Raw genomic sequence first — 115,343 nt, forward strand, 5'->3', positions numbered from 1 at the left:
ATGCCGATCATGGATAATAACCAACCGCCGAATATCATGCCGATCATGGATAACAACCAACCGCCACATATGATGCCATATCAAATGCCGTATCAACAGCCTATGATGCCGCCGAATCCGTATTATCAACAACAAAATCCGTACTATAATATGCCATATCAGCAAGGGGCACCATTTGGGCCGCAATATACGTCTATGCCAAATCCAAATATGATGCCAATGGATAATAATATGCCACCGCTCGTGCAAGGTGAAGAAGACTGTGGATGCGGAGGAGAGAATAGGTTATATAGTCCACAACCTGGAGGGCCACAATACGCGAATCCTTTATATTATCAACCAACTCAGTCAGCATATGCGCCGCAACCAGGAACGATGTATTACCAACCAGATCCACCAAATGTATTTGGTGAGCCAGTTTCAGAAGAAGAGGACGAAGAAGAAGAAGTTTAAAAAAGGTGGGATTATTCCCGCCTTTTTTGTATTCATGTTAACTAAGACAATGAAGGTTTGTATTAAGTGTTAGAAAATTCCTAGTGAAATATTAACAGTGTAAAAAAACACTCTGTTACTCATCATAAGAGGGAGCTTTTCAGAAGAGAAGTTCATTCTAACAGAGGGGGTTTTTGTATTGAATACGAAAGTAAAAGTGATTGCTGCTTCTTTGTTAGTTACCAGTGCGTTAGCTGCATGTGGTACACCAAAAGATAACAATGCAATGGATGGACGCAACTACAATTACGAACATACATCTTATAATAATGGTAATAATGTAACGCGTAACGACCGTTATAATACAGATTATGTAACATATAACAATGGTCGTAACGATACAGGATATAATTATTATCGTGATGTAAACTATAATGGGCAAATTGCGAATCCGTATCCGACTCGTAACATTACAATGAACAATTCATACGTTAACAATGATGGTAAAACTGCAGAAAAAATTACGAACCGTGTGAAACGTATGGATAACGTAGACCGTGTGTCTACAGTTGTATATGGAAACGATGTAGCAATTGCGGTGAAACCACGTAATCCAGTAACAAACGAAACAACGATGGCAAACGAGATTCGTCAAGCGGTTGCAAATGAAGTTGGAAACAGAAACGTATATGTTTCTGTAAGAAACGACATGTTTACTCGTGTCGATGCAATGAGTACGCGTTTGCGTAACGGTACAGTTACAAACGACTTTAATCGTGACATAGCGAATATGTTCCGCGATATTCGTTACGGTTTAACTGGAACAGTACGATAGCGAAACAAAAGAGGAAGGGATAGCCCTTCCTCTTTATTCATCATTGTCTTGTAAACGGCTCTTTCTAATAAAGTAACTAACGGAATAAGAAACTAAAAAGCATATGAAGAGAATACTACCTGTTAGAATAGCTTCAAACAGAGGTCTTTCTGGACTGAAAATAATATAAATAATAGCCATAATCATTCCCACAATAAAAGAGCGTAAAACAAGTTTGTAATAAGGAGTTAACTGTATTTCCTTTTCGCCTTCTTCAACATCGATAGAAATGCTTAACTGTAAATAACTAAGTACAATACTTGTAAGAATAAATAATAACCACAATGGAGATTTCGTAATTTGATCCATTCCTTCCGTGAATCCGATATAACCCAAAATACCGATTATACCAATGGATTGAAAAAGAAAAGCAATACGTATGTTTTTTAATGTTTGAAGAATGAGACGTTCATCTTTTATTTTTTTCACAATATCCATCCCCTGTTTATTATGATTTTGCTTTTATAATAATTGTAACATATATATTACATTTATCAATTTATAATTTACATAAATGATTTGGATGAAAGAGGAAATAAAATGTTTTTTTATAAACATGTTGCACTTATACGTTATTAATGTTATATTAGCAAAGCGATGAGCTAATTTACGTAAGACGAGAGATATGCTTAAGTGCTAAACACGCGAATGTGGTCGCCTGGTCTCTCGCCGTAAACGCATCAAGACGCCTGCTTTGCAGGCGTCTTTCATTTTATATGAATGTAAAGAGAAGACTGGGGGAATCCAAGCTTCTCTTTTTTTGTTGGTTTTAAAGTCAGAAAATATCGAACTCTATAAGTCTTAATGGGAGCAATCTATGAATTAGGGATAAAACCCCCATTTCCGGAAAAACTACTAATGAAAGTTTGATCTTGCCTAAAAGAGGTGAACGGAAATGAAATGGATACTGATTGCAGTACAAGCTTTCGTGATGATGTTTTGTTTAGCTTATGGAACGAGTGTGAGGGCAGAAGGGCCAGTACCAGAAGTAACAGAGAAAGAACCTCAAGTTACAATTTTATTAGAGCGCATGTATGTTGATGGAGAAGTAAGCGAAGAAATATTTACAGAAAAAGTAGCAGATTTAGAAAAGTTTTTACAGCAATATAAAGAGTGGCAAGTCGTTGATCGTGATGATGTACAAATCGTATTGCAAAAGAAAGTTGATGATATTTCTCCTTTATTAAAAACGAGCGGTTATTTTGGTGTTTCAGAGGAAGGGATATTACAAATTTTCAAAGGTGTGCCGAAAAGTGATAACGCGATTCATTCCTTCTTTCAAATTGATATGAAAAAGCTTGAGAGTTATGATCGTGCGAAACTAAAGCGTGGTATTCGTATTAAATCAAAAGAAGGTTTTGTGAAGACGATTGAAAAAATGAAACAATACGCAGTGCAAAATAAAAAAAGCAGCTCATGGTGAGCTGCTTTTTCTTATTTATTCTTAGCTAAAATTTCTTTTGCGATTTCATCAATTAGCATATCTTTTCCGATTGGATTGAATGCTTTCGTATTGAAGACTTCGTTCGATACTTCATATACGTGATTACTTTTTACTGCTTTATTATCTTTCCAAACGGCGCTGTTTTTATAGTCTTCGTATACTTTATCAGCTTCTCCGCCGAAGTTTACAACGAACATTTGGTCAGGCTGGAATGCAACAAGGCCTTCTAGTGATACTTGCGCCATCGTTTGATTTAAATCTGTACCTTTTGTTGCTGGAAGTTTTAAGTCGTTAAAGAGTATGTCACCATATCCGAAGCTACCGTATACACGGAAGTTTTGTGGTGTTACTGCAACGAACATAAAGTTCTCATCTTTTGTTTTTTCTTTAATTTTCTTAGATAAAGAGTCAGCCTTTTTATCGTAGTCTGCAATCCATTTGTCTGCTTTCTTCTCTTCGTCAAATAGCTTGCCTACTTCTTTAAACTTACCGCGCCAGTCTTCTAAGTTTGTTTCTAGAACAACTGTCGGTGCAACCTTTTCTAGTTGGTCGTAAATTTTTAATTGACGATTGTTTAAAATGATTAAGTCAGGCTTTAGAGCAGTAACGGCTTCTAAATCGACTTTAGGCGCCCAGTACCAACCAACAGCTTTTACCCCGTCTAGCTTTTCTGTTAAATGACTTTGGATTTTATCTTTATACGTATTTGCTGTACCAACAGGTTTATGTCCAAGAAGTAATAACTCTTCTGTTGATCCAGATAAATCAACAATCCTCTTTGGATTTACTGGAATAGTAGCTTCCCCTTTAGCGTGTTTGACAACTTTTGTTTTCGGTTGTTCTTTTGATTTTGACTCTTCTTTTTGAGAAGAACAGCCGACGATTGAAAGAACGACTAGCATGATAGTAAATAAAATAAATAATTTGCGCTTCATCCCTATGTAACCCCTTTAATTAGTATTGATAATCATTATCGACTTCTGTATTTTAAGGGGCTTTATACTTTCTGTCAATGAGAAATAACAGAAGTTTTATATGGAGAACATTTGTTGGGGTAGTCTCGCTTTTCTATCCTTAAATATGTTAAAATGGAATACATGATTTAAGAGGGAGAGATCGTATTTTGTTTGAATATGTTACAGGTTACGTGGAGTATGTCGGACCGGAATATGTCGTAATTGACCATAATGGAATTGGTTATCAAATTTTCACACCAAATCCGTATGTATTTCAAAGGAGTAAGCAAGAAATCCGTGTCTATACATATCATTATGTGAGAGAAGATATTATGGCACTTTACGGGTTTAAAACACGTGAAGAGCGTTTATTATTTACAAAGTTATTAGGTGTGTCTGGTATTGGACCAAAAGGCGCTCTTGCAATTTTAGCTTCTGGTCAAACAGGACAGGTTGTTCAAGCAATTGAACATGAAGATGAGAAGTTTTTAGTGAAGTTCCCGGGCGTCGGAAAGAAAACAGCGCGTCAAATGATTTTAGATTTAAAAGGAAAACTAGCAGATGTCGTACCAGATGCATTTGTTGATTTATTCTCAGACGCAGAACGTTTTGATGAGAAGAAAGGTTCATCAGTTGAGCTGGATGAGGCGCTGGAAGCTCTGCGCGCACTTGGATACGCAGAACGAGAAGTTTCTCGCGTTGTACCAGAATTATTAAAAGAATCATTAACGACGGATCAGTATATTAAAAAGGCACTTAGTCTTTTACTAAATGGTAAGAGGTGAGTATAATGGACGAACGTCTCCTTTCAGGGGAATCTGCATATGAAGATGCGGATTTAGAATATTCATTGCGGCCACAGACGCTCCGTCAGTATATTGGCCAAGATAAAGCGAAACATAATTTAGAGGTATTTATTGAAGCGGCGAAAATGCGTGAAGAAACGCTAGATCACGTACTTTTATATGGACCACCAGGGCTCGGTAAAACAACGCTTGCGAATATTATCGCAAATGAAATGGGCGTTAATGTTAGAACAACTTCCGGACCAGCAATTGAAAGGCCAGGAGATTTAGCAGCTGTATTAACAGCGCTTCAGCCAGGGGATGTATTATTCATTGATGAAATTCATCGTTTGCATAGATCGATTGAAGAAGTTTTGTATCCTGCGATGGAAGACTTTTGCCTTGATATTGTAATTGGAAAAGGACCATCAGCAAGGTCTGTACGCTTAGATTTACCGCCATTTACATTAGTTGGAGCAACGACGCGTGCGGGGGCATTATCAGCGCCGCTTCGTGACCGTTTCGGTGTACTTTCAAGATTAGAGTACTATACAGTAGATCAGCTTTCTGCGATTGTTGAACGTACAGCAGAAGTGTTTGAAGTTGAAATTGATTCATTAGCTGCATTAGAAATTGCAAGACGTGCTCGTGGTACACCTCGTATTGCGAATCGTCTATTACGACGTGTACGTGATTTTGCGCAAGTTCGTGGTAACGGAACGGTTACAATGGAAATTACACAAATGGCGTTAGAACTACTGCAAGTAGATAAATTAGGACTCGATCATATTGACCATAAATTATTGCTTGGTATTATTGAGAAATTCCGCGGTGGTCCAGTTGGGTTGGAAACAGTGTCGGCAACGATTGGAGAAGAATCTCATACGATTGAAGATGTGTATGAGCCGTATTTATTACAAATTGGCTTTTTACAACGAACGCCAAGAGGCCGAATTGTAACGCCACTTGCATATGAACATTTCGGAATGGAAATGCCAAAAGTATGACGGAAATGCCAAAGCTCCTTATTACAGCTGGTATTTTACTTATTGTTGTTGGTCTAGCTTGGAAGTTCATTGGAAGGCTTCCAGGCGATATTTTTGTGAAAAAAGGAAACGTTACCTTTTATTTTCCTATCATTACATGTATTGTGTTAAGTATTGTATTATCTTTTATTATGTATATAATAAATCGATTCAAATAAGAAATAGGTGGATATAGTTATGGATATAAATCTGTTTGATTTTCATTTACCAGAAGAACTTATTGCACAAGTCCCGTTAGAAGATCGTGAAACATCAAGATTAATGGTGTTAGACCGTGAAACAGGTGATATTGAGCATAAACATTTTTCGGACATTCTTTCTTACTTACATGAGGGGGATTGCTTAGTTTTAAATGAAACGAAAGTTATGCCTGCTCGTTTGCATGGTGTGAAAGAAGACACAGGCGCACACATTGAAGTACTTCTTTTAAAACAAGAGGAAGGCGATAAGTGGGAAACGCTTGTTAAGCCAGCGAAACGTGTAAAAGAAGGAACTGTCATCTCTTTTGGTGAAGGGAAGCTAAAAGCAACTTGCACAGGAACAGCAGACCAAGGTGGACGTCAACTTGAATTTTCATATGACGGCATCTTTTATGAAATTTTAGACGAGCTTGGAGAAATGCCACTTCCTCCGTATATTAAAGAGACGCTAGAAGATCGCGATCGTTATCAAACGGTATATGCGAAGGAAATCGGTTCAGCAGCAGCACCGACAGCTGGACTTCACTTTACAGAAGAGTTACTTGAGAAATTGAAGCAAAAGGGTGTTGGGTTAGCATTCATTACACTTCACGTAGGGCTTGGGACATTTAGACCAGTTTCTGCAGATACGATTGAGGAACACCATATGCACGCGGAATATTACCATATGTCTGAAGAGACAGCGGCATTATTAAATCGTGTGAAAGAGAATGGTGGACGTATTATTACAGTAGGTACGACATCAACTCGTACGTTAGAAACAATTGCGACAGATCATGACGGTAAGCTTTGCGCTGCTTCTGGATGGACAGATATTTTTATGTACCCAGGTTATGAATTTAAAGCAATTGATGGTTTAATTACAAACTTCCATTTGCCGAAATCAACATTAATTATGCTTGTAAGTGCATTTTCAAATAGAGATAATGTACTTCATGCCTATAATGAAGCAGTAAAAGAAAAATATCGTTTCTTTAGCTTTGGTGATGCGATGTTCGTCGCATCTCACGCTAAAATAAGAAACAAATAAAAGGAGTAAATTATGACAGCAATTCGTTATGAATTTATTAAAACTTGTAAACAAACGGGTGCGCGTTTAGGACGTGTACATACGCCACACGGTTCATTTGATACACCAACATTTATGCCAGTTGGTACACTTGCAACAGTTAAAACGATGTCACCAGAAGAATTAAAAGCAATGGATTCTGGCATTATTTTAAGTAATACGTATCATTTATGGCTGCGTCCTGGTCACGAAATTATTCGTGAAGCAGGCGGTTTGCATAAATTTATGAACTGGGACCGTGCAATCTTAACGGACTCTGGTGGTTTCCAAGTATTCAGTTTAAGTGACTTCCGCCGTATTGAAGAGGAAGGCGTTCACTTCCGTAATCACTTAAATGGAGATAAATTATTCTTATCACCAGAAAAAGCGATGGAAATTCAAAATGCATTAGGTTCAGATATTATGATGGCATTTGATGAGTGTCCACCGTTCCCTGCTACTTTTGAATACATGAAAAAGTCTGTAGAGCGTACAAGCCGCTGGGCAGAGCGTTGTCTAAAGGCGCATGAACGTCCGCAGGACCAAGGTTTATTCGGTATTGTACAGGGTGGAGAGTTTGAAGAGCTTCGTCGTCAAAGTGCGAAAGATCTTGTTTCAATGGACTTCCCTGGTTACGCTGTAGGTGGTTTATCTGTAGGTGAGCCGAAAGATATTATGAACCGTGTACTTGAGTTTACAACACCACTTCTTCCAGATAATAAACCACGTTACTTAATGGGAGTAGGTTCTCCTGATTCATTAATTGATGGTGCAATTCGTGGTATTGATATGTTTGACTGCGTACTTCCAACTCGTATCGCTCGAAATGGTACATGTATGACAAGTGAAGGTCGTTTAGTTGTGAAAAATGCAAAATTCGCTAGAGACTTCGGTTCACTTGACCCGAACTGTGATTGCTACACATGTAAAAATTACTCTCGTGCGTATATTCGTCACTTAATGAAATGTGATGAAACGTTCGGAATTCGTTTAACGTCTTATCACAACCTTCATTTTCTGTTAAACTTAATGGAGCAGGTGAGACAAGCTATTCGTGAAGACCGTCTTGGCGATTTCCGCGAAGAGTTCTTTGAACAGTATGGCTTTAATAAACCGAATGCTAAAAACTTCTAATACATAATTTAAAAGGAGGAACAAAATATGAATCCAGGTATGATGAATATCATTATGATCGTTGCGATGTTTGCGATTTTCTATTTCTTATTAATTCGCCCACAACAAAAGCGTCAAAAAGCAGTAGCTCAAATGCAAAATGAGTTAAAAAAAGGTGATGCTATCGTAACAATCGGTGGCTTACACGGTACAATCGAATCAGTAGATGAAACGAAAATCGTTGTTAAATCTGGTGGTTCACACTTAACTTTCGATCGCAATGCGATTCGTGAAGTTGTGAAAAACTAATGAGGAAGGCCCTGCATGAAATGTGCAGGGCCTTTTTTTAATTAGTTTGTTTTGACATATTTACACCGAAAATACCACCGAGTGTACTCGCACCCATTAATGCTAATTGGTAAAGTAATTGTGAGTTCGATAAAGTTTGGGAAAAGCCTAAATAGTTAACGAGAAAAACAAGTATTGTGAATGTAAGCCCCGTTGTGAAACCTACTAGCCACCCTTTCCCTTGCGCCTTTTTTCCGGCAGTAAACCCGGACATAAGCATAGATAAAAGAGCTAGTATAAAAATAGTAACGGCCAATGTCCCTTCATTTATATTCGTAAACTTTAATAAAAGAGCCATAACCATGCTAGTAATTGATGCGAGAATTAATAGGGTAACGATACCGAAGCCAATTGCAGTTGATAATTTTTTCGTTCCATCCATTTATACATTCCCCCTTTTTAATACAAGCATATTTCTCTTTTGCTTAAGTTAGACTAGTTTCTTTTCTATAGGGGAATCTATAAATAAAAAAGGAGATGTAGAAATGGAATGGGTATCGATAATTGGCCGGACGATGCTTTTGTATATTATTATTTTAATTATTTTTCGTCTTATGGGTAAACGTGAAATTGGAGAACTAAGTGTATTAGATTTAGTCGTATTTATTATGCTTGGCGAAATGGCTGTAGTTGCAATTGAAAATACCGACAAATCACTTTGGCATCAATTAGTTCCGATGACCTTCCTTATGTGCATACAAATCATTTTGTCAGTCATTTCTTTAAAGTATCAACGCTTTCGGCATTTAATAGAAGGTGAGCCGGCTATTCTTGTAAATGCGGGAAAGATTGATGAAAAGAAGATGAGAAAGCAACGTTATAATATAGATGATTTAATGATGCAATTAAGGGAGCAAGGAGTCGGAGATGTGCGTGATGTAGAATACGCTATTTTAGAACCATCAGGAAAATTATCTATTTTTCAAAAACAAAAAAGTAAAAAGAGTAAAAATGATACGCCGGTTTTTACACTCCCATTAATTATTGATGGAGAAATTCAATCTAATCATTTGCGAATGATTGAACATACTGACGAATGGCTTATTGGGAAATTAAAAAAATTAGGTTATAACGATATAACAAAAATTTTATACTGTAGCTTTCAAAACGGACAATTCTTTGTTGATTTGAAAGGGAATTAGAAGCTTATCTTTTGGAGGGGGCACGCTTGATCTCACTAATAATCAGTGGGGAGCACCCCACTGATTAAAGTTTCACTTTATTTCAAAAATGAAAGCTTACGAATGATAGGGAGTCGACTTAACTCTTCTTTTCGAATCAGTTTGAAGGTGAAGAGGAGAACAATATAAAGGATTGTTGTCAAAGTGATTTCCCACAATGTTTGTACACCGAGTGAATGAGAGAAAATAATGTATTTATGAAGATAAAAACCGAAGGCACCTGCAATACCAATGGCAAGTCCGCCAAAAATATAATCTTTTGCGTAAATGGTAAATGTAATCTTTTTTAAAACGGTAGCGTAGTGAAGGAATGTTACTGTTACGATATTTGCTGCGATAGCGAGGGCAACCCCCATCATTTGAAATTCTGGCCTTGAAGCTAGTACGAAAATAACGATTAATTTCACGATGGCGCCAATAAATGTATTCATCATTGCAGCTCGTGCTAAGTTTAAAGCTTGCAAAACAGAAGTAAGTGGGCTTTGAAAATAATGAAATAAAAAGCAAGGTGCGAGAAGTTGAATGAATGCTGTTGCACTATCTGATCCGTACATAAGAGTCAAAACAGGAGAAGCGAATACGTATAATATAACGACGGACCATCCGCCAGTAATTAATGAAATGCGAAGTGCTTGTTGTAAACGGTGCTCTACTAATTTATGTTGCCTTTTTGCCATTGCTTCACTAATAGAAGGGACGAGCGCTGTAGAAAGAGCATATGTAATAAAGGCGGGTAGTGACAGAAGCGGGAATGCATAACCGTTTAATATACCGTATTGCTGGGTTGCGACAGAAGCAGCGACTCCGGCGATTGCTAAGCTTTGCATAACAACGATAGGTTCAAAAAAATATGAAATGGAACCGATCAAACGGCTTCCTGTAGTTGGAAGGGCAATATCCATAAGAGAATAAAATGTGTCTTTGCTCTCCTTTACAGTAGTGAAAAATCCAGAGCGTATAGATAAATGTTTTTCGCGCTGGAATAAAGTAAGTAAAAATAATAAGGATGCAACTTCACCGAGAACGGCTGATAACATAGCGCCGGCTGCAGCATATTCTACGCCGTAAGGTAAAAATAATTGAATACATACAGCGATAATTGTAATGCGGACAACTTGTTCTAGAACTTGAGCATAAGCACTAGGTTTCATATTTTGTTTCCCTTGGAAATAACCGCGTAAAACAGAAGAAACAGCAATAACAGGAACGACAGGTAAGATAGCTATTAATGGATAGTACGTTCTTTCATCGGTTAATAATGTTTTTGCTAAAATAGGTGTGAGGAGCATAATCCCAATTGTTAACAGGATACTAATAACGGATGTAACAGCTAGTGATACTGTTAATATTCTTTTTACTTTTTGTTTATCGTTCACTGCTTCCGCTTCTGCTACAAATTTTGCGATTGCGACGGGAAGGCCGATTTGTGTTAATGTAATTGCTAAAATGAATGTAGGCACGGCCATCATATAAAGACCCACGCCTTCTTCTCCTAAAATACGTGCCATTACTATACGATTGATGAAACCGAGTATTTTTGTAATAAAGCCGGCTATCATTAATATAAATGCGCCTTTCAAAAAGCTTTGTTTCGTCATGGTCTTCTCCTACCTTCTCAAAATCAATGGAATGATTTACAATAATTTATATGCACGTATGAGACAAGAATGACAAGCATTTAAGAGAGTGAAGTATGGTGATGCTCTTGAAAGTAGTTATTGCTGTCCATTAGAGCGGGATTAAAAGCGACTTTTCGTGCTGAAATCAGAAGGAGATGTTACGTATGTTAGAAAAAGAAGATTTGGTAGAATCATACCGCGGACAGTTACAAGTCGTTTTAGAAAGTAAAGTAGAAGAGTTTCAAATGTTCGGCTATGACCGAGTGACAGATGATGACATTTGGAAGTTTCTCAAGGTGAAAAAGTGGAAAAAGATAAACGATGATGTTAGATTATATGAATTAGTAAATGATGTATTAAGAGTAAGTACTAATGAATATATGAATTATTTAACTGTTGAAGCATATCAAGCGCCGCTCTGGTCGTTTGATGAATATGAAAATAAATAACCGACTGTAATTGGTTTGTTCTTCCTTTTGCAGTATAATGATAGGTATTGATAAAGAGGAATTAGTGATGTCTGAGATTACATATAAAGGAGGTAGTGAAGAGAAAAATAAATAATGAAAGTGTAGGTTTTACCGACACAGCTAGTGATGGACTAGCGAGAAACACATGTATTTTATAGAAAGGAAGTCTACTAACTAGCGTATGCATACGTGAAAAAGTGAATCGTAAGAGATTTTTTGAAAGTGTTAGTAGCAGAAAGAGGGTACATATGGCAAAGCGTGGTACGAGAATTGCCGCCTTTTTCCTCATCGTCTTATTAATCGGTGGAGTAATTGGTGCGGCAGGAAAAGACATAGCAAAAGGAATTAGTCTAGGACTAGACCTTCGCGGTGGTTTTGAAATTCTGTATGAAGTAAAACCAGCCAAAGAAGGCGATAAAATTGACCGAGAGGCACTTGTAAGTACAGTAGGTGCTCTTGAAAATCGTGTCAATGTCCTCGGTGTAAGTGAGCCGAACATCCAAATTGAAGGAGAAAATCGAATTCGTGTACAGCTTGCTGGTGTACAAGATCAGCAAAAAGCACGTGAGATGTTATCGACACAAGCGAAATTAACATTCCGTGATGTGAATGACAATCTTCTTATGGACGGGACGGATTTAAAAGGCGGCGGAGCGAAGCAAACCTTTGATGAGCAAGGCCGTGCGAGCGTAGGTCTTACACTAAAAAGTGCTGACAAATTCCGTGAAGTAACTGAAAAAATTTCAAAAATGCCACCACCAACAAACTTAATGGTAATTTGGCTTGATTTTGAAGAAGGAAAAGATTCATATAAAGCAGAATCTGCAAAACCGAATCCGAAGTTTTTATCAGCAGCAACAGTAAACCAAGTATTTAACCAAGCTGAAGTATCTATCGTAGGTGGAAACTTTACAGTGGAAAGTGCGAAAGAACTTTCATCTTTATTAAATGCAGGTGCACTTCCTGTTGATTTAAAAGAAATGTATTCAACATCTGTTGGAGCGAAATTTGGTCAACAAGCATTAGACCAAACGATTTTCGCTAGTGCGATTGGTATCGCTCTTATTTTCTTATTTATGCTTGTATACTACCGTTTACCAGGGCTTGTAGCCGTTATTATGTTAGGGCTATACATTTTTGTTACGCTACTTGTATTTAACTGGATGCACGCGGTTCTTACATTACCAGGTATTGCGGCGTTAGTGCTCGGGGTAGGTATCGCAGTTGATGCGAATATCATTACGTACGAGAGGTTGAAAGAAGAGCTTAAAATTGGTAAGTCAATGATGTCAGCATTTCGTGCTGGTAATCATCGTTCATTAGCAACGATTTTAGATGCAAACGTTACGACTCTTGCAGCTGCAGGTGTGTTGTTTGTATATGGTACAAGCTCAGTACAAGGATTTGCAACAAGTTTAATTGTAAGTATTTTAGTTGGTTTCATTACAAATGTATTCGGTACTCGTTTCTTACTAGGATTACTTGTAAAGAGCCGTTATTTTGATAAAAAACCAGGGTATTTTGGTGTGAAACAAAAGGATATTACTCCGTTAACAAAAGGTGTAGTACATCCACCAACGAAATTTGATCGTATTAACTTCGTAAATATCGGTCATAAATTCCTTATCTTCTCGATTGTAGTTGTAATTGCAGGTGCAATCATACTACCAATTTTCAAACTGAATCTTGGAATTGACTTTGCGAGTGGTACACGTATGGACTTGCAATCAAAACAAGCACTTACTGTGTCTGATGTGCATAAAGATTTAAAAGAATTGAAAATTGATGTGAAAGAAGAAGATATTGTACCGACTGGGGATGACAATAAAGGATTCGCTGTTCGTACTGTAGGAGTTTTATCAAAAGATGAAATCGCGAAAGCAAAAACATTCTTCCAGGATAAATATGGTACAGAGCCAAACGTAAGTACAGTTTCACCGACAATCGGTAAAGAAATTGCAAGAAATGCATTTATCGCAGTACTAATTGCTTCTGCAGTTATTATCTTATACGTAAGTATTCGATTCCGATTTACGTATGCATTATCTGCAGTACTTGCATTACTACATGACGCATTCGTTATGATTGTTATGTTTAGTATTTTGGGGCTAGAGGTAGACTTAACGTTTATCGCTGCGGTATTAACGATCATCGGTTATTCTATTAATGATTCGATTGTTACGTTTGATAGAAACCGTGAGCTATACAAACAGAAAAAACGGGTTCGCGACATAAAAGACCTAGAAGAAATCGTAAATATGAGTATTCGCCAAACGCTTGGTCGTTCGATTAACACCGTATTAACAGTGTTGTTCCCAGTAATTGCGCTGCTTATCTTCGGTAGTGAGTCACTACGTAACTTCTCGTTTGCTTTACTTGTTGGATTAATCGTAGGTACGTACTCTTCTGTTTTTGTTGCCTCTCAAATTTGGTTACTACTTGAAAACCGTCGTTTGAAAAAGGGGAAAAACAAGAAGAAGGTTGAGAAAGAAGTATCTGAACCGCAAGTATAAAAAAGATGATGCCTCGTTATGAGGCATCTCTTTTTTCGTTTGTGGATACAATAAGATAGCAACTTTTGAAAGGGGGAAATGGAAGGAAGTGGTGGTTTTATTGTTATTTTTGTTACAATAAAAAGATAGGTTAAGAAAAGAAGGGATTTTAATTATGGAAAAAGATGAACGTTTTAAACAGGCCGAGTTTGGTGCTATTGTCGGAATCGTTGGTAATATTATATTAGCGATTGTAAAGGCGGTAATTGGTTATATTGGGAATAGTAAAGCACTGTTAGCGGATGCCGTGCATTCTGCATCAGATGTAATAGGTTCGCTAGCTGTACTGTTTGGATTGCGAGCAGCAAAGCAGCCGCCTGATGAAGATCATCCGTATGGTCATGGTAAAGCGGAATCGATTTCAGCGATTATTGTTGCGGTATTATTATTTATTGTGGGAATAGAGATAGCGATTTCGTCTATAAAAGCTTTTTCGCAAGAACTAGAACCGCCGAAAGGAATTACGATTTTTGCTGTTGTTCTTTCGATTGTCGTGAAAGAAGGAATGTTTCAATATAAATTTCGATTAGGGAAAAGGGTAAATAGTGATGCAATTATTGCAAATGCATATGAGCACCGTTCGGATGTATTTTCTTCAATTGCAGCTTTAATCGGGATTTGTGCAGCGATTATTGGCGGTAAGTTAGGTTTCGATTGGCTTGTATATGCCGATCCGATTGCAGGACTATTTGTTTCGCTTCTTGTTGCGAAAATGGCATGGAGTATTGGAGCAGAAGCAATTCATGCAACGCTGGATCACGTTCTTCATGAGGAAGATGTTATTCCGCTTAGAGAAGCAGTTCTCCAAGTAGATGGTGTGAAAAAAATCGGTTCTTTATATGCGAGAGAACATGGCCATTATGTTATTGTTGATATTAAAGTTTCTGTAGATCCATACATTACTGTAGAAGAAGGGCATCGCATTGGAAAGCATGTGAAAGAAACACTTATGAAACAAGATAACGTACAAAATGTTTTTGTACATATAAATCCGTACTCTCCACATTAAACATCATTAACATTTTAGTATGTAGATATTGCATCGTAGTTTGCATCATATTGTCACCCCTTAATCTGTCTTGTATAATAAACAGGTTAAGGGGTGATTTCGTGTTACAACCGAAGACGCGTTGGAAAGAAAAAGAATACAACGAAGAGCGAGTGAGTGAATTAGCGAGTAAATTGCAATTATCGCCACTTGTTGTTTCGTTGTTCCTTGGTAGAGGACTAGATACAGAAGATAAAATTTTAGATTTTTTAAATACAGAAAATCAAGAATTTCATGATCCGTTTTTATTAGAAGGAATGGATCGAACAGTAGAACGTGTAAATAAGGCGATTCAAAATGGAGAACAAATATTAATATTTGGTGATTATGATGCGGACGGAGTAAGTAGTACAACGGTATTATATCTTGCTCTGCAAGAATTAGGTGCAGATGTAGAGTTTTATATTCCGAACCGTTTTACAGAAGGATATGGACCAAACGAAGAAGCGTTTCGCTGGGCGCACAGTGCAGGATTCTCGCTAATTATTACTGTCGATACTGGTATCGCAGCAGTACATGAAGCGAAGGTAGCGAAGGAACTTGGCATAGATCTTATAATTACAGATCACCACGAGCCGCCGCCAGAATTACCAGAAGCGCTTGCGATTATTCATCCGAAATTAGATGGCGGTGTTTATCCGTTTCATTATTTAGCCGGTGTAGGCGTTGCATTTAAAGTTGCGCATGCATTACTAGGACGTGTACCAGAACATTTGTTGGAAATTGCAGTAATCGGTACAGTAGCCGATTTAGTATCACTTCATGGTGAAAATAGATTGTTAGTGAAGCGCGGTTTAAAGCATATGCGCATGACGAGAAATATCGGTTTAAAGGCATTGTTTAAAGTTGCTAACGTTTCGCAAAGTGAAATTACAGAGGAAAGCATTGGCTTCTCAATCGCACCGCGTATTAATGCAGTTGGGCGTTTAGAAGATGCTACGCCAGCTGTACACCTTTTATTATCAGATGATCCAGAGGAAGCGAAAGAGCTTGCTGAAGAAATTGATGAGCTGAACAAACTTCGAAAAGATATTGTAAAGCAAATTACAGAAGAAGCTATCGCTGAAGTTGAAAATAAATTTCCGCCAGAAGAAAACAAAGTGTTAGTGCTTGCAAAAGAAGGCTGGAATCCAGGTGTAATTGGAATTGTCGCTTCTAAATTAGTTGAACGTTTCTATCGTCCGACAATTGTATTAAGCATTGATCCTGTAAAAGAAACAGCAAAGGGTTCAGCACGTAGTATTGCGGGATTTGATTTGTTTGCAAATCTGTCAGATTGTAGAGAGTTATTGCCACACTTCGGAGGGCATCCGATGGCAGCGGGAATGACGCTGCATATGAATGATGTAGAGGAATTACGTCGCCGCTTAAATGAGCAAGCAGATGCAATTTTAACAGAAGCAGACTTTATTCCAATTACAGCAGTTGATGCTTTTTGTAAAGTGGAAGATGTAACGCTTGCGGCAATTGAGGATATGCAAAAGTTGGCGCCATTTGGTGTTGGAAATCCGAAACCACGCATTGCAGTGAAAGATGCTGAATTAGAAAGTATTCGTGCAATCGGATCAGACGGTTCTCATTTGAAAATGACTCTTCGTGACGGACAAGCAACACTGGATACAATTGGATTCGGATTTGGTGCGTATGCAAAAGAAATTTCTCCAGTTGCAAAGGTATCTGTAATAGGAGAAGCATCCATCAATGAATGGAATAATTTTAAGAAGCCACAATTAATGGTACAAGATATCGCTGTAGAGGCATGGCAATTATTTGATTGGCGAAGTATGCGTAATGTAGAAGCGAATTTAGCAGAACTTCCGAAAGGGAAAATCACAATGGTGTATTTTTCTGAAGAGGTATTGAATAAATTTTCTTTAGAAGAATATAAAGAGCAGATCGTGCATGCATCAGAAGTAACTCATTTAGATGATCAATACATTGTGTTACTGGATTTACCGAAAGGAACAGATGAATTGCGTGATTTATTTAAAGTGGGATTCCCTGCTCGAATTTACACGCTATTTTATCAAGAGACTAATCATTTATTTAGTACAGTTCCGACGAGGGAACACTTTAAATGGTACTATTCTTTCTTAAACCAAAAATCACCATTTTCTTTAAGGCAATATGGTGAACAACTATGCCGACATAAAGGTTGGTCAAAAGATACAGTAAATTTCATGACACAGGTGTTTTTTGAGTTAGAATTTGTTACAATAAAAGATGGCGTCATTTTTATGGCAGACAAAAAACAAAAGCGTGATTTAATTGAATCGAACACATATCGTGAGAAAATGAACCACTTACAATTAGAAAAAGAATTGGTTTATAGCACATATCAGCAACTATATACATGGTTTGAAACGATTCGTAATCATAAATAAGTAGAACAGTTAGGGTAAAGGATTTGTATTTGCAAAACCTTTTATATCTGAGGAGGATTCAGAAAAATGGATTTCAAGCAACATATCGCAATTGTACCGGATTATCCAAAAGAAGGTATTGTGTTTAAAGACATCACACCTTTAATGAACGACGGTAAAGCATACAAAGCAGCAACAGATGCAATCGTTGAGTATGCAAAAGACAGAGATATCGATGTTGTAGTAGGACCAGAAGCTCGTGGTTTCATTATCGGTTGCCCAGTTTCATATGCATTAGAAGTAGGATTTGCGCCAGTTCGTAAATTAGGAAAATTACCACGTGAAGTAATTACAGTTGACTACGGTAAAGAATATGGTAAAGATGTTTTAACAATCCATAAAGATGCAATTAAGCCAGGCCAACGCGTATTAATTACAGATGACCTATTAGCTACAGGTGGAACAATCGAAGCGACAATTAAGCTAGTTGAAGAGCTAGGCGGAGTTGTAGCAGGAATTGCATTCTTAGTAGAGCTTACTTACTTAGATGGTCGTAAAATGTTAGATGGTTACGATGTATTAGTATTAGAAAAATACTAATCACTATATAGGTAAAACTACGGTGATAAAAAGTACCCGTGAATCTCTTGGAGAGGAGCGGGTACTTTTGTATAATTGAACAAAAAATTATGGTGAAATGTCAGTAAAATCTTTTCCTTTTCACAATTCACAATCATTGGGTTATAATGATAGAATATAATTTATTCTATTTAATAAAGATAAAGTCAATTTTCAATAAAAGGTGATTCGATGGCAAATGAGCAGGTACTAACAGCTGAACAGGTACTCGAGAAAGCAAGTCAATATTTAGCGGATGAAGATATTGAGCTAGTGGCACGTGCCTATGAATATGCACGTGATGCGCATAGTGAACAATATAGAAAATCGGGTGAACCGTACATTATTCATCCAATTCAAGTTGCAGGTATTTTAGTTGATTTACACATGGATCCAGCTACAGTATCGGCAGGTTTCTTACATGATGTAGTAGAAGATACAGAGATTACATTAGAAGATATTGAACGGGAATTTAATAAAGAAATCGCTATGCTTGTTGATGGTGTTACAAAGCTTGGGAAGATTAAATATAAATCTCACGAGCAGCAACAAGCCGAAAACCATCGCAAAATGTTTATTGCAATGGCTCAAGATATTCGAGTTATTTTAATTAAACTAGCTGACCGTCTTCATAACATGCGTACATTGAAACATTTGCCTCAAGAGAAGCAGCGTCGCATTGCGAATGAAACGTTAGAAATCTTTGCACCTTTAGCACATAGACTCGGAATTAGTACTATTAAATGGGAGTTAGAGGATACGTCACTTCGCTATTTAAATCCACAGCAATATTATCGCATTGTAAATTTAATGAAGCGTAAACGTGCAGAGCGCGAAGAATATTTAGATGAAGTAATGACTGGTATTCGTGAGAAATTAAAAGAAGTTGCAATTCAACCTGAGATTTCTGGCAGACCAAAGCATATTTACAGTATTTATCGTAAAATGGCACTGCAAAATAAACAGTTCAATGAAATTTACGATTTATTAGCTGTACGTGTCGTTGTAAATAGTATTAAAGATTGTTATGCGGTACTTGGGATTATTCATACGTGCTGGAAGCCGATGCCAGGTCGTTTTAAAGATTATATTGCAATGCCAAAAGCAAATCTATATCAATCTCTTCATACGACGGTAATTGGACCGAAAGGTGATCCACTTGAAGTGCAAATTCGTACGAAAGAAATGCACGAAATTGCAGAGTTCGGGATCGCGGCACACTGGGCATATAAAGAAGGAAAAACAGCAGAAACAACAGGTACATTAGAGAAGAAATTAACGTGGTTCCGTCAAATATTAGAATGGCAAAATGAAGCTTCTAATGCTGAAGAATTTATGGAGTCATTAAAAATTGACTTGTTCTCTGACATGGTATTCGTCTTCACACCGAAAGGCGATGTAATGGAATTACCGCTTGGATCTGTTCCGATTGATTTTGCATATCGTGTCCATTCAGAAATTGGGAATAAAACAATTGGTGCAAAAGTAAACGGTAAAATGGTGACGCTTGATTATAAACTAAAAACAGGTGACATCATTGAAATTTTAACGTCGAAACATTCGTATGGACCAAGCCAAGATTGGGTGAAACTTGCTCAAACATCGCATGCGAAAAATAAAATACGTCAATTCTTTAAGAAACAACGTAGAGATGAAAATATTGAAAAAGGCCGTGAACTTGTTGAAAAAGAAGTACGTGGCTTAGAGTACGAGATGAAAGAAGTATTAGCGCCTGATAATTTAAAACGTGTTGCGGAGAAGTTTAACTTTGCTAACGAAGAAGATATGTTTGCAGCAGTAGGTTATAACGGAATTACAGCCGCGCAAATTGTTACGCGACTAACGGACAAGTTCCGCAAACAACGCGAAGAAGACGAAATCGTTGAAGTTAAAGAAGTTCGTAAACCGATGAAAATTCGAAAATGGGATTCTGGTGTAAAGGTAAGCGGTGCTGATAATTTATTAATTCGTTTATCAAAATGCTGTAACCCAGTTCCGGGTGATGATATCGTTGGGTATATTACGAAAGGCCGAGGCGTATCGATTCACCGCCGTGATTGTGTAAATGTTCATACAGAAGAAGCTATAGAACGTTTATTAGAGGTAGAGTGGGAAGGTAGCCCTGAAAAAGAAATTGAGTATAACGTTGATATTGAAATTTCAGGTTACGATCGCCGTGGTTTATTAAATGAAGTATTACAAGCTGTTACAGAGACGAAAACGTACATTTCAGCTGTTTCTGGTCGAAGTGATCGTAATAAGATGGCGACAATTAATATGTCAATCTCTATTCGTAACTTACAACACTTGAAAAAAGTAGTGGAGCGCATTAAACGTGTTCCAGAAATTTATGCAGTACGACGCATGATGCATTAATAGGGAGTGTAGAAAAAATGAGAGTTGTTTTACAGCGATCGAAGGCAGCGTCTGTCACAGTAGATGGTGAGATTGTAGGACAAATTCCATTCGGTTTAACATTACTAGTTGGCATTACGCATGAAGATACAGAAAAAGATGCAACTTACATTGCAGAAAAAATTGCAAACTTACGTATCTTTGAAGATGAGAGCGGAAAGATGAACCATTCTGTACTTGATGTAGAAGGACAAGTTCTATCTATTTCGCAATTCACATTATACGGAGATTGTCGTAAAGGAAGACGTCCAAACTTTATGGATGCTGCGAAGCCTGACTATGCAGAGCGTTTATACGATTTCTTTAATGAAGAAGTTCGTAAACAAGGACTGCATGTCGAAACAGGAAAGTTCGGAGCAATGATGGATGTTTCTTTAATCAATGATGGTCCGGTGACCTTAATTGTGGAAAGTAAATAGTGTTGCTAAAGGAGAGAGGATGATAGGATCCTCTCTTTTTTATACATTTTGGTATGTTTTGTTCATTTATCATAAGATTAATTGGTTATTGTTATCGTCGTTAACTGTATTCTTATGTTTGTTTGGAATCAATAGCTGATTTAATTATGTATAACTCTCTAATCAATATGGAACAATAAAAAGTAAAACATCCATATTGAATGTGAGGGATATACGTATGCGTATGAATGAAAAAGGACATTCTGTTACAAATGGTGCGAATCAACTGTTTAACGTGAATTTGCATGAGTTTGTTTCAAAAGAACAAAACAATACATCAATGGAACTTGCTTCTGAGTTCGGAATTTCTCTTCAAGATGTAAAGCGTCTGAAGAAGCAGCTTGAGCGCTCTTAGGGCACTTGACAATCCTACTCAACAAACGTATAGTAATTTTATATTTACATATGAATATAACCGTTGAAAGAGAAGAGTAAATGAGACACACATGGAAAGAGAAGAAATGTCCTAGGCTGAAAACATTTCTACATGATGACTGATTGAATGACACTCTGGAGGTTTCAACTTGAACGGCATATATGCTTAGTAGAGAGGAACGCACATTTAAGCGTTATTAAAAAAGTGGAAGCATACGTGCTTCAATTAGGGTGGCACCACGGGTATAATACTCTCGTCCCTACTGTTCATACAGTAGAGGCGGGAGTTTTTTTATTTTTATTAAGATTAAAACAATTTGAGGAGGAACTGAATATGTCTATTCAAATCCCACGCGGAACGCAAGATATTCTTCCAGGCACTGTTGAGTTATGGCAGTATATCGAAGGGCAAGCACGCGAAATTTGCCGTCGTTACAATTATAAAGAAATTCGCACACCAATTTTTGAACACACTGAGCTATTTTTACGCGGTGTTGGTGATACGACAGATATCGTACAAAAAGAAATGTACTCATTCCAAGATCGTGGAGAGCGTAGTTTAACACTACGTCCAGAAGGTACTGCACCTGTTGTACGTTCTTACGTTGAAAACAAAATGTTCGGTGACGCAACACAGCCAACAAAATTATACTATATCGGTCAAATGTTCCGTTACGAAAGACCACAAGCAGGTCGCTATCGTCAATTCGTACAATTCGGTATTGAAGCAATCGGAAGTAACGACCCTGCAATTGATGCAGAAGTAATTGCACTTGCTGTAGAGTTTTACCGCGGCATGGGCTTAAAAAATATTAAAGTTGTATTAAACAGCTTAGGTGATGCAGCGAGCCGTCAAGCGCACCGCGATGCATTAATCGCTCATTTTGAGCCACGCATCGGCGAGTTCTGCTCTGATTGCCAATCTCGATTAGAAAAGAACCCACTTCGTATTTTAGACTGTAAGAAGGACCGTAACCATGAATTAATGGGAACAGCACCATCTATTACAGAATACTTAAATGAAGATTCAGCAGTATACTACGACAAAGTACAAGAACTATTAACGATGATGGATGTTCCATTTGAAAAGGATCCGAACTTAGTACGTGGTTTAGACTACTATCAACACACTGTATTTGAAATTATGAGTGAGGCAGAAGGTTTCGGTGCTATCACTACATTAAGTGGTGGTGGCCGTTATAACGGACTTGTACAAGAAATCGGTGGACCGGAAATGCCAGGTATCGGTTTTGCGATGAGTATTGAACGTCTAATTATGGCACTAAAAGCTGAAAACATTGAGTTACCAATTGAACATAGTATTGATTGTTACGTTGTAGCTCTTGGTGAAAAAGCGAAAGACCATGCTGCGAAAGTTGCGTTCGATCTTCGTAAAGTTGGATTATCAGTTGAAAAAGATTATTTAGATCGCAAAATGAAAGCACAATTTAAATCAGCAGATCGTTTAAATGCGAAATTTGTAGCTGTATTAGGGGAAGATGAGCTAGATAAAGGCATCATTAACTTAAAAGATATGGCAACAGGTGGACAAGAAGAAGTAGCATTAGATGTATTTGCTTCATATGTAGCAGAGAAATTAATATAGGGGGAACTTACAGTGGCTGAAAGAACACATGCATGTGGAAAAGTAACAGTAGAAGCAGTTGGACAAACAGTTCAATTAAAAGGTTGGGTGCAAAAACGCCGTGACCTAGGTGGATTAATCTTTATCGACTTACGTGACCGTACAGGTATCGTACAAGTTGTATTTAACCCAGAAACATCAAAAGAAGCACTAGAAGTAGCAGAAACAATCCGTAGCGAATACGTATTGCACGTAGAAGGTACAGTTGTTGAGCGTGGTGAAGGTGCAATTAATGACAATATGGCAACAGGTCGTATTGAAGTACAAGCAACGAAAGTAAACGTATTGAACGCAGCGAAAACAACGCCAATCATTATTGCTGATGATACAGATGCATCAGAAGATGTGCGTTTAAAATATCGTTACTTAGACTTACGTCGTCCGGTAATGTTCAACACATTCAAAATGCGTCATGACGTAACAAAAACAATTCGTAACTTCCTAGATACAGAAGAGTTCTTAGAAGTTGAAACACCAATTTTAACGAAGAGCACGCCAGAAGGAGCTCGTGACTATTTAGTACCAAGTCGTGTGCATGATGGTGAATTCTATGCATTACCACAGTCTCCGCAGCTATTTAAACAGCTTCTTATGGTCGGCGGATTTGAGCGTTACTATCAAGTAGCACGTTGTTTCCGTGACGAAGATTTACGTGCGGATCGTCAACCAGAATTCACGCAAATCGATATCGAGGCATCATTCTTAACGCAAGATGAAATTTTAGAAATGATGGAGCGCATGATGACGAAAGTTATGAAAGATGCGAAAGGTGTAGAAGTTAGTGCGCCATTCCCTCGTATGAAATATGCTGATGCGATGGCTCGCTACGGTTCTGATAAGCCAGATACACGCTTTGAAATGGAATTAACAGACCTATCTGAATTTGCAGCAGGTTGTGGTTTCAAAGTATTTACAAGTGCTGTAGAAAGCGGCGGACAAGTAAAAGCAATTAATGCAAAAGGTGCTGCGAGCAAATACTCTCGTAAAGATATCGATGCATTAACTGAATTCGTAAAAGTATACGGTGCAAAAGGTCTAGCTTGGCTTAAAGTGGAAGAAGACGGCTTAAAAGGACCGATTGCAAAATTCTTCGGTGAAGAAGATGCAAACGTGTTAATGACTACATTAGAAGCTACTGCTGGCGACTTATTACTATTCGTAGCAGATAAGAAGAGCGTTGTTGCAGATAGCTTAGGTGCACTTCGTTTACGTCTAGGTAAAGAGCTTGAGTTAATCGATGAAAGTAAATTTAACTTCCTATGGGTAACGGATTGGCCACTTCTTGAGTACGATGAAGATGCAGATCGTTACTTCGCAGCTCACCACCCATTCACAATGCCATTCCGTGAAGACGTTGAGTTATTAGAAACAGCACCAGAAAAAGCACGTGCACAAGCATATGACCTTGTATTAAACGGTTATGAGCTTGGTGGCGGATCACTTCGTATTTACGAGCGTGACGTACAAGAAAAAATGTTCAAAGCACTTGGATTCTCACAAGAAGAAGCACAAGAGCAATTCGGATTCTTATTAGAAGCATTCGAATACGGTACACCACCACACGGCGGAATCGCATTAGGTTTAGACCGTCTTGTTATGTTACTTGCAGGTCGTACGAATCTTCGTGATACAATTGCATTCCCGAAAACAGCAAGCGCAAGCTGCCTATTAACAGAAGCTCCAAGCCCAGTTGCAGAAGCACAGCTTGAAGAGCTAAACTTAAAATTAAGCTTAAAAGAAAAGAAGTAAGAGAAGTGAAAATAGGGTCTAGATGGGTATACTAATACCATCTAGACTTTTTTTGAGAGGTTGTTTAAAAAGTTCGGTTCAGATAACTGTCGCATCTCATCGTTACGTATGCTAGTCCGGTGCTCGAGTAGTGCTCCTACACTGCGCTCCTCCTGGCTTTAGCACCTCGATCTGCTCGGTTCTCTGAATCCTAAACCGTGTATTTAGGAAGAAGTAAAAGTCCGATTTACACTATGTTTTCATTTTCGAAATATGTATTTTTAGGAATTCTATAACTTTTTCTATACAAATAGTCGGAAAAACGCTAGAATACATGGTAGACCATTTTTGTAATAGGAGTGTAGAGCTGAATGTTACATCAATTTTCACGTAATGAATTAGCCTTCGGTAAAGAAGGGCTTGAAATATTAAAAAATAGTACAGTCGGTATTTTAGGGATTGGCGGCGTAGGGTCGTTTTCGGCAGAAGCGTTAGCACGTTCTGGCGTGGGGCGTCTTGTATTAGTTGATAAAGACGTTGTAGATATTACAAACGTAAACCGTCAAATTCACGCGTTAGTATCTACTGTAGGACGTTCAAAAGTAGAATTAATGAAAGAGCGTATTGCAGACATTAATCCAGAGTGTGAAGTAATTGGACTAGAAATGTTTTATACAGATGAAACATATGAAGAGTTCTTTAAACACGGCTTGGATTTCGTAGTGGATGCATCTGATACGATTACGTTCAAAATTCATTTAATTAAACAATGTTTACGTCGTAAAATTAAAATTATCTCATGTATGGGTGCAGCGAATAAAATGGACCCAACTCGTTTCCGTATTGCGGACATCTCTAAAACACATACAGATCCAATTGCGAAAGTAATTCGTACGAAGCTTCGTAAAGAGGGTATTAAAAAAGGTGTAAAAGTTGTCTTCTCTGACGAAAACCCAATCGTAATTCGTGAAGAGGTACGTAAAGAAATCGTACCAGACGAAAATGCAAAAATTCGTAAAGCGAAATTACCACCTTCTTCAAATGCGTTCGTACCATCTGTGGCCGGCTTAATTATGGCAAGTCACGTTGTACGTGAGCGTATTAAAAACGTAGAAGTGAAGCGTGTAGGGCAAGAATAAAAAAGAAAGCATATATCCGCCTGGGGTATATGCTTTTTGTGTGTTTTAAAGAAATATTGTTAATGTCAATTTTTATTGGTAAATCGATATTCCTTGTCGAATCGTTGATATATTTCGAGTTGTGATAGATATATTTGAAAAATCGTTAATATAATTTCATTTAACGATGTGCTGTTTGCGGAAGAAGTAAATAGGGATGTCACTAAGTTGAAAAAGTGACATCCCTGTTTTTTAATTCTCTGCAGAATATATAATATCTAAATTTCCATTTTGATCGGTTTTGAAAATCGGGGCAATATGCTCTTCTTGCTCTTCAACTGAAACAAGCTTTCGAGCACGGTCCATAATTCTAACGAGCATTGCGTAATCTTCTTCGATTGCTTGCTGTTTTTTTGTGAGTACCGCTAATTTTGCTTCAAGTTCATTATTCGTTTTTTGCAGGGAAGTGAGCTGAGTTTGTAATACGTCATTTTCAGTTTGTAATTTCGCAAGTGAAGGGTTATTGTGCTCCAAATTTTGCAAAAATGAGATGACATTTTGCATTGTAAGATGCTGTTTACTTGGCGTAATATCTTCTGAAAACTCGGCATCAATTACGAGTTGCTTCGTTTTCGTGAACTGATCTTTTTCTATTTTAGCTTCAGAACGTTTTAATTCTTTACGTTGTTTTTTTGCAATCTGCACCGCATCTTCGTAATTCGCTCTTACTTCAGCATTCCATCTAAAGCCACAAGCAGCGGAAGTACGATTCAAAGCATCGCCAACTTCATCGAATGCTTTTATTTGTGTACTTCCGCTGCGAATATGTCGTAAAACAGTTTCTGCTAAAAGGAGATCGTCTTCTCTTGTCCATGCATCTTGACGTGTTTTCATAAGCGAAGCCTCCGTAATGGTGACGTTTTCGTTTATGTTACCCTTTATTTTTTATTTTATTCGAACTTTGTAATCTTTCATAAACAGTAGAAAGTGCTTGTTCAAATTTCCCAGTCGTTTTTGGTTTATAATATTGCTTGTTTTTTATTTTATCAGGTAAGTATTGTTGTTGTACCCAGCCGTTTGGCTGATCGTGTGGATACAAGTATCCGATACCTCTACCTAATGATTCTGCGCCTTTGTAATGACTATCTTTTAAATGACTTGGAATGTCACCTGTTTGACCGTTACGCAAATCGTGTAATGCGGCATCAAGCGCTTTATAAGCTGAATTTGATTTTGGTGATAAGCAAAGCTCGATAACGGCATTTGCAAGTGGTATACGTGCTTCTGGGAATCCCACTCGTTCAGCTGACTCGATCGCTGCTAGTGTACGTGGCCCAGCTTGCGGGCTAGCAAGTCCGATATCTTCATATGCCATAATAAGAAGGCGTCTACCGATGCTTTGTAAATCACCAGCTTCGATAAGGCGTGCTAAATAATGAAGCGCTGCATTTACATCACTTCCGCGCACTGATTTTTGAAATGCTGATAGTACATCATAATGTGCATCCCCGCCTTTGTCGTGAACGAAGCTCTTTTTTTGTAAGCACTCTTCAGCGATTTCTAGCGTAATTTCCGCAGCTTTGTCATCCGTTGTAAAGCTAGATAATACAGCAAGTTCAAGTGCGTTATAAGCAGAACGCATATCTCCGCCTGATGCGTTTGCAAAGTGGTGCAGTGCTTCGTCTGTTACCGTCACAGTGTATTCTCCAAGGCCTTTTTCTTTATCCTCTAGAGCACGTTTTAATCCAATTAAAATATCATCTTCAGTTAGGGCATGTAATTCGAAAATTTGACACCTGCTCCGAATAGCAGAGTTTATCGCATGAAATGGATTACTCGTCGTTGCACCAATTAAAGTAAGGAGTCCACTTTCTAAATGAGGTAATAGAAAGTCTTGCTTCGCTTTATCTAGCCTGTGCACCTCATCTAAAATTAAAACGAGATGGCGATGCATCTTTGCTTCTTGTACGACAACTTCCATATCTTTTTTATTATGCGTAACAGCGTTTAATAGGCGAAACGGGGTTCCAGTACTTCCTGCAATTGCGCTAGCAATCGATGTTTTTCCTGTGCCTGGAGGGCCGTATAAAATCATAGATTGAAAATGATTCGCTTGGACCATTCGCCACAAAATCTTTCCTTCACCAACTAAATGTTGTTGTCCGATAATTTCTTGAATATTCGTAGGGCGCATTCGATGTGCGAGTGGTTGTTTCATCTTGACCTTCTCCCTTAATGTATAATCTCACTCTATCGTATCATTTTTTGTAATGGAATTTGAAATAAGATGCTGTTTTGTGGGAAAAATGAATATAAGTTTTTTCATTTTTCTTTCAATTGTAATAATTCCCGAGTTTTTCAATGTGATTTTATGTTATCATTTTGTTACACAAGTTGAAATTTCTTATAATACTATATTATGCTATAATTTCATAGGATTTTAAATTGTGTTCTTTTACGAATAAATATATAACCAATAGAAGTGAAAATTTGAAAAGAGGTGCAAAATAGATGAAGATTTCAACAAAAGGCCGTTATGGCTTAACAATTATGATCGACCTTGCAAAAAAGTTTGGTGAAGGTCCAATTTCATTAAAATCAATTGCACAGGCACATGACTTATCTGAGCATTACTTAGAGCAATTAATTTCACCACTTCGTAACGCTCGTCTTGTAAAGAGTACGCGTGGTGCATATGGCGGATATGTATTATCTGATCAGCCAGCCAACATTACAGCTGGAGATGTAATCCGTGTACTAGAGGGTCCGATTAGTGTTGTAGAAATGATAGAGGAAGAAGAACCAGCACAACGCCAATTGTGGATGCGTGTTCGTGATGCGGTGCAAGAAGTGTTAGATAGTACAACTTTAGAAGATTTAGTACGTTATGAGGAAGAAAATCACGGGGGTTATATGTTTTACATTTAATTCCTTGTGAAACGATTTGGAAAGAAGGAGATTTAATGGAACGCATTTACTTAGATCATGCTGCGACATCTCCGACTCACCCAGAAGTGGTCGAAAAGATGATTCCATATATGACAGAATCATTTGGAAACCCGTCTAGTATTCACTTTTATGGGCGTCAAACGCGCCATGCGGTAGATGAGGCGAGACGTGTGTGTGCACGTAGCATTCACGCGAGTCCAAATGAAATTATATTCACGAGCGGTGGTACAGAAGCTGATAATTTAGCACTTATCGGTGTAGCGCGTGCGAACCGTCATAAAGGAAACCACATTATTACAACGCAAATTGAACATCATGCAATTTTGCATACATGTGAATTACTAGAGCGCGAAGGGTTTGAAGTGACGTATTTACCTGTTGATGAAACAGGGCGTGTTCAAGTTTCTGACATACAAAAGGCATTAACGGATGAGACAATTCTTGTATCTGTTATGTTTGGGAATAATGAAGTAGGGACAATGCAACCAATTGCGGAAATAGGGAAGTTGCTAAAAGAGCATCAAGCTTATTTCCATACGGATGCGGTACAAGCTTACGGTTTAGTAGAAATTGATGTGAAAGAGTTTGGTATTGATTTATTATCGATTTCAGCTCATAAAATTAACGGGCCAAAAGGTGTAGGGTTCTTATACGCTGGTGCAAATGTAAAGTTTGAACCGTTATTAACGGGCGGAGAGCAAGAAAGAAAACGCCGCGCTGGTACGGAAAATGTACCTAGTATTGTGGGACTTCAACATGCAATTTTATTAGCCGAAAAAACTCGTGAGCAAAAAAATGCCCAATATGAAGAGTTTAAAGATATAATGGTATCTGTCTTCAAAAATGAAGGCATTACTTTCGAGGTAAACGGAAACTTAGAATATCGCTTACCACATGTGTTGAATATAAGTTTTACAGGAATGAACATTGAACCGTTTCTTGTAAACTTAGACTTAGCTGGCATTGCGGTATCAAGTGGTTCTGCTTGTACAGCTGGTTCGATTGATCCATCACATGTATTAGTGGCGATGTTCGGAAAAGACTCCGATCAAATACGTTCATCCGTACGCTTTAGTTTTGGACTTGGAAATACGAAAGAGCAAATTGAAAAAGCGGCGTACGAAACAGTGAAAATCGTGAAGCGATTAACACAAAATTAGCATGGGAGGTGACATGATGAACAAACTACCTCACGAAACACGCGTTGTCATCGGGATGTCCGGTGGCGTCGATTCATCTGTAGCAGCACTTTTATTAAAAGAGCAAGGTTATGATGTAATCGGAATTTTTATGAAAAACTGGGATGATACAGATGAGAATGGTGTCTGCACAGCAACAGAAGATTACAATGACGTAATTGAAGTGTGTAACCAAATCGGTATTCCGTATTATGCAGTAAACTTTGAAAAACAATACTGGGATAAAGTATTTACGTACTTCTTAGATGAATACCGAGCTGGTCGTACACCAAACCCAGATGTAATGTGTAACAAAGAAATTAAATTTAAAGCATTTTTAGAGCATGCAATTGCACTTGGTGCTGATTATGTAGCGACGGGCCATTATGCACGTGTTGCTTATATGGACGGCGAATATAAAATGCTTCGCGGCGTTGATGACAATAAAGATCAAACATACTTCTTAAATCAATTAAGCCAAGAGCAATTATCAAAAACAATGTTCCCGTTAGGTGAATTAAAGAAACCGCAAATTCGCGAAATGGCGACAGAAGCTGGTTTAGCGACAGCGGCGAAAAAAGATAGTACTGGTATTTGCTTCATTGGTGAGCGTAACTTTAAAGATTTCTTAAGTAACTATTTACCAGCTCAGCCAGGTGTAATGCAAACATTATCTGGTGAAGTGAAAGGAAAACATGACGGTTTAATGTATTATACAATTGGACAACGTCATGGCCTTGGTATTGGTGGTAACGGTGATCCATGGTTCGCTGTTGGGAAAAACTTAAAAGACAACATTTTATATGTTGATCAAGGATTCCATAACGAACTTTTATACGGTGATGAAGTTATTGCTACGAATGTAGGATGGGTAAGTAACAAAGCAAAAGAAACCGAATTTAAATGCACAGCGAAATTCCGTTATCGTCAAGCAGACAATAAAGTAACGGTTCAAATCGTTGATGAAAATACTGTTCGCATTCTTTGCGACGAGCCGATTCGTGCGATTACACCAGGACAAGCAGTTGTTTTCTATGATGGAGATGAGTGCTTAGGCGGTGCTACAATTGATGAAGTATATCGTAGTGGTAAGAAATTAGATTATTTAGGATAAATGAGAAGCCTCTGCCGATTAGCGGTTAGAGGTTTCTTTTACATAAGGCGAATTTTCGTTCGCTTGGAAAATACATTCTTTGTTATAATTTGTTGTAGAGGTGAAGGAAATGTCAAACAAACTTGAAACAGGTATTCAATATATGCAAGAAGGAAACTGGGAAGAAGCAGCTAAAAATTTTACGGAAGCAATCGAAGAAAACCCGAAAGATGCGCTTGGATACATTAATTTTGCAAATTTATTAGATGTACTAGGTGATAGTGAAAGAGCGATTTTATTTTATAAACGTGCATTAGAGTTAGATGATAAATCAGCCGCTGCTTATTATGGTCTAGGAAATGTATATTACGGTCAAGAGCAATTTGCAGAGGCGAAAGCTGTATTTGAACAAGCGATGCAAGCTGGATTACAATCAGCTGATGTAACGTTTATGCTAGGCATCACACATGTGCAGCTTGGAAATGACCGTCTTGCACTGCCGTTTTTACAAAGAGCGACGGAATTAGATGAAAACGATGTAGAAGCTGTATTCCAGTGCGGACTTTGCTTCGCGCGATTAGAACATATTCAAGAAGCGAAACCTTATTTTGAAAAGGTATTAGAAATGGATGAAGAGCATGCAGACGCGTATTATAATTTAGGTGTTGCTTACGTATTTGAAGAAAATAATGAGAAAGCTCTTGCCTTATTTAAGAAAGCAACTGATATTCAGCCAGATCACTTTTTAGCTGGTAATGGTATTCGTTTATTAGAGCAAGAAGCTGAATAAGATGAACATATAGGTTAATGGGTAGTTATCCCTCATCTAAAGAGGTGGGGGATGTACTGCTCATTAAAGTGAAAAGAATCGGAAAGGAGAGGCAAGATGGGAAATCAACATGCAATGGATTTGTTTGAGGAAGAGAAAAAATTTATAAAAGCGCAAGTTCTTCATACCATTTTCCACAACGAAGAAAACCTCTATTCCGTTGTCAGTATGAAAGTCATTGAAACGAATGAAACGTACGAAGAAAAAAAAGTAATGATAAACGGTCATTTTCCCCGCATGCATGAAGATGAAGTGTTTACATTAACAGGTCACTTTAAAGACCACCCAAAGTATGGGAAACAGTATTTAGTTGAAACATTTAAAAAAGAATTGCCGCAAACAAAAGCAGGTATGGTGCAATATTTAGCGAGTGATTTATTTAAAGGGATAGGAAAGCGTACAGCTGAAAAAATTGTGGACCATCTCGGGGAACATGCTATTTCTAAAATTATGGATGATCCTGAGGCGTTAAATGGTGTTGTTAACAAACAAAAAGCGCAAGAAATATATGAGACGATTGTTGAGCATCAAGGATTAGAGAAAGTAATGAGCTTTTTAAATGGTTACGGTTTTGGAACGAAACTTTCCATTAAGATTTACCAGCAATATAAAGAAATGACATTAGAAGTGATTCGTAATAATCCGTATCAACTTATTGAAGAAGTGGACGGGATTGGTTTTGGACGAGCGGACGATATAGGACGTGCGCTAGGGATATCGGGTAATCACGATGACCGTGTGCGTGCAGGATGTTTCTATACGTTAGAGAATGTTTCATTACAACTCGGCCACGTTTATATGGGAAAAGATCAACTTGTAAGAGAAACGATGTCACTTTTAAACAATCAAGAAGGAAGAGTGACGGAAGAAGACATTATAGGTTGCATTGAGATGATGCAAAGTGAAGGGAAAGTCATCATAGAAGAAGAACGAGTGTATTTAGCATCGTTGTTCTACTCTGAAAAAGGTGTTGTAAAGTCTATTCGCAGGCTCATGAATCAAGAGGAAACACCTTCATTTCCTGAAGCAGAAGTGTTAAAGACATTAGGTGAAATTGAAGAGCAACTGAATGTACAGTATGCCCCGTTTCAGCAAGAAGCAATTCAAACGGCACTTCATAAGCCAATGATGTTATTAACAGGTGGACCAGGAACAGGAAAAACAACTGTTATTAAAGGAATTGTAGAAATGTATGCGTCACTTCACGGGCTATCGTTAAATCCGAATGAATACAGTGATGATAATCCATTTCCGATATTATTAACGGCTCCAACAGGAAGAGCTGCGAAGCGAATGAGCGAGTCAACGGGACTGCCGGCTTGCACAATTCATCGTTTGCTTGGCTGGACGCCAGAAGGGTCTTTCCAGCGTAATGAAACCGATCCGGTTCAAGGGAAGTTACTCATTATTGATGAGTTTTCGATGGTTGATATTTGGCTTGCAAATCAGTTATTTAAATCATTACCGACGAATATTCAAGTTATCGTTGTAGGCGATGAAGATCAGTTGCCATCTGTAGGCCCTGGACAAGTGTTAAAAGATTTATTAAATGCAGGTGCAGTTCCGACAGTAAAGCTTACAGAAATTTATCGTCAAGCGGAAGGTTCATCAGTTATTCAACTTGCCCATGCGATAAAAGATGGTACGCTCCCGCCAGATTTAGCACAAAATAAAAAAGATCGTTCATTTATTAGCTGTACAGGGGCTCAAATTGTTGAGGTTGTGAAAAAAGTTTGTGAAAATGCTAAGACAAAAGGCTTTAGCGCAAGAGATGTACAAGTATTAGCGCCGATGTACCGCGGGCCTGCTGGTATTAATGTATTGAATGAAGCATTGCAACAAGTATTTAATCCGAAAAGGGAAAAGAGTAAAGAAATTGCTTACGGTGATGTTGTATACCGAAGAGGCGATAAAGTACTGCAACTCGTCAATCAGCCAGAGAGCCAAGTGTTTAATGGGGATATCGGAGAAATTGTTTCAGTGTTTTATGCGAAAGAAAATGTCGAGCAACAAGATATGATTATCATTTCATTTGATGGAATTGAAGTTACGTATACAAAACCGGATTTAAATCAAATTACACATGCATATTGCTGTTCGATTCATAAATCACAAGGTAGTGAATTTCCGATTGTTATTATGCCAATTGTAAAAAGTTACAACCGTATGTTACGTCGTAATTTAATTTACACTGGCATTACAAGAAGTAAGAAGTTCCTTATTATTTGCGGGGAGGAATCAGCTTTCCAGTCCGGTGTAAATCGTCTTGATGATGCAATGCGTCAAACGACTTTAGCTGGTCGCTTGCAAGAATCGCAAGGAGAAGTGCAGATGGTAACGGTTAATGGTGAAGAAATGGACGTGGAAAACATTTCACCGTATGATTTCATGTAACAAGGTGAAATTATATAGTGAAACTTTCAAACGTATAACGTTGAAAGGCTCCAGCAATGTATAAATGAATGCAGTTTGGACATAATGGCGAATAGAATCTGGGAGACTGTAAGGAGATGAAAGCCATATGCTCAGTTGTCCAAATTGCAAAGGGAAAGACATTGGGAAAATAGGTGTCAACCAATTTTATTGCTGGAATTGTTATATCGAATTATCGGTTTCAAAGGGGAAAATCCATACGCATCAAGTAGAGGAAGATGGTTCATTAAGCTCTCTTGATGATTTATTTGATGAGAACGAAAGAACGATCGGATAACGAAAAGGGGGATTTACTTTGAATCTACGCAATTCATTAATCGCATTAAGTGTTGGAGCTGCAGCATATCAATATGCTCGCAAGCAAGATGTATTTTCAAAACGCAATATGAAAAAAGCACGTAAGATGATTAAATCTTATTTATAATTGTACGAAATAAAAACTCCCTTATCAGTAAGGGAGTTTTTTTACGTTCCCATATGCAAATAAAAAAGTCCGATTTCAGAGAAAAGATAAGATAGGCCGTAACAGCCAACGCCAAGTACTCCATAATGCCATAATTGCTTCGCTCTTTCTTTTCGCGGGGAACGAATAAAGAATCCTTTCCAAATACCAAACCCGATACAAACCCATTCAAGAATCATAAAAAGTGCGGATAATACGAGCATAAATAAGACCATTATTAGCCCTCCTGATTATATTTTGACGTTTTGTATTTTCAGGGTGGTTGTCCTTATTATGTTAAATATATGTACGTCTTTTAAAAACAGTATGGTCTGTCTGAAAAGATTTTAAAAGTTTTACACATAACCTACCCTGTTTATTTTCAAAATAAAGGTGGAGGAGGTTTTTCGTGTGAAGAATCTTAAAATCATTTGGATATATCGTTTAGGGTTATTGTTACTCATTTTTCTTTGTTTGCTTGTCTTTTTAAAAATTAAGCCGTTATGGGCGCCGATTATTTTTGTATTTAAAGTGGCGATCACGCCGTTTCTGATTGCATGCTTTATTGCTTATTTATTGCATCCTTTAATTGAAAAAATTCATAAAGAGGGAATGCCTCGTACGCTTGCTATTTTGCTTATTTACATTCTTTTCTTTGGCGGAATTGGTTATGGGATTTATAAAGGAACGCCAATTGTTATTAAGCAGTTACAAGAAATTAATGAACAGTTTCCGCAGTTTACAAAAATGTACGACTCTTGGATGGATGGGGTTACAGAACAAACAGCGAATTTCCCGTCGTTTATTCATGAAAAGGTGAAACAAATTTTTGGCGGTGTAGAAGCGAAAATTCAAGCGCTTTTAAATAAAGTGATGAGTACAGCTCGTGGTGTACTGGATTCATTGCTCATTATTTTCTTAATACCGTTCATTGTATTTTACATATTAAAAGATTACGGTGAGTTTTATCATATCTTTTGGAAACTAGTCCCGAGTAAATGGCGTAGTACGGGTCAAATGCTTGCGAAAGAAATTGATAAATCACTTGGCAGCTATATTCGAGGACAGTTATTTGTTTGCTTAGTATTAGGAGGCGTATCTGCCCTTTCTTTTTGGTTTATCGGTATGAAATATCCATTACTGCTTGGTATTATTATTGGGGTAACGGATATAATCCCGTACTTCGGTCCTATTTTAGGAGCGATTCCAACATTGATGATTGCAGCAACGGTATCAACGAGTTTACTCATTAAAGCTGGAATTACGATTGCTATTTTGCAATTCGTTGAAAGTAATATCTTATCTCCTTATATCGTAGGTAAGTCGCTTCGAATGCATCCTGTTATCATTATGCTTGCATTACTAGTTGGAGGAGAGATAGCTGGGATTGTAGGGTTGTTAATATCGGTTCCAATTTTAGCAGTTATCCGTACAGTAATTGTTCATGTAAGACCTCTTTGGAAAAGAGAAGATGTTTAATATGAAAGCCCTCTATTAATAAAAGTAGAGGGCTTATAATATGCTTATTTAGAGAGTTGCTCATTTATTTTTTGAACAAGAGAGTCCACATCATTTGTTTGAATATGTTTTATTCTTTTCCATTCCCTATCATACATAAATACAATTTGATTACTGAAAAGACGCTTCTGCTCTTTTAGATTAGAAATTTTTTCGAAAGAGTACTCTTCAAATATTGGGTTCTGACTTATATCTGGTCCGTAAAAGAAGAGCCTTTTGTTCGTTAAAATTAACAGACCTGGTCTTGCGACGGAACGATATATAAATATCTCTAATGAACATGCTGCGTAAAACAATATGGTTTCGTCAGTTGTTAATATATTTTTAGCTTTGTTCAATAAGGTTGTCATAATAATCGCTCCTTTGTTATTCATAATTTCATTGTAACAAAAATCAAATATTCAGAAAAGTTAGTGTGTATATTTTTATGAAGATAGTACGATTTATTAATGAGTTGCATAATATATGAAAAGGCTGTTAAGAATGAATGGTAGAATAACTATGATTAATAAGCAATTAGTACAATATAAATGATTATCTACATTGACAAACTTAAGAGAATTCTATTATATTTAGTCATATAATACATTAAATCAATGACGGAACAAGTACGTTACAGTCCATTTATAGAGAGAAGCTTCCACTGGCTGAAAGAAGCTTTAAATGAAGGGTAACAGAAAGCTAATCCTGAGAGCAGCTAATCACTGCCGTTTTGCCACGTTACGGCACCATGAGGTGATGAATTGATTGTTATTATAATCAATTCATAATTAGGGTGGTATCGCGAGTTAACTCTCGTCCCTTTTATAGGGGCGGGAGTTTTTTATATTTAAGGAGGAAAATACAATGAAACAACTAACAGGCGCACAAATTCGTCAAATGTTCTTAGACTTTTTCCAAGAAAAAGGACATGCAGTAGAACCTAGTGCATCACTAGTGCCACATGAAGATCCATCTCTTCTATGGATTAATAGTGGTGTAGCGACATTAAAAAAATATTTTGATGGGCGTGTAATCCCGCAAAACCCACGTATTACAAATGCTCAAAAATCAATTCGTACAAACGATATTGAAAACGTAGGGAAAACAGCTCGTCACCATACATTCTTTGAAATGTTAGGAAACTTCTCAATCGGTGATTACTTCAAAGAAGAAGCAATTACTTGGGCTTGGGAATTCTTAACGAGCGACAAATGGATCGGATTCGATAAGGAATTACTATCCGTTACAATCCACCCTGAAGATGAGGAAGCATTCGCAATTTGGAATGAGAAAATGGGTGTTCCGAAAGAGCGTATTATCCGCTTAGAAGAAAACTTCTGGGATATCGGTGAAGGACCAAGTGGACCGAATACAGAGATTTTCTATGACCGCGGAGAAGCTTATGGTAATGACTTTAGTGACCCAGAATTATATCCAGGTGGAGAAAATGAGCGTTACTTAGAAGTATGGAACCTTGTATTCTCTCAATTTAACCATAATCCAGACGGTTCATATACGCCACTTCCTAAGAAAAACATCGATACAGGGATGGGTCTAGAGCGTATGACATCTATCGTTCAAGATGTGCCTACGAACTTTGATACAGACCTATTCATGCCGATGATTGGTGCAACAGAATCAATTTCTGGTGAGAAGTATCGTAATGGCGACTTAGAAAAAGATATGGCGTTTAAAGTAATTGCTGACCACATCCGTACAGTAACATTTGCTGTTGGTGACGGTGCTCTTCCATCTAACGAAGGCCGTGGTTATGTATTACGTCGTTTATTACGCCGCGCTGTTCGTTATTCGAAGAAATTAAACATCAACCGTCCATTCATGTTTGAATTAGTACCGGTTGTTGGCGAAGTAATGAAAGACTTCTATCCAGAAGTACTTGAAAAGCAAGATTTCATCGCGAAAGTTGTGAAAAACGAAGAAGAGCGTTTCCATGAAACACTTCATGATGGTGAAGCAATTTTAGCTGAAGTAATTGCAAAAGCGAAAGAAGGAAAAACAACTGTTGTTTCTGGCGTAGATGCGTTCCGTTTATATGACACATACGGTTTCCCAATTGAATTAACAGAAGAATATGCAGAAGAAGCTAATATGACAGTTGACCATAAAGGTTTTGAAGCTGAAATGGAAAAACAACGTGAGCGTGCACGTGCTGCTCGTCAAGATGTTGATTCTATGCAAGTTCAAGGCGGTGTACTTGGTGAAGTGAAAGTAGCGAGCGAATTCGTTGGTTACGGTACAGTTGCAACGGAAAGTAAAGTTGTTGCACTTGTAAAAAATGGTGAGTACACAGATAGCTTACAAGCTGGTGAAGAAGGACAATTAATGCTTGATGTAACACCATTCTACGCTGAGAGCGGTGGACAAATTGCAGACCGTGGTTACCTTCTTGCTGACGGCGTGGAAGTGCTTGTAAAAGACGTACAAAAAGCACCAAATGGTCAAAACTTACACAAAGTAGTTGTGGAAGAAGGTACATTAACGAAAGATGCAGTTGTAAAAGCTGTTATCGATACGAAAAACCGTAGTAGCGTTGTGAAAAACCATACAGCAACTCACTTATTACACCAAGCATTAAAAGACGTACTTGGAATGCATGTTAACCAAGCTGGTTCTCTTGTAACTTCTGAACGTTTACGCTTTGACTTCTCTCACTTCGGTCAAGTGCAAGCTGACGAATTAGAAAAAATTGAGCGTATCGTAAACGAGAAAATTTGGGAAAGTATTGATGTTGAGATTTCTCAAAAAGCAATCGAAGAAGCGAAAGAAATGGGTGCAATGGCATTATTCGGTGAAAAATACGGAGATGTTGTACGCGTTGTACAAGTTGGCGATTACAGCTTAGAGCTTTGCGGTGGTTGTCACGTTGATAACACAGCTTCTATCGGTATTTTCAAAATCGTTGCTGAGTCTGGTATCGGTGCAGGAACGCGTCGTATTGAGGCTGTAACTGGTAAGTCTGCATACGAATTAATGAACGATCAAGTAGGTTTATTAAAAGAAGCAGCAGGTAAAATGAAAACAAACCCGAAAGATATTTTAACAAGAGTTGACGGTTTATTTGCTGAAGTAAAACAACTTCAAAAAGAAAATGAATCTCTTGCTGCGAAATTAAGTAATATCGAAGCTGGAAACTTAACGGATTCAGTAATGACAGTTGATGGCGTGAACGTATTAGCTGCGAAAGTAAATGTTGCAGATATGAACAACTTACGTACAATGATGGATGACCTGAAAAACAAATTAGAGTCAGCGGTTGTTGTATTAGCATCTGTAAATGATGATAAAGTGAATATTTTAGCAGGCGTAACGAAAGACTTAATTAGTCAAGGTTACCATGCTGGGAAACTTGTGAAAGAAGTAGCTTCTCGTTGCGGCGGTGGCGGTGGCGGCCGTCCTGATATGGCACAAGCAGGCGGTAAAAACCCAGCTCAAGTCGAAGAAGCTTTAGCATTTGTACAAGAGTACGTTAAATCTGTTTCAAAATAAAGAGATAGTAGTGTACAATGGTAGGGAGAGGAGAAGTTCTTCTCCCTATACTTACTATATAAGTGAGGTGCTTGAAATGGACGGTTTTGATAAAACAATGAAGTTTAGCATTCAAGATGAAAAACAGAGTGTCCATGTAAACGATGTACTTTTAACTGTGTATGATGCACTTCAAGAAAAAGGTTATAATCCGATTAACCAAATCGTCGGTTATTTATTAAGTGGAGACCCAGCATACATACCTCGCCATAAAGATGCTCGAAGCATTATTCGTAAGCTTGAACGTGATGAGTTAATTGAAGAGCTTGTGAAGTCTTACTTGAAACATCATCGTGAGGAGTAGTATATGCGGATATTAGGTTTAGATGTAGGTACAAAAACAGTCGGAGTTGCAATGAGCGATGAAATGGGCTGGACAGCACAAGGGCTGGAAACAATTAAGATTAACGAAGAAAGAGGTCATTTTGGTTTTGACCGTATTTCTGAGTTAGTAAAACAGTATGATGTGGACAAAATAGTAGTAGGTTTACCTAAAAATATGAATGGTACAATTGGCCCGCGTGGTGAAGCGTGCCAGCAATTTGCAGAAAACCTACGAGAGCTGTTACAATTAGAAGTTGTAATGTGGGACGAGCGTTTGTCGACGATGGCAGCGGAACGTCTGCTCATATCAGCTGATGTAAGTCGTAAGAAGAGAAAGCAAGTCATTGATAAGATGGCTGCAGTCGTAATCTTACAAGGATTTTTAGATAGTAAATAAGAGGTGACCAAAATGGAAGAAAATCAAATTACAATTGTAGACGAAAAAGGTAACGAACATTTATGTGAGATTGTTTTCACTTTTGATGCTGAAAAATTTGGCAAAAAATCATATGTAGTCTTCTCTCCAATCGGTGAAGTAGACGAAGATGGAGACCAAATTTATGATGCAATGGCTTATGAGCAAAATGAAGAAGAGGGCGGAACTTTACTTCCAATCGAATCTGAAGAAGAGTGGGAAATGGTACAAGAAATGTTCAACACTCTAGCTGATGAGCAAGAAGCTGAATAATAAGTACTGAAAAGATGGACGATATACAGTCCATCTTTTTTTGTATTTATATGTAAAATGAAAGGTTTTTTGTCGAAACTGTGTAAGTCTTTGTAGTATAATGAGACGGATTGTAGAAAAATAAAGTGTCTATTAAAAAAGATAAGTGAATTTGTTGCGTTTTTACATCGTGCTGTATAGAAAGGTGTACATACGGTCTACAATTAAGTAAGGAGGAAATATTTTGATAGAGAATCAAGTGAAAAAGAAGCGTAGACGCATCTTTTTATTTTCGATTATTGCACTGCTTTTAGTTTGTGGTTCAGTCTATGCGTATATTTCATCCGCATTAGGACCAGTTGATAGCGGGAATAAAAAAGAGATTGAAGTAGAAATTCCGAAAGGATCATCTACAAGTAAAATTGGAGAAATTTTAGAAGAAAAAGGCGCTGTGAAAAACGGTACAGTTTTTAGTTTTTATACAAAGGCTAAATCGAAAAGTTTACAAGCAGGTACATATTTATTAAATCCTTCGATGAATGCGGAAGATGTTATCGAACAAATGTCATCTGGCAACGTGCATCGTCCGGCTCTTTATAAAGTGACGATTAAAGAAGGGGCGCAAGTAACTGAAATTGCAGAAACGATTGCGGCAGAACTAAAGTGGAATAAAGATGATGTTACGCGTCAATTAAACGATAAAGCATTTATTCAAAAAATGCAGCAAAAGTATCCGAAGTTATTAACGGACAAAATCTTTGATAGCAATATTAAATACCCGTTAGAAGGTTATTTATACCCTGCAACGTATTCGTTCTATAAGAAGGATACTACGTTAGAAGAAATCGTAATTCCAATGCTTGAGAAAACGAATGCAATCATTGTTCAAAACGAGGCGAAAATGAAAGCGAAGAACTGGGATGTTCACCAGCTTTTAACATTGTCTTCACTTATTGAAGAAGAGGCAACGGGCTTTACAGATCGTCAAAAGATCTCAAGTGTCTTTTATAATCGTTTAGCGAAAGGTATGCCGCTGCAAACTGATCCAACGGTATTATACGCACTTGGAAAGCATAAACAACGTGTATTATACGAGGATTTAAAAGTAAACTCTCCGTACAATACGTACGTTGTGAAAGGGTTGCCGGTTGGACCGATTGCAAACTCTGGTAAACAATCAATAGAAGCAGCGTTAGAACCTGCACAAACAGATTATTATTATTTCTTAGCAGCACCAAGTGGTGAAGTGTATTATGCGAAAACGTTAGAAGAGCATAATGCATTAAAGCAAAAATATATTACGAAAAAACAGTGAAATGGGGAGGGATAGCGAAAAAGGTCGCACATCCCTCTTTTTTGTGGTAAAATATATCGGGTTAAAAACTGGCAGAAGAATCGTTTTTAATATCAAAACGGGACGTACAAGCTAAGGGTAAAGCTGGCTTGTATTTTTATTGCATTCTATGTGTGAAAAGACGTCATAGAGGCACTTCTCCATGTAAATAAGGAGGACCATTTATGGAGGATGCAGTTAACGAGTACCTATTATCATTTATTGATCCAAAAGATAAATTAATTCTTGAAATGGAAGAATATGCAACAGAAAATCATGTGCCGATTATGGATCGACTTGGAATGGAATTTATGCTGCAATTTTTACGTTTAATTGGACCGAAAAGCATTTTAGAACTTGGCACAGCAATCGGTTATTCTAGTATTCGTATGATGGAAGCTATTCCGAATTCGCGTATTGTGACAGTAGAGCGCAATCGTGAACGATATGAAAAGGCACTTGAATATATAGAACGTTCCCCTGTAACAGATCGCATCGCTGTTATTTACGGTGATGCACTAGAGACGGGCGAACAAGTAAAAGAACACGGAACATTTGACGTTATTTTTATTGATGCAGCAAAAGGACAATATCGTCGCTTTTTTGACTTATATGAACCGTTATTAAATCCTGGTGGCGTAATTATTTCAGATAATGTTATGTACCATGGTCTTGTAACGACAAAAGAGAAAATTGAAAACAGACGTACACGTGGTTTAATCCGTCGTATTAAGACGTACAACGAATGGCTTATGAACCATGAAGGATACGATACAACGATTTTCCCAATTGGTGATGGAGTAGCTGTTAGTAAAAAGAGAGGGTGACTAAGGTATGAAGAAACCTGAATTGTTAGTAACGCCAAGAGCGGTGGCGGATATCGAGCCTCTTGCGAAAGCAGGAGCAGATGCGGTAATGATCGGTGAGCAAAAGTTTGGTTTACGTTTAGCGGGGGAATTTTCACGTGAAGATGTAAAACAAGCTGTTAAAATTGCACATGAAAATGGTGTGAAAGTATACGTAGCAATGAACGCTATGTTCCACAATGATAAGGTGGAAGAATTGACAGACTACGTTGCATTTTTAAACGAAGTAAATGTAGATGCAATTGTCTTCGGAGATCCAGCGGTATTAATGGCTGTTCGCGAAGTAGCGCCAAATATGCAGTTGCACTGGAACACAGAAACAACAGCAACAAACTGGTTTACTTGTAACTACTGGGGACAAAGAGGAGCAAAACGTGCTGTATTAGCTCGTGAGCTTAGCTTAGATGAAATTGTTGATTTAAAAGAAAATGCTGAAGTGGAACTTGAAGTGCAAATTCACGGTATGACTTGCATGTTCCAATCGAAGCGTTCATTAGTGGGAAACTATTTTGAGTATCAAGGGCGTAATCTCGACATTGAAAAGAAAAAGTATGAAGAGAATATGTTCCTACATGATCCAGAGCGTAATAATAAATACCCAATTTATGAAGATGAAAATGGAACTCACATTATGAGTCCGAACGATATTTGTTTCATTGATGAGTTAGAAGAACTAATCGATGGTGCAGTCGATAGCTTAAAAATCGATGGTGTACTAAAAAGCTCTGAATACATTATTGAAGTAACGAAAAAATATCGTCAAGCAATTGATTTATGTGTAGAAGACCGTGATGCGTATTATGACGTGAAAGACGATTTATATAAAGAGATAGAAGAAATGCAACCGGTAAATCGTCCGTTAGATACAGGATTCTTCTTTAAAGAGACGGTTTACTAAACGAGGAGGGTGTAGGAAATGACTGTACAAGAAATTTCACGAGTGATCGATGGCAAACGCGTTATTGTGAAGAAACCTGAACTGTTAATCCCTGCGGGTAACTTAGAAAAATTAAAAGTAGCTATCCATTATGGGGCAGATGCTGTATATTTAGGTGGACAAGAGTTTGGTCTTCGTTCTAATGCAGGTAACTTTACGCTGGAAGACATGGCAGAAGGCGTTGAATTTGCAAAGAAATATGGAGCAAAAATATACGTAACAACAAATATCTTTGCACATAATGAAAATATGGACGGGCTAGAGGAATATTTAAAAGGGATTGAAAAAGCTGGCGTAACGGGAATTATCGTTGCTGACCCGCTTATCATTGAGACGTGTAAACGTGTAGCACCTTCTGTCGAGGTGCATTTAAGTACACAACAATCACTATCCAACTGGAAAGCAGCACAGTATTGGAAAGAAGAAGGTTTACATCGTCTTGTATTAGCTCGTGAAGCAAGCTATGAAGAGATGAAAGAAATTAAAGAAAAAGTGGATATTGAAATTGAAGCATTCGTCCATGGTGCAATGTGTATTGCCTATTCAGGAAGATGTACATTAAGTAACCATATGACAGCGCGTGACTCTAACCGTGGTGGTTGTTGTCAATCTTGTCGCTGGGACTATGATTTAGTTCAAACGGTATCACAACATAAAGATGCAAAAGAGCTTCCTCTATTCCAAGAAGAAGACGCTCATTTTGCGATGAGTCCAAAAGACTTAAATTTAATTTTATCAATCCCGAAAATGATTGAAATTGGAATTGATAGCTTAAAGGTTGAAGGACGTATGAAATCTATCCATTACGTAGCGACTGTAGCAACTGTGTATCGTAAAGTAATTGATGCGTATTGTGCGGATCCAGATAACTTTGAGTTTAAACAAGAATGGCTAGACGAGCTTGATAAATGTGCAAATCGTGATACAGCTCCTGCATTCTTTGAAGGGGTTCCAGGACATCAAGAGCAAATGTTTGGAAATCATAGTAAGAAAACAACGTATGATTTTGCTGGTTTAGTGTTAGATTATAATGAAGAAACGGGCATCGTAACGCTTGAGCAACGTAATCACTTCAAACCAGGACATGAAGTGGAGTTCTTTGGACCAGAAATAGAAAACTTTACGCAGACGGTGGAGAAAATTTGGGATGAGGATGGAAACGAATTAGATGCAGCGAGACATCCGTTGCAAATCGTGAAATTCAAAGTGGATCAACCAGTGTATGTGAATAATATGATGCGCAAAAGCATACTTCAATAAGAAAGAGTGATAGTCGAATGGGGACGAATAAGCCTGTTGTAATTGGAATCGCTGGTGGTTCAGGATCAGGTAAAACGAGTGTAACGAAAGCGATTTTTGACCATTTCAAAGGTCATTCCATTTTAATCTTGGAGCAAGATTATTATTACAAAGATCAAAGCCATTTACCAATGGAAGAACGTTTAAAAACAAATTATGATCATCCGCTTGCGTTTGATAATGATCTGTTAATTGAACATTTGCAGCAGTTGCTTGCATATGAGCAAGTGGAAAAGCCTGTATATGACTATACATTGCATACGCGTTCAGAAAAAATTATTCCAGTTGAGCCGAAAGATGTAATCATTTTAGAAGGAATTCTTATTTTAGAAGATCCACGTCTTTGTGAGTTAATGGATATTAAGTTGTTCGTTGATACAGATGCAGACCTTCGTATTTTACGCCGCATGCAGCGTGATATTGAAGAGCGCGGTCGTACGATGGATTCAGTTATCGATCAATACGTAAACGTTGTACGTCCAATGCATAATCAATTTATTGAGCCTTCTAAGAAATTCGCGGATATTATTATCCCTGAAGGTGGACAAAACCACGTTGCAATTGATATTATGGTGACAAAAATTGCAACAATTCTTGAACAAAAAGTAAATTTGTAATAGCATAGTAAAAGATATACGATAGGAAGGGATTTTTTCCCTTCCTATCGAATACAATGAAACATGCAACCTCATCTATATATAGGTGAGGGCATATTTATATCAACTTTCCATACATATCTTCTTCATATAAAGAAGAATTGGAAATACGGGGTTGTATGTGACAACTCCGCTAGTGCAAGGGTACTAGAAACCTCCGCTACCAATGGAAGCGGAGGAGTTTTCATATGGAACTCCTCTTTTTTCGGGGGATTGGTATATAAAAGGAGTGGAAAATATGTCAACAGAAAAAACATACCCTATGACGCAAGAGGGTAAGCAAAAACTAGAGAACGAACTTGAGGATTTAAAAACGGTAAAACGTAAAGAGGTTGTAGAGCGCATTAAGATTGCACGTAGCTTCGGTGATCTTTCTGAGAACTCTGAGTACGATGCGGCGAAAGATGAGCAAGCGTTCGTAGAAGGACGTATTACACAATTAGAAAACATGATTCGTAACGCAGTTATCATCACAGATAACGGCGAAGAATCTACTGTTGTTACATTAGGTAAAACAGTAACATTTAAAGAGTTACCAGGTGGAGATGAAGAATCATACACAATCGTAGGTAGCGCAGAAGCAGACCCATTTGAAGGTAGAATTTCTAATGATTCTCCAATTGCAAGAAGCTTATTAGGTAAGCAAATTGGTGAGAAAGTAACAATCCAAACACCAGGCGGAGAAATGCAAGTAGAGATTATCTCTGTAAAATAAAAAAATCACTCGTGTAAAAGCGAGTGATTTTTTTTTATCTGTATAAAAGGTAAAACACCTCGTCCAAACTATAGTAGACGAGGTGTTTTTATGAAAATAAAACGGAGAATTACAATTGTTTTAATTTGTTTTATGGGTGTCATCTCTTTATTACTTTGTCGTTTAATTCAAATACAAATTATAGACACGGAATCATTTACTGATCGCAAGATTAATTTAATTGAAAAAAGTGTTATGCAGCGTACACAATCCATTATGATAGATGATGGGCGAGGACATTTTATAGATCGGAATGGTAAGGAAATAGGTGAGAAAAAGTATCCTGTTTTAATTATTTTTCCATTTTTACAAATAAAAAATGACATGTTAGAGAAAATTGCGCATATCATTGGTGTGTCGAGACAAGAGATCAAAAGACAAATGAAAAATAAAAAAAATGCATTTATACTACAAAGGGGAAATGATCCATTTCGATTAGCACAGGAGCAGATGGAGAAGGTTAATCAATTGAATATATTGGGCATTGTAGCAGCTGAAGTTCGATTGAAACAAACCGGAGGGATAAATCATTTAATCGGTGAAGTGGGGGAGAATGAACGAGAATTTCAAACACGATATGGAGAAGTGCAAAAAATTTCAAAGCAAACGCCAATTGGTATTTCTGGATTACAGCAATCATTTGATGAATTTCTATTGACTGATGGAGAGATAAAAGTATTGTATCAAGTGGATCGACAAGGAGAACCGATTTTTGGAAAGCAAGCGAAATACACTTCGCCAGGAAATCCGTTTTATCCAGTTACGATTCAAACAACGATACATAACACGTTGCAAGAAGAAGCAGATAAGATTATCGAGGGAAATGGGATAAAAAAAGGTGGATTAATATTATTAGACATAAAAAATAGTGAAGTGTTAGCAATGGTAAGTAAGCCGTCTTTAAAAATGGATGATAAAAGTGTATATAAAGCCACACTCGAAAATCAAATGTTAACGCCACATTTCCCAGGGTCTGTTTTTAAAACAGTAGTTGCAGCAGCAGCGATCGATGAGAATAGGGTGCGGTTAAATGGTGTATTTAATTGTGATACGGATTTATACGGCGAAAATCTCCCGCAAGTGATGATGGGAGCGTTAAACTTCAGAGAAAGCTTTGCTAGAAGCTGTAATCGTACGTTTGCCTTATTAGGTAATGAACTAGTGCAAAAGGATAAAGAGGTGTTAGAAACGTATTTAAAGGCATTAGGAGCAAGTGGTAAGGTAGGTTGGAAAGGTCCGGTATTTCACACACCAGAATTTGAACAAATGCCAGAGGAGAAGAGTTCGACTATTTGGATGGGGGAAGGGAGTAAGAATAGTAAAAAGGCGATAGCGCAAACAGCGATTGGACAAAAAGATGTACGTATATCACCTCTAGCAATTGCAAATATGATGGCAACAATTGCTAGGAATGGAGAAAAGATGGAAGTGAAAGCTGTGAAGAAAATAGTGTATAAAAATGGAACGGATTTTTTTACGTTCGAAAACCATACATTAAATGGAAAACGGCTTTCGTATGAAACAGCGAAAACACTACAAGAGTTATTGAGAAGCGTTGTAACAATGGAGAAAGGAACAGGAGCAGCATTCCGATCGTTGCCACTAAGTGTCGCTGGAAAATCCGGGACGGCGCAAACAGGGAAAGGAACGAAGGTAAATCGCTGGTTTGCAGGGTATTTTCCATATGAAAATCCAAGATATGCTTTAGTTGTCGTTGATATAGAAACTGATAGCGATGTAAATAAAGTTACACCTATTTTTAAAGGTATTGTAGAAGCGATCTATCAATTAGAGAATGAAAAGTAATCTTGCAATTTATAGTAAAATCTTTTCATTTCGTGAAAATATTATTGTAAATGTTCAACCTTTCTAGATTTAATGTTACAATAGCAAGTATGAAAAACTGCGTGGAGGTTTGAAGAATGGCAGGAGGATCTAGATTCCAACAGAAACAACAAAAACGTCGTCAAAACGGTGTTTTAAATATTGCAATTGCAATTGTATTACTATTAGTAGCTATTGTAGCATATCAATTGTTCGTTCCTAATACGAAAGAGCAAGCGTCTTCTACTGAAAAGAAAGTATCTCAGCAAACAACAAAAGAGAATAAAGTTGAGAAAGCTAAAGGTAAAGAAGCGACGAAGAAGAACGAACAAGAGAAGGCAGAGGCTAAGAAAAAAGAAGAAGAAGAGAAGCTAAAGGCTGAAGAAGAAAAGAAAAAAGCTGAAGAAGAAGCGAAAGCAAACGAGAAAGTACCAGCTGAAAAAACACAGCCAAAGGCAACAGATGCTTATACGAAACCTTCTTGGAAACCAGTGGGTACAGAGCAAGGTGCAACACCTGCGATGACATTCCAAAAAGGTACAGCAGATTGGAATGAGATGAATCAAGCGATTTCCGCTGCAATTGACGTTCCAGTAGAGCAATTAATTATTCATAGAATCGGAAATAACGGTAAGAATAAAGCTTACGGTAACGTACAAGATAAACAATCAGGTAAAAAATATTATGTAAATATTGATTGGGTAGACAATGAGGGCTGGAAACCAGTACTTGTTCAAACTCTAAACTAAAAAAGAGAAGCTCCTTGGGAGCTTCTCTTTTTTAGTTAGCGTAATTTCTTTAATTTAAAATGAACAACGGCGCTATAATAAGGTCTTTTGCTTTCAGGGTCCAGAACCATTTGATGTGAGATATGATGTACTTCGAGCATAAGTGCTTTATTATTATCGATTTGTTCACTGATTTTTCGTTCCAAAGAAGCTAAGTCTCCCGCTTCAAAAAATTCTACTTTATCTTCTAACATTTCAAAGGTAAATGACACGCAGATGACCCCTCTCCTATGTAATCAACTATAGTGTAACAAAGAAAAGAAGGAAATACCATGTGCATTTCAATTGACATTTTTAGAAAGAGGGCATATTATACTGATAAAACCGATAAGAAAAAGGGGAATTTTTATGGGTACAGAATTTAATGGTTTATTTGATGAGTGGGCTCATACGTACGACTCATTCGTACAAGGCGAAGATATACAATATAAAGAAGTTTTCGCTCGTTATGAGGAAATTTTAGAGGATGTAGTGAATAAGTCATTTGGCAATGTATTAGAATTTGGTGTTGGTACTGGCAATTTAACAAATAAATTATTACTTGCTGGCCACACAGTTTACGGTATAGAACCGTCACGTGAAATGCGCATTATTGCAAAAGAGAAATTGCCCAAAGAGTTTTCGATTACAGAAGGCGATTTTCTTTCGTTTGAAGTTCCAAATTCAATTGATACCATTGTAAGCACCTATGCATTTCATCATTTAACAGACGAAGAAAAAGACGTAGCAATTGCGAAGTATAGTCAATTACTAAACAAAGGTGGTAAAATAGTGTTTGCTGATACGATATTTGCAGATCAAGATGCATATGTTAAAACTGTTGAAACAGCAAAACAAAGAGGTTTTCACCAGTTAGCAAACGATTTGCAAACAGAATACTATACACGTATTCCGGTCATGCAGTCTATTTTTGAAAACAATGGCTTCCATGTAACGTTCACGAGATTAAATCATTTCGTTTGGGTAATGGAGGCAACTAAGCAATAGAAAGAGGGATTAGATTGAGAATTGCTGTAATTGGAGCAATGGAAGAAGAAGTACGTATTTTACGTGACAAACTAGAACAAGCAGAAACAGAAACGGTTGCGGGTTGTGAATTTACGAAAGGGCTATTAGCAGGACATGAAGTAATCTTGTTAAAGTCTGGTATTGGTAAAGTAAATGCAGCGATGTCAACGACAATTTTATTAGAGAGATATAAGCCTGAAAAAGTAATTAATACTGGTTCAGCTGGTGGATTCCATCATTCTCTAAATGTTGGAGATGTAGTTATTTCAACAGAAGTTCGTCACCATGACGTAGATGTAACAGCATTTAACTATGAATATGGTCAAGTACCAGGAATGCCACCTGGATTTAAAGCTGATGAGGCATTAGTTGCATTAGCTGAGAAATGTATGCAAACAGAAGAAAGCATTCAAGTCGTAAAAGGTATGATTGCAACAGGGGATTCATTTATGAGTGATCCGAACCGCGTTGCAGCCATTCGTGATAAATTTGAAGATCTTTATGCAGTAGAAATGGAAGCAGCAGCTGTTGCACAAGTATGCCACCAATATGAAGTTCCGTTTGTAATCATTCGTGCACTTTCTGATATTGCTGGTAAAGAATCAAATGTTTCATTTGATCAATTTTTAGATCAAGCAGCTCTTCATTCTACAAACTTTATCGTAAAAGTACTAGAAGAGTTAAAGTAATGTAACAAAAAGGCAACTGTCTCATATAAAGAAAATACATACAGTTGCCTTTTCTTTATTGGCAAATAAGGGGGAGAACACGATGAATGTATATCGTGGAGTTCATGAACTAATTGGTCATACACCAATTGTAGAAATTACTCGTTTTTCACTTCCGAAAGGGGTCCGTTTATTTGCAAAGCTTGAATTTTATAACCCGGGCGGAAGCGTTAAGGATCGTTTAGGAAGAGAATTAATCGAAGATGCGCTAGAAAAAGGGCTTGTTGCGCCGGGCGGAACAATTATTGAACCGACGGCTGGAAATACTGGCATTGGACTGGCACTTGCAGCATTAGAACATGATTTACGCGTTATTGTTTGTGTACCAGAGAAATTTAGTATTGAAAAGCAAGAATTAATGAAAGCGCTAGGTGCAACAGTTGTGCATACGCCGACTGAGCAAGGAATGACTGGCGCGATAGCAAAGGCAAAAGAATTAGTAAGTGAAATACCGAATTCATACTCTCCAAGTCAGTTTGCGAATGAAGCAAACCCTCGTGCTTATTTCAAAACATTAGGTCCTGAACTTTGGTCGGCACTAAATGGAGAGATTAACATATTTGTTGCTGGTGCAGGAACTGGCGGTACGTTTATGGGAACTGCGTCGTATTTAAAAGAGCAAAATATTGATATTAAAACGGTTATTGTAGAACCAGAAGGGTCTATTTTAAATGGTGGTGAATCTGGTTCACATGAAACAGAAGGAATTGGTCTCGAATTCATCCCGTCATTTTTAAAAACATCTTATTTTGATGCAATTCATACGATTTCTGATAGAAATGCATTTTTACGTGTAAAAGAATTGGCGCAAAAGGAAGGTCTTCTCGTTGGGAGTTCTTCAGGAGCAGCATTTCATGCAAGCTTACTTGAGGCGGAGAAGGCAAAAGCAGGTACAAATATTGTAACGATTTTTCCTGATAGCAGTGAACGCTATTTAAGTAAAGACATATACAAAGGATGGGAATAAAAAATGAGAGCAAAGACAAAGTTAATTCATGGTATTCGCATAGGAGAACCTTCAACTGGATCTGTAAACGTACCGATTTATCAAACAAGTACGTACAAACAAGAAGCAGTTGGTAAGCATCAAGGATATGAATATTCACGCACAGGCAACCCAACACGTGCAGCTTTAGAAGAAATGATTGCTGTATTAGAAAACGGTCATGCTGGATTTGCATTTGGTTCAGGAATGGCTGCTATTACAGCGACAATTATGTTGTTCTCAAAAGGTGACCATGTTATTTTAACAGATGATGTGTATGGCGGAACGTACCGCGTTATTACGAAAGTATTAAACCGTTTCGGCATTGAGCATACATTTGTAGATACAACAAACCTAGAGGAAGTTGTAGAAGCGATTCGTCCAAATACGAAAGCGATCTATGTGGAAACACCAACGAACCCATTACTGAAAATTACTGATATTAAGAAAATATCTACTCTTGCTAAAGAGAAGGATTTACTAACAATTATTGATAACACATTCATGACGCCATATTGGCAGTCGCCAATTTCTTTAGGAGCAGATATTGTGCTTCATAGTGCTACAAAATATTTAGGAGGTCATAGTGATGTAGTTGCAGGTTTAGTGGTTGTAAATAGCCCGCAACTAGCAGAAGACCTTCACTTTGTACAAAATTCGACAGGAGGTATTCTAGGGCCTCAAGATAGCTTCTTATTACTTCGCGGTTTAAAAACATTAGGAATTCGTATGGAAGAGCATGAAGTAAATTCACGCGCAATTGCTGAGTTTTTAAACAATCATCCAAAAGTAAATAAAGTATATTATCCAGGTCTTGCATCACATCCGAACCATGAGTTAGCAACAGAACAAGCAAATGGATTTGGTGCCATTATCTCATTTGATGTAGATAGTGAAGAAACGTTAAATAAAGTACTTGCGAAATTGCAATACTTTACACTTGCTGAAAGCTTAGGAGCAGTAGAAAGTTTAATTTCTATCCCATCTCAAATGACACATGCATCCATCCCAGCAGATCGCCGTAAAGAGTTAGGAATTACAGATACATTAATTCGTATCTCTGTCGGTATTGAAGACGGAGAAGATTTGATTGAAGATTTAGCACAAGCACTAGCATAGTAAAAAATGCACTGCTAATATAGGCAGTGCATTTTTATTACACTAATTTGTGAAATGTTTCACAAATTAGACATACACAAATGAAATGATTTCCTGTATATTAAATTCATGAAATATTACTCACGAACAAACTTGTGAAATGTTTCACAAACAATGAAATTCATGTAGGAAGGTAACTCTATTTTTTTTTACGATAATCGGGACTTATTATGACCTATAGGGACAAATAACGACCTTAATAGTAGAATGAGGAGGAAATTTACATGGTAGTCAAAGAGAAAGTTGTAAATGAAATGCAGGAAGTAAAAGGGATGATTGATACGTTAGTGAATAGCGGTCAAGAAGCTTTACAAGCATTAGAAAGTTTTACACAAGAGCAAATTGACAACATTGTTCATGAAATGGCACTAGCAGGTGTTGATCAACATATGCCGCTTGCAAAATTAGCTGTTGAAGAAACGGGCCGTGGTGTATATGAAGACAAATGCATTAAAAATATTTTTGCCACTGAATACATTTGGCATAGTATAAAGAAAGATAAAACGGTAGGAATTATTCATGAAGATCCTCATGAAGAAATAATAGAAATTGCGGAACCGGTTGGTGTAGTAGCGGGGGTAACGCCAGTAACGAATCCAACGTCGACAACGATGTTTAAAGCGTTAATAGCGATAAAAACGAGAAATCCAATTATTTTCGCATTTCACCCTTCTGCACAAAAATGCTCCGTTGCAGCGGCGAAAACAGTATATGAGGCAGCGGTGAAAGCTGGTGCACCAAAACACTGTATTCAATGGATTGAAAGACCGTCTGTCGAAGCAACGAAACAATTAATGAACCATGATGGTGTTGCACTTGTACTTGCAACTGGGGGGGCTGGTATGGTGAAATCAGCTTATTCAACTGGAAAACCAGCGCTAGGTGTAGGTCCTGGTAATGTACCGTGTTATATAGAGAAATCGGCACATGTAAAGCGAGCTGTTAATGATTTGATTTTATCAAAAACATTTGATAACGGTATGATTTGTGCATCGGAACAAGCCATCATTGTCGATAAGGAAATCTATGATGATGTGAAAACAGAAATGATTGCAAACAATTGTTACTTTGTAACAGAAGAAGAGAGAAAAAAATTAGAAAAGCTTGTTATAAATGAAAATACATGTGCAGTAAATAGCGATATTGTAGGGAAATCCGCGCAGTATATTGCCGAATTAGTTGGGATTACTGTGCCTGAGCATACAAAAATGCTTGTAGCTGAAATTAAAGGTATCGGAGCAGCGTATCCACTATCTCGTGAGAAACTGAGTCCAGTATTAGCTTGTATAAAAGCAAACTCATTAGAAGAAGGATTTACATATTGCGAAGAAATGTTGAACCTTGGTGGTTTAGGACATTCAGCAGTCATCCACTCTGCAAACAAAGAAGTGCAAAAACAATTTGGATTACGCATGAAAGCTTGCCGTCTTATTGTAAATGCACCTTCATCACAAGGTGGAATAGGAGAGATATATAATGGGTTTATTCCATCACTTACGCTTGGTTGTGGATCCTACGGAAAAAACTCAGTTTCCCAAAACGTAACAGCGACACATTTATTAAATATAAAAAGGCTGGCAAATAGAAAAAAGAATATGCAGTGGTTCAAATTGCCACCAAAAATTTATTTTGAAAAACATGCTACAGCGTATTTAGCAAACATGCCTAACATTTCACGTGCATTTATTGTAACCGATCCAGGAATGGTTGAGCACGGCTATGTAGATACAGTCACGCACTATTTACGTAAACATACAAACGATGTGAAAGTTGAAGTGTTCTTTGAGGTCGAACCAGACCCATCAGATGAAACTGTTTTTAAAGGTGCGGAAATGATGAAAAGCTTTAAACCCGATGTAATTATCGCTCTTGGTGGCGGTTCAGCGATGGATGCAGCAAAAGGGATGTGGCTTTTCTATGAGCACCCAGAAACAACATTCTATGGTATTAAACAGAAGTTTTTAGATATAAGAAAACGTACATGTAAATATCCGAGCTTAGGAAATAAAGCGCAATTTGTTGCTATTCCAACAACTTCAGGGACAGGATCAGAAGTAACACCATTTGCGGTTATTACAGATAAGAAAAATAATATAAAATATCCGCTCGCAGATTATGAATTAACACCAGATGTAGCAATTGTTGATCCTCAATTTGTAATGACAGTACCACCTCATGTAACAGCAGATACTGGCATGGACGTATTAACGCATGCAATTGAGGCGTATGTGTCTGTTATGGCAAATGACTATACGGATGGATTAGCATTAAAAGCAATTGACCTTGTATTTAAATATTTACCGAGAGCATATCAAGATGGAAGTGATGAAGAAGCGCGAGAAAAAATGCATAATGCTTCCGCAATTGCAGGGATGGCATTTGCAAATGCGTTCCTCGGCATTAATCACAGTTTAGCACATAAAATTGGACCGGAATTCCATATTCCGCACGGACGCGCAAATGCCATTCTTATGCCGCATGTAGTCCGGTATAACGCTATTAAGCCAAGAAAACACGCATTGTTCCCAAAATATGAGCACTTTGTAGCAGATGAACGCTATGCACAGATTGCGAGAATGCTCGGGCTTCCAGCAAGTTCAGCGGCAGAAGGTGTGGAATCACTCGTCCAAGCAATTATTGTACTTGGTAAAAGCTTGAATATTAATATGAGTATTGCAGGGCAAGGAGTCGATAAAGAGCAATTTGAAGGGGTTGTTGGCGTATTGGCAGAAAGAGCTTTTGAAGATCAATGTACAACAGCTAATCCGAAATTACCGCTCATTTCAGAACTGAAAGAAATTTATATGGAAGCATATAAAGGTGTGTAATAAATATGAAAGAGTCGCAATGAAGCGACTCTTTTTCTTTTGGAAAACATCTCCCTCACTGGCTGTATTTACTTGTCTTTAAGTTTAATAGAATATGATACAGTGAAATGGAGGAGTGAGAATATAATGAAAGAATTGCAAGGGAAAATAGAAGATTATACTCGGTTCGGACAAATCCTTCTCGCTGTAAGTACATTGTTAATGGTAGGCTTATTGATTCCAAATGGGGCAAAAGAAACGATACAATCTTTTGTGATGATGGGGAGCATCGTTATATTTTTAAGTTTATCATTCTTTTTCTTTCAGCGTGTAAAAGTGATACGTAATCAGTTAGAGGAAAATGGATGTGAGTAATATTGATAAATAGAGCGCTACGAAAAGAAAGAGTCTTTTTGTAGCGTTTTTTGTTTTTTACAAAAAAATGTATGCGTTTTATATTGACAATGATAATCCTTATCAATTAAAGTAGAGTAGTAATTAATGATTATCATTATCAATTAGAGGTGAAAGAATGAAGAAATCTATTACGCTATTTACAGCGATTCTATCTATTTTTTTCTTATTAATAGGTTGCAGTGCCAAAGGAGACGAAAAAGCATCTGCAACAAAAACGGAAAAAGGAAAAGAGAAAATCGAAATTACCGACCTGTCGGGAAGAAAGGTAACATTTGATAAAACGCCAGAGAGCTTTGCAACATTAAGTATGGGAGACATGGATATTATTCATGCTTTAGGTGGAAAAATAGTAGGTCGTCCGGATACGAAAATAACTCTTCCAGAGGAGTTAAAGAAAGTGCAAGTAATTGGGAATGCGCATCAACCGAATTTTGAACAAATTGCTAGCTTAAAGCCTGATGTACTTGTTGCTAACAATGGATTCCAAAAGAATGTTCCAACGGTGGAAGGACAAGGGACGAAAGTAATGATTTCTTCTGCGAATTCTGTACAAGAAATTCAAAAGAATATTGAAATGTACGGAACGGTAATGAAGAAAGAAGATAAAGCAAAAGAACTTAATCAAAAAATTAATGATCAAATGAAGAAATATGAGAAAAAGAGCGATGTGAAAGCATTGCTAGTATATGGAGCACCAGGTACTTATTTAGCAGCATTACCAACATCTTTATCAGGTGATATTTTAGAAAAAACAGGCGGAAAAAATATTGCAGCTGATTTTCCTGAAATGAAAGAATATCCGCAATATGCGCAGTTAAGTGTAGAACGCATTATTGAGGCGAATCCAGATGTGATTTATTTAATCACACATGGAGATCCAAATAGCGTGAAAAAAGCATTTGAAGGCGAAATGATGAAAAATGAAGCGTGGAAAAATTTAGATGCAGTAAAACAAAATCGCGTAGTGATTTTACCACCAGATCTATTTGGATCAAATCCAGGAACAAAAGTTACAGAAGCGATGGACTTTATGTATAAAAGTATACAAGATGTAAGGAAATGATAAGCATGGAAAGTAATGAAGTAGTAAGGGAAAAGGAACATCCTTTTGCGAAAAAAAGATGGATTATAGCAGTTACTTTAGTTGTATTAACGATTCTAGGTCTTTTTTACGGTCTTTTTGCAGGAAGTTTATCCTTTTCTTTACGAGATATTCTGGTAGGGATGCAAGATGAAAGTTCGACCGTTCACCGAATTGTATGGGATCTTCGTATACCGAGAGTACTCGTTGGGTTTATAGTAGGGACATGTTTAGCTGCATCTGGTGCATTACTGCAAGGGGTTATGAGAAATCCTCTCGCAGACCCTGGTATTATCGGAGTTTCATCTGGAGCGGGTCTTGTAGCAATTGTAATCATGATTCTATTTCCTCAGCACATGGCGTTTTTACCGCTAGGGGCGTTTTTAGGGGCTTTCATCACAGCGATGGTTATTTATGCTTTATCATGGCAAAAAGGGGCACCGGCTTCAAGGATCGTCTTAGTAGGTGTGTCAATCAATGCATTAATTGGTGCAGCAACGTCAGCATTAATGTTACTACATAGTGATAAAGTACAGTCCGTGTTACCGTGGCTAGCTGGCGGCATTGGTGGTGTAAGCTGGGCACATTTAAATATGATTATTTATTATGCAATATTCGCTATTATACTGGCCTTCTTTGGTATTAAGCATATTCGAGTATTAATGCTTGGAGATGAAATGGCGAAGTTATTAGGTCATAACGTGGAAAGAAGCCGATTTTATTTAATCGTAGTAAGCACATTATTAGCTGGAATAGCAGTTAGTGTTTCTGGACTTATTGGATTTGTCGGTCTTGTTGTACCGCATATGCTACGTTTATTAGTTGGAAATGATTATAGATATTTGCTGCCTTTATCATGCCTTGGTGGCGGGGTATTACTTGTTTTTGCGGATGCGATAGCTCGAAGTTGGTTCGATCCAATCGAATTGCCTGTTGGTATTTTATTATCCTTCTTAGGTGGTCCGTTCTTCTTATATTTAATTCATAGAGGAGGAAAACAAAGTGATTTCCGTTAACAAAGTGTTTTACGCACATTCTGAAAGATTTCAAATGCAAAATATGAATGTACATATTAAAGCTGGAGAAGTCGTTAGTTTAATTGGACCGAATGGATCAGGGAAATCTACTTTGCTTCGTTTAATGGCAAGACTACTTAAACAAAGCGAAGGGGAGATCATTTTAGATGGGAAAAATATTCATACGATGAAGAGTGCTGATGTAGCGAAGCAATTAGCAATGTTACCACAAATGCACGATCATCAATTAGATTTAACAGTGAAAGAATTAATCGAATTTGGAAGAGGGCCCCATAAATCATGGAGTGGTCGCTTAAATAAAGAAGATGAAGAAATTGTTGATTGGGCTTTATCTGTTACAAACCTTGAAGGATATGAATATCGCCTTTTACAGTCTTTATCAGGAGGAGAAAGACAACGTGCTTGGATTGCAATGACGCTAGCACAACGTACAAATGTCTTATTATTAGATGAACCAACAACCTTTTTGGATATCGTTCACCAGTTGGAAGTAATGGAACTTGTAAAACGATTAAATGAGGAGTTTGGTATGACAATTGTAATGGTTTTACATGACATTAACCAAGCTGCTCAATATAGCGATCGTTTACTCGTATTAAAGCGAGGGCAGATTCAGTATGACGGTGTACCAGAAGAAGTATTATGTCATCAAATGTTTCAACATGTATTTGGTATAGAAGTAGATATTTTTCAAGGAAGCGACAAGCCGTTTTTTACACCGAAGCGAATTTCTAAAAAAGGAGAAGAGAGATGCAAACAGAAGAGCGTATTACCACTGAGTTAATAAGAGAATTTGTTATGGCAGCTCACGGAGATCTAGAAAAAGTACAGGAACTGTTAGCTGAATCTCCAAGCTTACTTCATGCTTCTTACAATTGGGGTGGCTCGGATTGGGAAAGTGCATTAGGAGCATCGGCACATGTAGGTCGTAAAGATATTGCTCTTTACTTACTTGAAAAAGGTGCTCGAATGGATATTTTTGCGGCAGCTATGCTTGGAGAGTTAGAAATTGTACAAGCTATTTTAGTAGCACAACCAGAAGCATTGCATGCATCTGGTCCTCACGGCATTTCTCTTCTTCAGCATGCAAGAATGGGTGGGGGGAAATCCAAGCGTGTATATGATTACTTAGCGATACTTTCTTAATAATAGAAGGAAGTTCTTATGTGCGGTAAACTTTTCACTTTAATATAATTGGAAAGTTTACCGCCCGTTAGAACGGGATAAATATCTAGTATATTTGAAAATCCTACACCCCCCTCAATTGTAGTTTTCTTAATACTAGTTATGATATTGGATGCAGTAGACAATATTTGTCTACTGCTTTTTTTATTTTTATAAAGAGTGAATATTCTATATTTTTGTGTTGGTTCATTTATAATAGAGAGTAACGCTTACTATACATACAAAATATGATCGTGTAATAAAGAACAGAATGCTGGGAAGGAGTTTAAAAATGTTCCATACAGATCGCTTACAATTTCGTAAATATACAATAGATGATTTACAGTTCTACGCTTCGTTATGGGGGAATGAGAAGGTAATGCGCTATATTGGAAATGGAACGTTAAAAACATATATGCAATGTAAAAAAAGCTTGGAGGAGTGGGTACTTCCTAATTATAAAAATGGGCTTGGTTTATTTGTAATGATTGAAAAGGAAACGGGAATGCGAATTGGTCATGCTGGATTAGTAAAGCAAAAAATAGATGGAAAAGAGGAAATTGAAATTGGTTATTGGTTACTCCCGCAGTATTGGGGAAAAGGGTATGCAAAAGAAGCAGCGGCAGCATTTCGAGACTACGGATTCCAAGCATTAAAAATGAATAAGTTAATTTCTCTTATTAACCCGAATCATCCCGCCTCGATATTTGTTGCTAGAAAAACAGGTCTCAGTTATGAGAAAACAACTTCATTTCATGGGATGGATGTTCTTGTTTATTCCATTAAGCGAGTTGGATGAAAACATACTTTTTTAAAGGTAAATTGCATCTTTTGAAGAATGGTATATAAAAATAAAGGGGAGGGATTAAATGTATATTTATCATAATGGACTTATTATTCGTGAGGGAACAAACGGAGTACCGGCATATGCAATTAAAACTTTGTTTGAAGATGCTGGTTGGAGCAATGATAATATCCCTTCTTGGCAAATTGAAAAGTTTGCAATAGCATTTGAAAATTCAACATGGGCTTTCACGATTTGGGATGAAGAAGAGATGATTGCTATGGTTAGAGTTATTTCTGATCAAATTATGGTTGCGAATATAGTGAATTTAGTTGTGAAGTGTGAATATAGGGGGAGGGGATTAGGGAAAAAACTTGTAGCTCTTTGCTTACAAAAACTTCCTCACGGTGATTGGTTTGCACATACATCAACGAGCAATTTTGATTTTTATAGAAGTTGTGGTTTTGAGGTAAGGGAGTTATCAAGAAATGGTACATGTGCGTATTATGGATATCAAGTCGCAAAAAGGGATGGCCATCGATAAATGAGTGGGAATATAGTTAAAGTTAAGTATGTCTAATTCTTTTTGTAATAGAAAATGAATTAAGGCTCATTTCATGATAAAATAAAAGAAAATTCAGTTTATTATTAGGGGGATAACAATGAGTATAAAAGTCGGGGATGTATTTAAATACGAAAGAAGATTTACCGAGGAAGAAGTTTTCGAATTTGCAAATATTACAGGTGATAAAGGTAGACATCATATGGAATATGATGAGAATGGACGATTAATGGTTCATGGTTTATTGACTGCTAGCATTGGAACGAAAGTAGGCGAAGAGTTACATTACATAGCAAGAGAATTAGTAAGTGAGTTTATTAGACCAGTTTTTACAGGAGATACGATCACTTGTGAATTAACTTTAACAAATATTGAACAAATGGAAGGATATAAAAAAGTTTCAATTGAGTCAGTTTATCGCAATCAACATGAAAAAACTGTGCTAGTGGGGACAAGCTACGGGATAATACGAGAATAAAAAAAGAAGCCTGCTTGAAGCAGGCTTCTTTTTTATCGTTTAGTAAACGCGTTTTCGGTTTTCTGCATGACTAGAGATAAGTAATAATGCAGTTTCTGTTCCTATATTACGGACAATATGAGGAACACATGCATTCCAGGAGAAGGAATCACCTTCCTCTACAATCGCAATATCTTCGCCATGCTGCACTTCAAGTTTTCCTCGTAATACAAGGTGACATTCTTCCCCTTCATGAGCATTGGGTGAGTTTTCTTTTGGAAATCCGGTAGGAATTTCTACGAGATTTAGGCGAAGGCCACCTTGCTCCGCAACATGTTCAATTCTTTGCTCATCTTTTCCGTATACACTGTATTTCCGTTCTTCTTTTTTGACAATTTTCAATCGATCTTTTTGTTCTAACAATAAATAGGGAAGGGGAACGTTTAAAAAATTGGAGATCGTTTCTAAAGTTGAGATAGATGGTGATGTTTTATTATTTTCAACTTGACTCATAAAGCCTTTAGAAAGACCTGTTCCTTCACAAATTTGTGCAATTGTTATGCCTCTACGTTGACGAATTTCACGTATTGCAGAACCAATGTTCATAAAAATCAAGCTCCTTTTTGTAAACAACTATTTGTATCATAGCAAAAAAAATATATTTTTTCCCAATAAAAATGGATTGACGGATAAAAAAAATTAGTGTATGTTTTGTAATGTAAATAAAAGTTTTGTATAAGAAAACTATAAAGGAGAGAAATAAATGAATCAACATATCGGTAACTTAATTATTCGCATCGTGTTAGGGGTAACGTTCTTTATGCACGGTTTAACAAAATTCCAATCAGGAATTGACAATATTGCAGGGTGGTTCACAAGCATTGGTTTACCAGGAGGACTTGCGTACGGTGTAGCAACTGTTGAATTAGTTGGTGGTCTATTGTTAATTCTAGGTTTAGGTGTAAGATATATTGGATTATTATTTGCACTTGTTATGGTTGGAGCGATTGTAAAAGTAAAATGGTCAGCTGGTTTGTTAGGAGACGGAAAAAATCCTGGATTTGAGTTAGAATTAGCATTATTAGCAATGGGTGCTTATTTATTTGTTGCGAAAGCTGATGGTTTTGTAGATAATTTCTTAAAAGAGAAAATGTCAAAGAAGAACTAATTTAAATGGGGGTATAACAAGATGAGCTTTCAACTTCATCCCGAAACAGCACTTGGTGTTGTTCATTTATACGTATCAAATATAAAGAAATCACTAGATTTTTATACGGAAGTACTAAGCATGAAAGTGCTAAAAGAAGAGGCAGCAGTCGTTACATTTGGGAATGAAAATGATGAACCACTCCTTATCATTGAAGAAAAGAAAGAAGCTTTTCCGAAACAAAGAGGAAGAACAGGGTTATATCATTACGCAATTTTATTACCAAACAGACAAGACTTAGCGAACATTCTTCGTCACCTTGTAGAGATGGTATATCCATTGCACGGTGGAGCCGATCATTATTTTAGTGAAGCTCTTTATTTAGCTGATCCAGATGGAAATGGGATTGAAATTTATCATGATCGTCAAAAGGAAGTTTGGCGTGATGAGAATGGAGAGCTACCATTTGTTAGTAACCCGTTAGCTGGTGAAGAATTATTACAGCAAGGAAGTGTATGGAATGGGTTCCCAGCTGGTACTGTGATGGGACATATTCATTTACATGTAGCTGACTTAGAAGAAGCGAAACGTTTCTATGTTGATGGCCTTGGTTTTGATGTAACAATCCCAGCTCGTAATGGAGCGCTGTTCGTATCCGCAGGTGGTTATCATCACCACATTGGCTTAAATACATGGCAAGGTGAAGGGATACCAGCGCAAATGCCAAATTCCGTTGGCTTGAAACATTTCACAATTGTATTAGCAGATGAAAAACAAAAAGAGCAAGTATGTGAAAGCTTAAAAAATATTGGCAAGATTGCTACGTACAAAGATGGAGTATTACAGGCCAACGATCCATTTGGACACTGTATACATTTCAAAATAAAAGGAGAAGCCTAAAAAAGGCTTCTCCTTTTATTTTCTTATGATTGCTTTTTCGTTTTGTAAAAATAGTTCATCAAATTGTTGTGCAAGGTCAAAATCTAGCTTTGTTAAACCTTTTGCATTCCAAGATGACAAAGTAATAATAACTGCCTTATACTGTATAAGGATAAATGGGTGGTGGTTATGTTCTTCTGATAGTTTGGCGGCTTCAGAGACAAATTCGACTCCTTTTAAGTAGTCGGAAAACATATATTTTCGTTCAATCCATTTTTCATCTTTTATCATCCATTTATCTAACTTCAATAATTCCTCTTGAACTTGTTCTTCAGTTAATCGTTGCATCATTTTTCACATCCTTTATCTTTAGTAACGCAAGACCATTGTTAATAAGGCGTGTTACAGATTCGTCCGTTGTGAAAGTAGACAGTTGTTGTAATAGTGCTGCTGATGTTTCGTGACCTTTGTTATGCTCTAAAAGTAATTCTAATGTTTCAAGGCGAAGCAGCCATTCTTTCGGATAAAATTTATTTAATACTTCTTGAATTGCTGCTAATTGATCGACATGGGCGTCGTGTAAAATACCTTCATTACGAATATCACGAACGGTTTGATACATACGATCTAGTTCAGTTAATGTAAGAGGTGTTGGAGTTTCTTCTATTTCTTCATCCGCTGGGAAAAACGATGCTGCATCTGCTGCACCTGGGAATACGGAAGTGATTGTTGAACCAACCGCCATATCAAATGCTCCCCATGAAGCGTCAAATAATAAACGATCTTGATGAGTAACTGTACAATTTATAAATGAGATAAGAGCAATCTTATTATCATTCTTTACAATATCTGTTACTGTTCCTTTTACATGAATACCACTTGCAAAAGTAAGCTCCGCACTATTTCCAATTGTAATATCTAGTGGTTGTAATTGTTCTTCTGTGCAATTCTCTAATGCAATATCTCCAGCTAATAATCCGACTGGTGTTCCGAATCCATCGCTGTGCATGGAAGTAGAATGATTTGCCAACTGTTTATTATGAATTGCTAATGCAGTTGGAGAGCTTGTTCTCATGTAAATGACTTCACCAATATCATTTTTAATCGTCTCTGTAAATGTACCTGTAATTTGTAATCCACTACTTAGTTCAGCTGTTGCATGGTTTTCAGAGCGAATCGCTTTTTCTAATCCTTCTTTACCACCTGTTTTAAAGGCCATCGTTTCAGAGAACTTCTCAAGTGCTTCTGTTAATTCCTCAAATGATTCACAAACAAATAGTTGTGGTTGCATTTTTGTTACGTCATAAGTTGTCCCTGTACATGCTTCGATGGAGAATGGAAGTTTTTCTACAGCATCTGTTAAGCAATGTTTACTTTCGCCGACAGAAGAAAGCAGACCAGCACCGTAGATTTTTGGGTTGTCTATATTTCCGATTAATCCATATTCTACCGTCCACCAGAAAAGACGTGAAATTTGTTCGGCTTCTGATAAACCAGAAACTAAGTTTTGCTTTTCAATTACAGCATTTTCAGCGGCTGCAACTTCTTCAGGTGTAGAAGTTGGGCTTTCTTTTACGATCGTTAATATACGAACAGCTTCAAACGCATCATGTTCTTCTTTTGTAGAGAAAGCTTTTGCTCCAATTTGTCCAAATCGTTTCACATATTTTGCATATGTAGGATCAAGTAAAATCGGTGCGTGTCCAGCTGCTTCGTGTACAATATCTGGAGCTGGTGTATACTCGATATTTTCTACTTTGCGAATATCTGTTGCGATTGGTAGTAAGCCATGCCCCTGAAAATCAAAGAATGCTACGCCCGGAATAAGTCCATCAATCGTTACAGCTCCCCATCCGCTTGGTGCTAAACATTCATTCATTTCTTCTACCTTTGGAATTGCATCTATATTAATACCAGATGATTGTAGTCCATTCACATAGGCTGGATGAGCAACGTCTTTTAAGAAACTATGATTTTGTCTCATAATGTAACGCCAAACAGCGTGATTCACCGGTGTGTATTGATCATAATGCTGTGTGGATACAAATGGTTTTAAATGCGATGGAATTTCTGTTTTCTTTGTCATTTAGACATCCTCCTTTTTTCTATAAAATTGAATATCGGTTTTGTATAGCTTGTACCAGCTCTTTTTAAAATTGTAAGCGCTTATAATTTTATCATAAAATTCTGAATTATTTAATATTTGTTTGCGTGAGAAATAGAAAAAGCCCCTATCGGAATTTCCGATAGGGGCGAAAGAATCACTGTACCACATTATTTCACTTCTAAATCAACATTTAAATTAGATGTATTTCCAGCAGCATCAGTTGCTACAATGTGAATTGCATTTTTTCCTTGTTGTAATTGATTACGATCGAAATAAATGGCGTAGTTTTTCTCCCAAGTGTTCAGGAATGCATTTTCCCATACACCATTTCCGTTAATTTCATATTGCATTCTCACTGGAATGCCAGGTGCTACCCATCCAGATTCTGTCATCCAATCTAGTAGAATATCGTCAACGTTCCCTCTAATTACAAGATTTTCTTGGTCAACTTCGTATGTTAACTTCGGTGCAGTTCGGTCGATAAACACAGCTCCTGTTTGTTTTGTTTCTCCACCAGAGTTAGAAGCAACAGCTTCGATTTGGTATAAGCCATCGGATAGAGGGGATCCATCAGCTTTTGTACCATTCCATTTGAAAGATTTATAACCAGGTGTTTCATTTTTACCTTGATATACTATGCCTTGATATGTTATTCGGTCTTTCGTAATTAAATTAGCATGAAATGTTACATCCTCAACTGGTGTAACTAAATAATAATTGATCAGGTTGTCATCTAGTATTTTGTCATTATTTGGACTGAAAGTAGAATTAACGATTTCAAGGCCATCAATACGCTTGTATTCTTTCGGATCGATGCTAAATGTAAATGGAATACGTATTTCTTCAGTCTTCCCTTGCTCTTTTACATATAGATTTCCTGTATATACGCCTTGTGGTAAGGAGCTATCAACAGTAATAGTAAACGGCTTTTCGATGTCACTATTCGGTTTCATACTAATAGAAGAAGGGAAAGAAGTCTGGACTTTTGTTTTTGTATCTAGTAATTCAATGCGAGTTGAGAAGTTTTTCTTTTTGTTAGAAAGATTTTGTAACGTAATATTTTGTGTTAACTTCACTTTGCCACTATTAGGTTTAATGAGACCGAAACTTACATTGTTTGGTTTCACTAATGCATCTGCTTTTGCTGCTTTTGGAATGTTAATTAAACCAGATCCTTGTGCCATGACAGGATATGTATTTTCATTGACATCCTTTAATGTTTTTGCAGTGTTGGCAAGAGCTGCTTTCAATTGTTCTGTCGTCCAATCAGGATGCATTTGACGCAGCAGAGCAACGGCCCCCGCTACTTGTGGCGCAGCCATACTTGTTCCGTTGTGAGATTCATAGCCACCTCTTGGTACTGTACTAGTAATTTTCACTCCAGGTGCAACTATATCAGGCTTTATGAGCCAACTTCCTTGTGATGGTCCTCTTGAACTGAAGTTACCAATAAGTTCGGTTTGGCTTGGTTGTCCAATTTTTATATTTTTCTTTCGTTTTGTAATTAAATTTTTCAACTCTTCACCATTTGTATTTGATAGTTGCATAACTGGAAGAGCTACATCTTCACGTCCAAAATATTCGGGCATAATATTAATTTCTTTTTCGTTAGAAATTAGTAGCACGCCGAGAGCGCCAGCTTGTTTCGCTTGTTCTGCTTTTACTAACGTGCTCGAAGTTCCTTGTAAAACAAGGGCGAACTTCCCTTTCACATCTTGTTTAGCGTAATCGCTTGGATTACCGTAGCCAACATATACAAGCTGAGCATCGTTTCCTACTTGGAAATCTGCTTTTGATAAAGGTAATCCTTGGTAAGATTTATTGGAATCAGCTACTTGGAATGTTGGAAATGGAATAGAAACTGTAGATGCTCCAACAGAGATGACACTACTTGCGTTACCAGGAGCATCAACAGACCAAGGTTTTGGCCCATCATTTCCATTTGAGACGACCGTAGTAACACCAAGTTTTGCTGCGCGTTCTAACGTCATTGTTACAGGTTGATCAGGTACATTCAAATCTTGACCAAGAGATAGATTTAAAACATCGGCACCATCTTGAATAGCGCGCTCAATACCTTGAATAATATCTTCTGTTGTACCAGTCCCGCCATCATTCATGACACGGTAGGCTAGAATAGAAGCATTCGGAGCAATCCCCTTTATTTTTCCGTTACCAGCAATAATTCCAGCAACATGGGTACCGTGGACGTTTCCATCCATCGGATCATTATCTTCATCGACTGCATCATAGCCACCGATATAATTTGCTTGTAAATCAGGATGGGTATAGTCTACACCTGAATCAATAACAGCGACTTTCATTCCTTTTCCATCAAGCGGTTTGCCAGTTGGATCTTTTAAATTCCATGCTTCAGGTGCACCAATTGTAGGGCCTCCAACATTTGGTGTTTCTTGATCTGCTGGGCTTTTTGATGTTTCATGTAACTTATATGTTAAGTTCGGATAAATTGCTTTTACTTCAGGTAAAGAAGCTAAAGCAGCAATTTGATCTCCTGGGATAGAAATAGAAAACCCAGAAAATAAAGTACTATATGTTTCTTTTATCGTTGCCTTCGGTGCTTTTTCTTTTATTTTTTTAGTCGTATCTTCCTGTGCTTTTTTAAGTTGTGCCTGATAAGACTGCGCATTATTATTTTTTAAATCTGGAGCATGCTGAATGTTACTTTGTGAAGCAAGTGGTGCATGTTGCAATTCTACAATGACTGAAATTTCTTTTGATGTTTTTGTTTCAACATTTTGCGCGATTTTATTTTCTCACCATTGTTCAATATTCGCTTTTAACTGTGGACTAAATTGCTTCTCCTTTTGCAGTGATTCAGCATGGGCGCTTAAAGCTCCAAAACTTGAAAAGACGAGCGCCATACTTAATAGTGTAGATGTAGTTTTTTTCATTGAAACTCCCCCTAATAAAAAGTCCTAATATTCAGAAAAATTATCTTACATTTTTACTTTAAATTATAAAATCTGATGTTGGCTAAACTATATTTTCGACATAATTCATACTAATCCTCTGTGGACTGGAAATTTTTTGTGAAATTTTTTCTGATTATGTCGAATGGGATTTTACATGGAAGAACGATAACGTAATTATCGTTTCACGAGCAAAAGAGGCAGGGATAGAAACTCCGCCAGAAAAAAGGCCGCTACCATCTTTATATGAGGTCGATAGTACAAGCGATAAACAGCATCAAATCACAAAGCAATCAAATAAAAAAGGCGATTATCATCCCATTTTCTTAAAGAAGAGCAACCAATTAATATGGATACGTTCAGATCGTAAGAAAGCGGACCTATGGATTGCTCATAGTGATGGAAAACATGAAAAGAAATGGATTGAAAATATAGATGTACCAGAGTGGTATTATGAGAGATGGAATTGGGAAAATGTCATTTCGGTGAAAGAAGAATAAAAAACCTGCCTAAAAGATAATTTTAGGTAGGTTTTTTCATTGTTATTTATGTGTTTTATTTGGCTTTTTTTTCGCTGGATTTCCGTGCCCTTGGCGCTTTCTATTTTGTTCATCTTTTGCTTGTTTTTCATGTAGTGTATCTAAAAAGTCATTTGAGTTACTCATTTGTATATCTCTCCTTTCAATTCGTCATAGTTACTATAACCATTTAGGAGGATAATCATGAGATGAAAATTAAGCGCTTAGTTTTTTTCGATAATATAAGTAAAATATTCCATACATAATAAGTAGCATGAGTAAAACTTGTAACTCTACATTTTCTTTTACAATAGTTGCGACAGGATCGGGTAAGAAAGGTGATTTTTCACTTCCGCCTAAATCTAACCATTTGTTTAAGAGGTTAATGATACAAAACATGAAAACGCCAGACCAACTCGCGATAATTGCTTTATGTTTAATTTTTGTTTCACGTTCATCATCTGTAATCCAAGGATTAGCAGTTTTATCGCTATTAAAAAAGCCATTTATGTATCCCCATATGATCATTCCGATAAAGGCGATAATCCATTTCATATTTGTAATCCCCCCCCTTGTTGTAAAAAGTATTTGACACATATAATTGTAATGTTTTCCAATTATATGTGTCAAACTTTTTTTACATACAGGTTGTTCGTGTAGCAGGAATAAAGAATGAAATAGGGAAGAAATACGTGAGCTTATTTTAAAGTGAGAGGGGAAGAGGTATGAAACTCGTTTTTATTCGGCACGGTGAAGGGGAACATACAAAAAATCTGCCGTCGAGTTTACAAGTATTACATCCTCCATTGACGGTAGAGGGAATGGATCAGGCTAAATTACTTCAATCTGATATATCATTACAAGAAACAGACATATTAATCGCTAGCCCTACACTTCGAACCCTGCAAACGGCGACAATATGGAGTGCAAAAGTTGGTTGTCAAAAAATCGTCCATCCATACGTATCTCCACGTATTTTTCCTTATCGAGAAGGAGCAAAAACATTACCGTGCGATCGCATAGTAGATCAAGAAATGATAAAAAAGTTATTTCCACATTTTTCGATTGAGAAAGGTAGAAATAAGCTTTTATGGCGGGAAGGGATAAATACTATTTCAGAGAATAGTTTTCAGCAAATAGTAGATGGATTTATTAGCTGGTGTTATGAGATAAGTGCTGAAAGAATTTGCATTGTATCTCATGACGGAACAATTACAGCGTATAGGCAGTATTTAGAGAAAGTTGTTTTAACTAGATCTGATTTTTTGAGAGAAACGGGTATATATGAAATGAACTTATCCTGCTAATGCGGGATAAGTATGCAAAATTGCATAATACATATATTGTAAATAGTGGGTGTACGTTAGGAGAAAAAATCTAGCAGAATCTTTTTTACGAAGTGGTACAAAATTGTATATTGGATCGATAGATTATGTAGATGGAAATGCAGCAATTATGTTTACAATACGCTTATTTTACGGGGGTATTAACCATGAAAAAACGTTTGAAGAAGCTTTTCAAGAATTGAGATTCATTGATAAAGAGACGCATACATTTCGACTATACAAGTAGTGTGAAACGTGTTTATTCAAATATAGAATAAACACGTTTCACATTTAGCACACATTTTTTTAATGAAAATGATTATCACTTGTGGTATGATATGTTCAAGTTTTTACAGGTAATAGAAGTTACTATATAAACGTTAGTTTTTAATGTTTAATATGTATGTCGTAAATTATTCAGAATTAACGTTTGAAAAATAAGCAACTAATGTTATTGTATTATCTGTAATTGACTTAATTACAACCTTAGGAGGAAGATATGGTTATTCAATTTTTAAGAGAAAACAAAGCAGTTTCTTTTGTGTTGGCAGTAATTCGAGTGTATCTTGGTTATACATGGTTAATGGCTGGAATCGGTAAGCTACAAGGAAAAGGATTCGATGCAACTGGTTATTTACAAGGCGCAATTGAAAAATCTAAAGGAGCACAACCGGCTGTGCAATCTTGGTGGGCATCATTTTTACAAGATTTCGCAATTCCAAACGTTGATTTATTTAATACACTTGTAACATGGGGAGAAATTTTAGTCGGAATTGGTTTAATTGTAGGCTGTTTAACAAAAACAGCAGTCTTTTTTGGTCTTGTAATGAACTTTTCCTATATGTTTAGTGGGTCACTTGGTGTGAACCCTGAAATGGTTATCTTATCTATGTTCGTTCTTGTTTCGGGTATGAATGCTGGGAAATTTGGAATGGATGGTTTTGTTATCCCGAAAGTATTAGGATCAAAAACTCAAAAAAGCCAAAAGCAAGCTGCTTAATATATGAAAACGGGTATCTCAAAATGAGATACCCGTTTATTTTTCAGAAATTATAGGGTTTTTTTCGAAGAAGTCTTTTACATACCCTACAAATTCTTGTGGCTCTTGACGAAATGGTGCGTGATAACCTTTTTCGATAATATGGAAAGTACTATTTTTTAAGAATTGATGATACGTTTCTCCTTCTTTCCAAGAAACGCTACTATCATTTCTTCCCCATATAATTAATGTTGGTTGTTTGATTTCATTTGCATTGATTTGAAGACGTCTAGGCCATAACTTCATTTTATTATAATGCTCTTCGTCATTCCGCTTGAATTTCACTTTGCTCTCATCATAATCTGTAACAGCAGAAACGGTATTTAAATCAGTCGACAACTTTGGTTTTGGTGAGCCTTGTTTATTCACGAATGTATGAGGGCCACCTGTAGCATCAGTTAAGATAAGGTGAGTAACTGCTTCAGGGTATAAATATGTTAAATTAAGAGAAATTTCTCCGCCCATTGAATGACCAAGTATTGCGAATGAATCATACCCAAGTTTTTTCATTAACTTATAATATAAGTTTGCGTGAGTTGGAAAAGAATAATAAAAGTCCATCGGCTTTGATGAGCGTCCGAATCCTAAAGCATCAACAGAAATAATCGTATAATCTTTTGCTAAATCTGAGTAAATCTTTTGGAAACCATCCGATGACCCTCCAAATCCATGAATCATAAGTAAAGGTGGTTTTTCATTACCAATCTTTTTGAAGTAAATGGTTTGACCATCTATTTCTACCATTTTTTCCTCGGTAGTTAATTTCGCTGTAATTGTATTTTTAACTTGTTTTACTTGTTCTACTGGCTTTTCTGCTGCACTACATCCTACTAATAGTGTAAGAGTAAGACAACCTACCATATAATAGCTAAACCGCTTCAATTAGGTGTCCCCTTTCTAACATAACGCTGTATCTATCATAGCAAATAGCATATTACGATTTCCATGAAGTTGGTCACCATTTTTTATCATAAGAGGTGAAAGGAGCGTTTCTTGGAAATTGTCTGTTTGAAGAAATTTACGAAATGTAAATTGTGAATGTGGGACATCAATTCGTATTGTGCCGCTCCAACATTCACAAATTTTTTTTAATAATTGAATAGCATCTTCCTCTTGTTTTGCAATAAGTGGATTGATACATAATGTATTACCTTTTTGTATGCATAAGGAAAAAGCTTCTATACAGTCATCTCTTTCGATTTTAAAAGAGTGTACAACTCTTGGTAATAGCAACGAGTAAAGTAGAGAACGGTTAGTACCAGTTGCAATTTGATCGAGAGAAATAAGAGGCATAAGGTCTTTTTCATTTACTTGTTGTGTAAGAGAAGTAGTCGTCTTAGAAGTCTGTTTTTCAAAACGATGAATTGTCGTTACTGTTTGAAATCCGCATGATGTGTATAGAGGCTCACCGGCTTTTGTCGCAAGAAGTACAATTGGTTGATTGGGATGAGTGTGTTCCAAGCACTTATTTAACAACATACGCCCTATCCCTCGTCCTTGAAAATTAGGATGGACGATTAACATGCCAATGGAAGAGAAGCTATTTGTAAAGGGAAATACGCCTCCAGCTGCAATGAGTTTATTTTCATGAATATAACCCACAAGTGTGCCAATAGAAAGATACATCTCGAATTGTTTTTTCATAAAGGTTTTATCTTGTAACCAGCCAACAGCTTTGCAAAGGTCGAGTAAATCAAAAATAAAAGATTTATTTAGTTTTACTATTTTCATAAAGGCTCACCACATTTCTATTTATTTCATGCAAATAGATTCAAAATGTAAAATAAGAGATTTAAGTAAAATGAAATCCAACTTGTTTATATTTAGATTGTAAAGGGAATGAGGTGTGATACAAAAAGACAAACTTATACAAATTATAACTGATATTTACATAAGTTAACAAAAAATTTACATATAACTAATTTTCTCTTAATAGTCTTCTATTAAATTTGATAGTGGGAAATGAATAACCTAATTAGGGGGACAAGACAGTGAAAAAGTTTGTAAAAAAAGCATGGCCATTTGCAGTTGTGGCGTCATTAGCAGTTACCTCGGTAGCAACATGGAATTTTACTCGTTCTAGTGAGGTTAATGCAGATGAGAATGGAAACAATGCAAAGATTAAGAATGTCATCGTATTAATTGGGGATGGTATGGGACCTTCATATATGACAGCTCATCGTTATATGAAAGATAATCCAAAAACATTTGAGATGGAGTCTACAGAATTTGATAAACATCTTGTAGGGACACAAAAAACATATCCAGAAGATGAACATGAAAATATTACAGACTCTGCATCGGCAGCTACTGCGATGTCAGCAGGCATAAAAACATATAATGCAGCTATTGCAGTAGATAATGATAAAGCTGAAGTGAAAACAGTGTTGGAGCAAGCGAAAGAAAAAGGGAAGTCAACGGGATTAGTTGCGACTTCTGAAATTACGCATGCAACACCAGCAGCATTCGGTGCACATGATATTAGCCGTAAAAATATGGACGCAATTGCAAATGATTACTTTGATGAGAAAATTAAAGGTAAGCATAAAATAGATGTTATGCTTGGCGGTGGCGTAAATAACTTTGTTAGACAAGACCGTAATCTTACAGAAGAGTTTAAGAAGTCTGGTTATAGTTATGTAACGGATCGTAATCAACTATTAAATGATAAAAGCGATCAAGTTCTTGGCTTATTTGCACCAGGTGGTTTAGATAAAATGATTGACCGTAATGATAAAACGCCTTCATTAGAAGAGATGACAAATGCAGCGATCGAACGCTTGAACAAAAATAAAAATGGTTTCTTCTTAATGGTCGAAGGTAGTCAAATTGATTGGGCTGGACATGATAATGATATTGTCGGTGCAATGAGTGAAATGGAAGACTTTGAAAAAGCATTTAAAGCAGCGATTGAGTTTGCGAAAAAAGATAAAAATACGTTAGTTGTTGCAACTGCAGACCACGCTACAGGTGGATTATCTCTAGGCGCGAATGGTGAGTATAACTTTAAAGTAGACCCAATTAAAGCTGCAAAGCGTACCCCAGACTTTATGGCAAATGAGATTGTGAAAGGTGCAAATGTAGAAGAAACATTGAAACAATATATCGATTTACAATTGACGCCAGAAGAAATTAAAGCTGTAAATGATATAGCTCCGTCAAAAGATGTAACAAAGATTGATAATGCAATTGAAGATATTTTCAATAAGCGTTCGGTTACGGGCTGGACAACAGGTGGACATACAGGTGAAGATGTAAATGTTTATGCATTCGGACCAGGGAAATACTTGTTCTCTGGAGTGCAAGAGAATACAAATATAGCGAAACGTGTCTTTGACATTGTTGGCGGTGGAGATCCGAATAAAGGAAGACGCTGATTGTAAACGAAAGTGAGGCGAAATGCCTCACTTTTCTTTTTAGGAGATGAAAAGATGAGAGGTTTTTTGGGGAAATTAAGATTCCTTCTAGTATTTGTATTATTACTAGTTGGATGTCAACCTCAGGAGAATCATGTGGAACAAAAAACTACTACGAAAAAAACTGAGGAAAAGGTACAGATAACGAAAGAGGAAGAGAAATCCATTCAAGATGTTATTGAGGCATTTGTACGGACGACGAATGAAAAAAATCTTGCTGAACATATGGAGTTATTTTCAAAGAAGATGCCTAGTGCTGAAGACTTAAAGACACAAAAAGAAGCTGCTTTTCAAAATGGAAATAAGAAAATTGAATTGGAGCATATAGACATGAAAGTTAGTAAAGCGGAGTATGTTATTGTTGAAACAAAGGAAAAGGAAATAAATGGGGAAGTCGTTCTTCAAAAGAAAGTACAGTATGCGCTTGGAAAAGAAGAGGATAAATGGAAGATTGAAGAGGTTCGTACGATAGAGAAAAAATAATGTGAAACTTTAATCAGTGTAGTGTGGGGGAGGACCTCATAACTAGCCCTTGCATTCGCTGAAGTTTGAGGTGGAAGTCTTATTGCCTAAAAATAGCGAAAAAAGGTTCTCATTGGCGAGAACCTTTTTTTATAGTGGTAACATAATTTGATTTGAGCATGCTTCAATATCATCAATATCTTGACGAATTGTTGCCATTTTATTATCAAGATCTTCAGCTTTCATGGCTGCATCATGTAGTTCATCTTTTAAATACTCAGGTATATTACCTTCGTATTTATAATAAAGTTTATGCTCTAAACTTGCCCAAAAGTCCATCGCAAGTGTACGTAACTGAATTTCTGCAAATACATCTTTTGTACCAGAATTTAGTGATAAAGGATATTTAATAATCATGTGCAAACTTTTATATCCGTTTCCTTTTGGGTTAGCGATATAATCTTTTACGTCTATGACTTCCATATCTTCACGTTTTTGAATTACTTTTTTTAAATGGTAGATATCTTCTACGAAGCAGCATGTAATACGAATGCCAATGATATCTTGTAAATGTGTTTGAGCATTTTCAATTGTTGGTAATAAGTTTTTGCGTTCTAGCTTTTTAATAATACTTTCAGGTTGTTTTAGTCTAGTTTTTATATGTTCAAACGGGTTGTAATCCTCTAGAAATTGAGCTTCCCGGTTCATAATTTCAAATTTAGTTTTTAACTCTTCTAAAGCAAATGTATACGGTAGTACAAAAGCTTTCCAGTAGTTAACTGTTGATTGATTATATTCCATTTATATACACACCTTTTCCTATTTACAAGTGAGGTTGTTATTATACTAAATACCAAATCATGTAAGCGCAAGCAGCAAATGATGAAATCATAAAACGATATTTAGTTTTCATATTTTCAACTCCTTTCAAGTAAGATTCTATATAAATAAACGTGATTGTTAATAATTTCACTATGTACAATTTCTATAGTAATAGATTCGTGTGAATTTCGTATGAACTAATTGTTTCAGCTTTTTGTCTTTTTTTGTGAATAATAATTATTGTCGGAATTTTAATTTTTTTATTTGATTTATCTTTATAACTTAATTAAATAATCCAGATCGAAGGGCATTACAAAAATATTGTCCATGATTAAAGTGAGTAACGTTACATCGTGAAACGGAGTAGAAGGCTAGAGGTATCTCTAGTCTTTTTTATTAATGTATTTTGGTTTTGTTTGTTATAATTACCTTAAATTGTAACATAGGAGAGGGTATGATGAATCAAAAAGATAGAGATGGAAGAAGTAAAGTAGCGCATATTATTGAAATCACCGATGATTATAAGCTTGTTGTAGATGATAAGAAAAACGTAGATGAGCCACTTCACGTATTATGGTGGGAGCATAAAGAAGATGAGGATAAAACGATAGAAATTGTACTAAATAGGTATACAGAGGAATTGATTGAGTTAAAGGTAGATGATGAAGAATATTTTTCGAGTAATAATGAAGCGTTGGATAACAACAGGGCGAAAGAGATTGCGAGTATATTCTTGGGAAAATATATAAAAGAAGGATTAGAGCTTTATACATATGTAACTGTTAAGGACGACTGGCGTGGTTTGAAAGAAATAAATTATATGCAGGAAGTGAATGGATATCCATTGCCGAATACAGGATGTGTTCTGCGAATTCATCCTTCAGGTAATGTTGTGCATTTCCATTATCATGGACAAAAAGCTATAGAGAAAAAACCGTCATGGCCAATTGAAATTGTTGAGGAGAACGTCGTTTTAGAAAATTTGAAAGCTAGACAAGATATGAGACTTGTATTTGTAGATTTAACACACTCTTTATGTGAGGATGAAAATAGAGAAGAAGTAAAAGGGTACCACCTTGTGTATAAGCCAGAACCTAGTCATGCGTTTATTGATGCAAGCACAGGAGAAGATTTATTTGAACCGGAACACTATAAATTACCTCCTACAATATTTGTTAATAAACCGATAAAAAGTAGTCGGGAAAAAGATGTGTTTGATTTATTAGATTGGGACAAGGATAAATTTATAAAAGTAGATGAAAGAGAGTTTGAGAATGAAGTCCGTATGAAATTTGCATTGAAAGAAGAATTACAAAAAGAAATAGAAGAGAAAGATCCATATTCAATGGATGAGTTCTATAAAAAGCATTTTCCGATGTTGAACCATGATAAACTCGTTGGAATGACTTTAGATAAAGAAACAAATCAATTGCTTTCTTGTTTAATGTGGACGGGCGAACAAGAAAGGAGAACAATATTATCAAGAGAGCAGTGTTTAAACAAAGCACTTCAATTTTTAGAACAAATTATTCCAAATGCAACAAAGTATGTTCAGCTTTGGGATGATTATGAAGAGGAAGAGGGGATAGAGAGATTTTCCTTTTCGATATATGTAAATGACATTCATGTAGAGGGAAAATATATTATGATTAATATCAATACAGAGAATGGTGCTGTGATGCATTACTCCGGAGAGTCTAGCAAATTTATAAAAGAATTACTTACATATGAAACAACACCAAAAGTAACAAAAGAAGAAGCGTTAGAAATATACAGAGAGGCTATCCGAGTTAAATTAGAATGGTCTATAGATCATGATGTAGAGGAAACGGTATATCAATTGCTGTATAAACAAACAACGGATGAAAATTATAAAGAATCCTTCGACGGTAGTCGAGAAATTCGTTATATTGATGCGCATACTGGAGAAAAAATTTGGAGTAAATAAGCTTTTAAATAGGGAAAAGGGTCTTCGAGAGAAGACCTTTTTGAGAAAGAACGATTATTCTTCGTATGTGTCAATTTTGTATAACCATTTCTGTACACTAGCAGGTGGTCCTTCTGTTCTCAACTTTATTGTGCACATTCCACAAGAACAGTGAACTTTTCCTTTTGCAAAAATACCGGAAATTTCAGGTGTATATCCCCATGCATGTTTTGCAATATTCATTTTTCGGTGCATTGTACGTTGACGTTGGTGTCTTGTATAAGCACGTGTTCTTTTAAATTTCATATTTGTAATCCCTCCTTGTAATACAAGCAGCTTGCAAGAGCGTACAAGGAGTTCATCTCTTACAAGCTACTTATGAACAAGAGGGTAATGAAATGTTTCATATTCCACTCTCCAATCTTTTGTTTAAGTATATGTAGCGAAGCTTTATGAGACAAATATTATGCTTAAAAACATATTGGAATGATGTCGTACAGACACAAACAACCTCACGCCCACATACACATAATAAAGACCACTATTTTGGCGGAGGTGAAAGGTTTGAGTCTATTCGCCGCAATTGGATATATGGTTCGAGAAGTGTTTGTCTTTGTTTCTTATGTGAAAAATAATGCGTTCCCACAGCCGTTATCATCAGATGATGAGAAAAAGTACTTAGAGTTAATGGAGCAAGGTGATGCTCAAGCGAGAAATCTTTTAATTGAACATAATTTACGGCTTGTAGCTCATATCGTTAAAAAATTTGAAAACACTGGAGAAGATGCAGAAGATTTAATTTCAATTGGTACAATTGGGCTTATTAAAGCAATTGAGAGCTATTCAGCAGGGAAAGGAACAAAGCTTGCAACGTATGCAGCACGCTGTATTGAAAATGAAATTTTGATGCATTTACGTGTACTAAAGAAAACGAAAAAAGACGTTTCACTTCATGATCCGATCGGGCAAGATAAAGAGGGGAATGAAATATCGCTTATTGATATATTAAAATCAGAGTCTGAAGATGTAATTGATATGATTCAGCTTAGTATGGAATTAGAGAAGATTAAAGAGTATATCGATATTTTAGATGAACGAGAGAAAGAAGTAATTGTGAAGCGTTTTGGCCTTGGGCTTGATAAGGAGAAGACGCAGCGGGAGATTGCGAAGGCACTTGGTATTTCAAGAAGCTACGTATCAAGAATTGAAAAGCGCGCTTTAATGAAGATGTTCCATGAATTTGTAAGGGCAGAGAAAGAGAAAAAAGCGAAAGAATAATGTACATTGCAAGCAGCCACATTTTAAATTTGGCTGCTTTTCTTTTTGTAAATATGGAAAGAAAACGAGTTGTATTAAGAAGAAATGCATGTTCACTGTTGAAAATGACGGATTCTATCTGTAATATTAGAGGGTGCTAAACAAATTAAGAATAATACCATACTTAGTTTTCTACATGTATCATGGTATAGTTCTATATGATATGTGGGAATAAGAACCAATTTTACATATGATATAGAAAGAAAAGAAGGGGAAACTAAAGTTATAGACTGATTAGGAGGTTTCGCAATTTGCGACGTACATTATATCGATTTATGATCGAACTTACAAATGGTCGCTTTACTTCTTATATATTACGTAAATTTGCACAATCTCGTTTGAGCTCTATCATTATTCCATCGTATGCGAAAGTTTTTCAAATTAATCAAGATGAGATGGAAAAGGGTTTGAAGGAATATAGAACATTGCATGAATTATTTACGCGTAGGCTAAAAGAAGGCAAGCGTAGTGTTGATACAGAGGCATCGAGTATCGTTAGTCCTGTTGATGGTGTTTTTGCTGATCACGGTCCGATTGAGAACACAAAAACATTTGATATTAAAGGCAAGCGTTATTCAATTGTGGATATGCTAGGTAATGAAGAACGTGCAAAGCGATATGCAGGCGGTACATATATGGTAATTTATTTGAGTCCAAGTCATTATCATCGTATTCATAGTCCGCTTTCTGGTTCTGTGACTGAAAGATTTGTACTCGGTAGAAAATCATATCCGGTAAATGCAGCTGGTATGGAATACGGGAAAGAACCACTGTCAAAAAACTATCGTTCTGTTACAGAAGTGGATAGTGATGGTGAGCATATGGCTCTTGTAAAAGTAGGTGCTATGTTTGTGAATAGTATTGAGCTTTTGCATGAAAGAAGTACTGTTCAAAAAGGTGAAGAGATGGCATACTTTACATTTGGTTCAACAGTTGTTTTATTATTTGAAAAAGATATGATAGAAGTAGTGCAGGAACTGAAGAGTGGACAAGAGCTTCGTCTTGGTGAAAAGATTGCTACGCGATTATCTCATAAGTAAAGAAAAGATTTTATAACTGTAAGTAAGAGTTATGAACAAAGATGCTTAATGATGAAATCCCCTAGATGGGAGTACTTGTTTATTCGAGAGCCATCGTAGGATGGCTCTTTTTACGGGTCGACCAGTAACCTATCCGATAATAACGGGCTGGAAGAGTCCCGCCTCAAAATTTGGCGGGCGATAACTGCTCGATTGGTGAGGGCTAGTAATCAGTGGGTGATAGGAACCCCCACTGATTAAGATTTCACTTTATATGTAATCAAGACGATTTGGCAAGCTTGTCCTCTAATGAGCGTCTAATAATTTCTTGTTTTATAAGTAAAATGAAGTCGGGATTTAATTTTAGTTCTTTTGCTTTATAATAAGACTCAGTGAGTAACTCAGTAGATAACTGTTCCATATGTTTTGTTTTCAAGGTGAGTCACCTCCTAATAATATAAGGGTTGATTCGTTGTTGCATTTAATGTACCAAAAAAATATGGCAGTCACAAACAAGAGGTTATCCACAAACCTAGGTGGATAAAGTGTGCATAGTTTGTTAGTAAATTCAGAATTGACTGAAAGATTAATGTGGAAAATGTGTACAATTTTATCCACAGGTTGTATATCGAAAAATGTTGTCGAAAAATTTTATGAATACTCCTCAAAGAGGTGAAAGAAATTGAAGTTATTTTTACCAAATGAATATGTGAAAAATGTATATCATGTTCAGCCAGAAGATTTGAAAAAACGTGGAATTAAAGGCGTTATTACTGATTTAGATAACACTTTAATTGAATGGGATCGTCCAAATGCAACGCCGCAACTTGAAGAGTGGTTCTTGAAAATGAAAGAGAACGGCATCCAAGTGACGGTCGTTTCAAATAATAATGAGCAACGTGTGAAAGACTTTGCTGATCCATTAGGTATTCCATTTATTCATAGTGCACGTAAACCGTTTGTTCGCGCATTTAAGCGTGCGATACAAGAGATGGATTTACAGCCAGAGGAAGTTGTAGTAATTGGGGATCAGTTACTAACGGATGTACTTGGTGGGAACCGAGTGGGACTTCATACAATTTTAGTTGTACCAGTAGCACAAACGGACGGATTAGTGACGCGCTTTAATCGAAAAATCGAACGAAGAATCATGAGAAATATGAAGAAAAAAGGTTTAATTAACTGGGAGGAATAAAGTTTGACTGAAACAATTAAATGTATTGGTTGCGGTGTAGAAATTCAAACAGAAAACAAAAATGAAGTGGGGTATGCTCCTACTTCATCTTTAGAGAAAGAGCAAGTAATTTGTCAACGTTGTTTTCGCTTGAAGCATTACAATGAAATTCAAGATGTATCATTAACAGATGATGATTTCCTACGCATTCTAAATGGAATTGGAAAGTCAGATGCATTAGTAGTTAAGATTGTAGATATTTTTGATTTCAATGGTAGCTGGTTACCTGGGTTACATCGTTTCGTAGGGAATAATAAAGTATTACTTGTTGGCAATAAAGCTGATTTAATTCCTAAGTCAGTAAAAGATGATAAAGTAAAGCATTGGATGCGCTATAGTGCAAAGCAGCTAGGATTAAAGCCAGAAGATGTCTTTTTAATTAGTGCAGCAAAAGGACAAGGGATTGCTGAACTGGCGGATGCTATTGAGTATTATCGCGACGGCAAAGATGTTTACGTCGTTGGATGTACGAATGTAGGGAAATCAACATTTATTAATCGTATGATTAAAGAATTTAGTGATGAAACTGAGAATGTAATTACAACATCTCATTTCCCAGGAACAACACTTGATTTAATTGATATTCCATTAGACGAAGAATCTTCTTTATATGATACGCCAGGTATTATTAACCACCATCAAATGGCTCATTATGTTGGGAAGCAAAGCTTAAAGCTTATTACACCAACAAAAGAAATTAAGCCGATGGTGTTCCAATTAAATGAAGAACAAACGTTATTCTTTAGTGGATTGGCACGCTTTGATTATGTAAGTGGTGGTCGTCGTGCATTTACTTGTCATTTCTCAAACCGCTTAACAATCCATCGTACAAAGCTTGAGAAAGCGGATGAATTATATAAAAATCATGCTGGGGATTTACTAAGCCCGCCAACGCCAGAGGAATTAGCAAATATGCCTGAGTTAGTGAAATACGAATTTAATATTCGTGAACCGAAAACGGATGTTGTATTTTCTGGATTAGGATGGGTTACTGTGAACGAACCAGGAGCAAAAATTGTTGCTCACGTACCAAAAGGAGTAAGTGTTTCATTACGTAAATCTTTAATTTAATATGGAGAGGGATTTATGAAACAATTATATGGTGTAATCGGAAATCCAATTGGACATTCATTATCACCCGTTATGCATAATGATGCATTTGAACACTTGGATATGGATGCCCACTATCATGCATTTCTTGTTGAAGAAGAAGTGCTAGGGGAAGCAGTAAGAGGTTTAAAAGCATTAGGTATTTCAGGATTTAATGTAACAACTCCACACAAAGTTGCTATTATGGATTATTTGGATGAGATTGACCCGTTAGCAAGACAAATCGGTGCAGTAAATACAGTGGTTCATAAGGATGGAAAATTAATTGGCTACAATACAGATGGAATCGGTTTTGTAAGGGCCTTACAGGCAGTTAGTAGTGAACCGCTGCAAGGGAAGCGTATTTTATTACTTGGCGCAGGTGGAGCTAGCCGAGCTATTTATTTTTCGCTTGCTGATGTAGGTGTGGAAGAGATTGATGTAGCCAATCGTACAGTAGATAAGGCGAAAGAACTTATTGCTGCATGTACGGCCAATGATAATTCTGTTGCTTTATCGCTAGAAAAAGCAACAGAGGAACAAGGAAATTATGATATTATCATTCAGACGACAACAATAGGTATGCATCCACACGTCGAACATACGCCATTACACATTTCTTCGTTAAAAAAAGGAACGATTGTATCAGATATAATTTATAATCCATTTGAAACGAGAATTTTATGTGAGGCAAAAGAGCAAGGTGCGATTATTCAAAATGGCATTGATATGTTTGTTTATCAAGGGGCACTTGCATTTGAAATGTGGACAGGACGTGTGCCAAATATCGATAGAATGAAACAATTAGTTATAAAAAAGCTTGGAGGCTAACATATATGTTAACAGGAAAACAAAAAAGATTTTTACGTGCACAAGCACATCATTTAACACCAATTTTTCAAGTAGGAAAAGGCGGCGTAAATGAGAATATGGTGAAACAAATTGGAGAAGCGTTAGAAGTTCGTGAACTATTTAAAGTGAGCGTATTACAAAACTGTGAATTTGATCGTCGTGAAGTTGCAGAAGAGCTTGCACAAGGCGCGCGAGCTGAAATCGTTCAAGTAATTGGAAGCACAATTGTTTTATACAAAGAATCAAGAGAAAATAAACAAATTAAGCTTCCTCGATAAAAGATTAGTATTGACTACTTTTATCGCTGGTACTTAATGATGTAGAGATCGAAACCGATTGAACTTTTATTAACAGTGAACTCTCTTCGGATCGATAGGAAGAGAGTTGCTGTATGTAAAAGGAAGGGGCGTTTCTTTTGAGAAAAATTGGCATCATTGGCGGGACGTTTGATCCGCCTCATTACGGACATTTGCTAATTGCGAATGAAGTATATCACGCTTTAAATTTGGAAGAAGTATGGTTTTTGCCAAACCAAATTCCACCGCATAAACAAGGGCGGAATATTACAAGTGTAGAAAGTCGCTTACATATGTTAGAGCTTGCGACTGAGGCAGAAGAACATTTTTCTATTTGTTTAGAAGAGCTGAACCGGAAAGGCCCATCTTATACGTATGACACTATGTTACAATTGACGGAGAAGCATCCAGATGTGCAGTTTCACTTTATTATTGGTGGAGATATGGTGGAGTATTTACCGAAGTGGTATAACATTGAAGCGTTACTTAACCTTGTAACGTTTGTTGGGGTTGCCAGACCTGGGTATACATTGCAAACACCTTATAATATCACTACAGTGGAAATCCCGGAGTTTGCAGTTTCTTCATCTTTATTGCGCGAGAGATATAAAGAGAAGAAAACATGTAAATATTTACTTCCTGAAAAAGTACAGGTATATATCGAGAGGAATGGGTTGTATGAATCGTGAGAATGCACTTCATATTGTCAAACAACAAATGCATGAAAAACGTTATATACACACAATTGGTGTAATGGAGACAGCGATCGAGCTTGCTAAGTTATACGGTGTGGATGAGAAAAAAGCAGAGATGGCAGCTATATTTCATGACTATGCAAAATGTAGAGCGATTTCCGAAATGGAAGAGATTATTAAGAGAGAAGCTTTGCCGAAGGATCTACTCCACTATAACAAAGAGTTATGGCATGCACCTGTTGGGGCATACTTAGTAGAAAAAGAAGTAGGCATTACTGACTCTGAAATTTTGCAAGCTATTACATATCATACAAGTGGTCATGAAAATATGACGATGTTAGATAAAGTGATTTATGTAGCAGATTATATTGAGCCAGGGCGTAAGTTCCCAGGTGTGGAAGAGGCCCGTAAACTCGCATATGAGGATATAAATCAAGCTTTATTGTTTGCTTTAAAGCGAACAATTCAATTTTTAATGGAAAAAGATCAAACGATTTATCCATTAACATTCCAAACATACAACGCAGTTATCAAGGAGGAAATTATTAAATGAAAGATAAAGATTTATTAGTATTAGCAGCGAAAGCAGCTGATGATAAGAGAGCAGAAGATATGGTCGTACTAAATATGCAAGGTATTTCACCGATTGCAGACTATTTTATTATTTGTCACGGGAATTCGGACAAGCAAGTGCAAGCAATTGCACGTGAAATTAAAGCGAAGGCACATGAGTTCGAAATTAATGTACAACGTATGGAAGGTTTTGATGAAGCACGTTGGGTGTTAGTGGACCTTGGTGATGTAGTTGCGCATGTGTTCCATAAAGATGAGCGTGATCACTACAACTTAGAGCGTCTATGGGGCGATGTGCCGCGTGAAGATATCGCAGACGAGCTAGACCAATGAAATACGAACAATTTGCATTGTTGTATGACGAACTAATGAATGATGTCCCATATGATAAATGGGTGGAATTCACAGAGGAAAGTCTGCAGCAAGCAAGTATGAAAGAGGCAAAGATTCTTGATGTAGCATGTGGTACTGGTAATGTAACACTTCCGCTTGTAGAAAAGGGCTACGATTTAATAGGTGTCGATCTTTCAGAAGAAATGTTAACAGTCGCTCAGCAAAAACTAGGGGCAGAAGGATACTTTATTCCTTTTTACCAACAAGACATGCGAGAGCTTGATGTTCCAGGTGAGTTTGACTGTGTAACCATCTTTTGTGATTCATTAAACTATGTATTACAAGAAGATGGAGTGCAAGAAACATTTAGACGAGTGTTTCACCATTTACGCCAAGATGGTTTGTTTTTATTTGATGTACATTCTTTATATAAAATACATCATGTATTTCAAAATGAAACGTACACAGTGAATGGAGAAGAAATATCTCTTATTTGGAATTGCTTCCCTGGTGAAGAACCAGATAGTGTAGAACATGATTTAACATTCTTTGTTCAAGATCCAGAAGAAGATGTGTACCATCGTTTTGACGAATGTCACGTGCAACGTGCATATCAGGTTGAAGAGCTAACGAAATGGCTTGAAGAAGCTGGTTTTACAGTGCTTCGAGTGACTGGTGACTTTGAGCGGCTTGAAGTTACAGAACAAACAGAGCGTATTTTCTTCATGGCGAAGAAAAACGGATAAAACAAAAGCAACCGAGAAGGTTGCTTTTGTTTTGTAAAAAAGATGTAATTTTTGTTCTGGAATAATGAGTTGATGCTATGTGTAAAATGTGGAAATGCTAGTTTAAGTGAAAGGACGGTATAAAAAAGTAAGTATTTATAAAAAGGATTTGGCATGATAATGACGTATTTATTATGTGTGCTTATTGAATTGCTGATCAACTAATTTTAAGTCTTCATCAAATTTCTCGTGTGTCCGTTCGATTAATTTATGAAACATATCCCCAACATGTTCTTCTAAAATACGAATACCTTCTCCAGTAACGCCGCCTTTCACACATACCTTTTCTTGTAAAGTAGGTAATGTGAAGATTTCTTTTTCAAGTAATTTCCCCATTCCCACGACCATTTCACTTACTAAAGTAGTAGCTTCTTCATGTGTAATATTTGTTTTATCAACAGCAGCGTTAATGAAACATTGTAATAAATAACTAAAGAATGCAGGGCCACAGCTTGCTATATCAGATGAAACGCGCGTTATGTCTTCTTTTATTACAAGGGGAGTAGAAATGTTTTTGAATAGACGTAGTAGTTTTTGTTGCCACTCTTCAGAGCATTTACTTCCGAATGTAAATAGTGATGCACCAGATAAGGCGCGGTTTGTAATGCTCGGAATAATACGTGCAACATGGCATGGTACAAGTGTCTCTAATTGTGATGGAGATATTGGACTTGTGATAGAAACTAAGCACTTTTCATCGGAAAAATGTTCAGCATATTTTTGTAGGATAGGGTATATATCTATCGGTTTTACACAAATAAAAATAAGGTTTGACCGCTCAATTACTTCATCGATAGTTTTGGCTATATGAACAGAATGGTATTTTTCTTTTATATGATATGCTTTGGCGGGCGTTCGATTAATGATTGTAAGGCACGAAGGTTTGACAGTACGGGTTTCTAAAAATGCATCGATTAGTATATTCCCCATGTTTCCTGTCCCTATAATTCCTATGTTCAATGTTTCATCCCTCCTTCGTAACAGCTTTCTCCTAAACAATATGAATGATGTTATAAATTTATGATTAGAGGTGTAAAATGATGTGGGATTTTCCGAAAAAGTGGTTAGGGTTAGTAGTTATTAGTGTAATTATACTTTTTCTTTTTTTCTGGAAAACAAACCAGCATATAGAAGGGCCAGTAATTGCAACGGATGTTCAAACGAAAGATGTAGAGAAAAAAAGTAAACCGAAAATATCGGATACAAAGGAACAGAAAAAAATAATTATAATTGATGTGAAAGGAGCGGTTAGTAAAGAAGGGGTATATGAAATGAAGGAAGGGGACCGGGTAAAGGATGCAGTTCAAAAGGCTGGTGGTTTTTTGCCAGAAGTAGATATGAAAAAAGTGAATTTGGCACAAATTGTACAAGATCAAATGATTCTTTATATACCGAGTAAAAATGAATCGGAGCAAGGAATTGCTATTTCTTCTAGAGAAGAGGGTAAGATTCAAATAAATAAAGCATCGAAAGAGCAAATTGAAAAAATCACAGGTATTGGCTCTCGAAAGGCAGAAAGTATTTTGAAATATCGAGAAGAACATGGTCCGTTTCAGAAAATAGAAGATTTATTAGAGATTGATGGGATTGGGGCGAAGTCTCTAGAAAAAATAAAAGATCAAATTATTATTCCGTAAAAGATTGACGAAGTTTTTCTTCTTTCGCTACACTACAAGTAGACAAAAAAGTAGGTGAAAAATATGGAACGAATTTCATGGGATCAATATTTTATGACGCAAAGCCATCTGCTATCTTTACGTAGTACGTGTACAAGGCTTGCGGTAGGGGCGACAATCGTTCGTGATAAACGAATTATTGCTGGTGGATATAATGGTTCAATTAAAGGTGGCGTACATTGCATAGATGATGGCTGCTACGTGATTGATAATCATTGTGTTCGTACAATTCATGCTGAAATGAATGCTTTATTACAATGTGCAAAGTTTGGTGTAAAAACAGAGGAAGCCGAAATTTACGTTACGCATTACCCTTGTTTACAGTGCTGTAAGGCGATTATTCAAAGTGGGATTACAGCGGTTTATTATGCACAGGATTATAAAAATCACCCGTATGCCGTAGAGTTATTCGAAAAAGCGAATGTCACAGTGAAGCACGTTCCGCTAGAGTATGATATTGCAGCGTTAGAGGAGCAAAAGCGTCATATGGAGTTGAAAGAACTATTTGCATCTTTGGAAAAAGATGATCTATCAATGGAAGAATTACAGCGGGTATTCACGCAAGCAAAAATGATGCTATAAGGAGTGAGTATAAGTTGCAGGAACAATGGGGCTACGTTGCAATCTCGTTTGTAATGGGGATTGCAATCGCCTTTTCTTCTTCTTTTTTATTGTTGGCATGTTGTCTCGTTTTATATGTTTTCTTCTGTTTATATCGTACTTCGCGTAAAACCTTCATTATTTGTATGATAGCGTGTTTTAGTAGTGCTATGTACACCTCGTATGTTCAAGGACAAAATAAGCCTCTAGGAGAGCCCTACGAAGTTACAAGAGGGGTGATACAAAATACACCTCTTATTAATGGGGATCGTCTATCTTTTCAGTTCGAAGATCAGAATAAAAATATAGTTCAGTTTAGTTATAAAATAAAATCAGCCTTGGAAAAGAAACAATTACAACAATTGTATGCGGGATTATCCTGTGCATTCAAGGGCGAGAGAAAAGAACCGCAAACAGCTCGGAATTTTCATAGTTTTGATTACCGAGATTATTTATATAAGCAAAACATTCATTTTATATTTGATGCTACATATATTTCTGAGTGCAAAAAAACATCGTTATCATTTGTACAATGGATTCTTTTTTATAGGCAACATACGATCTTTAAAGTCACAGAAATGTTTCCAGAGCAATCAGGTGCTTTTATGAATGCATTATTATTTGGTGACCGACAACAAATGACGTTTGAAGTTGAAGAACAGTATCAGCAATTTGGCCTTGTGCATTTATTGGCGATTTCAGGATCGCATATTGTACTGTTAATGGTGATAGTTTACTTCATTTTATTGAGAAGTGGTGTGACGAAGGAGATAGCAACAATATGTCTCCTCGTTTGTATTCCAGTGTACATGATTATAGCAGGAGCGTCACCGTCTGTTATAAGAGCTTCTATAACAGGTGTTTTGTTGCTGGTTGCTTTCATTTGTTCTGCTCGCTTATCTAGTTTAGATGCGCTAAGTATGACGGTAATATGTATGCTTATATATGATCCGTATCTTGTTTTTAATATTGGGTTTCAATTTTCATTTGTAGGTAGTTTTGCTTTGATTTTGTCTGCTCCGATACTATTAAGGCATAGTAATGGAGTAATTCGAAATGCTATTTACATTTCTATCATCTCTCAGCTCGTTAGTACCCCGATTTTGTTATATCATTTTGGTTATTTTTCTCCATATAGTATTTTTCTCAACCTCATATACGTGCCGTTTCTATCCATAATTGTATTGCCATGTAGCATTATTATTCTGGTATTTATGCCAATCATCCCATTTCTCGCAAAAGGACTTGCGAATGTACTATCAATAGGTTTGATTATTTCTAATAATTTTCTAAAATACTGTGAAAGTTTACCATTTATCCGCCTTATTTTTGGGCAAACGCCTATGCTTCTTATAGTTGCATATTGTGTGATGATTACTAGTATATTAATCGTTTGGGAAAGAGGGATGTCAAAAAGAATCGTGTTCATAGTCGTGAGTGGATTCCTTTTTATTAGCTCGTGTCATTATGTATACCCATATTTTCGTGAGAGTGGGAGTGTTACATTTATTGATGTTGGCCAAGGTGATGCAATATTAATCCGTCTTCCGTATGATAAAGGCGTTTATCTTATTGATACGGGTGGAACGCTTCGGATAAATAAAGAAGAATGGCAACAAAAAAAGCATGAATTTTCTGTTGGTCACGATATTCTTGTTCCTTTTTTACAAAAGGAAGGTGTAAAAACAATCGATAAATTAATCGTAACGCATGGAGATGCGGATCATATAGGTGCTGCATCAGATTTATTATCATCTATAACTGTAAAAGAAGTTGTATTTGGTCAAAAGGAACAAGATACAGTATTAGAAAAAGTGTTAAAGAAAAAGGCAGTAGAAAAAGAAGTGAAAATAAGTGTAGTGGAAGAAGGAGAAAGCTGGAGTGTAAATGGAACGGAATTTTTCGTACTAGCTCCGAAAGGGAAAGAAAAAAGTGAAAATGACTCTTCAATTGTAATATGGGCCGAATTAGGGGGATTAACATGGCTGTTTACAGGGGATTTAGAAGAAGAGGGAGAAAAACTTTTAGTATCAACGTATCCGCATTTGCGGGCGGATGTTTTAAAGGTTGCACATCATGGGAGTAAAACGTCATCTACAGCGCCTTTTTTGAGGCATATACAGCCAAGTGTAGCGATTATTTCCGCTGGCGAACGGAATAGGTATGGGCACCCGGATAAGGAAGTTATAGAGCGTTTGGAGAAGATGGATATTGAAATATGGCGAACGGATAAGCAAGGTGCCATTTCTTATGTTTTTAAAGGGGAACACGGAACCTTTCAAAGTAAAATCACATATGATGAAACACATAATAGATGAAAAAGAGAAGACTGCCATGAAATGGCAGCCTTTAAGAACCGATGAATTTAATAACAGTTGCAATAATGAAAAGTGTTGCGAAAAAACCAAATGAGACGATAAATCCTACCCCTGAATCAATAGCGTCATTGCGTTTACTTTGAACATTTTGTTCAAAATCATTCATTTAGAATCCCTCCCCAACATTCCACTTTAGTATAAAATATTGTCAGAAAAAAATCTACAATTTCCATACGAAGAGAAAACGAGTATTTTTATTACTTTTTAGTTCGTCAAGTAGTGCGATTTTTTCGTTTCCAAGCATGTTAACAGTTGGCACTTATACTCGTACTTTTATTGTGAATAATAAAGGGAAGGTGATTACCGCACACCAATAAGAAATCCGGGGCTTATTGCGTGGCGTTTAATATAAATAAAGGGACGGGTTATAAAGCCTGTTCCTTTGTACTTGTAAAACAAAAGCTAGGGCATTAGTATAAATATATATTGCCAAGTTAGGGAGTAGGAAAAAAGTATGAGTGATATACATAAAAAAATTAAAAAGAAACAGTTTTCTCCGTTGTATTTACTGTATGGAACGGAAGCGTTTTTTATAAACGAAACAATAAAGCTTATTACAACAGAAGCGCTTGAAGAGGAAGATCGAGAGTTTAATGTTGTGACATACGATTTGGAAGAAGCATATTTAGAAGATGTGGTAGAGGATGCGCGTACGCTTCCTTTTTTTGGGGAACGAAAAGTGCTATTAATAAAATCACCACTTTTTTTAACTTCACAAAAAGAAAAGTTAGAGCAAAATATAAAAATTTTAGAAGAATATATTGGAGAACCTTCTCCATTTTCTATTCTTGTTTTTGTTGCGCCATACGAAAAACTCGATGAACGAAAAAAAATTACAAAGCTATTGAAGAAAACATCGAATATAGTAGAAGCAAATGCGATGCAAGTGCAGGATGTTCAGAAATGGATTGTTGCTCGTGCGGATGAAGTACATGTGCATATTGATAATGCAGCTGTTAGTTTGTTGTTAGAGCTTGTGGGAAGTAATGTAACGATGTTAGCGAAGGAAATGGACAAGTTAACGTTGTACGTCGGTATGGGCGGAGAGATTACATCGAGACTTGTTGCAGAGCTTGTACCGAAGTCTGTGGAGCAAAATGTGTTTGCTTTGACAGAGAAAGTAGTAAAAAAAGATATCGCGGGTGCGATGCAAATTTTGGATGGATTATTTACGCAACAGGAAGAGCCTATTAAATTGTTGGCATTATTAGTGAGTCAATTCCGTTTACTGTATCAAGTGAAAGAGTTACAACAGCGTGGTTATGGACAAAATCAAATAGCGTCTCATATTGGTGTACATCCGTATCGTGTAAAGTTGGCGATGAATCAAACGAAGTTTTTCTCTTTTGAAGAATTAAAAAAAGTCATTATAGAATTAGCGGAAGCTGATTATAGTATGAAGACGGGAAAAATGGATAAGAAACTTGTGCTTGAGTTTTTCCTAATGCGGCTAAATCATATGTAATGATACAAAAAAGTTCATGTACTTGTTACATGAACTTTTTTGTATATAAAAAAACGACCCAAATGGATCGTTTTTTAAACGCCTTACGCGTTTACTTGTTTCGCTAAGCGAGATTTTTGACGAGCTGCAGCGTTTTGGTGGATAAGACCTTTACGAGCTGCTTTGTCAAGTTTTTTAGAAGCAGTTTTGAAAGCTTCTTTAGCATTTTCAAGATCGTTATTAGTAACTAAAGCTTCTACAGTTTTAACAGCAGAACGCATGTCAGACTTGATAGAAGCGTTATGTGAACGACGCTCTTCGCTAAGTTTAGCGCGTTTGATAGCAGATTTGATGTTTGCCATACTTTTCACCTCCCTGGTGCAATCGAATGACTCGATTCTTACATAGAACAAGTGATATTTTATCAAACGGTGAAGAGAATTGCAATAGTATATCAATGAAATTTCACGTGAAGAAAAGAATGGCCTTATATAACTTTGGGAAATCTAACGATATTTACTATGAATTACGGAGGAGATACGATGAAAGAACCATTAGATTTAAGTAAATATAGTGTTAGAACAGACCTTGCTGTAGAAGCGCATCAAATGCTGCAAGAGCGCCAAGAAGAACAAAAAGGGATACAAGGAGTTATTGTAAAAGAGAGGGAAGCAGAGGGTATTACAATTACAAAAGTAACAATTGATGAAGTTGCATCTGAATCGATGGGAAAAAAACCTGGAAATTATTTAACGCTTGAAGTACAAGGGATACGTCAACAAGATACGGAACTTCAACAAAAAGTAGAGCGTATTTTTGCAAAAGAATTTTCTTATTTTTTAGAAGAGGTGGGTGTTACAAAAGAGGCAAGTTGTTTAATTGTCGGTCTTGGGAATTGGAATGTAACGCCAGATGCACTCGGACCGATAGTTGTAGAAAACGTATTGGTGACGAGACATTTGTTTCAATTGCAGCCTGAAAGTGTAGAAGAAGGATTTAGGCCTGTTAGTGCAATTCGGCCAGGAGTGATGGGGATTACAGGAATTGAAACGAGCGATGTTATTTACGGGATTATCGAAAAAACGAAACCAGATTTTGTAATTGCGATTGATGCATTAGCTGCCCGTTCTATTGAACGAGTAAATAGTACGATACAAATTTCTGATACAGGAATTCACCCTGGGTCTGGTGTTGGGAATAAACGTAAGGAACTAAGTAAAGATACATTAGGTATACCAGTTATCGCAATCGGTGTTCCGACTGTGGTTGATGCAGTTTCTATTACGAGTGATACAATCGATTTTATTTTGAAGCACTTTGGAAGAGAGATGAAAGAGGGGCATAAGCCGTCACGTTCTTTATTACCGGCGGGATTTTCATTTGGAGAAAAGAAAAAATTAACAGAAGAAGATCTGCCAGATGAAAAGAGTAGAAATATGTTTTTAGGTGCTGTTGGTACGTTAGAAGAAGAAGAAAAAAGAAAATTGATTTATGAAGTGCTGTCTCCTCTTGGTCATAATTTAATGGTGACCCCAAAAGAAGTAGATGCTTTTATTGAGGATATGGCGAATGTAATAGCGGGTGGTTTAAACGCAGCGCTGCATCATCAAATTGATCAAGATAATACAGGAGCATATACACATTGATGGAAAGAGATGATAATAGTTTAAGTCGCTTTTCGCTTTTATGTATATGTAGTGCAGCTTTATGCTTACTTATGATGATAGCGGGAGTTGCGCTTGCTAATCATGGTTTGAAAAGTATGAAAGGTTATCAGCAGCTGTCGTATGAACAAATAGCTCATATGACAGGAACAGAAGGTGAAATTGCTGAATCAGAAATTTTGGGAAGCTCATTTTCAACTGTTGAAAAACAAAAACAATTAGAAAGTTTAAGAAGTTTTAATGTGGTAGAAGGGATTGGCATGGCAATAGCGAGCGTTGCGTATGAAATGACAAAGTTTGGGACAGATATAGTTGTTGGGAAAGTGAAAGAGATTTTTAGCTAAGAGTAGAAGGAAGAACGGTTGTCTTATCGTTTTGCATGACAGCCGTTTTTTTTATTTGGAAAAGGTTTGTCTCTTATGGTTTGTTCGCATAAGATATAGATAGAATGATTTGTATTGTAAGCAGCACGAGTTTTCATTGAATCTTTGCTGCTCTATTGATATAATCAGTGCTAGTGTATATTGGCGAGACTATTAGGAGTTGAGAACATAGATGAACAAAGAAGAAAGAGCAAAAAGACAGTCTAAAATCCGTAATTTCTCTATCATTGCTCATATTGACCACGGAAAGTCAACGTTAGCAGACCGTATTTTAGAGAAAACAAACGCGTTAACACAACGTGAAATGAAAGCTCAATTGCTTGACTCTATGGATTTAGAGCGTGAGCGTGGTATTACAATTAAATTAAACGCAGTACAATTAACTTATAAAGCGAAAGACGGTGAAGAATACATTCTTCACTTAATTGATACACCAGGACACGTCGACTTTACGTACGAAGTATCTCGTAGTTTAGCGGCTTGTGAAGGCGCAATTCTTGTAGTGGATGCAGCGCAAGGTATTGAAGCACAAACGTTAGCGAACGTATATTTAGCGCTTGATAACAATTTAGAAATTTTACCAGTTATTAATAAAATCGATTTGCCAAGTGCAGATCCAGAACGTGTGCGTCAAGAGGTAGAAGATGTAATTGGTTTAGATGCATCAGAAGCAGTACTTGCTTCGGCGAAAGCTGGCATTGGTATTGAAGAAATCTTAGAACAAATCGTTGAAAAAGTACCAGCTCCAACAGGTGATTCGGAAGAGCCGTTACAATGTATGATTTTCGACTCTTTATATGATCCATACCGCGGTGTAATTGCTTATATTCGTGTTGTAAATGGAACGGTAAAAGTTGGCGATAAAGTACGTATGATGGCAACTGGTAAAGAATTTGAAGTAACAGAAGTAGGTGTGTTTACACCGAAAACAACGCAACGTGACGAGCTAACAGTAGGTGATGTAGGTTTCTTAGCAGCATCGATTAAAAATGTTGGTGACACACGCGTTGGTGATACGATTACACATGCGAAACGTCCGGCTGCAGAGGCGTTAGCAGGTTACCGTAAATTAAACCCGATGGTATTCTGTGGTTTATATCCGATTGATTCTGCACGTTACAACGATTTACGTGATGCGTTAGAAAAATTAGAGTTAAACGATTCTGCTCTTGAGTTTGAGCCTGAAACATCTCAAGCGCTAGGATTTGGTTTCCGTTGTGGTTTCTTAGGACTTCTTCACATGGAAATCATTCAAGAACGTATTGAACGTGAATTTAAGATTGACTTAATTACAACAGCGCCAAGCGTTATTTATAAAGTTTATTTAACAAACGGTGAAGATGTTATTGTTGATAATCCATCTAATATGCCAGATCCACAGTCTATCGATCGCGTAGAAGAGCCGTTTGTGAAGGCTGCAATTATGGTTCCGAATGACTATGTTGGAGCTGTAATGGAAATTTGCCAAGGTAAACGTGGAACGTTTATTGATATGCAATATTTAGATGAAACACGTGTTACATTGACATATGATATCCCGTTATCAGAAATCGTATATGATTTCTTCGATCAATTGAAATCAAATACGAAAGGATATGCATCATTTGACTACGAGTTAATCGGTTATAAACCATCTAAACTTGTGAAAATGGATATTCTTTTAAATAATGAACAAGTGGATGCTTTATCATTTATTGTGCACCGTGATTCAGCGTATGACCGTGGTAAAGTAATTGTAGAGAAATTAAAAGAATTAATTCCAAGACAACAGTTCGAAGTGCCAATTCAGGCTACTATCGGAAACAAAGTTGTAGCGCGTTCTACAATTAAGGCGATGCGTAAAAACGTACTTGCGAAATGTTACGGCGGTGACATTTCTCGTAAGCGTAAACTTCTTGATAAGCAAAAAGAAGGTAAAAAACGTATGAAGTCTGTTGGTTCTGTAGAAGTACCACAAGAAGCATTCATGGCTGTACTGAAAATGGATGACAACTAATAATTGATTGTTATTTCGTACGAATTGAGATAAAAAAAGAAGTCGTTTATACGGCTTCTTTTTTATATAATTACTTTTTAGACAACGTAGCTCCTCTCATTTACAATAGTGAGAGAGCTTTTTAGTTCATATAGAGTTAGGAGTTTGTTAATGTCCGAAAATATTCGAAAAGATATTCACGAGAAAATACAACATGGCAATTTTAATTGTGAAAAGGAATTGACGCTTTCTATTATTAGCGGGAAGTGGAAAGTTGTGATACTGTGGCATCTTGGTGTGGAAGGGCCTCATCGTTTTAGTGAATTGCAACGATTATTCCCAAGCATTTCTCATAAAGTTTTGTCGAACCAATTAAAAGAGTTAATGGAAGATGGGATTGTTCACCGAACAGTATACCCAGAAATTCCTCCGCGAGTGGAGTATTATATGACGGAATTAGGCATGTCGCTTTTACCGATCGTTGAAATGATGTATGATTGGGGAAAAATGCGAATGGAACAAATTCGTAATACGTTAGAGAAGTAAAGATTCCTCCCGAGCGCGGAGGTTTTCTTTTTAGAAAGGTAGGAGTTATATTTGGTGCAAGCTGCATATATTCATATTCCGTTTTGTCAGCATATTTGTCACTATTGTGATTTTAATAAAGTGTTTATTGAACGCCAGCCGGTCGATCAATATTTAGAGTATTTAGAGAAAGAAATAATAAATACAGTTCAAAAGGTACCGTTTGATAGTATGAAAACGATTTTTGTTGGCGGGGGAACTCCGACAGCGTTAAACATGGAGCAGACAAAGAAATTATTAGATATTATAAACCGTCGTTTACGTCCATTTGCCCCAAATTGTGAATTAACATTTGAAGCGAATCCGGGTGATTTGCCGAAAGAGAAGTTAAATGTATTGCTAGAAGGTGGAGTGAACCGAATTAGTTTTGGTGTGCAAACATTTCGAGATGAATTGCTTGAGAAAATTGGGCGCAAGCATACGAGAGAAGATGCGTTTATAGCAATTAGAGAAGCGCAGGAAGTGGGCTTCAAAAATATAAATGTAGATATTATTTATGCTCTGCCAGGACAGACGATAGAAGATGTAAAAGAAACATTAGACATTGCTTTTACGCTTGGCGTGCAACATTTCTCGGCATATTCATTAATTGTGGAACCGAAAACAGTATTTTATAACTTAATGAATAAAGGGAAATTACGTCTTCCAGGTGAAGATCACGAAGCGAAAATGTACGAAATGGTAATGGATGAAATGGAGAAACACGGCTATACCCAGTATGAAATTAGTAATTTCTCAAAAGATGATAATGAAAGTAGACATAATCTCACATACTGGAATAATGAAGAGTATTATGGATTTGGAGCTGGAGCGCATAGTTATGTAAATGGAGAACGTATCCAAAATGTAGGACCGCTCAAGCAATATTTCAATAAAATCGATGAAACTGGATTTCCATATTTAGATGTTCACGCGGTGACGGAGAAAGAAAAAATGGAAGAAGAGTTGTTCTTAGGGCTTCGTAAAACGAAAGGTGTATCTAAAATAGAGTTTCAAAAGAAATTTAATATGGAGATGGATCAAGTTTTCGCGAAGCAGTTACAAAGTAACCAAGAACAAGGATTGCTTGAAGAGAGCGATGGATATGTTCGTCTAACGCGAAAAGGAAAATTATTAGGGAATGAAGTATTCCAATCATTTTTGATTGACTAATTAAATGTTCCATTAACGTGAAAAAGTTTCATTATTTCGTGACGTTTCCGTTGACAATTGAATGTCAATTTTGGTAAGTTATTAATAGATTTAGCACTCGAAGACAAAGAGTGCTAACAGAGGTGATGATGAGATGCTTACGGAACGTCAGCTCTTAATTTTACAAACAATTATTGATGACTTTATTGGATCAGCGCAACCTGTTGGGTCAAGGACGTTGGCTAAGAAAGATGAAATTACGTTTAGTTCAGCTACTATTCGAAATGAAATGGCTGATTTAGAGGAACTAGGATTTATTGAAAAAACGCACAGTTCTTCTGGACGTGTTCCTTCTGAAAAGGGATACCGATTTTATGTAGACCATCTTTTAGCGCCGCAAAACTTACCGAACGATGAAATTGTACAAATTAAAGATTTATTTGCTGAAAGAATTTTTGAAGCGGAAAAGGTTGCACAGCAATCAGCTCAAATTTTATCAGAGCTTACGAATTATACGGCCATTGTTCTTGGACCGAAGTTAAGCACAAATAAACTTAAAAACGTACAAATTGTCCCGCTTGATCGTCAAACTGCAGTCGCTATTATTGTAACGGATACAGGGCATGTACAAAGTAAAACGATTACCGTTCCGGAATCTGTTGATTTATCAGATTTAGAAAAAATGGTTAATATTTTAAATGAAAAGCTATCGGGCGTACCAATGTCGGAACTCCATAATAAAATCTTTAAGGAGATTGTTACGGTATTGCGTGGGTATGTTCATAATTACGATAGTGCAATAAAAATGCTAGATGGTACATTTCAAGTTCCTTTATCGGAAAAGATATACTTTGGAGGAAAAGCAAATATGCTTTCGCAACCAGAGTTCCATGACATTCAAAAAGTAAGGTCCTTGCTGACGATGATTGATAACGAAGCTGAATTTTATGATATTTTGCGTCATAAACAAGTTGGTATTCAAGTGAAAATTGGTAGGGAAAACTCTTCGACGGCCATGGAGGATTGTAGTTTAATTTCTGCAACATATTCAATCGGAGAAGAACAACTTGGAACAATTGCGATTTTAGGTCCAACGAGAATGCAATATTCTCGTGTAATTAGTTTGTTACAGTTATTTACGAGACAATTTACTGATGGACTTAAAAAGTAAGTGAGAGTAATACATTCGCTCAAGTGATGAAGTTTTCATTGCTGTGTGTAATATATAATGCTTAGGTAATCATGCTATACATGATACCTAATACCTTTTAAGGAGGTGAAAATTGTGGAAGAGCGTAACGAACAAGTGGTAGAAGAAGTGAAAGAAGCGCAAGTTGAAGAAGCTGTCACGCCAGAAAACAGTGAAGAAACTGTAGAAGAAAAAAGTGAGGCTGCTCTTTTACAAGAAAAAGTAGATGAGTTACAAGCGAAACTAACGGAAACGGAAGGTCGCACATTACGTCTACAAGCTGATTTTGAAAATCATAAGCGCCGTGTCCAAATGGATAAACAGGCTGCTGAAAAATATAGAGCACAAAGTTTAGTTTCAGATATTTTGCCAGCTCTTGATAATTTTGAAAGAGCGATGCAAGTGGAAGCAACTGATGAGCAAACGAAATCCTTGTTACAAGGTATGGAAATGGTGCATCGTCAATTGCTAGAAGCGTTGACTAAAGAAGGTGTTGAAGTGATTGAATCTGTTGGTAAACAGTTTGATCCTAATGAGCACCAAGCTATTATGCAAGTGGAAGACAGTGAATTTGAATCAAACGCGGTTGTGGAGGAATTCCAAAAAGGTTATAAACTAAAAGACCGTGTGATTCGCCCATCAATGGTAAAAGTAAATCAATAATTTACATAAAAGTAGGAGGAATCGCCATGAGTAAAATTATCGGTATTGACTTAGGTACAACAAACTCTTGTGTAGCTGTTATGGAAGGTGGAGAACCAAAGGTTATCCCAAATCCAGAAGGAAACCGTACAACACCTTCTGTTGTAGCTTTCAAAAATGAAGAGCGTCAAGTTGGGGAAGTTGCGAAACGTCAAGCAATTACAAACCCAAATACAATCATGTCTGTTAAACGTCATATGGGTACAGACTATAAAGTAGAAGTTGAAGGTAAAGATTATACACCTCAAGAAATTTCTGCAATCATTTTACAAAACCTAAAAGCTTCTGCTGAAGCATACTTAGGTGAAACAGTAACGAAAGCTGTTATTACAGTACCTGCATACTTTAACGATGCAGAGCGCCAAGCAACGAAAGATGCTGGTCGTATCGCTGGTTTAGAAGTTGAGCGTATCATTAACGAACCAACAGCAGCAGCACTTGCTTACGGTTTAGAAAAACAAGATGAAGAACAAAAAATCTTAGTATATGACTTAGGTGGCGGTACATTTGACGTATCTATCCTTGAGTTAGCAGACGGCACATTCGAAGTTATTTCAACTGCTGGTGACAACCGTCTTGGTGGAGATGACTTTGACCAAGTTATTATCGATCACTTAGTAGCTGAATTCAAAAAAGAAAACAACATTGACTTAAGCCAAGATAAAATGGCACTTCAACGTTTGAAAGATGCAGCTGAAAAAGCGAAAAAAGATCTTTCAGGTGTAACACAAACACAAATTTCATTACCATTCATTAGTGCTGGAGCAGCTGGTCCATTACACTTAGAATTAACGTTAACAAGAGCGAAATTCGAAGAGATTTCAGCTGGTCTTGTTGAAAGAACATTAGAGCCAACTCGCCGTGCATTAAAAGACGCTGGTTTTGCTCCAAGCGAATTAGATAAAGTTATCCTTGTTGGTGGATCTACTCGTATCCCAGCTGTACAAGAAGCAATTAAACGTGAAACTGGTAAAGAGCCATATAAAGGTGTAAACCCTGATGAAGTTGTAGCATTAGGTGCTGCAGTTCAAGGTGGCGTACTTACTGGTGATGTAGAAGGCGTACTATTATTAGACGTAACTCCACTTTCTTTAGGTATTGAAACTATGGGTGGCGTGTTCACGAAATTAATCGAGCGTAACACTACAATTCCAACAAGTAAGTCACAAGTATTCTCAACAGCTGCTGATAACCAACCAGCAGTAGACATTCACGTATTACAAGGTGAGCGTCCAATGTCAGCTGACAACAAAACGCTAGGTCGTTTCCAATTAACAGACCTTCCGCCAGCACCACGTGGTATTCCACAAATCGAAGTAACATTCGATATTGATGCGAACGGTATCGTTAACGTACGTGCAAAAGACTTAGGAACAAGCAAAGAACAAACTATTACAATCCAATCTTCTTCAGGTCTTTCTGATGAAGAAGTAGATCGTATGGTACAAGAAGCAGAAGCGAATGCTGACGCTGACCAAAAACGTAAGGAAGAAGTTGAACTTCGTAATGAAGCTGACCAACTTGTATTCCAAACGGATAAAGTTGTAAAAGATTTAGAAGGTAAAGTAGATGCAGCTGAAGTTGCAAAAGCAACAGAAGCGAAAGAAGCATTACAAGCTGCGATCGAAAAGAACGAGCTTGAGGAAATCCGTGCGAAAAAAGACGCTTTACAAGAAATCGTACAACAATTAACTGTTAAATTATACGAGCAAGCTCAAGCAGCTGCAGGGCAAGCAGAAGGTGCACAAGGAGCACAAGATGCTGGCGCGAAGAAAGACAATGTAGTAGATGCTGAGTTTGAAGAAGTAAAAGAAGATAAGTAATATAAATAAGTAAGATGACAAAAAGTCAAAGTCAAGCGTGCCTTGGCTTTGGCTTTTTTCATGAATGAGGAGAAATGTGTGAGGATCTTAAGTTTTTTACTTTGCATACTGTAAGTGAGGAAACTTTGTTGCAAAGCACTTTCTTTCGATGTTAAAATTACGTTTATGTGAAAGATTCGGGGGTTGCAAATTTATGAGTAAACGAGATTATTATGAGGTCCTTGGACTTAGCAAGGGCGCTTCAAAAGATGAAATTAAAAAAGCGTATCGTCGTTTGGCTAAAAAATACCATCCAGACGTAAGTAAAGAAGAAAATGCAATTGAAAAATTTAAAGAAGTACAAGAAGCATACGAAGTATTAAGCGATGATCAAAAGCGTGCGCAGTACGATCAATTTGGTCATGCTGGTGCGAATCAAGGTTTCGGTGGCTTTGGCGGCGGAGGAGACTTCGGTGGTGGCTTCGGTTTTGAAGATATCTTTAGTTCATTCTTTGGCGGTGGTGGCGGCAGACGTCGTGATCCAAATGCTCCGCGCCAAGGTGCTGACTTACAATATCAAGTTACTTTAGAGTTTGAAGAAGCTATTTTTGGTAAAGAGTTAAATGTTGAGATTCCAGTAGAAGATCCATGTGGTACTTGTAAAGGTAGCGGAGCAAAACCAGGAACTTCAAAAGAAACATGTAAACATTGTTCAGGATCAGGTCAAGTAAGTGTAGAACAAAATACACCGTTTGGTCGTATTGTAAACCGTCAAGCTTGTGGTCATTGTTCAGGAACTGGTCAAATGATTAAAGAAAAATGTACGACATGTCACGGTTCTGGTAAAGTACGTAAACATAAAAAAATTAACGTTAAAATTCCAGCGGGTATCGATAATGGTCAACAAATTCGTGTATCTGGAAAAGGTGAAGCGGGTGTAAATGGCGGACCAGCAGGAGATTTATATGTTGTCGTTCATGTGAGAAATCATGAATTCTTCGAGCGTGAAGGAGATCACATTATTTGTGAAATGCCATTAACATTTGCGCAAATGGCACTTGGTGCGGAAGTGGAAGTTCCTACTGTTCATGGTAAAGTGAAGCTGAAAATTCCAGCAGGAACACAAACGGGAACAGAATTCCGCCTGAAAGGAAAAGGAGCTCCGAACGTACGTGGTTATGGTCAAGGAGATCAATATGTAGTCGTTCGTGTTGTTGTACCGACGAAATTAACTTCACATCAAAAAGACTTATTACGTGAATTTGCAGGACAAGAAGAGCAGGATGATAGTTTATTCGGAAAGCTTAAACGTGCTTTCAAAGGGGAATAATGGAAATAAAAAATGGAGTTGGTAAATTGTGAAATGGTCAGAAATTAGTATTCATACAACAGAAGAAGCAGTAGAAGCTGTCTCTCATATTTTACATGAAGCTGGTGCTAGTGGAGTTGCGATTGAGGACCCAGCGGAATTGACGAAAGAGCGCGAGCAACAATATGGTGAAATTTATGCATTGAACCCAGATGAATACCCGGCGGAGGGTGTACTAATAAAAGCATACTTCCCGCAAACGGATTCTTTACAGGAAACGATTGCGGGTGTAAAATCATCTATTGATGTGCTTCCATCTTACGACATCGAAATCGGTACTGGAAATATTACCGTTAGCGAAGTCGATGAAGAGGACTGGGCTACTGCTTGGAAAAAATATTACCATCCAGTACAAATTTCTGATACATTCACGATTGTGCCAACGTGGGAAGAGTATACACCATCTTCTTCGGATGAAAAAATCATTGAATTAGATCCAGGTATGGCGTTTGGAACGGGAACGCATCCAACAACAACGATGTGTATTCGTGCTTTAGAAAAAACAGTTCAGCCAGGTGACACTATCATTGATGTAGGAACAGGTTCTGGTGTACTTAGTATTGCAGCGGCAAAATTAGGTGCGTCTGCTGTTCAAGCATATGATTTAGATCCAGTTGCAGTGGAAAGCGCAGAAATGAATGTGCGTTTAAATAAAACAGATGACATCGTGTCTGTTGGACAAAATAGTCTTTTAGAAGGCATTGAAGGTCCTGTTGATTTAATCGTAGCTAATTTACTAGCAGAAATTATTCTTTTATTCCCTGAAGATGCAGCGCGAGTTGTGAAGTCAGGCGGATTATTTATTACATCGGGCATTATTGCTGCGAAAGAAAAAGTGATTTCTGAAGCGTTAGAAAAAGCTGGATTTACAATTGAAGAAGTGTTACGAATGGAAGATTGGGTAGCAATTATTGCACGAAATGCGTAATATAGATTTTAGTTTATAATGAAAAGGGGAGTCTCTCACTATAAGGTGAGGGACTTGCCGTTTGTTATATGAAATATGATAACGTTTCGTTCTTTTCGTAAGTGTTGACTTACGAAAGGAACGAAACTCTACTAAGGTGATTATATGCAACGTTATTTTGTAGAAGAGAAATATGTAAATGAGACAAGTATTCGCATTGTAGGTGATGACGTACATCACATTGCGAGAGTGATGCGTATGTCAGCTGGTGATCACATTTATTGCTGTGTAAACGGAAAAACAGCAGTATGTTCAATTGATGAAATTACCAGTGAATTTATTAATACGGCTATTGTAGAATGGGTAGAGGCGTCAAGTGAACTTCCTGTTTTCGTGACGATTGCAAGTGGACTGCCGAAAGGAGACAAGCTAGAGTTAATTTTCCAAAAAGGAACTGAGCTTGGGGCAGCTGCATTCTTACCATTTCAAGCATCTCGCTCGATTGTAAAATGGGATGCAAAAAAAGCTGATAAAAAAGTTGAGCGTTTGAAAAAAATTGTGAAAGAAGCTGCGGAACAATCGCATAGAAGCGAAATTCCAGAAGTATATGCTCCGGCATCGTTTAAGCAATTGCTTTCAATGAGTAATGAGTATGATGTATGTCTTGTTGCGTACGAAGAGGAAGCAAAACAAGGTGAGAAATCTAATTTTGCAAAAGCTTTAACGACGATGAAACCAGGTCAAAAACTATTGATTGTATTTGGACCAGAAGGTGGTTTAGCGGAGGAAGAGATTACAGCGCTTCGTGAACATAAATTTGTACCATGTAGTTTAGGACCAAGAATTTTAAGAACAGAAACGGCTCCGCTTTATGCGTTAAGTGCCGCTTCTTATCATTTTGAATTGATGGGGTGATAATCAATGGCAACTGTTGCGTTCCACACGTTAGGTTGTAAAGTAAACCACTATGAAACAGAAGCGATTTGGCAATTGTTTAAACAAGGTGGTTATGAAAGAACTGAATATGAAAAGAAATCTGATGTATATGTTATTAACACATGTACAGTAACGAATACTGGAGACAAGAAAAGCCGTCAAGTAATCAGACGTGCTGTGCGTCAAAATCCAGATGCAGTTATTTGTGTAACGGGATGTTATGCACAAACATCTCCAGCGGAAATTATGGCGATTCCAGGTGTAGATATTGTAGTTGGTACACAAGATCGTGAAAAGATGTTAGGTTACATCGAAGAATTCCGCAAAGAGCGTCAACCAATTAATGCTGTCCGCAACATTATGAAAACACGTGTATACGAAGAACTTGATGTACCTTATTTCACGGATCGTACACGTGCATCTTTAAAAATACAAGAAGGTTGCAATAACTTCTGTACGTTCTGTATCATTCCTTGGGCGCGTGGTTTAATGCGTTCTCGTGATGGAAAAGAAGTTATTAAACAAGCGCAGCAATTAGTAGATGCAGGCTATAAAGAAATCGTATTAACTGGTATTCATACAGGTGGATATGGTGAAGATATTAAAGATTATAACTTAGCTGGATTACTTCGTGATATGGAAGCAGAAGTAGATGGATTAAAACGTCTTCGTATTTCTTCTATTGAAGCAAGTCAAATTTCAGATGAAGTAATTGAAGTATTAGATAAATCTGAAGTAGTTGTACGCCACTTGCACATTCCGTTGCAATCAGGATCTAATACTGTATTAAAACGTATGCGTCGTAAGTATACGATGGAATTTTTCCAAGAGCGTTTAGATCGTTTGAAAGAAGCGTTACCAGGTCTTGCAATTACATCAGACGTAATTGTTGGTTTCCCAGGAGAAACAGAAGAAGAGTTCATGGAAACGTACAATTTCATTAAAGAGAATCGCTTCTCTGAACTACACGTATTCCCTTACTCAAAACGTACGGGGACACCTGCAGCACGTATGGAAGATCAAGTTCCTGAAGATGTGAAAAACGATCGTGTTCACCGTTTAATTGAACTATCTAATCAATTAGCGAAAGAGTATGCTTCACAGTTTGAAGGTGAAGTGCTTGAAATTATTCCTGAAGAGCAATTTAAAGATGGTGACCGTGAAGGGTTATATGTAGGTTATACAGATAACTACTTGAAAATTGTATTTGAAGGATCAGAAGAATTAATTGGTAAGCTAGTGAAAGTAAAAATTACGAAAGCTGGTTATCCATATAATGAAGCGCAATTTGTTCGTGTTCTTGAAGATGATGTAAAAAAAGAATCAGCAAGCGCATAAAGTGAAACTTTAATTAGTGGGGGTCCATCCCCACTGATTATTAGCCTTCACCAATCGGGTTGCCCGGCAAATAGCGGGATAAAAAAGCATGCAAACGGAAACGGTTTGCATGCTTTCTTTTTTGCGTGGAGAAGTTAAGTATTAGACAGAGGATTAAGTGAGTAGCTGCTTAGCTTTCTTGTATAAAAAAAGAAATAGTGATAAAAATATATTTGTTTTCAAGGGAAAGGATAGCAGTTATTTGCATAGCTTTTAAAAAGGAAGGGCATCTATTCTTCTTTTATTCTGCAAATAGTTGACCTGAAGTGATAAAATGTATTATAATCGTAAAAGACATGCTGAAGAAGTGTTTCTTTTTGCATGCTGAAGTTAGTATGTAAGTGTGATGTTTCGGAGGGAGGGAAAGAGAATGTCAAAAACAGTCGTTCGTAAAAACGAGTCTTTGGAGGATGCACTTCGCCGTTTTAAAAGATCGGTTTCTAAAACTGGTACACTTGCTGAAGCAAGAAAGCGCGAGTTTTATGAAAAACCAAGTGTAAAACGTAAGAAGAAATCTGAAGCGGCAAGAAAGCGTAAATTCTAAGAGAGGGTGTAAGTTATGAGTCTTCTCGGTCGTTTAAACGATGATATGAAACAAGCGATGAAGAATAAACAAAAAGAAAAATTAACCGTCATTCGTATGGTTAAGGCTGCTTTACAAAATGAAGGTATTAAACTGCAACATACTCTTACTGAAGAAGAGGAATTAACAGTTTTAGCTCGTGAAGTAAAACAGTATAAGGACTCCCTCCTTGAATTTAAAAAAGCTGGTCGTGAAGACCTTGTTGATAAACTGCAAAGTGAAATTCAGATTTTAAGCGCATATTTGCCGGAGCAATTAACGGAAGAAGACTTAGTTGATGTAATCAAGCAAGTTATTTCTGAAGTTGGTGCGACTTCTAAAGCAGATATGGGTAAGGTGATGACAGCTGTTATGCCGAAAGTAAAAGGTAAAACAGACGGATCACTTGTGAATAAGCTGGTTATCCAGCTATTAGCATAAAAAAACGTCTCATTTCGTATGAGACGTTTTTTTATGCTTTTTTTTCAGTTTGGACGTGATATTACAGGCTCTATTTTCATACATATGGGATGAGAGGGGGTCTTTTGAGATGAAAAAATTAGAACAAATGAAGAATTGGTTAACGAAGCAAATAGACCTGCCAGTGGATGTGCTAATGGATCTACCTCGGATCACGCTTGTTGGGCAAGTGCATATCTATATAGAAAATCATCGAGGTTTATTAGTATTTTCAGATAAAGAAGTAAGATTGTTGTTAAAGCATGGTCAATTATTAATTAAGGGGCAATCCTTTGTTATTAAAACAATCCTTCCGGAAGAGCTTTTACTCGAAGGGATTATTGAGCAAGTGACGTTTTTAGAAAACGAAAAGAAAGAAGGGTGAGGGAAACTTCCATATGTGAAGTTTTTCTTCTTTATTCTCGTGATGCGACTTTACTATTCAGTTTATCTTGCTATTTAGGGGCAGTAAAACTCTTTATTTCATTTTCGTACGAGCTATTTTGCTAATTAAAGTGAAAAGTAGTGTGTCTACTTTTGGAAAGGTAGTGAAGGTAGTAGATGAAAAATAAATGGTTTATAAAGTGGCTTGGATATGTAAAAGTACGAATTGAAGGTAGAGGAGCGGAACGGTTTGTTAATGAATGTGTACGGAGAAATTTATTAGTTTGGGATGTTAAGAAGATTGCGGATGAAACGTTGGTTTTTTGTATGTTATTACGAGATGTGAAAAAATTAAAACCGATTTATAGAAAAAATGAATGTAAATTATATTTTATTGGACGCTACGGTTTTCCTTTTTGGAATAAGCGTTTAATTAAAAATAGTGGGTTCTTAATCGGTTTTATAATTTTCTTTTTTGGCATGATTGCAATGTCAAATATGGTTTGGAAAATTGAGATTACGGGAGCGAAACCTGAAACAGAATATATATTGATAAAAGAATTGGATAAAATGGGTATTAAAAAAGGAAAACTACAGTTTCAAATGCCTAGTGTAGAAGATGTGCAACGCCATTTGACAGAAAATATTAATGCGATTACTTGGGCGGGACTAGAAGTAAGAGGAACAACGTATCATTTTAAAATTGTGGAAAAAAACGAGCCGAAAAAAGAAAAGGAACAGCACCCACAAAATTTAGTGGCAAAAAAAGAAGCGATTATTACAAAGACGTTTGTAGAAGTTGGGAAACCGGTTGTTATGAAAAATGACCATGTGGAAAAAGGGCAACTTCTTGTGTCAGGGATATATGGTAATGAGGAGAACCCGGCAGTTGTTTCGGCGAAAGGTATTGTATATGGAGAAACTTGGTATACATCCGAGGTGAATGTGCCGCTGAAAACACAATTTCAAGTGTATACTGGTAATACGTACAATGAATATTTCCTTAAACTTGGGAGTGCAAAAATAAAAATATGGGGATTTCAACATGATAAGTATAAACGCTCTCGTACCGAAAATGTAAAACATGATGTGAAATTATTTGGTTTTACATTACCGATTGCATATGAAAAAGATATTGTACGAGAAGAGGAAGAAGCAAATCGGGAATACACAGAAAAACAGGCATTGAAAGTAGCGAAAGAGATGGCTGAAAAAGAAATAAAGAAAAAATTGGATGAACATGCTATGATTGTAAGTGATAAGATTTTGAGTAAAGAGGTTGAGGCGGATCAACTAAAAGTCACATTGCATTATACTGTAATTGAAAATATTGCAGAGCCACAACCAATATCCGAATCCGATATTCAAGGAGACTGAGTAATGGCAGAACAATTAGTAGAAATGAACCAACAATTGGAAAATACTAACGAAGCAATCGCTCTTTTTGGAGTCAATGATGCTCATTTAAAAGTAATTGAACGAGAACTTAATGTATCAATCGTAACTAGAGGAGAAACTGTTTATGTGTCTGGGGCAGTTGAAATTGTGACACTCGTAGAAAAAATCTTACAGCAATTACTTGTTGTTATTCGTAAAAGTATATCCATTACAGAAAGAGATGTTGCGTATGCAATTCAGCTCGCACAACAAGGGAAGATTGCTCAATTTGAAGAGTTATATGAAGAAGAAATTTTTAAAACGGCAAAAGGTAAATCCATTCGTGTAAAAACAATGGGGCAAAGAAGATATATTCATGCAATGAAGAAGAATGATATTGTATTTGGGATAGGACCTGCTGGGACTGGGAAAACGTATTTAGCTGTAGTAATGGCTGTGAGAGCTTTAAAGCAAGGGTATGTAAAGAAAATTATTTTAACAAGACCCGCTGTAGAAGCTGGAGAGAGCTTAGGTTTTTTACCAGGGGATTTAAAAGAGAAGGTAGATCCGTATTTACGTCCATTGTATGATGCGCTGCACGATATTCTTGGACAAGAATATACGCAACGTATGATGGAGCGAGGGGTAATTGAAATCGCGCCTCTTGCTTATATGAGAGGGCGTACGCTTGATGATTCATTTGTTATTTTAGATGAAGCGCAAAATACAACTGGTGCCCAAATAAAAATGTTTTTAACGAGATTAGGTTTTAGTTCTAAAATGGTTATAACAGGGGATCCTTCGCAGGTAGATTTGCCAAAAGGAGTAAAATCAGGCCTTTCTATTGCGGCAAATGTTTTATCTGGTGTATCGGGACTTTCTTTCATTACACTAGAACAGAGCGACGTTGTAAGACATCCGTTAGTGCAACGTATTATTGAGGCATATGATAAAATGGAATGATCCTATTTGTCAGGATCATTTCTTTTTGTATGATAAGGTTGGCGAATGGCAATTTTTTTACTATCATAAAAGAAGAAGAAAATAAGCGATAAATGACGTGTTATCCTAAAGGCGTCGCTAGCTAGAAGAAATGAAAGCTATAAATAGTTTCACTTTATTTCTGGAGAGGAGAAGGTATTGAAATCATGTCAAGATCTCAAGAAATTTCTAAGTGGTTTCGTAATTTACAACATTCGAAGAAACTAAGTTGGATTTCTTACGTTTTATTAGGAGCAGTGTTGTTTTTTGCACTTATGAATAATGTAAAACCAGAGCAATTAGATGTTGAAATATATTCTATTGCGAAAAAAACAATCCACTCTCCTATTAAAATTGAAGATAAAGTTACAACAGAAAAAAAGAAAAAAGAAGCCGCTACAAAAGTTGAAGATCAATATACATATAAAAGTGAGTATAAACAAAATAAAGTAGATATTGTGAATGATGTCTTTGCTAAAGTAGATGAAGTGGTACAAGAGATTAAAGCTGTTGGACCGGATGAGCAAAAAAAGATTACTGATGCTGAAAAATTGGACAAGTTGAAAAAGAAGTTACCTACGGATTTAACGAAAGAATTATCTGATTCAAACTTACTAAACTTGATTAATGCAGATCCGAACCAATTGGTATTAGCAAAAGATGCAGCAGTTACAGCTATTAATAGTATCATGACTGAGCATATTAAAATGGACGAATTGAAGGATGCGAAGGAACGATATGTAAGTGAGATGAATAGTGTTAATGTTGATAATGGTTTAAAGGAGTCTATTAAGGCGTTAGGGAAATATGCGATTTCTGCGAACTATTTTTATGATCCGGCCTTAACAAAAGAGAAGAGAAAAGCAGAGGAAGATTTAGTTCCACCTGTTTATATTCTTCAAGGGCAAGTCCTTGTTAGGGAGGGTGAAACGATTTCAAGTGATATGTACAATCAATTGAAATTAGTTGGTTTGTTAGAAAAAGGGAACAGTTTTCAACCTTATGTTGGATTAGCAGTGCTCATTGGTGTGCTACTGTACTTTATGCATAAGCAATTTGAAGTGTTTTTACAGCGGAAAAGGGAAGATAGACCGTATATTTTAGCGTATATTACTATTTTATCTATCACGATTGTTTTAATGAAAATTATTAGCTTGTTTCAAAAGCTTGAATACGCAGGGATCGCGTATGTTGTTCCAGTTGCAATGGGGACAATACTTGTAAAGCTAATGATTGGTGATCGATTTGTCTTTTTAACAAGCATGATTTTTTCTGTATGCGGAAGCATTATGTTTAATGAAGGAGTAACGAGCACACTGAATTATAGTGTGGGGATCTATGTTTTATTAAGTTCATTATCAGTTAGTATTTTCTTGAGAGAAAAAAATCGTCGTACGATGATTTTACAAGCGGGCATACTCGTTTCTGTATTAAATGTAGTCGTATTGGCAGCGTTATTATTGTTACGTAATGGGAATTTTTCTGCTCTTGAAATTGGTACGCAATTATTAATGGCTTCTCTTTCAGGAATTATCTCTTCGGTTCTAGCTATGGGGATTTTACCATATTTAGAGAGCGGACTCGGCATTGTATCAAGCATGAAGCTTATGGAACTATCAAGTCCAAATCATCCGCTTTTGCGTAAAATTTTGCTAGAAGCGCCAGGGACATATCACCATAGTGTAATGGTTGCGAATCTTTCTGAAGCTGCTTGTGAAGCGGTCGGGGCAAACGGTGTGTTAGCCCGCGTAGGGGCTTATTATCATGATGTGGGAAAAACGGTACAACCACAGTTCTTTATTGAAAATCAGATGGGAATTAAAAACCCGCATGACAAACTAGATCCTGTAACGAGTAAAGATATTATCATCGCTCATGTAACTGACGGGGTAAGGATGTTAGAAGAATACCATATCCCACAAGAAATTATTGATATTGCTGGGCAACATCATGGTACAACGTTGCTTAAATATTTTTACTATAAGGCGATTAAAGAAGATAAGGAAAAATATACAGAAGAAATGTTCCGTTATCCGGGATCCAAAGCAACTTCTAAAGAGTCGGCAATTGTTGGTATTGCTGATAGTGTAGAGGCTGCAGTTCGTTCTATGAATCATCCAACGCCAGAACAAATTAATAATTTAGTGCAAAGTATTATTAAGGATCGCCTGCAGGATGGACAATTTAGTGAATGTGATTTGACATTTAAGGAACTACAAATCGTTGGAAAAACGTTATGCGAGACGTTAAATGGTATTTTCCATTCACGTATTACATATCCGGAACTACCGGAAGATAAGGAGAAACAATGAGTTTATTAATTGATTTTATGGATGAAACAGAAGAAGTAAAAGAAGCATATGTGAATCTAATTCGTGAAGTGTTAGAAAAAGCAGCTCAAATGGAAAATATAGAGGATGGTGCGGAGTTATCAGTTACATTTGTAAATAACGAGCGCATTCGCGAGATTAATCGTGATTACCGGGATAAGGATCAGCCTACTGATGTAATTTCCTTTGCTATGGAAGAGATGGGAGAAGGGGAAATGGAAATTGTAGGTGCTGAGATGCCGCGCATGTTAGGGGATCTTATTATTTCTATTCCGAGAGCGAAAGAACAAGCTGAAGAGTATGGACATTCTTTTGATCGTGAACTTGGCTTTTTAGCGTTACATGGCTTTTTACATTTGCTTGGTTATGATCACATGACCGAAGAGGATGAAAAAGAAATGTTTGGACGACAAAAAGAAATTCTAGAAGCATTTGGATTAGGACGATGAAAAAAGGAAAACTTATAGATAGTTTTGGATATGCTATAGCTGGTATATTCTTTTGTCTTCGTCAGGAACGAAATATGAAAATTCATTATTTAGCCGCAGTCATTGTTATATGCTGCGGCTTTTATTTCCATATTACGAAAATAGAGTGGATAGTATTACTTATTGTAATAGGAATTGTAATGAGCTTAGAGATGGTAAATACGGCTGTGGAAAAAACAGTAGATTTAGCGACTGCTGATATTCATCCGTTTGCGAAAATTGCAAAGGATGTCGCGGCAGGAGCAGTTTTATTATTTGCAATTATAGCTGTTATAATTGGTGCTATTATCTTTTTACCGTATGTGGTATAGTTGCATTCCGAAGCTTTTATTAAGCTTTGGAAGTGCCTGAAAGGCCTTTAATGAGAGAGTGTATCTATTCACGGTTGTGAACAGGAAGGATGCGGGGACATGAATAGCAAACAATTAATTCAAGAAGCAATCGAAGCGCGTAAACAAGCGTACGTACCATATTCTAAATTTCATGTAGGTGCAGCATTATTAACGCAGGATGGAAGAGTATATCGTGGATGTAATGTGGAAAATGCATCATATGGCTTATGTAACTGTGCAGAAAGAACAGCTTTATTTAAGGCAGTTTCTGAAGGAGATAAAGAGTTTGTAGCTATTGCAATCGTAGCGGATACAAAGCGTCCAGTACCTCCTTGTGGAGCATGTCGACAAGTTATGGTAGAATTATGTAAACAGGATACGAAAGTATACTTATCAAACTTACATGGTGACGTTCAAGAGACAACAGTCGGAGAATTGTTACCAGGAGCATTTTTAGCGGAGGATTTACATGAATAGAAAAGGTTATAAATCAGGTTTTGTCTCTATTATTGGCAGACCGAATGTTGGGAAATCTACATTTTTAAATCGTATTATCGGCCAAAAAATTGCCATTATGAGTGACAAGCCACAAACAACTCGTAATAAAATTCAGGGCGTATATACAGAAAACGATTCACAAGTAATTTTCATTGATACACCAGGAATACATAAACCTAAACATAAATTAGGTGACTTCATGGTGAAAATGGCTCAGACGACATTGAAAGAAGTTGACATTGTTCTGTTTATGGTCAATGCAGTAGAAGGATTTGGTCGTGGTGAGGAATTCATTATTGAGAAATTACAAGAAACGAAACAACCAGTATTTTTGGTAATTAATAAAATTGACCAAGTTCATCCAGAGCAATTGCTAGAGTTAATCGATCAATACCGTAAATTATACGAGTTTGCGGAAATTGTGCCAATCTCTGCATTGGATGGTAATAACGTTGAAGCGTTAATTGGAACAATAAAAAAGTATTTACCAGAAGGACCGCAATATTACCCGGATAATCAAGTAACGGATCATCCAGAGCGATTTATTATTTCAGAGCTTATTCGTGAAAAAGTATTACATTTAACACGTGAAGAAGTGCCGCATTCTGTAGCTGTTGTTATTGATGCAATTCAAAAACGCGAGGGCGGGGCAGTCTATATAAATGCAACGATTGTTGTTGAGCGTCCATCGCAAAAAGGAATTATTATCGGTAAGCAAGGGAAGATGTTAAAAGAAGTAGGAAAACGAGCTCGTTTTGATATTGAATCACTTCTTGGCTCTAAAGTATTTTTAGAAGTATGGGTAAAAGTACAAAAAGATTGGCGTAATAAAATGTCGCAGCTTCGTGATCTTGGTTTCCGCGAGGACGAATACTAAAATAGAGTGAAGCTGTAATCAGTGGATGTTTTGTTCATCCACTGATTATTGGTTTTTATGAACTTTGATAAATTAGGAAAAATTTTTCTCACATGAAAATGGACAAAATGGGTCAATTTAATAACAACAAAAGAAATTGGTTTATAGGCTACGCTTATTGAGAAAGGTGGATTCTTATGCTAGATTTTACCTGGAAGTTTTTCTCCAAAACAGGAAGCATTGAAACGTATTTGCTTTTGAAAGAAATGGAAAAAGACGTAAACGATGAGATGGATCAACATGAAGAGGAGCTAGCGCATTTAGACTCTCCAATTTCTTGACCCGTTTTGTTCAAACCTTGGATGGTGACGAACATGTTTCAAAAAGTTGAGGGCATTGTTATCCGTACGACAGATTACGGAGAAACGAATAAGATTGTTACAATATTCTCAAGAGAACTTGGTAAGGTAAGTGCAATGGCAAGAGGAGCGAAAAAACCGAAAAGCCGTTTAGCATCTGTTTCGCAACTTATGACACATGGGCATTTTCTTATTCAAATGGGATCTGGACTTGGAACTTTGCAACAAGGCGAGATTATTTCAGCTATGAAAGAAATTCGCGAGGATATATTTTTAACTGCTTATGCATCATTTATTGTTGAGTTAACTGATAAAGCAACAGAAGATAAAAAGCATAATCCATATTTATTTGAAATGTTATATCAAACATTGCATTATATGTGTGAGGG

120 protein-coding genes, 4 pseudogenes and 2 other annotated features (1 of these 126 running past the window's edge) are annotated in these 115,343 nt (G+C 36.9%); of the genes and pseudogenes, 101 read left to right on the forward strand and 23 right to left on the reverse strand.

All coding sequences use genetic code 11. The features are described 5' to 3' along the window. Together COI75_RS10295 and COI75_RS10300 are read left to right on the forward strand one after the other, a co-directional pair. Positions 1-453: pseudogene (locus COI75_RS10295) on the forward strand (peptigoglycan-binding protein LysM); the annotation flags it as partial. A 178-nt stretch (positions 454-631) separates the two neighbouring features. Beyond that, positions 632-1,267 carry a YhcN/YlaJ family sporulation lipoprotein gene (locus COI75_RS10300; RefSeq protein ID WP_001093520.1) on the forward strand — a complete coding sequence of 212 codons (636 nt, stop codon included), beginning with the start codon at positions 632-634 and terminating at the stop codon, positions 1,265-1,267. Positions 1,268-1,300: 33 nt separating this feature from the next. On the opposite strand, the gene COI75_RS10305 is transcribed toward COI75_RS10300, so the two are convergent. Further along, positions 1,301-1,735: a hypothetical protein gene (locus COI75_RS10305; protein ID WP_000721226.1), complete on the reverse strand. Its 435-nt coding sequence runs from the start codon at positions 1,733-1,735 to the stop codon at positions 1,301-1,303. 466 nt (positions 1,736-2,201) lie between these two features. Here COI75_RS10305 and COI75_RS10310 point away from each other — a divergent pair, with 466 nt between their 5' ends. Next, on the forward strand, positions 2,202-2,729 hold the full coding sequence (locus tag COI75_RS10310) for a BofC C-terminal domain-containing protein (RefSeq protein WP_000871208.1): 528 nt from the start codon (positions 2,202-2,204) through the stop codon (positions 2,727-2,729). A gap of 11 nt (positions 2,730-2,740) precedes the next feature. On the opposite strand, the gene COI75_RS10315 is transcribed toward COI75_RS10310, so the two are convergent. After that, a complete protein-coding gene (locus COI75_RS10315) occupies positions 2,741-3,685 on the reverse strand; it encodes an iron-hydroxamate ABC transporter substrate-binding protein (protein ID WP_000823614.1) in 945 nt (314 codons plus the stop codon). Positions 3,686-3,873: 188 nt separating this feature from the next. On the opposite strand from COI75_RS10315, the gene ruvA reads away from it, so the two are divergent. From ruvA to yajC, 6 genes are read left to right on the forward strand one after another with little or no spacing between them, the layout of a single operon-like run. After that, on the forward strand, positions 3,874-4,491 hold the full coding sequence (ruvA, locus tag COI75_RS10320; protein ID WP_000464506.1) for a Holliday junction DNA helicase RuvA: 618 nt from the start codon (positions 3,874-3,876) through the stop codon (positions 4,489-4,491). 5 nt (positions 4,492-4,496) lie between these two features. After that, positions 4,497-5,498 (forward strand): Holliday junction branch migration DNA helicase RuvB, encoded by a 1,002-nt coding sequence (ruvB, locus tag COI75_RS10325; protein ID WP_000344450.1) that lies wholly within the window; start codon positions 4,497-4,499, stop codon positions 5,496-5,498. Further along, positions 5,495-5,695, forward strand: coding sequence for a DUF2905 domain-containing protein (locus COI75_RS10330; protein WP_000138162.1), 201 nt, complete (start codon positions 5,495-5,497; stop codon positions 5,693-5,695). The genes ruvB and COI75_RS10330 overlap by 4 nt, the downstream gene beginning before the upstream one ends. Positions 5,696-5,714: 19 nt before the next feature. Next, positions 5,715-6,767 carry a tRNA preQ1(34) S-adenosylmethionine ribosyltransferase-isomerase QueA gene (gene queA, locus COI75_RS10335; protein ID WP_000354008.1) on the forward strand — a complete coding sequence of 351 codons (1,053 nt, stop codon included), beginning with the start codon at positions 5,715-5,717 and terminating at the stop codon, positions 6,765-6,767. A 12-nt stretch (positions 6,768-6,779) separates the two neighbouring features. Further along, positions 6,780-7,919, forward strand: a complete 1,140-nt coding sequence (gene tgt, locus COI75_RS10340; RefSeq protein WP_000125363.1) for a tRNA guanosine(34) transglycosylase Tgt — start codon at positions 6,780-6,782, stop codon at positions 7,917-7,919. Positions 7,920-7,946: 27 nt separating this feature from the next. Then, positions 7,947-8,207 (forward strand): preprotein translocase subunit YajC, encoded by a 261-nt coding sequence (gene yajC / locus COI75_RS10345; RefSeq protein ID WP_001068061.1) that lies wholly within the window; start codon positions 7,947-7,949, stop codon positions 8,205-8,207. Between the two features lie 37 nt (positions 8,208-8,244). Here yajC and COI75_RS10350 read toward each other — a convergent pair whose 3' ends face one another. Next, positions 8,245-8,628 (reverse strand): TIGR04086 family membrane protein, encoded by a 384-nt coding sequence (locus COI75_RS10350; protein ID WP_000349151.1) that lies wholly within the window; start codon positions 8,626-8,628, stop codon positions 8,245-8,247. A 103-nt stretch (positions 8,629-8,731) separates the two neighbouring features. Here COI75_RS10350 and COI75_RS10355 point away from each other — a divergent pair, with 103 nt between their 5' ends. Further along, a complete protein-coding gene (locus tag COI75_RS10355; RefSeq protein WP_000455386.1) occupies positions 8,732-9,388 on the forward strand; it encodes a DUF421 domain-containing protein in 657 nt (218 codons plus the stop codon). A 77-nt stretch (positions 9,389-9,465) separates the two neighbouring features. Here COI75_RS10355 and spoVB read toward each other — a convergent pair whose 3' ends face one another. Beyond that, positions 9,466-11,025 (reverse strand): stage V sporulation protein B, encoded by a 1,560-nt coding sequence (gene spoVB, locus COI75_RS10360; protein ID WP_000166362.1) that lies wholly within the window; start codon positions 11,023-11,025, stop codon positions 9,466-9,468. Positions 11,026-11,210: 185 nt separating this feature from the next. On the opposite strand from spoVB, the gene COI75_RS10365 reads away from it, so the two are divergent. The 11 genes from COI75_RS10365 to COI75_RS10415 all read left to right on the forward strand — a co-directional run bounded on the left by COI75_RS10365 (position 11,211) and on the right by COI75_RS10415 (position 25,857). After that, complete coding sequence (locus COI75_RS10365) at positions 11,211-11,495, forward strand: post-transcriptional regulator (RefSeq protein ID WP_000890216.1); 285 nt, start codon at positions 11,211-11,213, stop codon at positions 11,493-11,495. 269 nt (positions 11,496-11,764) lie between these two features. Continuing rightward, positions 11,765-14,029: a protein translocase subunit SecDF gene (secDF, locus tag COI75_RS10370; RefSeq protein ID WP_001119052.1), complete on the forward strand. Its 2,265-nt coding sequence runs from the start codon at positions 11,765-11,767 to the stop codon at positions 14,027-14,029. Between the two features lie 154 nt (positions 14,030-14,183). Next, positions 14,184-15,077, forward strand: coding sequence for a cation diffusion facilitator family transporter (locus COI75_RS10375; protein ID WP_000409736.1), 894 nt, complete (start codon positions 14,184-14,186; stop codon positions 15,075-15,077). Positions 15,078-15,178: 101 nt separating this feature from the next. Further along, positions 15,179-17,500 carry a single-stranded-DNA-specific exonuclease RecJ gene (recJ, locus tag COI75_RS10380; protein ID WP_000941251.1) on the forward strand — a complete coding sequence of 774 codons (2,322 nt, stop codon included), beginning with the start codon at positions 15,179-15,181 and terminating at the stop codon, positions 17,498-17,500. 66 nt (positions 17,501-17,566) lie between these two features. Beyond that, complete coding sequence (locus COI75_RS10385; protein WP_000346213.1) at positions 17,567-18,079, forward strand: adenine phosphoribosyltransferase; 513 nt, start codon at positions 17,567-17,569, stop codon at positions 18,077-18,079. A 210-nt stretch (positions 18,080-18,289) separates the two neighbouring features. Then, positions 18,290-20,473: a GTP diphosphokinase gene (gene relA, locus COI75_RS10390; protein ID WP_001262794.1), complete on the forward strand. Its 2,184-nt coding sequence runs from the start codon at positions 18,290-18,292 to the stop codon at positions 20,471-20,473. 17 nt (positions 20,474-20,490) lie between these two features. Next, positions 20,491-20,931: a D-tyrosyl-tRNA(Tyr) deacylase gene (locus COI75_RS10395; RefSeq protein ID WP_001266950.1), complete on the forward strand. Its 441-nt coding sequence runs from the start codon at positions 20,491-20,493 to the stop codon at positions 20,929-20,931. A 217-nt stretch (positions 20,932-21,148) separates the two neighbouring features. Continuing rightward, positions 21,149-21,325 (forward strand): hypothetical protein, encoded by a 177-nt coding sequence (locus COI75_RS26880; RefSeq protein WP_001242607.1) that lies wholly within the window; start codon positions 21,149-21,151, stop codon positions 21,323-21,325. Positions 21,326-21,379: 54 nt separating this feature from the next. Continuing rightward, positions 21,380-21,610 (forward strand) — a binding site (T-box leader). Positions 21,611-21,679: 69 nt separating this feature from the next. Further along, a complete protein-coding gene (gene hisS, locus COI75_RS10405; RefSeq protein ID WP_000027083.1) occupies positions 21,680-22,951 on the forward strand; it encodes a histidine--tRNA ligase in 1,272 nt (423 codons plus the stop codon). A 12-nt stretch (positions 22,952-22,963) separates the two neighbouring features. Beyond that, a complete protein-coding gene (gene aspS, locus COI75_RS10410; RefSeq protein WP_000840906.1) occupies positions 22,964-24,739 on the forward strand; it encodes an aspartate--tRNA ligase in 1,776 nt (591 codons plus the stop codon). A gap of 350 nt (positions 24,740-25,089) precedes the next feature. Continuing rightward, positions 25,090-25,857: a tRNA threonylcarbamoyladenosine dehydratase gene (locus COI75_RS10415; protein ID WP_000903182.1), complete on the forward strand. Its 768-nt coding sequence runs from the start codon at positions 25,090-25,092 to the stop codon at positions 25,855-25,857. Positions 25,858-26,088: 231 nt separating this feature from the next. Here COI75_RS10415 and COI75_RS10420 read toward each other — a convergent pair whose 3' ends face one another. Beyond that, on the reverse strand, positions 26,089-26,730 hold the full coding sequence (locus COI75_RS10420) for an RsfA family transcriptional regulator (protein WP_000857723.1): 642 nt from the start codon (positions 26,728-26,730) through the stop codon (positions 26,089-26,091). A gap of 37 nt (positions 26,731-26,767) precedes the next feature. Beyond that, positions 26,768-28,054: a replication-associated recombination protein A gene (locus tag COI75_RS10425; protein ID WP_000812927.1), complete on the reverse strand. Its 1,287-nt coding sequence runs from the start codon at positions 28,052-28,054 to the stop codon at positions 26,768-26,770. Positions 28,055-28,347: 293 nt separating this feature from the next. Here COI75_RS10425 and cymR point away from each other — a divergent pair, with 293 nt between their 5' ends. The 7 genes from cymR (at position 28,348) to COI75_RS10460 (ending at position 34,742) form a co-directional block, all read left to right on the forward strand. After that, positions 28,348-28,764, forward strand: coding sequence for a cysteine metabolism transcriptional regulator CymR (cymR, locus tag COI75_RS10430; RefSeq protein ID WP_000704116.1), 417 nt, complete (start codon positions 28,348-28,350; stop codon positions 28,762-28,764). Between the two features lie 35 nt (positions 28,765-28,799). Beyond that, positions 28,800-29,945: a cysteine desulfurase family protein gene (locus tag COI75_RS10435; RefSeq protein WP_000439898.1), complete on the forward strand. Its 1,146-nt coding sequence runs from the start codon at positions 28,800-28,802 to the stop codon at positions 29,943-29,945. Positions 29,946-29,961: 16 nt separating this feature from the next. After that, entirely contained in the window at positions 29,962-31,077 is a 1,116-nt protein-coding gene (mnmA, locus tag COI75_RS10440; protein ID WP_001038015.1) for a tRNA 2-thiouridine(34) synthase MnmA, read from the forward strand. A 109-nt stretch (positions 31,078-31,186) separates the two neighbouring features. Then, a complete protein-coding gene (locus COI75_RS10445; protein ID WP_000066394.1) occupies positions 31,187-31,846 on the forward strand; it encodes a tetratricopeptide repeat protein in 660 nt (219 codons plus the stop codon). A 96-nt stretch (positions 31,847-31,942) separates the two neighbouring features. Next, on the forward strand, positions 31,943-34,279 hold the full coding sequence (recD2, locus tag COI75_RS10450) for an SF1B family DNA helicase RecD2 (protein ID WP_000528094.1): 2,337 nt from the start codon (positions 31,943-31,945) through the stop codon (positions 34,277-34,279). 127 nt (positions 34,280-34,406) lie between these two features. Further along, positions 34,407-34,595 carry a hypothetical protein gene (locus COI75_RS10455; protein WP_000947445.1) on the forward strand — a complete coding sequence of 63 codons (189 nt, stop codon included), beginning with the start codon at positions 34,407-34,409 and terminating at the stop codon, positions 34,593-34,595. Between the two features lie 18 nt (positions 34,596-34,613). After that, positions 34,614-34,742, forward strand: coding sequence for a YrzQ family protein (locus COI75_RS10460; protein ID WP_001053555.1), 129 nt, complete (start codon positions 34,614-34,616; stop codon positions 34,740-34,742). Positions 34,743-34,783: 41 nt separating this feature from the next. On the opposite strand, the gene COI75_RS10465 is transcribed toward COI75_RS10460, so the two are convergent. After that, complete coding sequence (locus COI75_RS10465) at positions 34,784-34,996, reverse strand: hypothetical protein (protein ID WP_000242553.1); 213 nt, start codon at positions 34,994-34,996, stop codon at positions 34,784-34,786. A 175-nt stretch (positions 34,997-35,171) separates the two neighbouring features. Here COI75_RS10465 and COI75_RS10470 point away from each other — a divergent pair, with 175 nt between their 5' ends. Continuing rightward, on the forward strand, positions 35,172-36,239 hold the full coding sequence (locus COI75_RS10470) for an AI-2E family transporter (protein WP_000793103.1): 1,068 nt from the start codon (positions 35,172-35,174) through the stop codon (positions 36,237-36,239). A 44-nt stretch (positions 36,240-36,283) separates the two neighbouring features. Here COI75_RS10470 and COI75_RS10475 read toward each other — a convergent pair whose 3' ends face one another. Continuing rightward, positions 36,284-36,628, reverse strand: coding sequence for a PH domain-containing protein (locus COI75_RS10475; protein ID WP_000209468.1), 345 nt, complete (start codon positions 36,626-36,628; stop codon positions 36,284-36,286). A 237-nt stretch (positions 36,629-36,865) separates the two neighbouring features. Then, positions 36,866-37,084: a binding site (T-box leader), on the forward strand. Positions 37,085-37,124: 40 nt separating this feature from the next. On the opposite strand from COI75_RS10475, the gene alaS reads away from it, so the two are divergent. The 12 genes from alaS (at position 37,125) to COI75_RS10535 (ending at position 49,215) form a co-directional block, all read left to right on the forward strand. Then, positions 37,125-39,767 carry an alanine--tRNA ligase gene (gene alaS, locus COI75_RS10480; RefSeq protein ID WP_000811799.1) on the forward strand — a complete coding sequence of 881 codons (2,643 nt, stop codon included), beginning with the start codon at positions 37,125-37,127 and terminating at the stop codon, positions 39,765-39,767. A 76-nt stretch (positions 39,768-39,843) separates the two neighbouring features. Then, positions 39,844-40,110, forward strand: coding sequence for an IreB family regulatory phosphoprotein (locus COI75_RS10485; RefSeq protein ID WP_000348590.1), 267 nt, complete (start codon positions 39,844-39,846; stop codon positions 40,108-40,110). Between the two features lie 3 nt (positions 40,111-40,113). After that, a complete protein-coding gene (gene ruvX, locus COI75_RS10490; RefSeq protein ID WP_001221200.1) occupies positions 40,114-40,527 on the forward strand; it encodes a Holliday junction resolvase RuvX in 414 nt (137 codons plus the stop codon). A 12-nt stretch (positions 40,528-40,539) separates the two neighbouring features. Further along, positions 40,540-40,818, forward strand: coding sequence for a DUF1292 domain-containing protein (locus COI75_RS10495; protein WP_000392249.1), 279 nt, complete (start codon positions 40,540-40,542; stop codon positions 40,816-40,818). Positions 40,819-41,041: 223 nt separating this feature from the next. Continuing rightward, positions 41,042-42,112: an endolytic transglycosylase MltG gene (gene mltG, locus COI75_RS10500; protein ID WP_000572133.1), complete on the forward strand. Its 1,071-nt coding sequence runs from the start codon at positions 41,042-41,044 to the stop codon at positions 42,110-42,112. Between the two features lie 203 nt (positions 42,113-42,315). Then, the gene (locus COI75_RS10505; protein ID WP_000389098.1) at positions 42,316-42,957 is read left to right on the forward strand and encodes an O-methyltransferase; all 642 of its coding nucleotides are present in this window, start codon (positions 42,316-42,318) and stop codon (positions 42,955-42,957) included. Between the two features lie 7 nt (positions 42,958-42,964). After that, positions 42,965-43,894, forward strand: coding sequence for a peptidase U32 family protein (locus COI75_RS10510; protein ID WP_000742799.1), 930 nt, complete (start codon positions 42,965-42,967; stop codon positions 43,892-43,894). Between the two features lie 18 nt (positions 43,895-43,912). Beyond that, positions 43,913-45,193, forward strand: a complete 1,281-nt coding sequence (locus tag COI75_RS10515) for a peptidase U32 family protein (RefSeq protein WP_000217965.1) — start codon at positions 43,913-43,915, stop codon at positions 45,191-45,193. A gap of 17 nt (positions 45,194-45,210) precedes the next feature. After that, entirely contained in the window at positions 45,211-45,849 is a 639-nt protein-coding gene (gene udk / locus COI75_RS10520) for a uridine kinase (RefSeq protein ID WP_000537084.1), read from the forward strand. 277 nt (positions 45,850-46,126) lie between these two features. After that, positions 46,127-46,603, forward strand: a complete 477-nt coding sequence (gene greA / locus COI75_RS10525) for a transcription elongation factor GreA (RefSeq protein WP_000102589.1) — start codon at positions 46,127-46,129, stop codon at positions 46,601-46,603. Between the two features lie 90 nt (positions 46,604-46,693). Next, complete coding sequence (locus COI75_RS10530) at positions 46,694-48,448, forward strand: peptidoglycan D,D-transpeptidase FtsI family protein (RefSeq protein ID WP_000695146.1); 1,755 nt, start codon at positions 46,694-46,696, stop codon at positions 48,446-48,448. A 116-nt stretch (positions 48,449-48,564) separates the two neighbouring features. Further along, entirely contained in the window at positions 48,565-49,215 is a 651-nt protein-coding gene (locus COI75_RS10535; protein WP_000897091.1) for a YrrS family protein, read from the forward strand. Between the two features lie 35 nt (positions 49,216-49,250). Here the strand turns inward: COI75_RS10535 and COI75_RS10540 are convergent, their stop codons facing one another. Then, the gene (locus COI75_RS10540) at positions 49,251-49,466 is read right to left on the reverse strand and encodes a YrzA family protein (protein WP_000010981.1); all 216 of its coding nucleotides are present in this window, start codon (positions 49,464-49,466) and stop codon (positions 49,251-49,253) included. Positions 49,467-49,602: 136 nt separating this feature from the next. Between COI75_RS10540 and COI75_RS10545 the strand changes: the two genes are divergently transcribed. From COI75_RS10545 to COI75_RS10610, 13 genes are all read left to right on the forward strand, one after another. Then, positions 49,603-50,241: a class I SAM-dependent DNA methyltransferase gene (locus COI75_RS10545; protein WP_000536338.1), complete on the forward strand. Its 639-nt coding sequence runs from the start codon at positions 49,603-49,605 to the stop codon at positions 50,239-50,241. Positions 50,242-50,255: 14 nt separating this feature from the next. Then, positions 50,256-50,951, forward strand: coding sequence for a 5'-methylthioadenosine/S-adenosylhomocysteine nucleosidase (mtnN, locus tag COI75_RS10550; RefSeq protein ID WP_001217034.1), 696 nt, complete (start codon positions 50,256-50,258; stop codon positions 50,949-50,951). 82 nt (positions 50,952-51,033) lie between these two features. Further along, positions 51,034-51,957, forward strand: coding sequence for an O-acetylserine dependent cystathionine beta-synthase (locus tag COI75_RS10555; RefSeq protein WP_001103875.1), 924 nt, complete (start codon positions 51,034-51,036; stop codon positions 51,955-51,957). 3 nt (positions 51,958-51,960) lie between these two features. Continuing rightward, positions 51,961-53,094, forward strand: a complete 1,134-nt coding sequence (locus COI75_RS10560; protein ID WP_001201923.1) for a bifunctional cystathionine gamma-lyase/homocysteine desulfhydrase — start codon at positions 51,961-51,963, stop codon at positions 53,092-53,094. Positions 53,095-53,357: 263 nt separating this feature from the next. Next, positions 53,358-55,961, forward strand: coding sequence for a bifunctional acetaldehyde-CoA/alcohol dehydrogenase (gene adhE, locus COI75_RS10565; RefSeq protein ID WP_000260493.1), 2,604 nt, complete (start codon positions 53,358-53,360; stop codon positions 55,959-55,961). A gap of 126 nt (positions 55,962-56,087) precedes the next feature. Next, on the forward strand, positions 56,088-56,315 hold the full coding sequence (locus COI75_RS10570; protein ID WP_000661458.1) for a YrhC family protein: 228 nt from the start codon (positions 56,088-56,090) through the stop codon (positions 56,313-56,315). Between the two features lie 157 nt (positions 56,316-56,472). Next, a complete protein-coding gene (locus COI75_RS10580) occupies positions 56,473-57,420 on the forward strand; it encodes an ABC transporter substrate-binding protein (RefSeq protein WP_000748451.1) in 948 nt (315 codons plus the stop codon). Positions 57,421-57,425: 5 nt separating this feature from the next. Beyond that, entirely contained in the window at positions 57,426-58,454 is a 1,029-nt protein-coding gene (locus COI75_RS10585; protein ID WP_000445397.1) for a FecCD family ABC transporter permease, read from the forward strand. Continuing rightward, the gene (locus tag COI75_RS10590) at positions 58,441-59,259 is read left to right on the forward strand and encodes an ABC transporter ATP-binding protein (RefSeq protein WP_000626549.1); all 819 of its coding nucleotides are present in this window, start codon (positions 58,441-58,443) and stop codon (positions 59,257-59,259) included. The genes COI75_RS10585 and COI75_RS10590 overlap by 14 nt, the downstream gene beginning before the upstream one ends. Further along, positions 59,226-59,621, forward strand: a complete 396-nt coding sequence (locus COI75_RS10595) for an ankyrin repeat domain-containing protein (RefSeq protein WP_001192764.1) — start codon at positions 59,226-59,228, stop codon at positions 59,619-59,621. Before COI75_RS10590 ends, COI75_RS10595 begins: the two co-directional genes overlap by 34 nt. Before the next feature lie 289 nt (positions 59,622-59,910). After that, the gene (locus tag COI75_RS10600) at positions 59,911-60,438 is read left to right on the forward strand and encodes a GNAT family N-acetyltransferase (protein ID WP_141535102.1); all 528 of its coding nucleotides are present in this window, start codon (positions 59,911-59,913) and stop codon (positions 60,436-60,438) included. A gap of 70 nt (positions 60,439-60,508) precedes the next feature. Then, entirely contained in the window at positions 60,509-60,967 is a 459-nt protein-coding gene (locus COI75_RS10605; RefSeq protein ID WP_000276109.1) for a GNAT family N-acetyltransferase, read from the forward strand. A gap of 118 nt (positions 60,968-61,085) precedes the next feature. Next, positions 61,086-61,463 carry a MaoC/PaaZ C-terminal domain-containing protein gene (locus COI75_RS10610; protein WP_000025007.1) on the forward strand — a complete coding sequence of 126 codons (378 nt, stop codon included), beginning with the start codon at positions 61,086-61,088 and terminating at the stop codon, positions 61,461-61,463. 39 nt (positions 61,464-61,502) lie between these two features. On the opposite strand, the gene COI75_RS10615 is transcribed toward COI75_RS10610, so the two are convergent. Further along, positions 61,503-62,048 (reverse strand): helix-turn-helix domain-containing protein, encoded by a 546-nt coding sequence (locus COI75_RS10615; RefSeq protein ID WP_001020692.1) that lies wholly within the window; start codon positions 62,046-62,048, stop codon positions 61,503-61,505. A 157-nt stretch (positions 62,049-62,205) separates the two neighbouring features. Here COI75_RS10615 and COI75_RS10620 point away from each other — a divergent pair, with 157 nt between their 5' ends. Next, a complete protein-coding gene (locus COI75_RS10620) occupies positions 62,206-62,610 on the forward strand; it encodes a DoxX family protein (protein WP_001071557.1) in 405 nt (134 codons plus the stop codon). Between the two features lie 21 nt (positions 62,611-62,631). Further along, positions 62,632-63,489 carry a VOC family protein gene (locus tag COI75_RS10625; protein ID WP_000009852.1) on the forward strand — a complete coding sequence of 286 codons (858 nt, stop codon included), beginning with the start codon at positions 62,632-62,634 and terminating at the stop codon, positions 63,487-63,489. A 15-nt stretch (positions 63,490-63,504) separates the two neighbouring features. On the opposite strand, the gene COI75_RS10630 is transcribed toward COI75_RS10625, so the two are convergent. The 3 genes and pseudogenes from COI75_RS10630 to COI75_RS10645 all read right to left on the reverse strand — a co-directional run bounded on the left by COI75_RS10630 (position 63,505) and on the right by COI75_RS10645 (position 68,490). Then, on the reverse strand, positions 63,505-63,819 hold the full coding sequence (locus COI75_RS10630) for a 4a-hydroxytetrahydrobiopterin dehydratase (RefSeq protein WP_000983698.1): 315 nt from the start codon (positions 63,817-63,819) through the stop codon (positions 63,505-63,507). Next, the gene (locus COI75_RS10635; RefSeq protein ID WP_000163181.1) at positions 63,800-65,554 is read right to left on the reverse strand and encodes an aromatic amino acid hydroxylase; all 1,755 of its coding nucleotides are present in this window, start codon (positions 65,552-65,554) and stop codon (positions 63,800-63,802) included. The genes COI75_RS10630 and COI75_RS10635 overlap by 20 nt, the downstream gene beginning before the upstream one ends. Before the next feature lie 188 nt (positions 65,555-65,742). After that, positions 65,743-68,490 (reverse strand): annotated as a pseudogene (locus COI75_RS10645) (S8 family peptidase). Positions 68,491-68,645: 155 nt separating this feature from the next. Between COI75_RS10645 and COI75_RS10650 the strand changes: the two are divergent. Next, positions 68,646-69,008, forward strand: a pseudogene (locus COI75_RS10650) (translocation protein TolB); the annotation flags it as partial. Positions 69,009-69,050: 42 nt separating this feature from the next. Here the strand turns inward: COI75_RS10650 and COI75_RS10655 are convergent. Beyond that, positions 69,051-69,173 carry a DUF4023 domain-containing protein gene (locus tag COI75_RS10655; RefSeq protein ID WP_000071860.1) on the reverse strand — a complete coding sequence of 41 codons (123 nt, stop codon included), beginning with the start codon at positions 69,171-69,173 and terminating at the stop codon, positions 69,051-69,053. Between the two features lie 69 nt (positions 69,174-69,242). Next, complete coding sequence (locus tag COI75_RS10660; RefSeq protein WP_000871129.1) at positions 69,243-69,581, reverse strand: hypothetical protein; 339 nt, start codon at positions 69,579-69,581, stop codon at positions 69,243-69,245. A 170-nt stretch (positions 69,582-69,751) separates the two neighbouring features. On the opposite strand from COI75_RS10660, the gene COI75_RS10665 reads away from it, so the two are divergent. From COI75_RS10665 to COI75_RS10675, 3 genes and pseudogenes are all read left to right on the forward strand, one after another. Beyond that, positions 69,752-70,333, forward strand: a complete 582-nt coding sequence (locus tag COI75_RS10665; protein ID WP_000779688.1) for a histidine phosphatase family protein — start codon at positions 69,752-69,754, stop codon at positions 70,331-70,333. 8 nt (positions 70,334-70,341) lie between these two features. Then, a pseudogene (locus COI75_RS10670) lies at positions 70,342-70,598 on the forward strand (delta-aminolevulinic acid dehydratase); the annotation flags it as partial. Positions 70,599-70,850: 252 nt separating this feature from the next. Beyond that, positions 70,851-71,351 (forward strand): DoxX family protein, encoded by a 501-nt coding sequence (locus COI75_RS10675; protein WP_000236604.1) that lies wholly within the window; start codon positions 70,851-70,853, stop codon positions 71,349-71,351. Between the two features lie 36 nt (positions 71,352-71,387). On the opposite strand, the gene COI75_RS10680 is transcribed toward COI75_RS10675, so the two are convergent. Beyond that, a complete protein-coding gene (locus COI75_RS10680) occupies positions 71,388-72,272 on the reverse strand; it encodes an alpha/beta fold hydrolase (RefSeq protein ID WP_002095273.1) in 885 nt (294 codons plus the stop codon). 15 nt (positions 72,273-72,287) lie between these two features. Continuing rightward, complete coding sequence (locus COI75_RS10685) at positions 72,288-73,121, reverse strand: GNAT family N-acetyltransferase (protein ID WP_000706709.1); 834 nt, start codon at positions 73,119-73,121, stop codon at positions 72,288-72,290. Positions 73,122-73,381: 260 nt separating this feature from the next. Between COI75_RS10685 and COI75_RS10690 the strand changes: the two genes are divergently transcribed. Together COI75_RS10690 and COI75_RS10695 are read left to right on the forward strand one after the other, a co-directional pair. Beyond that, on the forward strand, positions 73,382-74,767 hold the full coding sequence (locus COI75_RS10690) for an alkaline phosphatase (RefSeq protein ID WP_000714903.1): 1,386 nt from the start codon (positions 73,382-73,384) through the stop codon (positions 74,765-74,767). A gap of 54 nt (positions 74,768-74,821) precedes the next feature. Continuing rightward, complete coding sequence (locus COI75_RS10695; protein ID WP_001213933.1) at positions 74,822-75,289, forward strand: hypothetical protein; 468 nt, start codon at positions 74,822-74,824, stop codon at positions 75,287-75,289. A 129-nt stretch (positions 75,290-75,418) separates the two neighbouring features. On the opposite strand, the gene COI75_RS10700 is transcribed toward COI75_RS10695, so the two are convergent. Beyond that, positions 75,419-76,069, reverse strand: a complete 651-nt coding sequence (locus tag COI75_RS10700) for a GTP pyrophosphokinase (protein WP_000456208.1) — start codon at positions 76,067-76,069, stop codon at positions 75,419-75,421. A 475-nt stretch (positions 76,070-76,544) separates the two neighbouring features. On the opposite strand from COI75_RS10700, the gene COI75_RS10705 reads away from it, so the two are divergent. Then, positions 76,545-78,038 (forward strand): YcdB/YcdC domain-containing protein, encoded by a 1,494-nt coding sequence (locus COI75_RS10705; RefSeq protein WP_002095275.1) that lies wholly within the window; start codon positions 76,545-76,547, stop codon positions 78,036-78,038. 54 nt (positions 78,039-78,092) lie between these two features. On the opposite strand, the gene COI75_RS10710 is transcribed toward COI75_RS10705, so the two are convergent. Further along, complete coding sequence (locus COI75_RS10710) at positions 78,093-78,323, reverse strand: hypothetical protein (protein WP_000669687.1); 231 nt, start codon at positions 78,321-78,323, stop codon at positions 78,093-78,095. Between the two features lie 258 nt (positions 78,324-78,581). On the opposite strand from COI75_RS10710, the gene sigK reads away from it, so the two are divergent. Both sigK and COI75_RS10720 read left to right on the forward strand, forming a co-directional pair. Further along, positions 78,582-79,295, forward strand: a complete 714-nt coding sequence (gene sigK, locus COI75_RS10715; RefSeq protein WP_000051381.1) for an RNA polymerase sporulation sigma factor SigK — start codon at positions 78,582-78,584, stop codon at positions 79,293-79,295. A 290-nt stretch (positions 79,296-79,585) separates the two neighbouring features. Next, entirely contained in the window at positions 79,586-80,374 is a 789-nt protein-coding gene (locus tag COI75_RS10720; protein WP_001254981.1) for a phosphatidylserine decarboxylase, read from the forward strand. A gap of 259 nt (positions 80,375-80,633) precedes the next feature. Here COI75_RS10720 and COI75_RS10725 read toward each other — a convergent pair whose 3' ends face one another. Next, positions 80,634-80,789 (reverse strand): sporulation histidine kinase inhibitor Sda, encoded by a 156-nt coding sequence (locus COI75_RS10725; RefSeq protein WP_000850093.1) that lies wholly within the window; start codon positions 80,787-80,789, stop codon positions 80,634-80,636. A 246-nt stretch (positions 80,790-81,035) separates the two neighbouring features. Between COI75_RS10725 and COI75_RS10730 the strand changes: the two genes are divergently transcribed. The 8 genes from COI75_RS10730 (at position 81,036) to COI75_RS10765 (ending at position 86,171) form a co-directional block, all read left to right on the forward strand. After that, a complete protein-coding gene (locus tag COI75_RS10730) occupies positions 81,036-81,548 on the forward strand; it encodes a YqeG family HAD IIIA-type phosphatase (RefSeq protein ID WP_000765304.1) in 513 nt (170 codons plus the stop codon). A gap of 3 nt (positions 81,549-81,551) precedes the next feature. Next, positions 81,552-82,658 carry a ribosome biogenesis GTPase YqeH gene (gene yqeH, locus COI75_RS10735; protein WP_000140805.1) on the forward strand — a complete coding sequence of 369 codons (1,107 nt, stop codon included), beginning with the start codon at positions 81,552-81,554 and terminating at the stop codon, positions 82,656-82,658. 15 nt (positions 82,659-82,673) lie between these two features. After that, positions 82,674-83,507 carry a shikimate dehydrogenase gene (gene aroE / locus COI75_RS10740; RefSeq protein WP_000812062.1) on the forward strand — a complete coding sequence of 278 codons (834 nt, stop codon included), beginning with the start codon at positions 82,674-82,676 and terminating at the stop codon, positions 83,505-83,507. A gap of 5 nt (positions 83,508-83,512) precedes the next feature. Further along, positions 83,513-83,806, forward strand: a complete 294-nt coding sequence (yhbY, locus tag COI75_RS10745) for a ribosome assembly RNA-binding protein YhbY (RefSeq protein WP_000955228.1) — start codon at positions 83,513-83,515, stop codon at positions 83,804-83,806. Positions 83,807-83,943: 137 nt separating this feature from the next. After that, a complete protein-coding gene (gene nadD / locus COI75_RS10750) occupies positions 83,944-84,513 on the forward strand; it encodes a nicotinate-nucleotide adenylyltransferase (protein ID WP_001226044.1) in 570 nt (189 codons plus the stop codon). Then, on the forward strand, positions 84,503-85,072 hold the full coding sequence (gene yqeK, locus COI75_RS10755) for a bis(5'-nucleosyl)-tetraphosphatase (symmetrical) YqeK (RefSeq protein ID WP_001078470.1): 570 nt from the start codon (positions 84,503-84,505) through the stop codon (positions 85,070-85,072). Before nadD ends, yqeK begins: the two co-directional genes overlap by 11 nt. Then, positions 85,069-85,425, forward strand: coding sequence for a ribosome silencing factor (rsfS, locus tag COI75_RS10760; RefSeq protein ID WP_000653198.1), 357 nt, complete (start codon positions 85,069-85,071; stop codon positions 85,423-85,425). The genes yqeK and rsfS overlap by 4 nt, the downstream gene beginning before the upstream one ends. Further along, positions 85,422-86,171 carry a class I SAM-dependent methyltransferase gene (locus COI75_RS10765; RefSeq protein WP_000873075.1) on the forward strand — a complete coding sequence of 250 codons (750 nt, stop codon included), beginning with the start codon at positions 85,422-85,424 and terminating at the stop codon, positions 86,169-86,171. The genes rsfS and COI75_RS10765 overlap by 4 nt, the downstream gene beginning before the upstream one ends. A 171-nt stretch (positions 86,172-86,342) precedes the next feature. On the opposite strand, the gene comER is transcribed toward COI75_RS10765, so the two are convergent. After that, positions 86,343-87,170: a late competence protein ComER gene (gene comER / locus COI75_RS10770; RefSeq protein WP_001020562.1), complete on the reverse strand. Its 828-nt coding sequence runs from the start codon at positions 87,168-87,170 to the stop codon at positions 86,343-86,345. A 77-nt stretch (positions 87,171-87,247) separates the two neighbouring features. Here comER and COI75_RS10775 point away from each other — a divergent pair, with 77 nt between their 5' ends. The 3 genes from COI75_RS10775 (at position 87,248) to COI75_RS10785 (ending at position 90,804) form a co-directional block, all read left to right on the forward strand. Next, positions 87,248-87,847 (forward strand): helix-hairpin-helix domain-containing protein, encoded by a 600-nt coding sequence (locus tag COI75_RS10775; protein ID WP_000989949.1) that lies wholly within the window; start codon positions 87,248-87,250, stop codon positions 87,845-87,847. 63 nt (positions 87,848-87,910) lie between these two features. Then, a complete protein-coding gene (locus tag COI75_RS10780) occupies positions 87,911-88,468 on the forward strand; it encodes a ComE operon protein 2 (RefSeq protein ID WP_000439789.1) in 558 nt (185 codons plus the stop codon). A 14-nt stretch (positions 88,469-88,482) separates the two neighbouring features. After that, positions 88,483-90,804 carry a DNA internalization-related competence protein ComEC/Rec2 gene (locus tag COI75_RS10785; protein ID WP_001157846.1) on the forward strand — a complete coding sequence of 774 codons (2,322 nt, stop codon included), beginning with the start codon at positions 88,483-88,485 and terminating at the stop codon, positions 90,802-90,804. Positions 90,805-90,835: 31 nt separating this feature from the next. On the opposite strand, the gene COI75_RS10790 is transcribed toward COI75_RS10785, so the two are convergent. Then, a complete protein-coding gene (locus COI75_RS10790) occupies positions 90,836-90,970 on the reverse strand; it encodes a YqzM family protein (protein ID WP_000997609.1) in 135 nt (44 codons plus the stop codon). 348 nt (positions 90,971-91,318) lie between these two features. Here COI75_RS10790 and holA point away from each other — a divergent pair, with 348 nt between their 5' ends. After that, positions 91,319-92,329 carry a DNA polymerase III subunit delta gene (gene holA / locus COI75_RS10795; RefSeq protein ID WP_001279935.1) on the forward strand — a complete coding sequence of 337 codons (1,011 nt, stop codon included), beginning with the start codon at positions 91,319-91,321 and terminating at the stop codon, positions 92,327-92,329. 83 nt (positions 92,330-92,412) lie between these two features. On the opposite strand, the gene rpsT is transcribed toward holA, so the two are convergent. Then, a complete protein-coding gene (gene rpsT, locus COI75_RS10800; RefSeq protein ID WP_001274014.1) occupies positions 92,413-92,670 on the reverse strand; it encodes a 30S ribosomal protein S20 in 258 nt (85 codons plus the stop codon). 180 nt (positions 92,671-92,850) lie between these two features. Between rpsT and gpr the strand changes: the two genes are divergently transcribed. The 24 genes from gpr to recO form a co-directional block, all read left to right on the forward strand. After that, on the forward strand, positions 92,851-93,954 hold the full coding sequence (gpr, locus tag COI75_RS10805; RefSeq protein WP_000662631.1) for a GPR endopeptidase: 1,104 nt from the start codon (positions 92,851-92,853) through the stop codon (positions 93,952-93,954). After that, complete coding sequence (locus tag COI75_RS10810; RefSeq protein WP_002095278.1) at positions 93,951-94,316, forward strand: YqxA family protein; 366 nt, start codon at positions 93,951-93,953, stop codon at positions 94,314-94,316. Before gpr ends, COI75_RS10810 begins: the two co-directional genes overlap by 4 nt. 211 nt (positions 94,317-94,527) lie before the next feature. Next, positions 94,528-96,351 (forward strand): elongation factor 4, encoded by a 1,824-nt coding sequence (gene lepA / locus COI75_RS10815; protein WP_001030963.1) that lies wholly within the window; start codon positions 94,528-94,530, stop codon positions 96,349-96,351. 150 nt (positions 96,352-96,501) lie between these two features. Next, entirely contained in the window at positions 96,502-96,876 is a 375-nt protein-coding gene (locus COI75_RS10820; RefSeq protein ID WP_001293535.1) for a winged helix-turn-helix transcriptional regulator, read from the forward strand. 51 nt (positions 96,877-96,927) lie between these two features. Beyond that, positions 96,928-98,067: a radical SAM family heme chaperone HemW gene (gene hemW, locus COI75_RS10825; protein WP_033657063.1), complete on the forward strand. Its 1,140-nt coding sequence runs from the start codon at positions 96,928-96,930 to the stop codon at positions 98,065-98,067. A 133-nt stretch (positions 98,068-98,200) separates the two neighbouring features. Continuing rightward, positions 98,201-99,217, forward strand: a complete 1,017-nt coding sequence (gene hrcA / locus COI75_RS10830) for a heat-inducible transcriptional repressor HrcA (RefSeq protein WP_000954952.1) — start codon at positions 98,201-98,203, stop codon at positions 99,215-99,217. A 114-nt stretch (positions 99,218-99,331) separates the two neighbouring features. Continuing rightward, positions 99,332-99,898: a nucleotide exchange factor GrpE gene (grpE, locus tag COI75_RS10835; RefSeq protein ID WP_000392707.1), complete on the forward strand. Its 567-nt coding sequence runs from the start codon at positions 99,332-99,334 to the stop codon at positions 99,896-99,898. 26 nt (positions 99,899-99,924) lie between these two features. Next, complete coding sequence (dnaK, locus tag COI75_RS10840; protein WP_000034697.1) at positions 99,925-101,760, forward strand: chaperone protein DnaK; 1,836 nt, start codon at positions 99,925-99,927, stop codon at positions 101,758-101,760. A gap of 193 nt (positions 101,761-101,953) precedes the next feature. Further along, positions 101,954-103,069, forward strand: a complete 1,116-nt coding sequence (gene dnaJ / locus COI75_RS10845) for a chaperone protein DnaJ (protein ID WP_000043940.1) — start codon at positions 101,954-101,956, stop codon at positions 103,067-103,069. 28 nt (positions 103,070-103,097) lie between these two features. Further along, complete coding sequence (prmA, locus tag COI75_RS10850) at positions 103,098-104,036, forward strand: 50S ribosomal protein L11 methyltransferase (RefSeq protein WP_000872113.1); 939 nt, start codon at positions 103,098-103,100, stop codon at positions 104,034-104,036. A gap of 144 nt (positions 104,037-104,180) precedes the next feature. Then, positions 104,181-104,930, forward strand: coding sequence for a 16S rRNA (uracil(1498)-N(3))-methyltransferase (locus COI75_RS10855; protein WP_001190153.1), 750 nt, complete (start codon positions 104,181-104,183; stop codon positions 104,928-104,930). 6 nt (positions 104,931-104,936) lie between these two features. Then, positions 104,937-106,289 carry a tRNA (N(6)-L-threonylcarbamoyladenosine(37)-C(2))-methylthiotransferase MtaB gene (gene mtaB / locus COI75_RS10860; protein WP_000246645.1) on the forward strand — a complete coding sequence of 451 codons (1,353 nt, stop codon included), beginning with the start codon at positions 104,937-104,939 and terminating at the stop codon, positions 106,287-106,289. A 409-nt stretch (positions 106,290-106,698) separates the two neighbouring features. Continuing rightward, entirely contained in the window at positions 106,699-106,872 is a 174-nt protein-coding gene (gene rpsU, locus COI75_RS10865) for a 30S ribosomal protein S21 (RefSeq protein ID WP_000048061.1), read from the forward strand. A 15-nt stretch (positions 106,873-106,887) separates the two neighbouring features. Further along, complete coding sequence (locus COI75_RS10870; RefSeq protein WP_000054577.1) at positions 106,888-107,331, forward strand: GatB/YqeY domain-containing protein; 444 nt, start codon at positions 106,888-106,890, stop codon at positions 107,329-107,331. 109 nt (positions 107,332-107,440) lie between these two features. Further along, positions 107,441-107,734: a sporulation protein YqfC gene (yqfC, locus tag COI75_RS10875; RefSeq protein WP_000732267.1), complete on the forward strand. Its 294-nt coding sequence runs from the start codon at positions 107,441-107,443 to the stop codon at positions 107,732-107,734. A gap of 176 nt (positions 107,735-107,910) precedes the next feature. After that, complete coding sequence (yqfD, locus tag COI75_RS10885; RefSeq protein ID WP_000792502.1) at positions 107,911-109,110, forward strand: sporulation protein YqfD; 1,200 nt, start codon at positions 107,911-107,913, stop codon at positions 109,108-109,110. Between the two features lie 3 nt (positions 109,111-109,113). Continuing rightward, positions 109,114-110,073 (forward strand): PhoH family protein, encoded by a 960-nt coding sequence (locus COI75_RS10890; RefSeq protein ID WP_000840523.1) that lies wholly within the window; start codon positions 109,114-109,116, stop codon positions 110,071-110,073. A 185-nt stretch (positions 110,074-110,258) separates the two neighbouring features. Continuing rightward, complete coding sequence (locus COI75_RS10895; protein WP_000091504.1) at positions 110,259-112,403, forward strand: HD family phosphohydrolase; 2,145 nt, start codon at positions 110,259-110,261, stop codon at positions 112,401-112,403. Then, positions 112,400-112,870 (forward strand): rRNA maturation RNase YbeY, encoded by a 471-nt coding sequence (ybeY, locus tag COI75_RS10900; RefSeq protein WP_000054697.1) that lies wholly within the window; start codon positions 112,400-112,402, stop codon positions 112,868-112,870. Before COI75_RS10895 ends, ybeY begins: the two co-directional genes overlap by 4 nt. Beyond that, positions 112,867-113,220: a diacylglycerol kinase family protein gene (locus COI75_RS10905; RefSeq protein ID WP_000715470.1), complete on the forward strand. Its 354-nt coding sequence runs from the start codon at positions 112,867-112,869 to the stop codon at positions 113,218-113,220. Before ybeY ends, COI75_RS10905 begins: the two co-directional genes overlap by 4 nt. 99 nt (positions 113,221-113,319) lie before the next feature. Beyond that, positions 113,320-113,718 (forward strand): cytidine deaminase, encoded by a 399-nt coding sequence (locus COI75_RS10910; protein WP_001086289.1) that lies wholly within the window; start codon positions 113,320-113,322, stop codon positions 113,716-113,718. Next, positions 113,711-114,616 carry a GTPase Era gene (gene era / locus COI75_RS10915; protein ID WP_001080243.1) on the forward strand — a complete coding sequence of 302 codons (906 nt, stop codon included), beginning with the start codon at positions 113,711-113,713 and terminating at the stop codon, positions 114,614-114,616. The genes COI75_RS10910 and era overlap by 8 nt, the downstream gene beginning before the upstream one ends. A gap of 176 nt (positions 114,617-114,792) precedes the next feature. Beyond that, on the forward strand, positions 114,793-114,936 hold the full coding sequence (locus tag COI75_RS10920; RefSeq protein ID WP_000883924.1) for a YqzL family protein: 144 nt from the start codon (positions 114,793-114,795) through the stop codon (positions 114,934-114,936). Positions 114,937-114,969: 33 nt separating this feature from the next. Then, positions 114,970-115,343 carry the 5' portion of a DNA repair protein RecO gene (gene recO, locus COI75_RS10925; protein ID WP_000487008.1) on the forward strand. It continues 373 nt past the right edge of the window, so 374 of the gene's 747 nt are visible here — the first part of the coding sequence; it begins with the start codon at positions 114,970-114,972; its stop codon lies beyond the right edge, outside the window.

This window comes from Bacillus cereus, assembly GCF_002564555.1.
In the GTDB taxonomy this organism is placed as follows: Bacteria; Bacillota; Bacilli; order Bacillales; family Bacillaceae_G; genus Bacillus_A; species Bacillus_A cereus_K.

What these genes read in the sequence shown, in the direction of transcription:
- COI75_RS10570 (WP_000661458.1), top strand. Translation starts at nt 56,088, where the DNA reads ATGAAAGAATTGCAAGGGAAAATAGAAGATTATACTCGGTTCGGACAA.
- queA (WP_000354008.1), top strand. Translation starts at nt 5,715, where the DNA reads ATGGATATAAATCTGTTTGATTTTCATTTACCAGAAGAACTTATTGCA.
- COI75_RS10455 (WP_000947445.1), top strand. Translation starts at nt 34,407, where the DNA reads ATGCTCAGTTGTCCAAATTGCAAAGGGAAAGACATTGGGAAAATAGGT.
- rsfS (WP_000653198.1), top strand. Translation starts at nt 85,069, where the DNA reads ATGAAAGATAAAGATTTATTAGTATTAGCAGCGAAAGCAGCTGATGAT.
- COI75_RS10555 (WP_001103875.1), top strand. Translation starts at nt 51,034, where the DNA reads ATGAATGTATATCGTGGAGTTCATGAACTAATTGGTCATACACCAATT.
- hisS (WP_000027083.1), top strand. Translation starts at nt 21,680, where the DNA reads ATGTCTATTCAAATCCCACGCGGAACGCAAGATATTCTTCCAGGCACT.
- rpsT (WP_001274014.1), bottom strand. Translation starts at nt 92,670, where the DNA reads ATGGCAAACATCAAATCTGCTATCAAACGCGCTAAACTTAGCGAAGAG.
- COI75_RS10615 (WP_001020692.1), bottom strand. Translation starts at nt 62,048, where the DNA reads ATGAACATTGGTTCTGCAATACGTGAAATTCGTCAACGTAGAGGCATA.
- spoVB (WP_000166362.1), bottom strand. Translation starts at nt 11,025, where the DNA reads ATGACGAAACAAAGCTTTTTGAAAGGCGCATTTATATTAATGATAGCC.
- COI75_RS10395 (WP_001266950.1), top strand. Translation starts at nt 20,491, where the DNA reads ATGAGAGTTGTTTTACAGCGATCGAAGGCAGCGTCTGTCACAGTAGAT.
- COI75_RS10375 (WP_000409736.1), top strand. Translation starts at nt 14,184, where the DNA reads ATGGAAAAAGATGAACGTTTTAAACAGGCCGAGTTTGGTGCTATTGTC.
- ybeY (WP_000054697.1), top strand. Translation starts at nt 112,400, where the DNA reads ATGAGTTTATTAATTGATTTTATGGATGAAACAGAAGAAGTAAAAGAA.
- COI75_RS10705 (WP_002095275.1), top strand. Translation starts at nt 76,545, where the DNA reads ATGATGAATCAAAAAGATAGAGATGGAAGAAGTAAAGTAGCGCATATT.
- COI75_RS10545 (WP_000536338.1), top strand. Translation starts at nt 49,603, where the DNA reads ATGGGTACAGAATTTAATGGTTTATTTGATGAGTGGGCTCATACGTAC.
- COI75_RS10780 (WP_000439789.1), top strand. Translation starts at nt 87,911, where the DNA reads ATGGAACGAATTTCATGGGATCAATATTTTATGACGCAAAGCCATCTG.
- COI75_RS10855 (WP_001190153.1), top strand. Translation starts at nt 104,181, where the DNA reads ATGCAACGTTATTTTGTAGAAGAGAAATATGTAAATGAGACAAGTATT.
- COI75_RS10920 (WP_000883924.1), top strand. Translation starts at nt 114,793, where the DNA reads ATGCTAGATTTTACCTGGAAGTTTTTCTCCAAAACAGGAAGCATTGAA.
- COI75_RS10495 (WP_000392249.1), top strand. Translation starts at nt 40,540, where the DNA reads ATGGAAGAAAATCAAATTACAATTGTAGACGAAAAAGGTAACGAACAT.
- gpr (WP_000662631.1), top strand. Translation starts at nt 92,851, where the DNA reads ATGAAAGAACCATTAGATTTAAGTAAATATAGTGTTAGAACAGACCTT.
- yqfD (WP_000792502.1), top strand. Translation starts at nt 107,911, where the DNA reads ATGAAAAATAAATGGTTTATAAAGTGGCTTGGATATGTAAAAGTACGA.
- COI75_RS10415 (WP_000903182.1), top strand. Translation starts at nt 25,090, where the DNA reads ATGTTACATCAATTTTCACGTAATGAATTAGCCTTCGGTAAAGAAGGG.
- COI75_RS10820 (WP_001293535.1), top strand. Translation starts at nt 96,502, where the DNA reads ATGTCCGAAAATATTCGAAAAGATATTCACGAGAAAATACAACATGGC.
- recD2 (WP_000528094.1), top strand. Translation starts at nt 31,943, where the DNA reads ATGGGAAATCAACATGCAATGGATTTGTTTGAGGAAGAGAAAAAATTT.
- COI75_RS10365 (WP_000890216.1), top strand. Translation starts at nt 11,211, where the DNA reads ATGTTAGAAAAAGAAGATTTGGTAGAATCATACCGCGGACAGTTACAA.
- COI75_RS10905 (WP_000715470.1), top strand. Translation starts at nt 112,867, where the DNA reads ATGAAAAAAGGAAAACTTATAGATAGTTTTGGATATGCTATAGCTGGT.
- COI75_RS10790 (WP_000997609.1), bottom strand. Translation starts at nt 90,970, where the DNA reads ATGAATGATTTTGAACAAAATGTTCAAAGTAAACGCAATGACGCTATT.
- yajC (WP_001068061.1), top strand. Translation starts at nt 7,947, where the DNA reads ATGAATCCAGGTATGATGAATATCATTATGATCGTTGCGATGTTTGCG.
- secDF (WP_001119052.1), top strand. Translation starts at nt 11,765, where the DNA reads ATGGCAAAGCGTGGTACGAGAATTGCCGCCTTTTTCCTCATCGTCTTA.
- tgt (WP_000125363.1), top strand. Translation starts at nt 6,780, where the DNA reads ATGACAGCAATTCGTTATGAATTTATTAAAACTTGTAAACAAACGGGT.
- rpsU (WP_000048061.1), top strand. Translation starts at nt 106,699, where the DNA reads ATGTCAAAAACAGTCGTTCGTAAAAACGAGTCTTTGGAGGATGCACTT.
- COI75_RS10465 (WP_000242553.1), bottom strand. Translation starts at nt 34,996, where the DNA reads ATGGTCTTATTTATGCTCGTATTATCCGCACTTTTTATGATTCTTGAA.
- dnaJ (WP_000043940.1), top strand. Translation starts at nt 101,954, where the DNA reads ATGAGTAAACGAGATTATTATGAGGTCCTTGGACTTAGCAAGGGCGCT.
- COI75_RS10620 (WP_001071557.1), top strand. Translation starts at nt 62,206, where the DNA reads ATGAATCAACATATCGGTAACTTAATTATTCGCATCGTGTTAGGGGTA.
- COI75_RS10585 (WP_000445397.1), top strand. Translation starts at nt 57,426, where the DNA reads ATGGAAAGTAATGAAGTAGTAAGGGAAAAGGAACATCCTTTTGCGAAA.
- COI75_RS10665 (WP_000779688.1), top strand. Translation starts at nt 69,752, where the DNA reads ATGAAACTCGTTTTTATTCGGCACGGTGAAGGGGAACATACAAAAAAT.
- COI75_RS10710 (WP_000669687.1), bottom strand. Translation starts at nt 78,323, where the DNA reads ATGAAATTTAAAAGAACACGTGCTTATACAAGACACCAACGTCAACGT.
- COI75_RS10775 (WP_000989949.1), top strand. Translation starts at nt 87,248, where the DNA reads ATGATGTGGGATTTTCCGAAAAAGTGGTTAGGGTTAGTAGTTATTAGT.
- relA (WP_001262794.1), top strand. Translation starts at nt 18,290, where the DNA reads ATGGCAAATGAGCAGGTACTAACAGCTGAACAGGTACTCGAGAAAGCA.
- yqfC (WP_000732267.1), top strand. Translation starts at nt 107,441, where the DNA reads ATGAAAAAATTAGAACAAATGAAGAATTGGTTAACGAAGCAAATAGAC.
- COI75_RS10605 (WP_000276109.1), top strand. Translation starts at nt 60,509, where the DNA reads ATGTATATTTATCATAATGGACTTATTATTCGTGAGGGAACAAACGGA.
- COI75_RS10630 (WP_000983698.1), bottom strand. Translation starts at nt 63,819, where the DNA reads ATGATGCAACGATTAACTGAAGAACAAGTTCAAGAGGAATTATTGAAG.
- COI75_RS10700 (WP_000456208.1), bottom strand. Translation starts at nt 76,069, where the DNA reads ATGGAATATAATCAATCAACAGTTAACTACTGGAAAGCTTTTGTACTA.
- udk (WP_000537084.1), top strand. Translation starts at nt 45,211, where the DNA reads ATGGGGACGAATAAGCCTGTTGTAATTGGAATCGCTGGTGGTTCAGGA.
- COI75_RS10350 (WP_000349151.1), bottom strand. Translation starts at nt 8,628, where the DNA reads ATGGATGGAACGAAAAAATTATCAACTGCAATTGGCTTCGGTATCGTT.
- COI75_RS10580 (WP_000748451.1), top strand. Translation starts at nt 56,473, where the DNA reads ATGAAGAAATCTATTACGCTATTTACAGCGATTCTATCTATTTTTTTC.
- yhbY (WP_000955228.1), top strand. Translation starts at nt 83,513, where the DNA reads ATGTTAACAGGAAAACAAAAAAGATTTTTACGTGCACAAGCACATCAT.
- mtaB (WP_000246645.1), top strand. Translation starts at nt 104,937, where the DNA reads ATGGCAACTGTTGCGTTCCACACGTTAGGTTGTAAAGTAAACCACTAT.
- COI75_RS10435 (WP_000439898.1), top strand. Translation starts at nt 28,800, where the DNA reads ATGGAACGCATTTACTTAGATCATGCTGCGACATCTCCGACTCACCCA.
- COI75_RS10890 (WP_000840523.1), top strand. Translation starts at nt 109,114, where the DNA reads ATGGCAGAACAATTAGTAGAAATGAACCAACAATTGGAAAATACTAAC.
- holA (WP_001279935.1), top strand. Translation starts at nt 91,319, where the DNA reads ATGAGTGATATACATAAAAAAATTAAAAAGAAACAGTTTTCTCCGTTG.
- COI75_RS10660 (WP_000871129.1), bottom strand. Translation starts at nt 69,581, where the DNA reads ATGAAATGGATTATCGCCTTTATCGGAATGATCATATGGGGATACATA.
- COI75_RS10385 (WP_000346213.1), top strand. Translation starts at nt 17,567, where the DNA reads ATGGATTTCAAGCAACATATCGCAATTGTACCGGATTATCCAAAAGAA.
- COI75_RS10610 (WP_000025007.1), top strand. Translation starts at nt 61,086, where the DNA reads ATGAGTATAAAAGTCGGGGATGTATTTAAATACGAAAGAAGATTTACC.
- COI75_RS10530 (WP_000695146.1), top strand. Translation starts at nt 46,694, where the DNA reads ATGAAAATAAAACGGAGAATTACAATTGTTTTAATTTGTTTTATGGGT.
- COI75_RS10315 (WP_000823614.1), bottom strand. Translation starts at nt 3,685, where the DNA reads ATGAAGCGCAAATTATTTATTTTATTTACTATCATGCTAGTCGTTCTT.
- greA (WP_000102589.1), top strand. Translation starts at nt 46,127, where the DNA reads ATGTCAACAGAAAAAACATACCCTATGACGCAAGAGGGTAAGCAAAAA.
- COI75_RS10510 (WP_000742799.1), top strand. Translation starts at nt 42,965, where the DNA reads ATGAAGAAACCTGAATTGTTAGTAACGCCAAGAGCGGTGGCGGATATC.
- COI75_RS10420 (WP_000857723.1), bottom strand. Translation starts at nt 26,730, where the DNA reads ATGAAAACACGTCAAGATGCATGGACAAGAGAAGACGATCTCCTTTTA.
- COI75_RS10560 (WP_001201923.1), top strand. Translation starts at nt 51,961, where the DNA reads ATGAGAGCAAAGACAAAGTTAATTCATGGTATTCGCATAGGAGAACCT.
- ruvX (WP_001221200.1), top strand. Translation starts at nt 40,114, where the DNA reads ATGCGGATATTAGGTTTAGATGTAGGTACAAAAACAGTCGGAGTTGCA.
- ruvB (WP_000344450.1), top strand. Translation starts at nt 4,497, where the DNA reads ATGGACGAACGTCTCCTTTCAGGGGAATCTGCATATGAAGATGCGGAT.
- hrcA (WP_000954952.1), top strand. Translation starts at nt 98,201, where the DNA reads ATGCTTACGGAACGTCAGCTCTTAATTTTACAAACAATTATTGATGAC.
- COI75_RS10895 (WP_000091504.1), top strand. Translation starts at nt 110,259, where the DNA reads ATGTCAAGATCTCAAGAAATTTCTAAGTGGTTTCGTAATTTACAACAT.
- COI75_RS10765 (WP_000873075.1), top strand. Translation starts at nt 85,422, where the DNA reads ATGAAATACGAACAATTTGCATTGTTGTATGACGAACTAATGAATGAT.
- yqeK (WP_001078470.1), top strand. Translation starts at nt 84,503, where the DNA reads ATGAATCGTGAGAATGCACTTCATATTGTCAAACAACAAATGCATGAA.
- COI75_RS10870 (WP_000054577.1), top strand. Translation starts at nt 106,888, where the DNA reads ATGAGTCTTCTCGGTCGTTTAAACGATGATATGAAACAAGCGATGAAG.
- dnaK (WP_000034697.1), top strand. Translation starts at nt 99,925, where the DNA reads ATGAGTAAAATTATCGGTATTGACTTAGGTACAACAAACTCTTGTGTA.
- aroE (WP_000812062.1), top strand. Translation starts at nt 82,674, where the DNA reads ATGAAACAATTATATGGTGTAATCGGAAATCCAATTGGACATTCATTA.
- COI75_RS10675 (WP_000236604.1), top strand. Translation starts at nt 70,851, where the DNA reads ATGGTTATTCAATTTTTAAGAGAAAACAAAGCAGTTTCTTTTGTGTTG.
- COI75_RS10655 (WP_000071860.1), bottom strand. Translation starts at nt 69,173, where the DNA reads ATGAGTAACTCAAATGACTTTTTAGATACACTACATGAAAAACAAGCA.
- COI75_RS10515 (WP_000217965.1), top strand. Translation starts at nt 43,913, where the DNA reads ATGACTGTACAAGAAATTTCACGAGTGATCGATGGCAAACGCGTTATT.
- COI75_RS10910 (WP_001086289.1), top strand. Translation starts at nt 113,320, where the DNA reads ATGAATAGCAAACAATTAATTCAAGAAGCAATCGAAGCGCGTAAACAA.
- COI75_RS10625 (WP_000009852.1), top strand. Translation starts at nt 62,632, where the DNA reads ATGAGCTTTCAACTTCATCCCGAAACAGCACTTGGTGTTGTTCATTTA.
- adhE (WP_000260493.1), top strand. Translation starts at nt 53,358, where the DNA reads ATGGTAGTCAAAGAGAAAGTTGTAAATGAAATGCAGGAAGTAAAAGGG.
- COI75_RS10505 (WP_000389098.1), top strand. Translation starts at nt 42,316, where the DNA reads ATGGAGGATGCAGTTAACGAGTACCTATTATCATTTATTGATCCAAAA.
- COI75_RS26880 (WP_001242607.1), top strand. Translation starts at nt 21,149, where the DNA reads ATGCGTATGAATGAAAAAGGACATTCTGTTACAAATGGTGCGAATCAA.
- COI75_RS10330 (WP_000138162.1), top strand. Translation starts at nt 5,495, where the DNA reads ATGACGGAAATGCCAAAGCTCCTTATTACAGCTGGTATTTTACTTATT.
- COI75_RS10635 (WP_000163181.1), bottom strand. Translation starts at nt 65,554, where the DNA reads ATGACAAAGAAAACAGAAATTCCATCGCATTTAAAACCATTTGTATCC.
- mnmA (WP_001038015.1), top strand. Translation starts at nt 29,962, where the DNA reads ATGAACAAACTACCTCACGAAACACGCGTTGTCATCGGGATGTCCGGT.
- alaS (WP_000811799.1), top strand. Translation starts at nt 37,125, where the DNA reads ATGAAACAACTAACAGGCGCACAAATTCGTCAAATGTTCTTAGACTTT.
- COI75_RS10685 (WP_000706709.1), bottom strand. Translation starts at nt 73,121, where the DNA reads ATGAAAATAGTAAAACTAAATAAATCTTTTATTTTTGATTTACTCGAC.
- COI75_RS10355 (WP_000455386.1), top strand. Translation starts at nt 8,732, where the DNA reads ATGGAATGGGTATCGATAATTGGCCGGACGATGCTTTTGTATATTATT.
- COI75_RS10600 (WP_141535102.1), top strand. Translation starts at nt 59,911, where the DNA reads ATGCTGGGAAGGAGTTTAAAAATGTTCCATACAGATCGCTTACAATTT.
- lepA (WP_001030963.1), top strand. Translation starts at nt 94,528, where the DNA reads ATGAACAAAGAAGAAAGAGCAAAAAGACAGTCTAAAATCCGTAATTTC.
- COI75_RS10475 (WP_000209468.1), bottom strand. Translation starts at nt 36,628, where the DNA reads ATGACAACCTTATTGAACAAAGCTAAAAATATATTAACAACTGACGAA.
- cymR (WP_000704116.1), top strand. Translation starts at nt 28,348, where the DNA reads ATGAAGATTTCAACAAAAGGCCGTTATGGCTTAACAATTATGATCGAC.
- COI75_RS10425 (WP_000812927.1), bottom strand. Translation starts at nt 28,054, where the DNA reads ATGAAACAACCACTCGCACATCGAATGCGCCCTACGAATATTCAAGAA.
- COI75_RS10310 (WP_000871208.1), top strand. Translation starts at nt 2,202, where the DNA reads ATGAAATGGATACTGATTGCAGTACAAGCTTTCGTGATGATGTTTTGT.
- COI75_RS10695 (WP_001213933.1), top strand. Translation starts at nt 74,822, where the DNA reads ATGAGAGGTTTTTTGGGGAAATTAAGATTCCTTCTAGTATTTGTATTA.
- COI75_RS10485 (WP_000348590.1), top strand. Translation starts at nt 39,844, where the DNA reads ATGGACGGTTTTGATAAAACAATGAAGTTTAGCATTCAAGATGAAAAA.
- COI75_RS10535 (WP_000897091.1), top strand. Translation starts at nt 48,565, where the DNA reads ATGGCAGGAGGATCTAGATTCCAACAGAAACAACAAAAACGTCGTCAA.
- COI75_RS10445 (WP_000066394.1), top strand. Translation starts at nt 31,187, where the DNA reads ATGTCAAACAAACTTGAAACAGGTATTCAATATATGCAAGAAGGAAAC.
- COI75_RS10595 (WP_001192764.1), top strand. Translation starts at nt 59,226, where the DNA reads ATGCAAACAGAAGAGCGTATTACCACTGAGTTAATAAGAGAATTTGTT.
- era (WP_001080243.1), top strand. Translation starts at nt 113,711, where the DNA reads ATGAATAGAAAAGGTTATAAATCAGGTTTTGTCTCTATTATTGGCAGA.